Genomic DNA, 115,343 nt, shown 5'->3' with positions numbered 1-115,343 from the left:
GTATCGATGAGGTTCATCGCGCCCTTGATGATGCCGTTGGTTTCGAGGAATTCCTCCTCGCACTGGGCGATGATGTCGACAATGGCATTGCCGATGCAAAGCACGTCATAATCCGGCATCAATATCTCCGCCAAAAACCAGAGCCGGCTTCTCGCCACGCCGGGGCCGGCCTGTTTTTGGCGAGTGTGGAGGGGTCGCCATATGCCGACGCATCCAATACCCGTGCATCACGCAGCTGCCGGTCCTGCCTCTCGCAACAGCTCGTCAGCTCTATCCGTCTTTTCCCAGGTGAACTCCGGCTCTTCGCGGCCGAAGTGTCCGTATGTCGCGGTCTTGCGGTAAATCGGCCGTAAGAGATCAAGCGTCTTGATGATGCCTTTCGGCCGGAGATCGAAAAGCTCAAGGACGGCGCGCTCGATCCTTTTTTCATCAATCTTTGCGGTTCCGAATGTATTGACGAGGACTGAGACCGGCGCGGCCACACCGATCGCATAAGCAAGCTGAACCTCGCACACCTCCGCAAGTCCGCTGGCAACGACGTTTTTTGCGACGTACCGCGCCGCATAGGCGGCCGATCGATCGACCTTGGACGGGTCCTTGCCCGAAAAGGCGCCGCCGCCATGACGCCCCATGCCGCCGTAGGAATCGACGATGATCTTGCGGCCGGTAAGCCCGCAATCGCCGCGCGGCCCACCCACCACGAACCGGCCTGTTGGATTCACCAGGAATCTTATCCCCGTCGTATCCAGGTCCTGAGGCAAGACCGGCCTTATGATCTCCTCAATCACGGCTTCGCGCACCGTGGCTTGTGAGACCTCCTCGTCATGCTGCGTCGACAGGACTATGGTATCAAGCGCTACCGGGCGCAAACCCTCGTAGCGGACGGACACTTGAGATTTAACGTCCGGGCGAAGCCAGCCAAGGCGTCCGGTTTGGCGCACCTTTGCCTGTTTTTTTGTCAAATCGTGAGCGAGTTGGATTGGCAACGGCATCAATGTTTCGGTCTCGTTGCACGCGTACCCGAACATGAGGCCCTGATCCCCCGCTCCCTGCTCAAGATCCTGCCCTCGTCCCTCGTCGACCCCCTGGCTGATGTCAGGCGACTGCTCGGTCAAGGCCAAGATCACGGCGCAACGCCGGCCGTCAAAGCCGATCGCATCGTCGTCATATCCAATGTCCAAAATGACATCGCGGGCAACTTGGCTGTAGTCGATCTGCGCGTGGCTGGTGATCTCGCCAGCCAGAACGACCATCCCCGACTTCACCAACGCTTCACAAGCAACACGAGCCTTCGGATCCTTGCGAAGGATCGCATCAAGCACGCCATCTGAGATATTGTCGGCCATCTTGTCGGGATGTCCCGCACCGACGGATTCGGAAGAGAACACGAATTGTCTGGTCATAGAATGTCCTCGCTTCAAACGTTGGAATCGGATGTGACAGTTGATCCGGCCGCCTTACCTGTCGGAGATGCCAGGCATGTCGAACGCAGCACAGAAGTCGGCAACGTCTCTGCACACGCCGGCATGGACGTCCGAATCATCGGGCTGGCGGCAAACCAGGTCGATGAACGCTGCAATCTGCACCATCTCCGCCTCGCGCATCCCCACCGACGTCACTGCTGGCGTGCCTAACCGTATGCCGCTGGTGAGCGCGGGATGGCGCCGGTCGCCCGGCACCATGTTGAAATTCGTAATGATCCCTGCTTCCGACAAGCGCTCGGCATAGTCTTTCCCAGACAGCGGTCGGTCCCGAGGATCAAGGATCAGCATGTGATTGTCAGTGCCCCCCGTTACGAGTTCATAACCTCGCTCCAGAAGCGCCTGGGCCAGAGCCTTGGCGTTGTTGACGATCTGCTGACCGTACACACGGAAGGATGCATTCCCTGCTTCGTGCAGAGCGACAGCCAGCGCGGCAATCGTATTCATGTGCGGTCCGCCCTGGAGGAGAGGGAACACGGCACGGTCTATGCGTCTGGCCAGATTGTGTTTGCTCTTGGGATGATAGAGCGCCTGATAGCGGTCTTCATTCCTTGACAAGATGAAGCCACCACGAGGGCCGCGGATCGATTTGTGGGAGGTGCTGGTGACCACATCGCAATGGCCAACGGGATTCGGATGCACGCCTGCGACAACGAGCCCGCTGATGTGGGCGATGTCGGCCACCAGATAGGAGTTCACCTCCGAAGCGATTTCGGCCATTGCCTTATAGTCAAAAATGCGCGGATAAGCAGTTCCTCCGACCCAAATGAGCTTCGGTCGTTCGCGTTTGGCCGTCTCGCGCAAGCGGTCATGGTCAATCTGCTGAGTCTTTTCGTGTAGCTCGTACGGAACTCGCTCATAGTCCGTGCCGGAGAAGTTCACGCCCCAACCGTGCGTCAGATGCCCGCCGGCGGGGAGGTCCAAGCCCATCATCTTGTCTCCCGGACACAACAGCGCTCGACAGACAGCCTGATTGGCCGGCGAGCCGGAATAAGGCTGCACGTTGGCGTGTTCACAGCCGAATAGCGCCTTCAATCGCTCGATGGCGAGGTTCTCAAGCTCATCGACAATCTCGTTTCCGGCGTAGTAGCGCGCGCCGGGATATCCCTCAGCATACTTGTTGGTGAAAATAGACCCGGTCGCTTCCAGCACCGCGGAGGACACGAAGTTCTCGGAGGCGATAAGTTTGAGGGTCGTCCGCTCCTGGCGCTCCTGTCTTAAAAGCAGCTCGTGAACGCGGGAATCTGCGACAGCCAGATGAGGCCATTCGCAAGTATCAAGCTCCGCGATGGCCCCGCCAGTCGAATTGTTCATATCAGCTTCGCGCTCCATTGGGACTAAGTTTCGGGACAAGCAGGCGGCCACCTTTGACCGCGCCCTGTATCGCTTCCAGGCGCTGTAGGTCTTGTCTGTGATGGCCATCGCCGTGGGGCAGGAGATCAACCAACAATTGAACCAAGCCGCCGTCCGAGCATCCTGCTTCGAGGTGATACGAAGGCCAGGGGCGCTGTTCGTTGCCGAGAAGAAAGCCAGCTCTGGCGAGCTGGCGGACGTGTGCGATTACGTGCTCACGCGCCAGACTCAGAACTTCTGCTAGCTCGCAGACGGTTAGGTCCGCATGCGCACAAAGTCCCAGGATTCGAAGTCGATCAAGATGAGCCGCGGCCTTTAGGCGCTTGACCAGTGTCATCATTTGCCGGCACTCGTTGTATTGACTTCGTCCATTTGGCGTCCTCCCACTCTTTCAGAGGCAATCTTGCCGTCCGACGAGGTCGATACGCTCCACCGCATCGCGGATCGTTTCCGATACATCGCCTCGAACAAGGCAAATGCTCCTGCCGGCTCTGCTTTCGACGGGGCCACAGCGCCACGGTCTCGACCGGCAGCTCAAAGTACATATTCAGGGAGGTTTAGAGTGCTAAAAGTCCGCGATTTTCTTTGAAGGATCTGTTGCGAGCCGTGCGTACCGGCGTTGGACAGCCCGATCAGGAGGACGTCATCGAGGTTTTTGCGCGCGGCGGCAAGGAGGCTCCCTGCTGAGCCCGCTTGTGTTGTATCTCGCCAGCATGGGGACTACGTCAAGAGCCGATTCTGCCACCCCGCATTCATGGCATGTTGCTGCGTTCATTTCGAGAGCGGGGTCCGGTGATACAATCCCCTAATAACTGATGTAAAACTCCGAGGCTTCGTGTCTTAGCCTGAGCCCGCCCGGCCGTCATATTGGCCCACCATCAGCCGAAATCCGGGTCTGTTTGGGTCGAGGCGACACCATTTTGGCCCAAGGCGCGGGCTTCCCGGCGTGTCTATGCGACAGTACCGGCGGGGCCAAATACGTTTCGGCAGTCACACGCTCATCTTACTTTAGTCACTTGTTCATCCAAGCGTGAACTCTGTCGAGTGAACCGATATCGACCTCGAAGCCCCAGCCATCGCGGGACGATCCGGTTGGCCGCTTGAGGTGGACATGCTTGGGCAGGTCGGCACTGGCGAGCGCCTGACCGTCGCTGTCGTTGCTGATGTCGGCGGCCTGTCTCAGGCGTCCAGGCCGAGTGCCTGCAGGACGCGGGCATAAATGCCGCGCGATCGCGCAGCTGATGATCCATGCCTGTACTAAGGATACCGCGCACAATAACTGCTACGACGTTCGCGGCTTGATTGTGTAGTTCCATTCAGGATGGAACGTGTCGCCGGTTATGTCGAGGGCTGCCATCTCGGCGTCGCTGACCTTGATGCCCTTCGGGTAGGTGGGTGTGTCGAGTGCGCAGTCGACCTTGAGGCCGGATTTGGTCGTCGTCGCGCCGATCAGCTCGATCACCGCGAGACGATCCGTCAGCGGCCGACCGCGCCAGTTCTGGGTGATGTGGCAGAACAGGCGATGCTCTATCCTGTTCCACTTGGAGGTGCCCGGCGGATAGTGGACGTGGAGGGTGAGGCCGGTCTCGTCAGCGAGCCTCTGCAGTTCGATCTTCCACAACCGCACGCGTGCACCGTTCGAGCCGCCGCAGTCTGCGGTGATCGTCAGCTCGCTTGCTTTTGGATAGCGCTCGCGTCCCATGCGCTCGCGCCAGCAGCGGATTGCCTGCACCGCGAATGCGGCCGTGTCGCTGATGACGCCGACGCTGACGCTGACGAAGCCGGCGTTGGCCGTCACGTCGTAGACGCCATATGGCACGACCTTGCCATGCGCCTTGTCCTCGAAGTCGTGCACGTTCACACGGCGAGGATTGCCCTCGGGGCGATACTCGGAGCCAGCGTTCCTGAAGTTGCCGACCAACTCCTTTTGCTTGGTGTCAACGAAGATGACCGGCTGTCCCGCAGCCTGCGCGGCGATCACCTTGGCGTTGATGTGCTCGAACTGCGCGTTGCGGTCCGGATGCCGCGAGCCTTCGTCGGCCTTGCGATCGCTGGGAGACGGTCGGGTGCAAGCTCGATGAGCGCGGCCGTCGTCCAGATGTCCTCGCCGCGGTTGATCGTCGAGCGGGCCAGCCCGGTGATCCTGTAGACGACCGCTAGCCCACCCCAGCCGGCAGTACGCACCTCGGCCGCTGCGAACATGCGCTGAGCCGCTACCTCGGGGGCAGGTTCGCCGTGCCGGCGGCGGACGCAGGGCGGTGAGCGATTGCGCTGACGAAACCGAGCTTCACCAGCTCCTTGGCGACCGTGTCGGCGCTGATCGGATGGCCAGTCCAGCGCGGCGGCGAGTTTGTCCATGCTCTTCGACACCCACAGCAGCGGTCGCTCCGGATCGCCTAGCGTGACCGGCTCGACCAAGCGTTTCAGCTCGTCAACCAGCCCAGGGTCGCTCTCTAGCGTCCGAGTCGATCATCCGACCGACCTACGCCTGTTCGGCGCCTTCAGGAATCCCTTCGACCTGAGTCACACCGAAGGACAGCGCGATTCACTTAATGTCGGACCGTCCTAAGCGTCGGCCGCCGACAGTCTAGACGCAGCTCGCTGTGCTCGACGAGGCGTTGTCATCACCTCATAGAACCTGACCGCCTCACCAGCGATCAACTGGGGAGGGGAGGGCGCTTTTCAGAGCCCGGCCGCCTTGGTGAGATTGATACGCGGTCGCGGGGGCGCTGGTACTTGCGCGTCATCTCGGCGCTGGTATGGCCCAGTTGCTTTTGCACATTGCGCCCCATCGACTTCGGCCGAGGAGGCGAGCCCGGCGCATAAGGAGTGGCTAACGAAAAGTTTTGCGGGTTCGCCTTTGGCAAGATCGCCGCGCACGCCGGCGGCAAGCGCGGTCCGCTTGACGAAGCGGGCGACCTTCTGATCATTAAGCTGGTCGGCGCCGACCGCCTCGCACTGGCCGGTGACGCGCCGGCACGGGATTGGCGACTGCCGGTAGTCGGGTCGCCAGCGACGAACGCCCGGAGCCATGGCGGAGGGACTGGGCTCGGCCGCCGGTTCGCCCGGCATCCCGCCGATCTCCGAGACGACGGCGATGATGTTAGCGAGATCGTCGCGTCAAGCGCGGCGGTTTCGGCCGACGGCTGCGCGGCCAAATGTCATCCCGGTGCCCATGCTGTGGGGCGGTCGGGAAGCTTGCTCGGCGTGAATTTTGGGCTTCTGCTCGCCGGAATGGCCATTTCTCAATGCAGAAAACGGCCAACTTCTGATAGAGAACAATACGAGCTATAATGCAAGATTATCGTTCGTTGTGTCGCTCCGACAGGCTGTGCGTTTTGGCGCGAAAATCATAGCAAAAAGCGCACGGCCGCTTTACCCTCCAAAACCATGATTCGTCTCGATCCCGCGACCGCCAGCCCCGCCGCGCCGCCGGCCGTTCCGGCTTGGGCGATCACAAGCGCCGGCGCGCCGAGCGACGGCGACGCCGCCTTCCGGGCCGGCGCCGCTCTGGGTGCCCTCGACACGCTCGCTCGCGCGCAACCCAGCTGGGCCGGGGCCTGGCGGCAGCGGCTGGCGCTCAACTGCGCCGCCGCCAGCATGCGGCTCGCCGGCCGCTCAGAGGACGCGGCCGCGTTGCGCGACGCCTGGTACCTGCGCCAAGCCGGGTCCGACCCCGGTCCCGCCGGCGCGGTGCTTGGCGCCTGGCGGCAATTTTCCGTGCAGCCGCCCGTTGTCACCGCCGATCGTTTGGCCAAGATCGTCGAGCTGCTCGGGCTCAGTTGGGACGATGAGGCTCTCGCCGACCTGTGCGCGGCAATCGACGAAAAGGTCAGCGGCGGCCGACCGGCGCCATTCGTCGCCGCGGCGATCGCCGCTCACGTCGTCGCCATGCGCCCCGACTCCGAGCTTTTGGCCTGGTGGCTGACCGACCTGGTGCTGGCAAAAAGCCTGCGCTGGCCGCGGCCGCTGCCGCTGCTTATGGCTCAGGCCTTTGGACCGGCTTTTCGCGCCGGCGGCGGCAAGCGCATCCGACCCGGGGAAGACGGATTCGAACGGGCGGTCTGCGTTGCACTGGTTCAAGCGGCGGCGGAGTCCTGCCGGTTGGCCGCCGAGCTGTCGCGTCGCGCGGAGCGGCTCATCGCGGTGGCGCCAAAACTGCGCGCCAAAGGCGCCGGCGACGTGATTTTTTTGCTCCTGAATGAAGATGCTGTCTCCGGCTCGCTGACGACCAAAAACCTGTCGCGCGTTGCATCGCGGCGGCTGTTCGAACGGCTGCAGCAACTGGAGGCCGTGCGCGAGCTTTCCGGCCGCACCACCTTTCGGCTGTTTGGGTTGTAGCGATGAGCGAAGCGTCCGCCCGCCGCAAGCCAAACGGTCAGCCAGCTTTGCTGGATACCGAGCTGGAGCACCTGCCGCCAGAACTGCGCTGGCGCGAATGGATGGGCCGCGTCGAAGCGGTGATCTTTGCCGCAAATGAACCGGTGAAACGCAGTGTCCTCGCGCGGGTGGTGGGAAGGAATTGCAATATCGAACTGATCGTCGACGACATTCGCGCCGAACTCGCCGGCCGCCCCTATGAGCTGGTCGCGGTCGCCGGCGGCTGGCAGCACCGGACCAAGAAGGCCTTTGGAGACGTCATCCGCTCCGCCTTTGGCACGGCGGCGGGAGAGGGGGCAAAGGAGCTGACGCAATCGGAGGCGCTGGTCTTGATGTGCATTGCCTAATTCCAGCCGATCACGCGAGGCGAGCTGTCTTCCTTCTTCGGCAAGGAGGTGTCGCGCGATCTGATCGGCGTGCTGCGCGCGCAGGAGCTGATCGCGTCGGGTCCGCGCTCGCCGCGGCCGGGCGCAAAGCCTGAGATCGCGGTGGAATGTGCGAGCTGTGCGTGGGCCATAGCAAATCTTCGACCTCTCATTTGCACAGTATATGCACATCCCAACGCATAGCAAGTGAACAGTGGGCTGGCGCGTTCCAGCGACCCGTTTGTCCTTCCTCATCCTCGCAGCGGTTGCCGGCTGGCGGCAGCAATGCGCCTCATGCACGAACCCGCTTCGCGGGAGGGGGCGCCTCGTTCTGAGATGGTGCGACAGGCATTGGTCTTGAGCGGGTAGAGGCTGCGATCCGACCATGGAGTTCCTTCAACGAGAGGAACTTGCCATGGATACTCTGTCGACCGATGCACCGATCACGCCGCTTCGCCAGCGCATGCAGCAAGATATGCTCATGCGGGGTCTAGGACCCCATACCCAGCAGGACTACGTTCGTCACGTCCGGCGCTTCGCAGCCTTCCTCCGACGCTCTCCCGATACCTGCGACGCCCGAGGACATCCGTCGCTTCCAGTTGTATCAGCATGAGAACGGCGTCGGGCCTGCGACCATCAACGGCGCGGTCTCAGCGTTGCGGTTTCTGTTCCTGGTGACGCTGAAGCGGCGGGATCTGGCACGTGTGCTGGTGATCATGCGCTATCGACGCAAGCTGCCGGACGTGCTGAGCGTGGAGGAAGCGGCGCGGCTGCTCGAAGCAGCACCTGGTATCAAGTACAAGGCCGCGCTCGGTGTCGCCTATGGCGCGGGCCTGCGCGTATCGGAGGTCGCGCACCTCAAGGTCGATGATATCGACAGCACACGCATGCTCATCCGGGTCGAACAGGGCAAAGGACGCAAGGATCGCAACGCCATGCTCTCGCCGCAACTCTTGGAACTGCTGCGGCTGTGGTGGCGCGAAGCAGGCGTCGCGGGGTGATGCTTCCGCATGGCTGGCTGTTCCCGGGGCGCAGTTGCACCGATCCGATCTCGTCACGGCAACTGCACCGCGCGGTCCAGGAGGCTGCTGAAGTCGCAGGCATCCGCAAGCGCGTCAGCCCGCATACGCTGCGGCACAGCTTTGCCACCCATCTGCTCAAGCAGGATGTCGACATCCGCGTCATCCAAGTGCTGCTAGGCCACAGCAAGCTCGAAACGACAGCGCTCTACACCAAAGTCTCGACCCGGACGATCCACGCGGTCGCAGGGCCGCTCGACCGGCTGAGGGCTCTCATGGAAGGCAAGACGCCTCCCGGTTGAAGCGGTGCGCGCGGACCTGGAGGTCGCCGACATCTTCCGTGCTGCCGGTCCCGGATACCGGGTCGCCCATGCAGGACACCTGAGCCAGCAGCATCTCAAGGTGATGTCAGCGATCGAAAACTGCCGCACCGCAGCCCTTGGCGGTCACGTCGAGGCCTGCGAGGACTGCGGCCAGTGGCGCATCGCCTACAACAGCTGCCGCAACCGGCACTGTCCCAAGTGCCAGGGCGCGGCCGCACGTACATGGCTCGCCGAGCGGGAAGCCGACCTGCTGCCGGTCGGCTACTTCCATGTCGTGTTCACGCTGCCGGCCGAAGTCGCCGACATCGCCTTCCACATCAAGGCGATGACCTGCTGTTCCGCGCGGCGTCGGAGACGATGGTGACGATCGCGGCTGATCCCAAGCACCTCGGCGCGCGCATCGGCATCACCGCCGTGCTCCACACATGGGGCTCGGCAATGACGCACCATCCCCATGTCCACATGATCGTGCCGGGCGGTGGCATCGCGCTCGACGGGACCCGCTGGGTCTCCTCGCGCCCGGCCTTCCTCCTTCCGGTGCGCGTGCTCGGCAAGCTGTTCCGCCGCCTGTTCCTCGCCCGGCTGATCGCACTGCACGATGCCGGACGGCTCGCTTTCTTCGGATCGATGGCGCACCTCGCCGAGCGAGGGGCCTTCCTACGCCACCTGGCTCCCGTCAAGAAGAAGCGCTGGGTGGTCTACGCCAAGCCGCCCTTCGCTGGTCCCGAGGCGGTGCTCGCCTATCTGTCGCGCTATACCCACCGGGTCGCGATCTCGAACCGCCGCCTGATCGCCTTCGAAGAGGCTGGCGTCACCTTCCGCTACAAGGATTATCGCCGCGACGGCACCGACCGGCAGCAGGTCATGACGCTCACCACAGACGAGTTCATTCGCCGCTTCCTGCTCCATGTGCTCCCGCGCGGCTTCCATCGCATCCGCCACTATGGCTTGCTTGCAGGCGGCTCTCGCAAGGACTGCCTCGCGCTCGCCCGCCAACCGCTGGCGGTCGCGCCTGCCGTCACGAATGATCCTCCGGCAGAACCGGACGACTTCCGCCCGCCGTGCCCATGCTGCGGCGGGCGTATGATCGTCATCGAGGTGTTCGAACGGTGCAGCCAGCCGCGCGGACCGCCGGGCGCACGGACGACGAACCGGGAGACCGCCCCATGACCCGGCATGGCCCGTCTGGCCACACGACCGCGCTACGCCGGCGCAGGTCAACGGAAACGCATGTGCGCGTCGCTGCAGCGCCAGTCTCTCGGCACCCAAACCACACCGTCCTCATCGCGACAGGCTACCCGACCAAGCCGGAAGGCTACTTCCTCGACGCCCTGACAGCACCGCGCGCGGACGTTCGCGACAGGCGCTGGCACACCTCGAAACACAAATCCCCATAGCTCACCGCCTGCTGACCGCGGGTTCCTGCATGAGAGGCTTTCGTACGCCTGACGGCACCCGAAACCCTTCAGCATATCGGCCGTTCATCCACTTTAAAGGAAATCCTGAAAGCGGACGGACTGCTCAGCAGCCCGACGCCCGCATTGAGTGCAGACGAGTTGACATAGCCCAGCGAGTTCGTCCGAATGATAGTAAGTCCGCGACACCTGGCTCCAAGCCATAAATTCTTGCAACGTCTCGGCTTAGGTCTGAGCCAGTCTACATCAATCCAATGGACCTCGAATGAGTGCACGGCTATCGACGGCCATTCGGATAGGGGAAGCCGCAAAGGCGATTCTCCGAAAAACACAGAGCTTTCCAGGCCCAGAATTCAGAGAGCTTGCAGAGCCGAGCGAACGCGAACACGTCGGTGTTGAACCGATCCTTTTAGCGCTATCGATGGAGTTGGCGCTCAAAGCGTGGTTCGTTTTCGACCACGATGATCCAAAAGTTGTCAAATCGCACAACCTTGTGAAGCTGTTTGACAGCCTAAAGCCCGAAAGCCAAGAGAAACTCGACGCGGAATTCAAAAGGTCAGTGGTCCCGTACCATCCCAATTTCTACATCGACTACAGCATTCGTCACATTCTGTATCAGCACCAAAATGCCTTCACCGACTGGCGTTACCTTCACGAAGCAGAAAAATCGATGATGTTTGATCAGAGTGCTTTTGAGGCAACGCTCGAAATGGTGCGTGAGTTCGATAAGAGATATCGCGTTGAGCCGGTGGGACCGTTTTGAATGCCGTCCGGGGAGGGCCTCGGTGCGGCGCTCATTTTGAGTAGCGCCGGAATGAAAGTTTTCTTCGCCGAGAGCGAGGACTAGAGCCTGGGGGGGGTTGGCAGCGGCCGGGTGGCAATGCGCCTCCATGTCCGACATTCAGCCATGCTTCGCCTCCGCCCAATACCGGACGCTACTTCAAGACATGCCGAAGTCACCTAGCGGTCGAATGCAGCGGCAATACTGACAAGAATCGAACATCCTTACGCCCGCTTAATGAGGGTCTCCGTGCTAAGGACGAGTTGACGGGCATATATTGCCGATGCCTCAAGCATCGCCTTCCTGGTTACGCCAAAAAGGAAGTAGAGCAGGTGGAGGGCCGACAGACCGCCCAGCAAAACGAGCTTGCCGGTGCTTAGGGAGGCATATCCAGGCTGGTAGTAGACAATCGTCGCGGCCGCGCCCAGGGACAGGAAATTTAGAAGGATTCCAACCGGTTTTAGACCTAAGAGGTTGCGGTAGTAGCCGTAGCTGATCAGTTCATTGAAAAGTAGCTTGAATGTTTCACTATCACGGGTGTTTTCGCGCAACCACCCATAGGCTTGGCCGTAGAATTCCCACGCGGTTTCTGGATCCCTTTGCTCATCGTCGGCGGTAGGGGCCGGCAGCCCAAGCTGGCCGGCAAGGTATTCCCTATAACGTGTCCGCTGGCTCGCCGGGAATGCCGGATCTGCGTGCGTCAGTTCGGTATTCCGCGGCCGCCCGCCTGTGGCGGCGAAGATCTGACGTTCCTTGGCCGTTCCAAATCGGCGAGCAAGGTTTGCAGCCGCGAAGAACAGTACCATGACCGCCACGGTGGCAACCGCCTCCGGCAAACCCGGATCGACCCAGCTTGCGCAGAGCAGGCAGAGGATGATCGCCGGCGCGACCGTCAGAATGGCAGGGAAGAGCCGGGCTTTGAGGGAGTAGGTATCGAGGAAGTCCATGATTAGGCTCCAGTCGTGCCGGTGATGGCGAGGAGCCGCTTAGGTGTGCAGATCAGCAGCACGGCCGGCGGCGGTCGTTCGTCTGCGAGAGATTGCGCGGTTTTCCAGTCGAGGGCCGATGCGCCTTGGTCGGCGAGATGGCTGTGCCACGTTCCGACGTCGAAAAGGCTGCTGCCGCTGTCCCGGAATCGCTGGTCGACCATCTTCTTCAGGCCCTTGGTGCCGAGCATGAACAGGCTGGCACTGCGCGTGCTGTCCTCGGGCGCCGGGAGGATGTCGACGACTGTAATCGCGCGGAGACGCGAATTGCAGGTGCCGATCAGCAGGCCGCCGGTTTCGACGGCGGGGTACGCCGTGATCTCATCGCGGATCCGGCGGACGACATCATCGCCAATGTCGAGGGTCCAGTCGCCGCCCTCGACCTTCACGCGGTGGAAGGCGGGTACCTGCATCCGGCGCCAGATGGTCGTGAGTCCGGTGCGGTCCCTTACGCCGATCGCGACCTGTGCCTCCGCCGCCCGCACCAGACGTTACCATGCGGGTGAGTTCCTCGGTCGCCATGGCGGTCATGGCGGAAAGCCGCGCATCGGTCATAGGCATGGCCAGCGAACCGCACCCCTCACCGATCTGCACCTGCGTGAGCCCTATCGCCGGATCGAAGAGCAACTGCCGTTCCCTTGTGGAGACGGTGGCGTAGAGGCTCGCCTCGAGCTGCGACAGGGACGGCCTGCCGGCATCGCCCTCCGCGAACACGAAGGCGCCGTCGCCGCGGCCGAACAGGGTGACCTCGGCCACCCTAGCCTTAATCCTGCCGCCGGCGCATCCGGACAGGGTTTCGCGGACCAAGCGGGAGGCTGTTGTGTTGACAACCAACCCAGTCTGCTCGGGAACGACGCGCAACAGGTCGGTGGGCTTGGCCAGCGAGGCAATGACATTGCCGATGTGGGATGCCGGCCGCTCGCCTAGACTGCCGAGCTCGGCCGCAAGTTCCGGTGCCTTGAAGTACGGCAACGGATCGCGTGCGAGCGCATGGCGCGCCATGTTATGGGGTTTCAACATCGCATTGTCTGTCACGGCGAGGATGCGCGCGCCCGTTCGCGCCAGGTGCAACGCGACCTTGGACCCCACGCTACCGCAGCCGACAATGCTGGTGTCGGGGATCTCGGGAGCGCCGGTGAAGCGGCGAAACAAGGCAGCGGAGGGCATGTCGACCTGACGCGCCGGGAATACAGGATCGCCCTTGTTCAAGCCCGGGGCGGGTTAACCGCTTTTGGGCGATGGAACCTGAACCAGTAGGCCATGAACTCGATGTCGGAGGCCCGTCCCATCAGGTGGAACGGCCGGCGGACGCAAAGGATCACCGCGACCGGCAGTGGCGATGATGACCACATCTTCTCGAAGCGCCTTTCCAGATCCGCCAGCAACTGGCGGAACTGGTCTCCCATGCCGTAGGCGTCCGTCCGCGCTTCCAGCTGCCCGAGCGTGGTGACGTCGTCGGCGAGGATGTCCTGGCTGATGGATTTGTGGCTGGGCCAGAGCACGGCGGTGACGGTCTTTCCGGCCTTGTCCGGGGTTTCGAACTCGAACGGAAACTGCGTTTTGTCGCCAATCTTCGGAGCAAGCTCGGTTCCGACCCACACACCCAGTGAATCCTCGCAGTCGAGCTGGAAGAGCCGCCGTATGAAGTTCGAGCGAAGCCAGACGCTGCCGGCATCCTTGCCGATCCGCTTGGCGAGGAGATACTCGCGGTCAACCACGACTTCATGGAGCACGATGTCGCGGTTGACCGGTTCCCAGCCATGCTTGGCATTGGCAAGGCTGCCGATCGCGGCTCGCTTGAACCAGATGCACATCTGCTCGATGATCGCCATGATGCCCGCATCCACGAGGTCATGCTGGGCAAAGAATTCATCCGGACGTCGACCAGGCACGGCACAGGAAGGGACTTTCCATCGCCCGGGGCGAGGTGGGGCATGGCCGCCGGGAAGTCAGCCCGAAGCCGGAATAAAGGGCACCGGCGCGGGTAGCCGTCGCGCAGCACCACGTCGACGCGTTCAACAGCCATCACGCCCGTTTGGCTTTGCCCGTCCAATCTGGCCGCGTTGGGCAGTTCGATGGCGAGCTCGAGTGTCAGGACGGCCTGGTCATCGTCAACGCCGGCGAGACCGGTGCTGACGACGTAGGGATAGCCTGTTACGACACGCAGGAAGTGTTCTGCGTGTCGCTGCATGTCAGCCTTGGCCACGGGCGTGCTACCTGCGGCCCCGCGACCCATGGCCCCGGGCCACCGTGGGGATCGCGGAAATGCCGATCGTTGCTGCGACTTTCTTGGCGGCCACTCGGTGGCTGAAGGAAGGGCCGGCGTGGGTGATCGAGAACTCGACCGGGGCGGGAGTTCATTTCCCAGTATTCCTCGGTACAATGGAACCGGTCGGATGCCGTGATCGAGACGTATTCGCGCTTAGCACGCTCGTGCGGCGGATTCGGCTCTTCCTTCTTGATCGGGTTGCAGCTGGCGACGATGTGGGCACCCTTGCGGGTCTGCGACAGGGCATTGCGGGCATCCGCCGAGACCTTCACGTCCTCGCCCATTTCCGACCAGCGATCATGGCTCAGGGTCCGCCACGAACAGTGGTGCGGGGTTTCCATGACGTCGTAGCTGAACCAGTCAGGATTGGTGTCCTTGTGGCGTCGCCACAGGCGGTCCCAAATCTCGACGCTAGCATCGCCGCCGGTCAGGAAGCGGCAGGCGTCGTCGGTGCCGTCGGCCATGATCGAGAACCGCAGGATCACCGATGAGTTGTTCTTCGACAGTAGCTCGATCAGCGCTTCGGCGTCTTCCTGGTCCGTGTCGATGTAGATCGGGGCCAGCAACCGCGCCTCCAACTGGCCGTCCTCGTTGCGGTTGACGGCGGTGATCAACTCGTCCTGTAGGATGACGATCTCCATGACGTCGTCGGTCTTGCCGTCACGGTCCTTGCCGAGGATCAGGATCCGGTCGCCATAATCGGTGCCGTCAAGTCCCTTTTCGCGGAAAAGAGCGACGCGCCGCCGCGCTTCCTTCGCCCATGCCTTGGCGTCGTCGCCCAGCTTGTGCTGGGAGCTAGCACGGCGGAAAACGATGGGCGATGACCACATTTCCCGGATCAGGATTCGGTCGTCGTCCTCGTCTTGCGGGTACTCGTCCAGCGGCCCGAGATGGAAGTGGTTGCGCAGGCCACTGACATGGTCGACGTCTGGATGCGAGATGAGGAGTGCGTCGACATATGGGCGTCCGTCGTCATCGCGCGGTAGCCGGTCCTTCAGGTCTTGTGCAACATCGTGGACATCCTCGTCCTCACCATCCGCCGACGCGCGGATGTTGACGTCGATGAGGATGTTCTGGCCGTTGTCGAGGGCAACAAGTGCCATGTCGCCATTGCCCACGGGGTAAAACGTAAGATTTGCGGACATTTTAACGCGGTCCTGTGTTTGCGCGCCCGGTCGTCTTGGGAGAACTCGACCAGAGCGGGCTTATGGGGCCCAGGGGATTGGTCACTGGGGCCTTGTAGCACTCCGGACTAGCGGTGAGCTCCGAGCGACAGCGTCTGGGCAATGCCGCTGCTCGATTCAAAACGAATGCAGTCGGCGTAAAATGCCGCTGCCTTGTTTAGTGACATGACTCAAGTTTGTAGTAAATACTGGAGATAGTGTCCGTCCACTGAAAATATCGTGCATTCGTGTCAACAATTAAATGGTCTGCATTGCTGACATATTTTCACGAGATTAATCCATCGCATGGGACGTTCTTACAGTTGCACAAGGGCTGGCAGTCGGCGGCTAGGACTTTTCGAACCAACCCGACCGTCGGCCCTAAGTTAACCTAGTATTCGACGTGACAAGCACTATGCGGCCGCGAAGACCGCAGAGAAACGTCGACCGCACGATGGCGTGGCACACCGAAACCCGACAGTCCGCTTCCGGCCCCACTGCGGTCACTCGATACCCTGTCCCTCAGGAGCCGCTCATGGCGCGACCGCGACGTCCATCATGGTCAGCCGCAATGTCTGCTTCCGGGCGCCGCAAGGTTTGTCTCTATAGTCGACACGAGGCGCATTACCGCCGGGCAGCAGTAGGCCGAAGAACGAACCCGCTGCGTGGGATGGGCGCTCACGGTTGGCAGACCTGCCGGCGTCACGTGGATCTGATATCCAAGCTCTGGTTGACCGCCTCGGCAAGGACCATAGCTGCATGCGCTGAGATTTGATCAAGGTGCGGTTCTGCCAGCTTTGCCGCGAGGCGGGGCGCCCTGACCGGAACATCTCATTTACCAGCCACCCCAAGACCCGGGGGCGAAGGCGTGCACCATGATCGCGAGCGAAAGTCCGACCGTGACCGACATCGCCAGGGGCGGCCATCTCAACGCGACGCACTGCACAGTCGCCACCGATGATAGAATCCTGTTCCCCCCCGGCTCATTGCATGGAATCAGGATTCATTTTTGGAGTCTTCGCGGAGCGCCATTCTACGCAAACGCCATGGGCAACCGCGACCCGGACTTTTTCAACAGGCTTCCGTGTCGATGATGCCGCTCAAAAGTATGCTTGGTTTGATCACGTCATGCATTGACCCCTTTCGACGGCTTTGAGTTGTCAACAACGTGCGACACGAAGCGGCTGCTGTCTTTTCTGGATCATGTCTGCCGTTCGGTAAAACGAGGGGTGCGCCTGCTATTCTGAGGCGGGCGCGGCGCCTTGCTCTCCTGCACTGTCCTCCGTCGTTTCCGTTGCCGGCGGCGCGATAAGGTTTCGTCTGAGCACGTCACCGAGTTTGAACGCTTCGGCGTTCGCATCGAGCAACTCGCCTGCACGCGCCAACACGCGCGGGTCGAAACTCGCAAAGCCCAAAGGGACCGGCAAGCCCGATTGTTGGCCGATCGGCGCGTGGACCGTTGCAGCGACGAAGGCACCCGGCACGAGCAGCATTTCGAACCCGCCCGGAAATACACGGGCGTTCGACCCATACCCGCGCGTGAAGGCTTCCTTCACCCAGCGTTCGGCGCGCTGTGCGGTCAACGAAATCGACTCTACGTTCTGCCGCACGCCGAGATCCTCGTTCGTGCGATTGATCCGTTCGCGGAACTGTTCGACGATTTCGGCCATGATCGAGGTGCTTCCCCAAAGTGGGGCCTGGGGCACCACCCAATAGATCGCAACCGCGGCGTGGCGCGTTTTGCGCAGGCCGTAGCTTGCGACATCGAACAGCCTACGCGCATTTTCCTTGGTGAATAGGCTGCCGATGATCGGCACCGTCGGGCGGTCAACACGGACGTCGCCGTGGCTCGTGAAGGCGTGTCGATAGAAGCGCTGCACGCTTAACCCATCGCGGCGCGTCCATTCCTTAAGATAGTCTGGGGCAAGTTGGATCAGGAGTTGGTATGCCTCGCCATCGTCCTCCCGCCGCGCAACAGCCATGCGCTCGACCATCTCGGCGACCGCAAGCCCCACTGCCTCACGATCTGACAGCTCGTAGTCTGACTTCCATTCGGAAAGGTCGATGTCGGGTAAGGTTGGCTTGAGCCCCGATGACACCAACCGGACGCGCACGAGCGTCGAAAAGCGCTCCTCGGCCGCCACCCCGTCGATGGAATAGAGCGTGCGTCGAGGGGTCGAGATTGGATCGATCTTCAGCGCGAACTCGCGAAAGAACCGACGGAACGACGACGGCACCCTTTCCGTTGCCGAGCTGACTTGCTCAACGTCGGCCAGCGGCAGCTCGGGAAGGTTCCGCTCGAAGTAGCTCAGAAATTTCTTTTCGGCGGGCGCCAGCGAGATGAGGTCGAAGCCGACGCGTGCGATCTTGCGCTCGACCTCGTAGATCAGTGGTTCTTCGACACCAGGGCGGAAGAGCGAAAGCCCCGTCTGTGTCAGCGTAATGCGGCCCTCGCTCCGACGGATGTAGTCGGCGTCCTCGACCTCGTGGAAAACGTAGGCCATCTCGCGCCGGCTATATCCGAAGAAGGACTGGACCGCTTCCTCTGTACAGCTTCCCATCGCGCGAACGAAGCGAATTAGAAACTCGGCTGTCACGGAAACCTTGCCGACATCAGCGACCTTGTGCTCGACGACGAACCGACGGCAGGGCAGCGTTAGGTCGAGCGTCGCCAACTGGAGCGGGCCGTCCTCGGATTCTTCGACGAGCCCCTCGCGCACGGGCCCGAGCGTCAGCTTACTGCGGGGCTGGACGGTCATTGTGCCTTCTCCAAGGCGCCATCGTTGGGCGCGGCGTTGAGCCGATTCTCCAGTAAAGCCATTGCATCTACTTCCCTTGCGTGCCCGTATTCAACGTTACTGGCAAAGGCCCGCGCGATCCGGTCCATCGGCCCTGCCTCCTCCCATCGCTTCAAGCTACCCACGATAACAAGGCGGTCCATCGCGCGGCTGATCGCGACGTTGATGCGGTTGGGCCTTGCGAGGAATCCAGGCCGAATTGTCTTGGAGCCGCCCTGTGTGGGCCCGTCCCAATTGTTGCGAACAAGCGACACGATCACGATGGGGTTTTCCTTGCCCTGGTAGCTGTCGATAGTGTCCACCTTCAGCGCGGCTCGCAGCGAGGGATGGATCGGTGCCAAGGCGATTTTGCGCCTCACGAGGTCACGTTGGGCCGAATAGGCACAAATGATCCCGATGCCATGGGCATGCGTTGCTTGTTGGGCAAGCCAGTCGAGGAACAACTGGCATTCGCTCCATCGCTTGAGAAGGCTTACGATCACGTCTGCCTCAACCGTGTTGGTCAGGCTCTTGCGATGATTGGGATCGGCTTGCTTGGCGCGCTCGCCAAACGGCGCCGTGTCGAACCACGTGACAGGCGCGCTGAGGTCGGCAGGGAGCGCTTCTGCGTCGATGATCGGCGTCATGCGACCATGCTCAAGGCGCTTGCCATAGAATGACCGCGAGACAATCTCTCCGATCGGGGGGAACATGCGATATTGCCGTCGCAGCGTGTGACCCGCGGCAATCCCATAGGGTGTCTCGAAGACGCGCTCGAAGTCGCTCCTCGCTACCTCCGCCACGCCCACGCCGAGGCGCTCGGCGACTTCGTCGACCACTGACTCCGGATGCTGTGGCTCAAGCTGTTTATGGTCGCCGACGAGCACGATCCATGCGCCCGCCTGGATCGGCACCGCGAGCTCGCTGGCGGTGCAGCGCGCCGCTTCGTCGACGATCACGAGGTCAAAGGGTGTTGAGGTCAAGCCAAGCGCCGACCTGCCGAGCCCCACACAGGTCCCAGCGACGATCTGGCGCGTTCCGGCGAGGAAAGTTTCGAGGCTCCGTTGCTCGGTCGAGACCGTTCCCACGAAGTCGCGCGCCAGCGCTGCGACTGCCTGGAACCTAGCAACACGGTCAGCGCTCGGGCGCTCGTCCTGCGGCATGGCCTGGAGGCAGGCGCCGACAATCGTCGTGACAATCTTCTCGGCCGACAGCTCAGCGGGCAGAATGTCGTCTATGCCAAGCGGCAAGATCTGCTGGCTGATTGTCTCGCGAAGCGCCGTTATTCGTTGCGCCGAACTTTCCTCGTCCTGCAAGCTGGCCAGCCGGGCCGCGACGGGCCTTATCGCAAGCTCGACATGGGTCAGCGCGTCGGTCAGCGCCTCTGGAATGCCCAGTCCCTGGGCGGCGACGGCCAAGCGCTCGCGCATCTCGGCACGGAACCTATCCTTCTGGAGCTGCTCGACGCGCTCGACGTGGAATGGCAGCAGGCGGTCTGAGACAACACCCTCGTTGCCGACGCGAAGGATGCTCGGTATCTCACCCGCCCGAGCGAAGAGCTTAAGCACGGCCTCGGCGGCATTGTTGACCGCTTCATGCGCTTGGCTTGCGAGCAGGACATTGCGCGCCAGCCCCAAGGTGAGTGCGGCATGGACCAACGCCGCAATGAAGACGGTCTTGCCTGTTCCCGGCGGTCCCTGCACGAGGGCGAGCGGGCGTGTGGCGAGCACAGCTGACAAAGCCTCGGCCTGCTGGTCATTGAGCTCGTACTGCTCCTTCAACTTTTCGACCGGCTGGCGATCGGGCAACGACTGCGGTGTTGCCGCGGTGCGAGGATCGAGGATTCCGATCAGGTTGCGCGTACGCGAGGTGCGCCCGACGATCCGCCTGACCGCAGCCTGGCGACGGTCGAGGCTGGTCTCCTCCATGCGGCTCCGGAAGCGAAGCTCGTCGCCCTCCTCGACTAGCGGCGGTCCGTTTCGCTGCTCGGGCCGCATGCTTTCCAGATAGAGCGTGTCAGGCTTGGATCGCTGGAGGTCGAGTTGGCCGACGGGCCGCCAATTGCCTCGGCGGTCCTCGCGCTCGACCATGACACGGTCGCGCCGATTGTAGTCAAACGACCCGCTCAGCAGGTCAAACTGAACCTTATGCCGGTTGATGCTTATGTCGAAGACGCTGTCCTCGGCAACCTGCCCATAGGTGACCAACTCCCGCTCGGCATCGACGAGGATCTCCCACAGCATCGCCACGTCTACCTGACCGTTCGGCGGTGGCTCAGCAGCGATCGCCTCGATCAGGTCGTCCTCAGGCGACTCGCCTGAAATGATGTCGCGTTCTTCGGCGAGCTGCTCGCCCTCCGCGCTCACCTCGGACTCCGTCGCCCTGGGCTGCGTCGGAACCAGGGCTGCGGTGACATCCTCGCGTTCGAGCAACGGAGTGAGGTCTTCCAGATTGGTAACTGGACCGTCCTCGACGATGATGGCAGCTTCGAGTGACGCGAACTCGAACCTCTGGAAAAGCCTGATCCTTGACTGCTCGAGAGCGCGCCGGTTGAGCCGGTAGGGCTTTCCGTCAGCCCCGATGCTGACCTCAAGCTCCTCGCAGGCCCCGCGGATAATGAGCGTGCGTCCCCAGGGGGCGCGGCGCAGGAAATAATGGCCCTCATCCGGTAGCAATGGGCCTGCCCCTACGTGTGGGCTAGCGAGCCTGATCGTCGCCAAGTCCGCATCGTGTGGCTCGCCGGCTGCCAGCACATCGATCAAGGGAAGCAACGTCGCGTTCGCCGGGTCGTCGGTTCGCACCTTCGCGATTGCCTCGCGCAGGCGGCCGGATATTCTTGAATCGCTTCCGGCGAGGAGCTCCTCGCCGATGACTGTGACCGCGAAGCAATCGCGTTCGAAGCGACCGCCGCTCCCGGGGGCATAGCGCGCAGTTACAGTGTCGCCTTCGGTGGCCGTCGTAAAATCACTCAGGTCGACGATAACCGGGTCGCTCGGTGCTGCGGGATCGACGAGGATGTTAGCAGGTTTGAGGTCGCCATGCGCCAGGCGAAGAGTGTGCAACTCCTCGACCCGCCGGGCGAGAGCGTCGATCAATTGAAGCCGCGCTTCCTCGCCAAACTGCTCCGGGGGCTCCGCCATCAACAGTGCGAGGTCGGGGCGATCGATCCACTCCTGGATCATGACGATCGCATCGCCCAGCCACATCGCACCCAGAATTTTCGCGCATCCCTCGGGCTCGACCGCCGAGAGCTCGGCGAGCTGATCGAGGAAATCAAGGATGCGCGATCCTTCCTTCTTCTGGTCGCCCCACGAAGCGCGCTTCCAGACTTTTACCAGGACCTCGCGACCGTCCTTACAGGAGCGCCACAAGGCGCGCGTCTCGTCGTCGCGAAGGATCTCGGCGGGCGGATAGGCCTGGAAGAGCGCCATCTGACTCTTGATCGCGCCGCGATGCCGCTCAAGCCCTTCTATGACTTCCGCAGGCGTGGGCCGGATGGCGACTGCAGCGTTGAAGGCCGTCAGCGCGTCCCCCGCGTCCTTGAACCGGTGCATTGGGTCGGGCGCGAGCGCGGACGCCAGCCAGCCGTACAGTTCGACGTAGTCGGATGCCTTGTCAGACGCGCTGTCCCACTCGGGAATTCCGCTCGATGTTGCAGGACCCGTGCCCAGGAGGATGCGGTGAATGGCGGAAGCGGCGAGGAACACGTCGCGACGCTTAGGGGTTGTTTCGACTCCGAAGAGGTCCTCTGGCAGCTTGCCAGTTGATAGAAACTGGAAGCGCGACTCGCCGAGCGAGCGAACATCAGGGTAGCTTGCCGCCATCAGGTGCGAGAGCCGAACGGTCGACGGTCGCTGCACCCAGACGCTGTGCTGTCCCAGGTCGAGGTGTGCTGCCTCCGCGAGGTGAAGCGCGTCGAGGGATGAGAGCAATTGGCGAGCCAGTTCGATTCGATCGACCCGGCTAAGGTCAGCTAGCTCGGAGCTGCCAAAATCGGTCAGACGGTGAAGCCGGCGCCGGCGGTCATAGACCTCCCAGTATCGTACGCCGAAGGTCGGGTCGCGCGTCTTACCGCCGACAATCACGCTGTCGCACTGTTCGCTTCGGTCCTGCAGGTAGGCGATGACCTCCTGCTCGCGACCGGCGATCTCGCTACGTCCTTCTTCGGTCTGGAAGCGAGTTTCCGCCTTGGAGAAATCCCACAGCCGCAGGACTCCGAGGGTTGGCGACTGCCGTTCGTCGCTCGCCTCGAACTCCGCGAAGATTCCCTCGTGGTGCTCGAACACCGGTGCGGCGGACGTGGCATAGAAGCCACCATAGGTTCGCCGACCAGGTACGAAGACGCCCTTGCTCATATTGAAGAACTTCGAGAGCTGGTCCTTCCACTCCGCCGAGGTCAGGATGCCAGCGGGTGGCCCTTTGCCGAACACCTCGATCCGCTTGGGAACCGACTTGAGCGAAGAAGTGAACGCCGCGACGGGCATTACCGCCCGCCGCTCGGTCTCCGAAATGCCGCTGAGGTCTGTGGCCTTGGTCAGGACCACAAGGCCCTGTACCCTTGGGACGATCGGCTTTGCGCCCTTGGTGTGGCGCTTGAGGTGGGCCTCAAGCTGAATGAAGACGTGGCGCGCGTTGGCAGAAATCTTCGCGACCGGCGACGGGCCATGGTCCCGCCCGGCGTTGTACCAATGCCCCTCGCGGCTCTCGATCGGGCCGAACCAATCCTTGAGATCGACGACGAGTATGCGGTCGTCCGCCACGATGATGACGTCGATCTCGCGGCTTGAGCCGGGCGCGGTAGCAAGGTCGAGGTTGGTATAGGCGAACCAGTGCGAAGGCAATGAAGCCAGGGTCTCAATGCCCTTCACCTCGCGCACATGTAGGCCGTTCCCGCAGTTGATGATCTTCAAGCGAATCCCCCCCGAGCCGCTACCGCGGCCACTCCAGATGTTAGCTTTCGTTTTTGCGCTGGCAACTTCGTTTGAGCAGGATACGCGCCCTGGCGGAAGGGGCTAGATCATAGCGAACAATATTGTCCAGAAGATCGCCCGCCCCGAAGCGACTGGCGCGGGTCGACCGACTACAATCGCAGTCCTCGAACGAACAGCGGCTTCGGGGCGTTGCCGTGGGATTAGGTGGCGCGAGAAAATGATGATCGGAACGTCTGCATCCAGGCGAAGGCAAGTTTGCCTCTACGACCGAAATGCTGCGCAAAGCCGTTACATTTTGGTAAGCTCTGAGGTGACGCAACGCGCCAGCGCAACGCCCATGTAACATCTGGGTTGACAGCTACTATTTGTGACAGTGTAGCCTAGAGCACAATAGCGTTTTCGCTGCGGGCCAATCCGGAACGCGCCGTAACGCCAATCCCATCGCGTTGAAATGCTATCCGGATCGACAAGCAGCTCGCTTTCACCTCGTCGATTCTCGGTTTCTTTGCGCCGGTCGAGTGGAGCCTCATCTCCGTGCTCACCGTGCAAGACCTCCTGATCGGAGCATCTAGAGCACAGCTTCCGATGTCAGTCACGGCGTGGCTAGCGCTGCTTATTGCCCGTTTCATTGCGGATGCGCAGAGCGTCGAATGCGCTCGAGAGTGATGTCCATCGGGCTGTTTGCGCGAACCAAGCGTAGCCCGAACTGTCCTGAACTGGCGTGCTCAGAAGGGCAATGTGACGGTGTTCAGCCATTCTAGGACGGTATGGAGCACCTGACCAATCATCTCAGAGACGGACAGGCCGACTGTCGCGCTGTATTTAAAGGTGAGACTTCTCGCCTAATGATATCAAGCCCTTAGCCTTGTACTTAAATTGAGAATTTGCATTTAATTTGAGATTCGCGCTTGGCTCGCTGCAGTTAATGTGAGATTCTGATGGTCTAACGTTAGCTTGAATTGTTCGCAGGCAGCATGGGCGACGACAGCAATGATTACGGGGAGCGAGCGCGCTGGAACGAGGCGTGCCGGCGCGAAGAGGCAATCCGCAAGCTCGTGGAGCGCTATCCAAAAAGTCTGAGCGGTCAGGTTGTGGCGGATCTGGCGTGGGAATTGAATCTCAGCCGGGCCACTCTCTACAGGATGATCAAGCTGTTTCGCGCAGGCGGCACTGTAAGTTCGCTGATGGACCGAAAGCGCGGTCGGCGCCAGGGATATCGCGCCCTCGACAAAGATCGAGAAGCCCTCGTGCGTCGAACGATTGAAAGCTTCTATCTCAAGCCGACACGCCCGTCCTTCGCGCAGTTGGTTCGCCAGGTCCAAATCGACTGCGCAGCGGCCGGCCTTGCTCCACCAAACTGGCGCACCATCAAATCGCGGGTTGAAGAGATCGATCTACAGGTGAGGGGGCGTAAGCGCGGCGAGAGCGAGGTCGTCAAAGCTACAACGGCTACGCCAGGTGCCCTTTCGGCGTCGCGGCCGCTTGAACTCGTGCAAATCGATCATACCAAAGTTGACGTATTCGTTGTCGACGAAGACACGCGACTGCCGCTCGGACGGCCCTGGCTGACACTGGCGTTGGACATCTTTTCTCGGATGGTAACCGGCTTCTATCTGACCATGGAGGTGCCGTCGCGATTATCGACAAGCCTCTGCATACCGCACTCAGTATTCGACAAGACCCCATGGTTGCGGGAGAGGGGTATCCATGAAGCGTGGCCCGTGGCCGGATTGCCGGGAACCATACATGTCGACAATGGCGCGGATTTTCGAAGTCATGCGTTCGAACGTGCTTGCCGGGACAACGGCATAAGGATCGAGTGGCGTCCGCCGGGAACGCCCCATTTTGGCGGCCACATCGAACGGTTGATCGGCACGCAGATGGGCGCGGTTCATCTGCTGCCAGGATCGACCTCAAGCAACATCGAGGAACGGCGCGAGTATGACGCCAAACGCCATGCGACACTGATGCTTCGAGAGCTTGGGCGCTACATCACACTCGAGATCGTTGGGCAATACCATCATGCTATCCACGGCGCACTCCGTCGGCCACCAATTGCGGTATGGCGACAGCAGGAGAGTGAGTTGGTGTTGCGCCTGCCGAACGATCGTATGCAGTTCTGGATCTCCTTCCTGCCGGAGGCAGAGAGAACGTTGCGCCCGACCGGCATCCATCTTTTCAACATCCGCTACTGGTCGCCCGCTCTGGCCGCGGACATCGGACGAACCAAGGCCCGCCTGGTTGTGAAATACGACCCCCGCGATTTGTCGCGCGTCTTTGTCAGGCGTCCCTCAGGCAGCTTTGTTGAGGCTCGCTATGCCGATGTGACACTCGCGCCCATTACGCTGTGGGAGGCGCAGGCTGCCCGGCGCAAACTCAACGCTCAGGGCAAACGCGAAATTGACATGCACGTCCTCATTCGCACTGCGCTTTCGCAGCGCGAACTGATCGAGGAGGCGAAACACAAGACACAAGGCCGCCAGCGGCTAGCGAAAACGAATGTGGACGACGATGAAGTGGGCTCGCTTCGGGGCGTCGATTCAAGCAAACCTGTTCCCTCCGTCGAAGATCTGGATTGAGCCCCTTTGAGCACGGATAACGTCCATCTGACGCAGGCGGCCAAAGACCTCCTCGGCGAAGCCGATATTGTCCGAGTTCGCGCGATTCAGGCTCGCCGATGGATTTTTTATCCGCGCGCCAAGCAGGCACTCGATCGTCTCAACCTGCTGGTCGGCCATCCGCGCGGCACGCGCATGCCCTCAGTCGCCATCTACGGCGACAGTGGCATGGGCAAGACGATGATCATGGAAAAATTCTGCGACAATAACCCCTCCCGTTTTGATCCGACGACCGGTGTTCAGGCTATGCCGGTTCTGGCAATCGAGATGACGGGGAAGCCAGGTGAGCGTCGTTTATATGCCGAGATCCTGGCTGCACTTGGCGCGCCACAGGCACCCCGCGCGGACATCGTGCAGATGGAGCAAGCGGCGTTGCGGCTTCTGAAAACGGTCGGCGTCCAGGTTCTGGTGATCGATGAAGTACATAACATTCTCGCCGGCTCGTACCGCGAACAGCGGGTCGTGCTGAACACGCTGCGATTCCTCAGCAATCGGCTTCAGATCTCCCTCGTTTGCTTCGGCGTAATCGAAGCGCCCGAAACCATAAGTGGCGACGTACAGCTTGCCCGGCGGTTTGGCGAGATGACCTTGAATAGGTGGGCGGCCAACGAACAGTTCGAAGCGCTAGTCTCGTCCATTTTACTGAATGGTCGCCGAGGCGGCATAAACCGGTGCTGACGCCGAAATCTCAACGCCGAATACTGCAGATCAGCGGCGGCATCACTGCCAATATCTTTCACGCGATCACGAGGCTAGCAGCCGAGTCGATCGAGAATGGCTTAGAGCATATCACGGATGAAGCGGTGGAAAATTGGTGCCCGCCAGTTAGCGCCGAAACAGCCTACGCATGATCCGAGAGCTCAGCGGCACAAGGCCGCTTCCAGTCATTCTCGAGCCCGTCCCAGATGAGCTCCTGTCGTCGTGGATCACGCGCCATGCCGATTTCTATGGCGTCTCACCGCTCACGATGCTTCGCCATGCCATTCCGGAAGTAACATCTTTGCGGCAAACCGATGCAAACCTGGGGCCAACCGCCGCCGTTCACATTGCGAGGTTGTTTCGAGCCCAATCTTCGACAATCCTGGCAATGACCACGTCTGGTTTCCCGAAATCGGCAGCGCGGCTCATCGCGCCACGTGCCATTCAATGCTGCATGCCCTGCTCTGGGCAAAACAGATCGCGAGGAGCCGCAACTGCGGTACAGCGAAGCTGGATCGAGGGTTGGCGGATAACCTGTCCCGTTTGCAGACAACGGCAGCAAGAGACGAGGGAGGGTGCCTCTGCCCTCGTAAGCACGTCATCGCCGTTCGAGGATCTTTGGGTAGATGCTGTCCATGGGGAGCGGCTCATCGATCAGTCGCTGAGGGGAGCAGCAACTCTCGGTTGGGTGTCGCCAATCGATGTCGTCCGGTTACTGCTCGTCAGACGATGCCCGAAGCCCTTCCATCATCAGGCATCGATAGGCCAGTGCACCGTCCTTGGCGCCGTCGTTCCGGGTTTCGATGAGCTTGTAGCAGAACAGGGACACCCAAGACCTACGATTGCAAGACCAATCTTGCCTATCGGACTCCGCCTGGGCCTGCTCGCTGGTATCTCAATCGTCTATCAGGCAGGTCCGGCGTTAGTCTCCGAGCTCAAGCGCCAAACGCTGGGAGCCTACTATGCGCGGTTCGATGCAATCGGCGCCGGCATATCGGTTTCGAGAAACTCTCAGCCGCTGCAGGTGAATTGAGACTCAGGGGCATTGAATCTCATGATTAGGTGCAGCGGTTGAGCGAGGTGGGCGCAATCTCACGTTTAAGTGCAGTGCGACACCTTCCCGATGCTTGTGGCGAATGGCCTGCTGCCGGTTTTTCGGACACGAAGTTAAGCTAACATAGCTTGTTCCTCAAACTCCACGGGGCTCAGATAGCCCAGTGTCGAGTGCCGTCGCCGGGGGTTGTAGAAGCGCTCGATGTAATCGAACACATCTGCCCTGGCGTCACCCCTCGTCCTGTAGACCTTGCGGGCCGTGCGCTCGGTCTTGAGCGACGAGAAGAAGCTCTCCATTGCTGCATTGTCCCAGACATTGCCCGACCGACTCATCGAACATGTAATGCCGTGGTCGGTCATCAGGCGCTGGAACTGCTCGCTCGTGTATTGCGATCCCTGGTCGGAATGATGCAGCAGGCTGTCGGGCTTGCCTCGGCGCCAGATCGCCATGATGAGGGCGTCGGTGACGAGCTGGGCCGTCATCTCGGCCTTCATCGCCCAGCCGACGACCCGCCGGGAGAACAGGTCGATCACGGCGGCAACGTAAAGCCAACCTTCCGCGGTCCAGATGTAGGTGAAGTCGGCGATCCATTTCTGGTTCGGTGCCGAGGACTCGAAGGCGCGGTCGAGGATGTTGTCCGACACTGCCGCTCGCTCGCCGGTGTCCTTCGGCAGCCCACGACGCCGCGGCCGGGCACGCAGCCCGTTCTCCCGCATCAGCCGCTCGACACGATGCAGGCCGCAGGAAAGACCCTCGGCCAGCACGTCATGCCTACGCGACGAGAACCATAGGTGCGGTCGCTGCTCTTGAAGCTGCGGTCGATCCTGGACACGAGGATCTCGTCAAGCCGGGAGCGAGCGCTGGGGCTGCGGTTGAGCCAGGCATGGAAGCCTGAGCGGGACACATCCAGCGCACTGCACAGCCATGCCACCGGCCAGACGTTCCGGTGCCTCGCGATGAAAGCGAACCTCATGTCACTTCCCTCGCGAAGTAGGCTGCGGCCTTTTTTAGGATGTCGCGCTCCGCCTTCAGCTTCGCCACTTCCTTGCGCAGCCGGTCGATCTCCTGCTGCTCTGGCTTCATCTGCCCATGACCGGGAAATGCATGCTGCGGATCGGTCGACAGCTCGCGCACCCATTTGCGCAGCACATTCTCGTGGAGATCGAGGTCGCGGGCAGCCTGGGCCACCGCAACGCCCCGATCCTTGATCAATCTCACCGCCTCAAGCTTGAACTCGCGGCTAAACTTCCTTCTTTGCATTCCCACTCTCCAGTTCCGTCAAACACCTTATCTCGGTGTCCACGAAACCGGCAGCAGGCCAGAATCAACATCGACCACGTTCTCACATCTCGACAGGAGCAGCCGCCCTTATCCGGGCTCGGCAAAAAACCCCAATCACCCCATCTGGTTGTCTGCAAAGGTGAACATCGACAACCACACCGCGCGCCGGCTGTTCACGCTGATCTATGCCCTGCTTGTGCGCAATGCGGACCATCGGGTTCTGCTGAGCTGAAATAGCACGGCGCCTGAACTACTCGAACGAGGAGAACCTCCAGTGAATGCAGTAGCACAACGCGATGTACACCTCGGACAGGCGAGCTCCGCAGGCTTTTTGGATAGCGTTGACCAGAACTTCCGGCATGCGATGACCTTCCTTGACCTGCCGGAAGGACTGTCGGAGCGGATCATGCAGTGCAACTCGACCTACACGGTACGGTTCGGCGTCAGGTTGCGCGGCCGTATGTACAGCTTCATCGGCTGGCGATCGGTCCACAGCGAACACTGCGAGCCAGTGAAGGGCGGCATTCGCTATACGTCGAATGCCGATGCCGAAGAAGTCGAGGCGCTGGCAGCGCTGATGACGCTCAAATGCTCGCTGGTCGATGTTCCCTTCGGCGGCTCGAAGGGTGCATTGAGGATCGATCCGTGCGAGTGGGCGCCGCAGGAGCTCGAGCGCATCACCCGCCGCTTCACCCAGGAACTCAACAAACGCGGCCTGATCGGTCCTGGCGTCAACGTACCGGCGCCCGACATCGGCACGGGCGAGCGGGAAATGGCCTGGATGATGGACGAGTTCCGCCGCGCGAATCCAACCGATGTGATCAATGCACGCGCCTGCGTTACCGGCAAGCCGCTGTCGAAGGGCGGCATTGCCGGCCGGACCGAAGCAACCGGCAGGGGCGTTCAGTTCGCCATCCAGGGGTATCTCCGCGATCCGCGAACCGCCGGGTTGAATGGCAAGCGCGATCTGAAGGGCGCCGCCGTCATCGTCCAGGGGTTTGGCAATGTCGGTTACCATGCGGCGAAGTTCGTCGCACAAGAAGACGGCGCACGGGTGACCATCGTTGCTGAACGGGACGGCTATGTCGCCAATGCCGATGGTCTAGCGATCGAGGCACTGAAGCAGCATCAGATTAGAACGGGCAGCATCCTCGGCCTTGAAGGCGTCACGTCGTTTCCTGGTGATATGACGGGCATCGAGCAGCCGTGCGACGTTCTTATTCCAGCGGCGATGGAAAACCATCCATGCGGGGAATGCAGATAGCATCAAGGCGAACCTCGTCGTCGAAGCTGCCAACGGCCCGGTGACCTTCGAGGCAGATAAGGTTCTCCGCGCCCGTGGGGTCACCATCCTTTCCGATCTTTACGTCAATGCCAGCGGCGTGGTCGTCAGCTACTTCGAGTGGGTGAAGAACCTGACGCACATTCCCTTCGGCCTAATGGAACGGCGCCGGCGCGAGCGGCGAAACCAGACGATCGCCGCGGCCCTCGAACGCATGACCGGCAAGGAGTTCCCCGCCGACATCCCGAAGAGTTCCTCGAAGGCGGCGCTGAAATCGATCTGGTTCGTTCCGGACTGGAGGACGTCATTCGGAGCACCTGGGGCCGCATCGCCGACCTCATGGAACAGCAACCGGAACTCGGCAATTACCGAACCGCCGCCTATGTCGAGTCAATCCGACAGATCGCCGATGCCTATGAAGCAATCGGGATCTAGTATAACCGGGCCATCGCGATGTTTTTCGCCTCAGGGGACGTACGCCCCTTGGTCGGAGCGCGACCAATGTTGAAATACCTTTTCTGGTTTTGTTGCAACGGCTGACTGGAAGTGCAGAGGACGGCGTTATCAACTTAACTCGGGTTCAGGGATTTGCGGCATAGACCGATGTCATGAACCGCAACCGTCAGCTACAAGCGCCATCGTTTCCCGCCGCAGATCATCGCGCATGCAGTCTGGCTCTACTACAGGTTCCCCTTGAGCCTGGGTCTGGTCGAGAAAATGCTGCTGGAGCGCGGGATCGTGGTTCGTATGACGTGGTGCTGCTCGAGGAGTACGCATACCCGTGTTATGGCATTCCGTCCGAGGAAACCAAGGAGGCGAAGTCTTTTTTATTAGCATGTCGCACTCGGAAATTATCCCTACGCCGCCCCTGGCGATGGGCCCAACGCGTTCCGACGCTGGACCTCCTTGGCTATCTTTTTGCGTGTTCTATCGTCTCAGAGACTCAGACCGCGAGGCTCACGTCGTAATCGGTCAGGAAATCCTGAAGGGTCAGAATGCCCTCCACCCACCTAATGTTGTCGGTCGCGTTGAGCAAGGTGCGGGCGCGTTCGACGGACAGCAGTGGTGCCACTGCGGCATTACGGTCATCCAGCAACGCCGTGAACCGGGTGCGCAGCATTCTGTCATAGGTCGGATCCTGAATAGGCGGGTACACGCTCTTAACTCGCTGCACCACCGACTGCGGCAGCAGGTCGGCGGTGGCGGCCCGCAGCAGGCTCTTCTCGCGTCCATCGAAAGTCTTGTGGGCCCAGGGGGTGCCGAACACGTACTCAACGAGGTTGTGGTCGCAGTAAGGGACCCGTACCTCGAGACCCAAAGCCATGCTCAGCCGATCCTTGCGGTCGAGAAGAGTCGGCAGGTAACGCGTGAGAACGAGGTAGCAGATCTCACGCATGCGATGCTCGTGCGGATCCGCTGAGGCCGGCCCGCTCAGGGCGGGTACTTCTGCGAGTGCCCTGCGGTACTGCTCGTTGAGGTATCCGGGGAGGTCGAGCTCCTCAACGAGTCCGGGGGCCAGGGACTGCAGGGCGATATCCACGTGGCAGGACCACGGAAACGTGTCGGCTTGAATGTGCGCGGGATCGTGGAACCACGAGTAGCCACCGAAAAGCTCGTCGGCTGACTCCCCGGACAGGGCCACTGTCGAGTACTGCCGGATCGCCCGGAACAGCAGATAGAGCGAGCTATCTTCGTTGCCCCACGTGAACGGCAGGTCACGGGCGTGCAGGGTGCCGGCGCGCACGTTCGGATCCATGAGCTCATCCGCGGACAAGATGATGTCCATATGGTCCGTAGTAAGGAACTTCGCAACCTCCTGCACGTACGGCGCGTCGGGTGTACCGCACATCGGGCCGGGGGTGAAGTTTTCGGTGTAGCCGACGAAGTCAAGGGCGAACGATCGGATCCGTTCGTCGCTGGAGCGCGCGGCCAATGCGGTCAGGGCGGAGGAGTCAAGCCCGCCCGACAAGAGCATGCCTAGCGGAACGTCGGCAACGAGCTGCCGCTGGACCGTGTCCTCAAGCAACTCGCGCACGCGCCGAACTGTGGTAGCCACGTCGTCGGTGTGCCCGCTGTCGGTGAGCTGCCAATAGCTCATCTGCTGGATGCCGTCGCTGGTCACGCGGACGATGTGGCCGGGCCGTACTTCACGCATACCGCGGAACACGGTGTTATCCGGTTCGGCGACGAAAGATAGGGTGCGCCGAAGCCCGTCGGCGTCCACTACCCGTTCCGCGAGACCATTGGCGAGGATCGCCTTTGGCTCCGAGCCGAATAACACTCCGTGCTCGGTGGGGTAGTAGTAAAGCGGCTTGATGCCGAGCCGGTCGCGTATGAGAAGCAGTTCGCGCTTGGCGGTGTCCCAGAGTGCGTAGGCAAACATCCCGTTGAGTTCGCTCACCGCGCTGCGGGGGTCGCGGTGGCCCCACTCGCGGTGGGCGTGCAGCACCACCTCGGTGTCACTGCTCGTGTCGAACCGATGGCCCAGGGCGGCAAGCCGTTGACGCAGCTCGCGGTAGTTGTAAGTCTCGCCCGTGTAGACGAGCACCAAGGCGGGTTGGCCGTTCTCATCAAGCGTCATGGGCTGGCGACCGCCCTGGATGTCGATAATCGCGAGGCGGCGGTGTCCCAGTGCCGCAGGCCCGTCGATCCAAGTCCCCTCGTCGTCTGGACCACGAGAGGCCATGGTGGCCGTCATATCGGCAAGCTCCCTTCGCGCGTTGGGACTTCCTAGGTCACGATCGAAATCAATCCATCCACACATGCCGCACATATTTTGGCTCCTTGCCTTGGGTAACTGTCACGTAACTTCGGGCATCCGGGACCCCGCACCACGCGAACACGCGAACACGCGATCTTCTTTATGGCCGCCTCACCCGCAAGCGGCGCCAGGATCTGGAGGCCGGCGTTGCTGACCAGGATGTCGAGGCGCCCAAAAGTTTCGATCGCCTCAGGCTCAGCTTCCGCGAGGTAGTCGCGGACGACCTTCCCGAGCCCGAGCGTGCGATCTGCGACGATTTGTACGGCCGACACCACTTCCAGCACCGGCAGTTCGGCGGGGGGCAAGTATGCAACCAGAGGTGCAGGGCTGCCCGAGCCCAGATGAGCCGTCTGCATGTTGCCAGGCTTTGTCGAACGTCATCTTTGGATGGGGCCGGGAAACCCGGGCGGCGGCATATTTCGGGAGGTGATCATAAGACGATTTCTCCTCAGTCCATGACGTGGTTTGCGGATAAGCACGCATGTACAATGCCAAACGAGAAACAGTTTCGATGCAAGGGGATACATCTGGCTCAGCTACCTTGTGTATCCGACATTTGTCGGACATCGGACACCGCCGAACGTGAAACGCTTGCGGGGTGGGAGGATATCTCACGCGGAAGAGATTGCGCCTCGAAGGTCGCCGCCGCTCAGGCAAAGGTTCCGACCGGGCGCTATGGAGCTATGGCTGAAACTGGGTGATGACGGTTTGAGGAGAGCGGCGTATCGAGGCGGGTGATGAAGCCTGCCAGAAACCTCTCAGGGAGAGCGATACGCCATGAACGAGACTATCAACATTGTTCGCCTTCGTCAGCCCGACGAAATCGATGTCCCCTGACGGATGTGCTTCGCAGCGGCGCGCGCAAATTGCTTGCGCAGGCGATCGAGATTGAAGCCGAAGCGTTTCTTGCCGAGATGAAGGATCTGACGCTGCCGGACGGACGTGAGCGTCTGGTCCGGCATGGTCGCGGCCCGGAGCGGATGATCCAGACAGGGATCGGGCCGGTGCCCGTCAGCCGGGTGAAGGTCCGGGACCGCGGCGCGAACGGTGAAGCGGACCGGGTCCGGTTTTCCTCATCGATCCTGCCCAAATGGGCGCGGCGGACGCGAAGTCTGGACGCGCTGCTTCCCGTTCTTTACCTGCGCGGGGTTTCGACGGGCGACTTTCAGGACGCCCTGGCAGCCCTGCTCGGCAAGGAGGCGCCGAACCTCTCACCCTCGGTGATCACGCGGCTGACAGCACAGTGGACCACCGAATACGATCGTTGGCAAAAGCGGGATCTTTCGGCACGCCGCTATGTCTATGTGTGGGCGGACGGGGTCTATCTGCAGGCGCGGATGGAAGACCATGCCGAATGCATGCTGGTGCTGATCGGCGCCACGCCCGAGGGCTAGAAAGAGCTGCTCGGTTTCCAGACCGGCGTTCGCGAGAGCGCGCAGAGCTGGCGCGAGTTGCTGGTCGACGTGAAGCGGCGTGGCCTGCAAATCGCGCCCGATATTGCCGTCGGCGATGGCGCGCTCGGCTTCTGGAGGGCGCTCGACGAGGTCGTTTCCGGCACCAGGCACCAACGCTGCTGGGTGCACAAAACAGCCAACGTCCTGAATAAGGTGCCGCTCTCGGTGCAGGTCAACATGAAGACGGATTTGCGCGAGATTTACGGCGCGCCGACACGGTCAGCAGCCGAAATGGCGATCGATGTGTCCACCGAGAAATATGGCGTGAAGTACGACAAGGCGGTCGACTGCCTGACGAAGGATCGCGAGACGTTGCTGGCGTTCTACGACTTCCCCGCCGAACATTGGGATCATCTGCGAACGTCGAATCCGATCGAGAGCGTCTTTGCGACCGTTCGCCACCGAACGGTGCGCACGAAGGGCTCCCTGTCGTCGAAGACCGCCAGGCTGATGGTCTTCAAGCTGGTCATGGCCGCCGCCAAATCCTGGCGTCGATTGAAGGGACAAAATCAGTTGCCGAAACTGCTCGCAGGTGCCAGGTTCCTGGACGGAATCGAGGTCATCGAAACGAAGCCGCAGAGCGCCGCTTGATCGGCCTCGTCACCCAAATTCCAGCATAGCTCGGCGCTATGCTCCAAACGGTCACCTGTAGAAGCTCAATCAGCAGAGGAGCGCGGGCGAAATGCGCGCTGGCGTCAACAAGAGACAGCGCTGTAGGCTAATGTTTGCGAAAGAGCGAGAGCCCCACTATTTTTCAGTCGAAGAGCTGAGAGTCCTCTCTGATTGGGGTCGTTTAGGTCAAGCTACCCCTGCACTTTTTTCTGGGCCGTTCCCGCGGGTTACTCGCTTCTCTTCACGTCAGCGCTTGGCCGCCGCATGATGTTGGTTCTCTATTCGGCGTGGTCGGGGTCAAGGGCCTTCTGCTATCCGCACCGATGGTGATTGATGTCTTCGCAGTATCCCGCTCTTTCCGGGCTCGGCCTTGTGGCCCTCCCACTACGGGAGCAGAAAAATGGGGCGGAACAATCTAATCGGCGGCCTGATCGCAATATGCGACCGCAACAGACAACAACGCGAACTCACCTCATTCATTGTCCTGCGTAGGACATGTTTCCACCGGCGGCGGAATCTTGTTGTCTCCTTTGGTTCTCGCTATCCTGGTTGCTAGAGTATCCGTCTTGGTCAAGTTGTCTGGAGCCCCGAGTTCCACTGGACGCGGGAACCATTACGTCAGCCATCTGATCCAGAAGGCTGGGAAGGAGAGAGACAGAGAGTTCCGCTCGCTGGCGGAGGGACGTCCTTCGCAGGACAATGAATGAGGCGAGTTCGTTGTCGCGCTAGTGCCGGTCACACTCGACCAGGACGATGTGAAGATTTGCCACTGGGAGGGCGAAACGCCATCCCGGAGAGAAGCAAGGCCCCGCGGAAGAGCTCGATAGCGCCTTGACCTCAACACGCCGAATAGAGAAGCCAGACAGGCAGTGCGGCTGCGCGGTGGTCTGATGTCGAAGAGGCAATGGCGTAGGCCCATCGCGCAGCGCAGTCTGGATGAAGCGCTCGGCATTGCCAGTGGTCTTGGGCGTGTAGGGCCTTATCCTTACATGCTTGAGGCCGAGATCGCGGCAGGCCTTAACGAAGGAATCTGCCAGGTGGCGTAGCCCTTGACTTGGCGGTCGTGATTCTCGCTAGGACGCATGGCAGTCTCTAAGCGCGGGGACATTTCGTAGCCGCCGACAATCGCTACAATCGGTTCCTTGCCGGAGCTGCCTACGTCTTCGGCACGGCAACGGCGGCCGGAATAATCGACGCACCGGGATGGCCGAAGAGGATGTAGGAATCGAGGCTCAATATGCTGGCGCTAATGCGCGTTGGCATGAGCGGCATTGGCAGGGTGGAAGCGCAGCGACGTCCCGCACACGGTGCTGGCCCGCCGGCCCGCCGGAATAGCCCGGGACAGGGCGTATCTGCTTGGCCCCGCGCGAAGTGCTTCCCGCGATCATGCAGCAAATATGGTCAAGGACGAGAAGCTTTGCCTCGTCGCGGACGTGTGCCGGTTCGTCATGGACTGGCGACCGGGCTGGCAACGTCTTGTGTCAGAGACATGGTTTCAAACCGCAATAAATCAATGAAGTTGAATGTGCGGACCGCCTAGCCTGCTGACCAGCGGCCACTGCGCACCTCTTGTCGGCCAGCTGCGAGGCTTTCCTTCTGATCGACGAAGGCGCACGCCACCGGTGTCTCAGCTGGCCTCCTCCCCTGAAGATCACACCCTAGGACATTGGTCAATGGCCTCCGTCCAGCGCTCGCCGGCAACCAAAAGCTTGCAACAAACCTTCAAATAAGTTCACCGGATCTTTGCAACCGCAGATCACTGACAATGGTATGTTCACCGCGCAGTCTGAGGTTTGGCACGGAAAAAATCTGGAGCCTAGTAACGCTCAAACTCGCACAGCACACAACGGAGGTCAAAACCAATGGCAACAAGAGTGCTCAAGGACGGGCCTTTGAGTTGGCGGATGCAGCTTAAGTGGCGTAAGATTCGGTTGCTTAGGCCAACCCTTCCACCGCATCTCGCGAGCCACACTCGCCATGACCGAGACGTTGCTGCAGCTGTCTTTTGCAGCCCTCGGACGCCAGAAGATCACAGCTGCGTCTTACGGTGGCCGCATTGCCCGGGATGGCGGCGTCATGCTTCTGGCCGCAGCCGAGCGTCGCCTGCGGATGTGGTGCAAAGTTATTGGCAACAGGCGCATGGCATTGGGCTGAGTTGAGATGTTCAAAGGCCGTCATTTCGACCAATCTGCGCCTTTGCTTAGCATTCGCTGGTATCGGGACTGCGGAATGAGCCTGCGCGGTCTTCGAGAAATGATGGCTGAGCCTGGCATTAGTGTCGATCATTCAACGATCCATCGCTCGGTCGTTCATTTCGCGCCGCTGCTGATGGAACGCTTCAACCGGCGCAAGCGCGCGGTCACCGGCAAATGGCATGCGGACGAGACCTACATCAAGGTGCGCGGGCGATGGATGTACCTCTATCGCGCCATCGACAGCGTCGGCGACACCGTCGAGTTCTGGTTCAGTGAATACCGGGATTTGCCAGCCGCCAAGCGTTTCTTCACAAAAGCGTTGGCACGCCATGGCCGTCCCGATCGCATCGTCATCGACGGCAGTCAGACCAACCGGGAAGCCATCGTTTCCTGCGATGCCACAAGTCGATTGCAGGATTGCTCCCGGCGCCGGTCGAAGCCGATCCGCATCCGCCAAAGCCAGTACCCCAATAACCGCATCGAGCAGAATCGGCGCATCAAGCGCCGCGTGCGGCCGATGCTCGGTTTCAAATCGACGCACGCCGCCGCGGTACGCCTTCAATCCGAACCCGTCTCTCGCCGAGCAGTTCGAAAGCCTCGCTGCCGCATGAGGTTGCCACCACTCTGGCAAATTCTCCGACCAGACAAAGCTTTGCAACGGAACCGTCGTCGGTCGGCTGAAATTTCGCCCTCGCGCACCATCCCGTCCGGGCCGGCTCTTGCGGACCGCGGCTTGGCATTGAAGCCGTCCGGCTACTCACGGATGCTCGAAGCGGTGCCCACCCCTTGTACGATCGAAGTGACGCAGGCGCGCGCCCGGGAGCACGCTCTCTTTATCGCATCGAATAACCAAATACGCACGATCATAACTTTCCGCAAATGACCGGGAAAATGACATCGCTTAGAGTGGGGTATCCAAAGAAGAGGATGAAATGAAGATTAAACTCATGATCTGCCTTTGTGGACTCGCGACAGTCTCGCTAGCAGTGTCTGCGGCCGCGGTGATAGAGCAGTTTCCTCACTGCGGTTCGAAGCTATGTCGCTGACACAAGACGTTGCCAACACGGTGGCCAGCCTTACATGCGACGAACTGCCGGCACCAGTAATCGATAAGGCGAAGCTTCTTGTCCTCGACCATGTCGGCTGCATGATCGCGGGAAGCACTAGCCGCGGGGCGAAGCAAATGACGCCCTATCTCGCGCGTATCGATTCCGGTGGTCCCAGCACCGTTTTCGGCACGTCACTACGCTTCCATCCTGCTAATGCCGCTCATGCCAACGCCCATAGCGCCAGCATGCTTAGCCTGGATGATTCCTACGTCCTTTTCGGGCATCCCGGCGCCTCCATTATACCGGCTGCGCTCGCCGTTGCCGAAGAGGTAAACAGCTCCGGCAAGGCGTTGATCGCCGCGATTGTCGGTGGTTATGAAATGTCGCTGCGCCTTGGCGCGGCCATGCGGCCTACCGAAGACCGCAGCCGCCACGTAAACGGTCTTGCGAATTGGCAGATTTTTGGCGCCTGCACGGCAGCAAGCCTGTTGCACCGATTCAGCGCCACGCAAATCGCCGATGCTTACGGGTTGACGCCGATGCATGCTCCGCTTCCCTTTGGGCGCAAATTCTCTTCCCGGCCGATGAGCTTTTTGAAGAATAATTACGGATGGGCGAACAAGGGAGCCATCACTGCGGTGGACCTCGTATGCGAAGGTTTCCACGGGAACCGCACCATCTTCGACGGTGACGACAGCTTCTGGGCCATGGCCGGTTCCGACCGCTTTGAACCTGAGGACATGCTTGACCGATGGGGAGAACGCTACTTCACCCTTGAGACCGGCTTCAAACCTTATGGCGTCTGCCGCTGGATCCATACCGCGATCGACTGCCTGCGCGCGCTGCAGACAAGCCATCGTTTCGGCCATGCCGACATCAGGGGCATTCATGTCGAAACCGTGAGCAAGTTCGTTAACGACTTTGATGGCCCCTGGCCGCAATCCACCATCGAGGCGGCATTTCATATGCCCTATGCGCTCGCTCTCGAACTGCACGACAAGTCCTCCGCGACCGGCCTCCGCGAAGACGACCTGACAAACGAAGGTGTTAAACAAACCGCGGCACGGATCAGCCTTTCAACCCTCGCCGGTGCCGATGAGAAGTTTTATGCGAAAAGGCTCCTGCCGGCCCGCGTCAGTGTCACCCTCCAGAATGGCGAAATGTTTTCCGCCGAGGCCGAGGTTCCAACCGGTGCCCCCGGCGGACCCCCTTTTGGGCAGGCGGAAGTGGAAGCGAAATTCTTTACGCTGGCTAGCCCCATCATCGGCGATTCCAATGCCTCGCGTCTGAAAGCGGCCCTCTTCGAATTGGAGGGCCTCTCCGTCCGCGACGCACTGAAGGCTTGCGCCATGACGTGATCTCCACGCGGGGTGCACCGTCGCGAACCAAGCCGCACCCTCTTCTTCAGACCTACAAACCAATCAGAATGAGGTTGCAAAATGTCCACTCAGAGTATCGTTCGACCCAAACCCGTTCAGAAGGCATTCGACCGGTTCTATGCCGGCTCGCGCGGAGGTACCGTCACGTTCAACGTGTCGCATGGAAAGGGTATCTTCGTCTGGGATACCAACGGCAAGCGCTATCTCGATGGTTCATCCGGCGCGGTCTGTACCAATCTCGGCCATGGGAACAAGCGCGTCCGCGATGCGATGATCGACCAGGCAAATCGCATCAGCTATGCCCCGTTTAGTACCAGTGAATCAACCGATACCCTCTCTAAGATGATCGCGGACCTCGCGGGCCCTGGGTTCGATCAGACTTTTCTCGTTTCCGGTGGTTCGGAAGCAGTCGAATCCGCCATCAAGGTCGCGCGCCAATACGCCGTGGCCAGCGGGCAGCCGAAGCGCCGGAAAATCCTTGCGCGTATGCCAGGATATCACGGCGCGACGCTTGGCGCCGCTGCTGCTACCGGCGATCCGGACCGGGACGAGATGTTCGGCCCGATCATGCAGATAGTGCCCAAGGTGCCAGCGCCACTGAGCTATCGCCTCCCTGAAGGCTTTGATGTCAGTTCCTATGCCGACTACTGCGCGGACGCGCTTGAACAGCAGATCCTTGCGGAAGGCGAGGAGACGGTGCTCGCCTTCATCATGGAGCCGGTCGGCGGTGTCGCCACCGGCGCGTTGGTTGCGCCGGATAATTATTATTCCAAAGTCCGGAAGATTTGCAATCGTTATGGCGTTCTATTGATCTTCGACGAGGTGATGTGTGGCGCCGGCCGAACCGGAACCTTCCTCGCCGCTCATCATTGGCCAAACGCCCTGCCAGACCTCGTCGTCTGCGCCAAGGGTCTGAGCGCTGGCTACACGCCGCTTGGCGCCATGATCGCCCCCAACAGGATTGTCGATAAGGTCGCCGAGTCCGGCGGTTTCTTGCACGGCCACACCTATGCCGGAAATCCCCTATCCTCGGCAATTGGTGTCGCAGTTCTCAAGGATATGCTCGACCACGATCTGATGGGCAATGCGGAGCGGATGGGCGTTGTGCTGCGCCGAAAGCTCAACGCACTGAAGGATCGGAGCATCACCATTGGCGACGTGCGGGGAATGGGCCTCCTCAACGCGGTGGAGATCGTTGAGGACCAGGCAACCAAGGCAATTTTCCCCGCAGCCAAGCAGGCGTCCTATCGCGTTAGGGAGATCGCCCGCGAACTCGGGCTGCATCTCTACGCACGCCGCACCGCCAGCGGAAAGTTCGGGGAATGGTTCATGGCAGCTCCTCCGCTCATCATAACCGAGCCGGAAATCGACCTCTTCATGGAGCTTCTCACCGAGACGTTCCAGGTTTTTGAGAGCGAGAACCGATGAGGCAGGCGCCTGTCCGTCCTTACTCGACGCAATCCATGTTGGCCGGCGTGCAGGAGCCAATCTCTCTGCCACAGCCAGGCAGAGCCGGCATGATGCCGGCCAAGGGCATCATCGAACCAGCGACGGACGCGTCGAGCCAAAAGACGTGCAGGGGGACCGCGCACGTCAGCACGACGGCGCCACCCGAATGATCTGCCCCTAACAGGTATCCCGCCGCATGAAATGGGATGACTTCGCCAGAAGTTGAAACAATGCACTAGAAGGTTGAAAGAATGCACAGGAAGACCGTCGACACTCTCATCATCAACGGTGATGTTTTTACCGGTGACAGAAGTCAGCCTCACTATCGTCCGGGGGCCATAGCGATTACCGATGGCGTAGTGGTCGGGGTAGGTCACGAGCAAGAAATATTGTCGGCGTATGATGCAACGCGAAAGGTCGACGCTCAGGGTGCTTTGGTCCACCCGGGCTTAATCGAAACCCATATCCATTCGACGGGAATGGCTTACCACGGAGCGCCTTTCTCGCCGCTGTCGGGCACTGTCAGCAAGGTGAACTACTCGAGCATGAAGGCAGCGACTGACCCCGACATCACCGCCGCTTATACGGCCGCGGCAGCCTGCTCAATGCTACAACGCGGCTTCACCCTTTACTTCGAGTCAGGCACCGTCTTCGAAACCGATGTGTTTGCCGAAACGATGACCAGGTGCGGTGTGCGGGGAATGGTGACCGCACCATGGGCATGGGACGATATGTCCGACATGACCGATGGGTATGGGCTGAACGAGACGCTGATGCGGCGTGCGCCAGCGGACGCGAGGCGGGTTATCGACCAGTGCAAGCGCGAACTTGTGCGCAACAAGGAAGACAATGCGTTGGTACGCGGATATGTCGGTCTACAAGGAGGGTCGAGCAGCACGGACGAGCTCATCCGGGAAGCGGTAAGACTGGCCACCGAATCGAACGCGATCTTCTGGCAGCACGAGGCCTTCGAGCCCAACAGCGATGCGGAAGAGCGAAGGAAGTTTGGTGATGCCGGCGCGGTCCGTATGCACCGGCTCGGAGCCCTTGAGCCCAACACGACGCTCGCGCATATGAACCTGCTTGACGAACAGGACATTGAGCTCATCCTGGCGATGAAGCCGGGCCTTTCCTGGTGCCCCAACAATGCGATGGCCCATCGGATTACGCCACCGCATAAATGCTGGTTTCCGCATCTCTACCGAAAGGGGGCAAGTGTTTCGCTCGGTGTCGACACGACCATGATCCATCCGATCGGGATCGCCGGCCTCATGAGCCTCTATCTGTCCAGACTGGTTGGAGACAGTCTGAATGACTCCGATCCCTTTTACATGCAGACGATCGATGCTGCGAGAAACGTAGGCCTCGGTGACAAACTGGGCAGCCTGGCGTTGGGCAAGCGCGCCGATGTGGTCATCCGGGAAGCTCGCGATATAACCCACTATTCCTGGCGCGACGATATGGGCATCCTGTTGTCGCTGTCCTCGTCGATGATCCCGGTCGACACAGTTCTCATCGATGGCAAGGTCGTAATGGAAAAGGGCCGCCTCACGACAATGGATCAGGATGAAATCCTTGCCGAAGCCGTGCGCCAGCGCGATCTTTTGGCCGACAGAATCTCCACCTGAGTATGCGACGTGAGCAGCGCGGGTGAGCAGGTGTCCACCCGCCTTTCCCAGGACAACAAACATATTAGGGCCGACGACAAAGGAACGGATCTATCATCAACATCCGCACGACATCGACCCGGACAGGGTTGCCGAAGCGAACTCCATACGTTGTGTCAAAGTTCGCGGTCGAAGGGTTGACAAAGAATTTGGCTCGCGAACTTGGTCCGTTCAACATCCGCTGCAACACGATCTCGCCAGAGTCGATCGACAGCGCGGACGCATGCGCACGCAGAAGGGAGCCAGAGCCAGGGTATCACATACGAGGAGGCGCTGCAGCGGCGCCTCTCCTATATCTCTATGAGGACAAAGATCGATCCGACTGCAATCGGCGAGATGGCTTTCTTTCTGTCTTCGAGGGAAGCCAAACATGTCACCGGGCAATGCATAAGCGTCTGTGGCAACGTCGAGTGGGAAGACTAACAAGTGGGAAGACTAAAAATGAGCAATAAGACCATCGTAACATGTTCTGTGACCGGTGATGGCGCATACAACGAGAACATGAAGGCCGTGCCTATCACTCCCGAGCAGATCGCCGACGAGTGCATCTCAGCAGTTAATGCTGGCGCAGCGATTTGCCATATCCATGTCCGGGACCCGAAGACGGGCGCGAAGAGCATGTCACTTGAGGCCTATAGGGAGGTAGTGGAGCGTATAAGGGCGTCCGCGACCGATGTCGTGATCAACCTCACTACCGGCGTTGGCTCAGTATATATTCCAGACCAAGAAGAGCCACTTCGGCCGGCGGCCGGTTCTACCCTTTCGACGCCCGAAGTCCGGGCGCGTCAGGTCGTCGCCCTTCGGCCCGAGCTTTGCACTCTAAACGTTGGCACCATGAATTTCGGGACAGTCGCTGTACTCAATACGCCGGATCATACGGCGGCTATCGCGAGAGCGGCACAGCAGGTTGGCACCACTTGCGCGATCCTAGTCTACGATGTTGGCCACATCTTCGCCGCGCGGAAGATGCTTGATGAGGGGCTGATCAAGAAACCACCGTTTTTTCAAATCTGCTTAGGAGTTGCTGGATGTGCACCGGCGACTCCGGAAGTCTTGCTCGCTATGCGGGGACACTTGCCGCACGAAGCAAATTGGGGCGCATTCGGCAAGTCCGAGGCTGAATTTCCTATGGTTGCTCAGACCGTTTTGTTAGGGGGTCATGTTCAGGTCGGTCTCGCAGACAATCTCTACCTCTCTCATGGAAATTTGGCTCCCAACAACGCGGCTCTTGTAGAGCGAGCAGTGGCGATCGTGCGGATTCTTGGTGGCGAAACTGCCTCTCCTGCCGAGGCGCGCGAAATCCTTGGCCTTAAGAGCCAATCTACTTTCAAGGGATAAACGCCTGTAATTAAAATGTGACACCGGGGGCACATTCACCGATCTCGTGATCGAGTCAACCAGCGTTTGGCAGGCGTTCAAAGCACCGACTGTCGCCGCAGATCCCGTGAGAGGTGTGCTGAATGTAGTGGACAAAGACGGCAAAACTTCGCCATGCAAAGGGTCAGGCGATAACGCTGGGCAGTGACAAATCTGCACCTGTCAGGATGGCCGGGCGGGTGGAGACAGTAAGCCACCGCGCAGGGCCGTGGTCAGGAAGTTTTGACTTGGGGAGCTGCTGGCGTCCGGGCCCACGGCAGCAATTCCGGGAGCCGGCATGTCGGAGATTCTGGCGATGGCATCGGCCAGCCAGGCGTGGGGGTCGATGCCGTTGAGTTTAGCCGCGCCGATCAGGGAATACATGAAGGTTGGGCGGTGTCCGCCGCGTTCTGACCCCGCGAAGAGCCATGATTTTCTGTTATGCATACCTTTTCATAACCGCAATTATGCTCAGGCCCGGATTATGCGCAGTTTGTGTGCGCGACGTTCGGGATGCGAGCGGATGCCGGGCATCCCCCAGCAGGCCGGGCGACCGTAGGTTTACATAATCCTGATCTCCTCTGCGCGCCAACCGTAGAGGAGATCGTCATGAACTAAATCAAACTGCAGCCGGCGCCCCGTCAGTGGCTTGAGAACAGCCCGTTGGGGCCATTCTCGGAGCGCTATCTTGAGCACCTGGGCCGTGCCCGCTATGCGCCCAGCACCGCACGTGTTTATCGGTGCTGCATTGCCCATTTCGCCCACTGGATCTCGACCGAACGGCTCGCGTTAGAGTCCATAGGCGAAGCCGCGCGAGTTCGGTTTATCAGCGAGCATCTTCCCGTCTGTGACTGCCCTTATCCGGCCCGTCGCTTGCCGCACGAACTCAGGGCGGCCATCACGCATTTGCTTGCAGTGCTGCGTGCCGAAGGCGCCATTCCCGCAGCTACCGCACACACCACATGGCGGGGAATTGGCGGCATTCCGGGCCTACATGCGCGATGTCGGCGGGTTAGCCGTCAGCACACGAGCGAGGCGCGAGCGGATTCTTCGACGCTTTCTTGAGGAACAGTTTCCGGAAGGGGAGATCTCTATCGCCGGCCTTGAGCCGGCGCGTGTGAGACGCTTCATCCTCGGCGAACTGCAGGGCTGGACGACCGCCACCATTCGCATTGTTGGGGGTGCGATCAGCTGCTATCTCCGGTTTCGGCAGATGATGGGCGACGACGTTCAGCATCTACTCGGCGCAATCCCTCGCGTTGCATGCTGGCGGCTGAGCAGCTTGCCGGATGTGCTTTCCGACACGCAGATTGAGATTCTGCTCGCTTCATTCGACAAGGATTTCCCGTCGCGCCGGAGGGCCTACGCCATGGTCCGGTGCCTGACCGATCTTGGGCTCCGAACCAGTGAGGTTGTGCAACTGCAGCTCGGCGACATCGATTGGCGGCAGGGTACGATCCGCATTTCCCGGTCAAAGGGCCGGCGTTTCGACGTCCTTCCCTTGCCGCCCGAGACGGGTGACGCGATCGCTGCGTATCTGCGGCATGAACGTCCACCGAGCACGAACCGCGCAATATTCGTACGCCACGTCGCGCCCTATGACCTGCCGATCCAAAAAGACGTTGTAAGGCGCGCCGTTTTCGCCGCCTACAAACGTTGCGGCTGGTCCCAGACACGCGTTCATATCCTCCGGCACAGCGTCGCCAGCCGCATGCTGAACGCTGGTGTGCCCATGAAGCAGATCGCCGATATCCTGCGCCATCGGAGCATCGACACCTCCATGATCTACACGAAGGTCGACCTTCAGCGGCTCGCGGCGGTCGCTATGCCGTGGCCGGGGAGTGTGGCATGAGCGGGTCGCTGACCATGCAGGCGCGGATCGACGCCTATCTTGTGGAGCGACGTCTCCTTGGATTCTCGCTCGAGACCTCTGGCATAATGCTGCGGTCGTTCGCTCGCTTCGCCGATCCGTCCGGCCATCGCGGCCCGCTGACGACGACGCTCGTGGTCGCTTGGGTTCAGGGGGAGGCGCGGAACGCGACGCCAACCTCCTGGGTGCGCCGCCTCGAAGTGCTGCGGCCCTTTGCCGAGCATGAGAGACGTCTCTACCCACGGAACGAGCTTCCCGCAAGCAGCATATTCGGCAAAGCGCACCAGCGCCGGACGCCACATATCTACCCCGACCAGGAGATCGTCGCGCTGCTGCAGGCGGCGCGGCGGCTGCAGCCGCAACACTCCATTCGACCGGCAACATACGAGACCATGTTGGGGCTGATCGCAGCCACGGGATTGCGGATTTCCGAGGCACTCAAGCTCCGATGCGGCGACGTCGACATTGCCGGCCGATGTCTGACCGTGCGCATGACCAAGTTCACCAAGTCAAGGCACGTACCATTTGATGCCAGCGTCGCCGCTGCGCTCTCGCGCTATGTGGCAATCCGCGCCCGCTACGCTCCGGCCGAATCGGATGCATCTTTCTTCGTCGGCGCCTCAGGGCAAGTGCCGTCCAAGCGGCAGGTCCATTGGACATTCCAGCAGTTGCGTCGGGACGCAAATATTGTTGCTCGTGGGGCCTATGACGAGGTTCGCATTCACGATCTGCGCCATAACTCCGAGTGCCGGATTATTCCGAGTGACGACCGGGAGGCCAAAGATGCGGGCGATTTGTGGCTTTTGGGTCGGCATTATCAGAGGCTCTTCAGGAATGTGAGGAGATGGTCGTCGGGCTTGTAGCGGCCCAACCGGATGTCGGCCGTGTCGGTCCTTGCCAGAGCTTGCTCCTTGAGCTTCATGTCGGCCTGAAGATAGATGGCGGTGGTTTCGACCGACTCGTGGCCCAGCCACAGAGCGATGACCGAGCGGTCGACGCCGTGCTGGAGCAGGTCCATTGCCAGCGTATGCCGCCTATATCGATCAAGACATAGCCGGCACTATCTACCCCGCCCGACTATGTCGAGTAGGCAGGATGATGCCCCACGATTCCAAGGGTTTATAGGATAGCATGTAGAGATAGTTTGTAGCCCTTCCAGCAATCCAGCCTGGAGAGGGAGCAAACAATGAAGTATTTCATCAATGATGATTTTGCGTTGTCGCGGTCGCCAGGGGGCCCGGTGGCGAGTTATATCGTTCCGTTTGCCGAATGGCTCGGTGATCGAGGCTACGGTCTTGTTTCCATGAGGAACCAGGTGCTGCTGGCCGCAGGCTTCAGCAAGTGGCTCGGGCAAAAGGGGATTGAGCTAAGCGACATAAGTGGAGACCATCCTGGGCGTTATTTGCTGGATCGAGCGCAGCGGCCAAAGCTTGGAGATACCGCCGCTCTTCGACATCTACTGGCTTTTCTGCGAAGCCAGAACGCAATCGCCGAAGAGATTGAGGCCGACCACAACCCATCGCCGGTAGAACAACATGTGCAGGCATATGAGCGGTATTTGCATCACGCGCGGGCGCTGTCTCGTCAAACGATCATAAATTACCGGCCAGTTGTCCGGGATTTTCTCAACTTCCGCTTCAGTGATGGCGAGATCTCGCTCGCACAATTGCGTGCCGTCGACGTGACCGATTTCGTACGAAAGAGGGTTTCGCGCCTCAACATGCGACGCGCGAAGATCATGACCACCGCACTGCGGTCGTTTCTCTCCTATGTGCGTTATCGTGGGGACATCACGTCAGACCTGGCAGCAGCGGTTCCGATCGTGGCCAATTGGTCACTGTCGTCCATTCCTCGTGCGATTGGCCGCGATGAGGTCACCCATTTGCTCGCCAAGCATCGATCGGCAAACTCCTATCGGATGCCGCGATTATGCGATGATCCTCGCATTGGCGCGGTTGGGATTGCGGTCGAGCGAGGTGGTGACGCTCGAACTCGATGATATCGATTGGGTAGCCGGAGAGATCCATGTGGTTGGCAAGAACGGGCAGCGCAACGATCTTCCGTTGCCTGCGGATGAACAGCCTGTCGGAGTGTGCTCATTGGGCTTCTCCCGGCCACGGCAACGCCAATGTTCGCAACGCGTTAAGGTTGACCTTGGCGTAAATCGCCGTTGTCTGAACATGACGGTGGCCCAGAACTTCACCGATCTCACCGAGCGAGGCGCCGCCACGCAACATCTCTGAGGCAAGCCCATGTCGGAACTGGTGCGTTCCCTTTGTGGGAGGGTCGATCCCGGCCCTTTTGAGTGAGCGTCGGATGACGGAACCGAGTCCACACTGGCCGGTGAAACCCCGGATCGGGGCCTTGTCGCGCAAAAAGACGCGACGACTGGCATTGCGTGGACGCGACTTCTGCAAGTAGTCGGCAATCGCCTCGCCAACATGTTGCTGGCCGTGCAAACCGGCCTGCGTGCTGCCGAAATCGCTGCGAGGACATTGTCCTCGGCCCGGCCGCCTATGTGCAATGCCAGGGAAAGGGCCGAAAACCCCGCAACACCCCGCTTCGCAAGGATACGGTCACGGTGCTAAGGACTACATCGAGATGCGGCGAGGGCTGGGGTTCAAGCTGCGAGAGACCGAAAGGGGATTGATCGATTTCGTCACCTTTCTGGAGGCTAATGCCACGCCATATGTCACGACGGAACTGGCCCTTGCCTGGGCTCAGCGACCATCCCATGCGCAGCCTTCGCATTGGGCGACACGGCTGGGCTACGTCCGCGTATTTGCCCGTCATCGGGCTGCCGCTGATCCGCGGACCCAGGTTCCTCCAGATGGTTTGCTGCCCTTTCGCCCGAAGCGGGCACGGCCGTATCTCTACTCCAAGGAAGATATCCAGCGCCTCCTGTCCGCGGCGCTTGAGATGCCGTGCCGATATACCCGCTGTAAGCTCAGGCCATGGACATATTATTGCCTGTTCGGATTGCTGAGCGTTTCCGGCCTGCGCCTCGGCGAAGCCCGCAACCTCAAGCTCTCGGACATCGATTTCGATGCCGAGGTGCTGACGATCCGCGGCACGAAGTTCGGCAAATCCCGTCTTGTGCCGATGCACGCATCAACCAGCACAGTGCTCCAGGATTATCTCAAACGCCGCCGACAGCATTGTGCAGCCCAGGCGGCGTCTCCTTATTTGTTCACGTCCCAGTTGGGCAACCGCCTTGATGTGGGAGACATTCATCGAACATTCTAAGCTCTGTCTCGCCAGATCGGCCTGCGAGGCGCAACCGACAGCTACGGCCCGCGCCTGCATGACATGCGGCATGTGTTCGCGACGAACGCGCTGGTGCGTTGGTACGAAGCCGAGCAGGATCCCGAGCGGCGGCTGCCCATTTTGTCCACCTATCTCGGTCATGTCCACGTGGCCGACACCCAATGGTACCTCACCGGTTCGCCCGAGCTGATGAAAGAGGCAATGCGCCGCCTTGAGTGCCGCTGGGAGGATCGGACATGATCAAGCATGCCAGCCTGGCGCCGCTTTTGGAGCGCTTTTTCACCCAACGCCTGATGCAACAGCGGCAGGCAAGCCCTCATACGATCAGTTCCTATCGTGATACATTTCGGCAGTTGCTGAAGTTCGCGGAACGAACATTGCATAAGCCGCCGTCTCGCCTGAACTTCGCGGAAGTCGATGCGCCGTTGATCGTTGCCTTCCTTGATGACCTGGAGAACCATCAGGGTATCAGCGTCCGCAGCCGCAACTTGCGCCTCACGGCAATTCATTCTTTCTTTCGCTACGCGGCATTCGAGGCACCCGAGCATTCCGCCCAGATCCAGCGCGTGCTTGCGATTCCCAGCAAGCGCTTTACCCGAACGCTCGTCAATTTTCTTACCCGCCCAGAGGTCGATGCCTTGCTGACCGCACCGGATCGATCGACCTGGTCCGGGCGACGCGATCACGCGTTCCTGCTGGTCGCCGTGCAGACCGGATTGCGGCTATCGGAGATCACGGGTCTCAAACGCGGCGATCTGTTCTTCGGCACGGGCGCCCACCTGCGCGTCATTGGCAAAGGGCGCAAGGAACGCTGCACCCCGTTCGCCAAGTCTACGACCGCAGTCTTGAGAAGCTGGCTGAAAGAGCCTCAGCGCGGAGAAGAGAGTATCCTGTTTCCCAGCGCCAGAGGTGAGCGGCTGAGCGTTCATGGCGTTCAGTATATGCTGAACAAACACCGCCAGACCGCTTCTGCCATTTGCCCGTCGCTGAATCGAAAGCGCGTCACTGTTCATCGTTTGAGGCACACGATGGCCATGGACCTCCTGCAGGCGGGCGTCGATCGCGCCGTCATCGCTCTGTGGCTCGGCCATGAATCGGTCGAGACCACACAGATCTATCTCGAGGCGACGTTGGCGATGAAGGAGGCGGCGTTGGCAAAGACGTCCGAATATTCCGGCAAGTCATCCCGCTTCCGGCCCGGCGACAATCTACTGGAGTTCTTGAACAGCCTGTAGATCGCGCTGATGTCGGGTGGCCCGGGTGTTTCTGCGGGAAATTTCCTTATTCCTCAGAGATTTGCCATCACAGTCCAGAGCTACCCGACATAGTCGGGCGGGGTAGATAGTGCCTCAGGACATGCGGCGTTACGTGCTTGCTGGCCAGCGATGGGCAGTGGCGACGTGCGACGGCGAGGTGCTTGTTCAGCAGGTATTGAAGTGCGTCGTGACTCAGTGACGTGCCGCTTATCGTCGGGAAGGCAGGATCGGCGCTCCGCCCGCGTCGCTCGACAAGCCAGGCACGCAATACGACTTGGTGGCAGGTATGGGTGAAGTGATCGAGTTGGTCCTTCACCGCCGCGATCACCTTCGGGTGCCGATGGCCGGTATTGACGCGATGCCGGCCGCGAGTCGATATAGCGACGGCCCTCGACGAGTGATATCGCCGCGTACATCGAAATTGTCTTTAATCGCAATAGGAAGGCCCGCCAACAGAGAGGGCCGCGGCGATCCAGACGCTGCAAGTGTATCCTCCCGTCTTGCAGAAGCTTTGGCCTCATCCGGCCAAAGCCGTGTGAACGCTACACTGCCTCTTGCTCGAAGTTCCTGAGCTCTCGACAAAGCACGCTGTGTCAGGTCACTTGATGTGACCTGACCAGCAACGATAAGCTCAGAAAGCGCCTCGACTGTCTCGGTGGAACTGAAGCCTGGCGGCAAGCCGCCGTCATCTTTTACTTTGCTGGATGAGTGACCAACACCGTCTTGCCAATCGAGTGGTGTTCCTTGCCTTGGCTCCATCGTCGTTGCGGTCACTTCTTGCCGTCGCGAACGTTCATGGCCATCAGGCACAGGATTTCAAATCCTAGGTTCGCCGCATGCAGCGATGTAATGTTGCCGTGATCGAGATATGGAGCGACCTCACAAACGTCGGCTCCAATTAAATTTACTCCCTCGAAACCACGCAACATGACTAGAGCGTCCCGCATGGTGAAGCCACCCGGCTCCGGCACGCCCGTGCCAGGGCAATAAATCGAATCCAGTCCGTCAATGTCGAACGACAAGTACGTCGGCGCCTCGCCAACGACTCGACGAGCTTCAGCGATTACCTTGTCTCGCCCCATAGACTCGAAGTCCTCCATGGTGATCACCACCATACCTACGCTCCTCGACCATTCGCAGTCTGCGGGACCGCTCCGGAGCCCGATCTGGACGGTCCGCTTTGGGTCAAGGAGGCCTTCCTCTACAGCTCGACGGAACGGAGATGAATGCGTATACTTAAAGCCTCGAACCAGATCGACTGTATCGCTATGAGCGTCGAAATGGATCATTCCGACTGCTCTATCGTGCGCCAAGCCCCGCAGGACCGGAAGTGATATCGAGTGATCTCCGCCCAAAACCAGCGGCCGGACGGCTTTGTCTTTTATTGCTCGGAAAGCGGCCGCGATAGTGTTGTAACTTTCGTCAAACTGCGAAGGATGAACACCAACATCTCCAAGATCAGCGATCTTAGCTAGTTTGAAGGGGTTGACCCCGGTATAACCGTTGGACATTCGGACGATACGCGACGCTTCACGAATGCTTACGGGAGCAAATCGACTACCTGGCCGAAACGTCGTGCCTAGATCAAAGGGAACTCCGACGATACCGATATCAACTCCGCGAGCCTCCTCCATATCCACTACGCGCGAACGCATAAAACTTCCGATTCCTGCGAATTTGGGAACTTTGTTTGCATCAACGGGCGCGAAGTCGGGAATTTGGTTCGTCACGTTCAACTCCTGAGAATTACCTTGTTTGTAAATTGCCCACAACGGCACCACTGGACCACATGGGCTCATAGCCCGCTTTTGGGCAGCGGGTGCTCGACCAATAGTGTGGTTTTTGCAGCCGCTCGTTGCTCTGGCATCTGATGCCTTCGCTCTAATCCTTAATTCCTCCGCGGCATCTTCTGAAAGTTGCCCGTTCCCACTCAGTTGGACTAGGCAGTTCGCGCATGTACAACGTCGGGATCGTCAGCTGTGCATGCCGGAAAACCCAAACGTCGATTGTGCCCGTCTGCCTATTCGAGTGCATGCATCATATGTGCTCCATCACACGCACTTACCTGATGAGCACGACGGTCAAGACGCTTTGGCCGTCGCACCCTCCAGCTACTTTTGGGTGGCGCGGGTCGTCGTCGTTAGGAACCACTTCTACACTGCCGACGGCTCGCGATGTGTAAAGATATATGAAGCCACTTCAACGATCGGGAAACGGCTTGATACTCCTCGTTTCCCCTCTTGAATCTCCTTACATATTTATCTCGCCGGTCATTATTTCTCCGAAATTTCAAACCATCTCCAAGAGAGACGTGTAGCCTTCTCCGCACAACTGGATGACTGGAGAAAGCAATGGACTACGTCACGCGTCCATCGCGTGCGGGTTGTTTTCCGCCGCCGGGCCGGTGGCGAGCTTGCGCTCCCGTTCCTGTTCGATGGCGCGGATCTGCTGGCGCACCAGGCTGAGCCGCTCGAGGAAACGGTGGAGCTCGGCGCGGGTGTTATGCGGCAGCGCCGTCCCCTCAGCTGTACGGATGGCCTCGAGCCTGTCCGCAGCCTGGCGCAGGCTCAACCGCAAGTGGCGGATGCCGAAGCGGGCGAGGATCGCCTTGATGCGGTTGACGAGCCGCGTCTGCTCGCCGATCAGGCGCTCGCGCTCGCGGCTCGGTCGCCGCGAGTCCTCCTCTTCCATGGTCGGGATCGCCGCCATGGTGCAATGGCGCTTTTCGCCGCGCAGCCAGCCAAGAAAGGCACGCATCAATAGCTCAGTGTCGAGGCGATCGGTCTTGGCGCGGCGGTGCTCGCGCGACACTGCAACGCTGGCAGGGTGGATGGTGTAGGCCTCGATGGCTTGTCCCCGCAGCCAGCGCGCCAACCAGAAGCCGTCGCCAGCCGCCTCATAGGCGACGGCGATGCGCTTGATCGGGTGCCCGGCCTGGCCGGCTTCGTCGCGCCAGCGCTGCAGCAGTTTCAACAGAGCTGGCGCATCGGCATCGAGCTTCTTGAGCGGCTGGCGCTTGAAGCCCGGAACCAGCGCGGCGACCAGCCACTTCGCCTTGCTCATTTCGATGACGGCGACGATCGTGTTATCTTGTTCAAGAGCGGTAAGGGACCGGCTCGCGTCAAAAGATTGCGACATGGGGACGCTCCTTCTGCTGGATGATCTTGGAGCGCCGAAGGATGCCACACCCTCGCCGCTCGCCCCATATCATCTGAAACACGCAACCAAGGTCCCGATCGCCGACTGGGAGGTTTGCCTTCAGGCTGCCCATCCTGGTTATATCGGCTGGGAGGAGTTCATGAGAACCAGAGGCGACTGGCCAACAACATCAACCGCTACGAAGCCGGCCATTCGGGCGTGCCGCGCAAGGGAGAGCTGGCTCCGCAAAATCGGACAGTGGCATAAGTGGATTTTCTGCCTGAGATTGGCGAGGATTCTCGCCGGGAATCAGGAGTTGAGATGACGAAGAGAAGCCGCCGGACGCATTCACCGGCATTCAAGGCGAAGGTGGCATTGGCCGCGGTAAAGGGGGAGAAGACGCTTTCGGAGCTGGCGCAACAGTTCGACGTTTATCCGAACCAGATCACGACCTGGAAGAACCAATTGCTCGAAGGCGCCGCGGGCGTGTTCGGGCAGGACAAGGCGGGTTCGAGCGAGGCGCCGGTCGATTTGAAGGCGTTGCACGCCAAGATCGGTGAGCTGGCGCTGGAGAACGATTTTTTGTCCGGCCAGCCTTGACGGGCACACGCCCGACGAGGCTTACTTCGGCCCGCACGCGATGGCGACGGCCGCATGATCGTCGCCGCGCGATTTTGCTGCAGCTCTGGTCGGGCTTCGTCCTCCCGGCGCCGCAGCAAAATCACAAAGCCCTGCGTTCAACGTAACCCGGCAGGAAACCACTTAAATTCCGCAGGGCGCTGTCCAAATAAACGAAGCCAGCTCTGTGCATTGCCCGTCGACGCGCACGTCGAAAGCATCCTGCTGGAGGCCTTGAGGCCGGACAAGATCGCATCGCCATCGCCGCACTGGGCCAGATCGAAGACGAGACGCGTCAGCTTGAGCGGCAGTGGGCGCTGCGGCGCGAGCGGGCGCGCTATGAGGCGGAAAGAGCGTTGCGCCAATATGATGCGGTCGAGCCGGAGAACCGTTTGGTGGCGCGTTCACTGGAGCGCGTCTGGGAAGAGAAGCTTCGCGCCGCCGAGGCGATCGAACAGGATTATGAACGGTGGCGGCAGGACGAGCCGCTGGTTCTGAACGAGCCGGATCGCGAGGCGCTGCAAAGGCTGGGCGAAGATCTGCCCGGCATCTGGCACTCGCCTGCGACGATGGCGGCCGCGCGCAAGGGTATTCTGCGCCTCATCATTGACGAGGTCATCCTCGACCAGAAGCGCTTCCGGGGCCAGGTCTGGTTCAAGATCCTGTGGCAGACGGGAGCGACAAGCGAGCACTCTCTCCAAAGGCGGGTCCACACCTACGGCGACTACATCGATCTGGAGCGGCTGCGGCGCCGCGTGATCGAACTCAATGCCGCGGGCAAAATGGACAAGGAGATTGCTGCGACCTTGAACGCGGAAGGCTTGGTCGCAGCACGCGGTTGCCCATTCAAGGGTGAGAATGTCTGGCTTCTGCGGACACGCTGGGGCATCCCCACCGTCAAGATCAGCGGCACGAGCGCCAATCCCGATCGATGGCCGGACGGATCGTACTCTGTTCAAGGGGCGGCGGCTGCCTTGGGCGTCACACCACAAACCGTCTTCGACTATCTCGCACGCGGCTGGTTCGAGGGACACCAGCTAACGAAGGGGCAGCCTGGCAAATCGAACTTTCAGACGACCAGATCAACACGCTGCGGGCGCGGATCGCACGCAACAGACGATCAAGGAAGGAGGTATCATGACAACTTCGGTGATGCCAAGATGACAACCGCGCTTCTCGACCGACTGACCCATCATTGCCATATCCTAATTTAGAAACCGGAAAACGACAGCTTCCGATTCAAAACAGCTCCGCGCACGAGCCTAAAAAAGCGAAGGAGAAAGCCAGAACCTTGACCACAACACAGAACCGAAACATACATGACAGGCGGGTCAGTTCTCGGTGGAAATGCCGGGGCAGTTCTCGGTGGAACTCAACGGCCTGATCTCAAACATTCGTTCCTATTCAAGCTCTAGAATTTGCAGGATTTTCAGACGACCAGTGAGTATATAATCGACTATCGCGGCCTGGACGGCGGCAGTGTTTCTTGCCTTAAGTGCAGAGATTGCGGCATCGTGAAATCTCTCACCGTCGTTGTCTTCTCCCCAATATGCAAGAAGGCCCAGTGTGGGACCCATTGTCACCCAAAGATTGTCGATGATCGCCAGAAGTCTGGGCGCTTTCGACTGGGCATACAGTGCGAAGTGAAACTTGGCGTTTGCCGCAATCTTCGCCCTAGTGTCGTGAGACCTCCGATGCTTGCAATAGGCAAGATGATGCTGCTCCAACTCGCGAATGAAGGTCGCCGAGGCATTTTCCGCCGCAAGTTCCGCCGCCCATCCTTCAAGATTGACGCGGATCTTCGTGATTTCCTCCAAATCTGAGCGCCCTAGGCTTGGAGCGACAATGGTCTTTGGACCTGCCATCGACAGGCTTTCCTCGGACACTAGGCGCGTGACTGCCTCTCTGACCGGCGTAACGCTGACCCCCAGTTGAGAGGCTACAGCGCGGTGCGTGATCTTCTCACCGGGCCCATAAACGCCGGATCTGATGCTTTCACGCACTATGCGATATACCCTATCGGACAGGGTCGTCTGTGGATGTCCGCCCAGATCTATCATTGGTAAGCGCACCCCGGACGGCGCGAGTTTGCCGTCCTCAACGGGACAGGACTAAAAGGCAGAATTGTTCGCGCATTCACAGCAATGTCCTCGACTTGACCGGCTGATAGCCGCTTCGATATTGGCGTGCGAATCGTCAGCGGGTAGTCATCGGTCAGTTCGCCATATCGGTCCAGGAACATGTCAACGCGCCTGGTGATGAATATGATCATAAGCGCTGAAACTGCTTTCGAAAGATCGGCGGCGTCTTTACATCCTCAGGCCCTCGCGGCATCGTCGCTTGGAAATGTGTCGAGATGAGCGAGCCGAAACGACCTAATTGCAGGGGCACCCCTCGGCTGTTCGTCTGACGCAGCAAAGCAGACCGCAGTCGTTGGAGCGCGCATTCAACCAGTCGACGTTTTCCTGAACGAAGACCTTCTTCAGTGCAGCATGTCCCTCGATCATGGTCAGAACGTTGTTGCTAAAGGTGCCGCCGTGCGAGAGCATTCTCTCATGACCGGGTTCCAACCTGTCCATATGTCGCGCGTGCCCGCACAAAGCCCCGAAGTTGAGGCCGCCGCCGAAAAACTTGCCGAGCGTGGTCAGATCCGGATAGACACCGATTACCGATTGATAACCGCCCATGGCGAACCTTGCGGTTTGCACCTCGTCGAATATCAGCAATGCGCCGATCTCATCGCAGACCGAACGAAGTCGTCTCAGGAATGTTATCTCGGCCAGGAAGTCGCCAGCGCTGCCCATGATCGGCTCGACCAGAATGGCCGCGATGTCCTTGCCCTCGTTTCGGACCATCTGCTCGACGGTTTCGATGTGATTGTATCGCGCCAGGCGGACGTCCGCACGATCGACATTCATCTCACTCTTGGGCTCAAGCCAGTTTAAGACGTTACCGTGGCAGCCACCGAAAAGGCCCAGCAGCAATCGCCGTCCGGTTTCGGCCCTGGCAAGTTGGATGGCCGCCACATTTGCCTCCGTCCCCAACGTCAGGATGGACGGAAAGCGACTGCAGATCTCGCGGGCAAACGCCACCTCATGATCGTGCGTGCCCCCGTAGCTCATTCCGTTGTCCAGTGCGGATTTGAGCGATGACACGATCGCTTCGTTCGAATGACCAAACAAGGCGGCGGTTAGGCTACTTACGAAATCCGAATATTCTTGGCCGTCCACATCGATCACATTGCTGGATCGTGCGGAGCTGAAGAAAAGCGGGAACGGATCGAAATAAAGCGAACCTCGAGTGTTGCCGCCAGGCAAGACCTCCTTGGCGGCTTCAAATTTCTGACTGCTCGTCGGGTTCGAGCTTTCATAGACGCGCTGCTCCTGCGCAACGGCGTCGTCAATCGTAGACCGAGTTTCAGCGGACTGCTGCATCGCAAACGGTTCCCTCTCGCCCGAGTTTCCAAGCTGCATGAGAATGCTGACGGCCCTGTGCAGCACCAGCCAATCGCCTGCTTTGCGCACTCGGTCCAAGCAATTGCCCCGACGGCGGAGCGCCACTTCTGGCGAGCGCGGATCGGTGGCCGGCCCGGCCACCAAGACATCGAAGGCAGTCCAAGCAATGTCATAGATCGACCAATCCTGCCGGTATTCGCGGGTAAGACCTCGGTCTTTGCTTGTTAACACCGATCGCCTCAATCCTGTTTCCGCGAGATAATCTAAGTTAGGAGCAGATGAAATGCGATTGTATGGACAATAACATGCCATGTATGATTTACGAACCGAAGACGTAACTGGTGCTATCCAGTACTATTTTGGATCACCATTCAAAGGTGATTTTCGACTTAGTGCATCGCGCCGGATACCCTCCTTGCCATGCATCACGAGAGGGGTCTTCATTATATTTTCCACCCATCGCGCATTAGAGGTATAATATGGTTCTGCGACACTATACAGTCCATAGCGAGCTAAGTACATGAATATCGTTTAAGTTTTCTTTAAGTTATATTGCACCTGCGCTCCTCGTGACGAAGAGAGCGCCGATCCGGAGACCCTTGGCAGCACAGAGACATTGATTGCACTGGAGGAGTGCGATTGCCTGAAAGAAGCTCGAGGCCTACCGGCGAGTTAGCTGGCCTGGTGTCGCGAAAATGCCCTATACGGCTAAACGCTCCACTACTTGAGCCGCGACAATGGGCGCGTCACTCACATTGGTGTCCGGCCAGACCCGCGCGCATTTTTTGGGGAAAGCACCTGGCACGAAATACGAGAGGCCGGCGCTTGCAACATAGATAGTCGCCGCGACGCCCTCGAAATTGCGATTGAAGTGGAACTGCGACTTCAACACGATAAAGTTTTGCTCCCGGATATTGACGCCGTGGGATTCGAAATTGGCGCGATCAACGATGAACCCTGGCTTTGAAGTGGCAATCACAAGGAAACGGTTGTCAATCTCGATGAGGGCCGTCTTTCCCATGGCAGCGGATTCGTTCGCAAAATTGGGTCCAATGAGTTTGATATCCTTGCTGTTGAGCAGCTTGACCTCGCCTTCGACCTCGAAGGGCAGATATAGCGGGGTCATCTTGCCGCCGAGATGCATCTTGATTCTTGCGCCGACCCCGGCGGCATATGCCTGGACCACCGTTTCCGGATCATTGACCGTCATCGCGCCCTGGAGCTTCACGGGATGCTTCAGTGCGGCCTGCAGGATCAAGGTGCTGTCTCCCGGCGCGCCGGCCAGCGTCCGGTCACCAAGATCGGCAAGCGCCTTGGTGAGGCCACTCTTGTTTTCCACAGTCGCATCCAGCGCCTCTGCGATCGTTAAAGTTTCATCCTTGAAGCTCTCGCGCAGGTCCCAGAACTCCTGGGCGTAATCCTCCACGATCGCCTTGGCTTGCGCATATGGCCCGTTGCTCAGTATCACAGCGGCCTGACCCATATCCGTTAGATCAGCAAAGCGATAGGCGTTGTAGATGCTAAGGTCCACCACTGGCGCTTCCGACTTCTCGATCGCACGGGCACGTGCATGCATTTCCTTAAGTGGGCTGAGATGAGTTTCGAGCCTGCCTGGGGCAATCATTCGGGTTTTCGCGAAGGTATAGACCGGGCGCAGACGGCCTTCGACCACATCGAAGACCAATCTGACGACCTTCTTGCCATTATCGTAGTAATCGTCATGGGGATTGTTCTTGCAGGCGATGCAGATGTCCGCTGCCTTCAGCATCTGCGGCGTTATATTGGCATGAAGGTCGAGACCTACTCCGATGACTGCGTTTCCGCCCATGGCGCCGCGAATGTAGGAGAGGAAATCACCTTCCGCATCTTCGAGCTGAGTAGTAGACATCGACCCATGCAGGTCGAGGACAATCGCATCGGGCGCGAGCTTCTTGAGTTCCTCGCCCCAGAATCGGCGTTGCTCAAGATAGAAACAATGATCGATGGCGCCGCTCGGCGCGATCATCGAATCTGAAATGGGAAGGATTTCAATATCAGCGCGTTCAATCAAAGCGTCGACAATCCCTCCAAGCGTGGTGCCATTTCCCTTGGCCCCCTCGATGAGAGCTTGCCCGCGAACGACCGTGATATCTGCCGCCGCCGTGCCAGGCGCATATCCATGCGATTCATGAAACAGGCGTCCGACTGCTATGCGCTTCATAATGTAATATTTCCTCCTGAATGTCAGCATTTGATCGCCAGGGCGTCGGCTACTTTACTGGTCAGCGTGCAAGGACGTACTGCTACGTTTATGCTGCGGTTTCCACGTTGCGGATGGGTGGCGGTGGTGACTCGCAAGAGGCTGCGCTTGGGATTAGTGCTGGAGCTCTTAGCGTACCGCAGGTTGTTCCTATTCGCCAGGGGTTGGGAATGGTGTGATCGACCAATCGATTAAGTCGACAGCACGCTGTAGTATTGTCTCGGTCCGAGCATGGGTGGGTGAAGCGGCGATGACATGTCCGATGTAGTCTCGCATATCGCCGTTTATGAGGATCGACGTCTTGGGTTGAACATAAAATTTAACCTCGGCGACACCTGGTACAGCAGCCGCCTGACTGTAGCCACCGATCGATTCGAGGGTGCCATCGCGATCAGGAATTAGATACCGCACAGCCGCGGTGTGTGAATGCCTTCTGCGCAAATCCCATTCCTCGCCGATGACAAGCTTGATATGCTCGGTGATGAGGTCGACACCGCAAGCCAGTTGAAACCGTTGAGGAGTGGTTCCACCTGCAAGGCGCGGATTGACTTCAATCACCACTGGGCCGTGCTTCGTCCACCGGATTTCAATGCCCGTCGGTCCCCAGCCAAGGCCGAGAGCTCGCAAGCAACTCATCGAAACATCGGCAATACTCACATGCTGGTCATCCGTTAGAGGGGCCGGATTGGTGCACTCACGACAGACGAAATACGGTGGAGGGCCGAAATCAGCGGTGCCAATCCCCATAACTTCATTTCCCATTATCTCAACGGTATAAAAAGGGCCTTGTGCGAATTCTTCGACCAGGATCATCGGTAGCGACTGCCATATGTGCTTCCCGCCCAAGAGATAGGTCGTATGGTCGGCTAGCTCTTCGAGGTTGCCGCACAATCGGACGCCGCGGCTGCCGGTGCCTACGGCTGGCTTAACAATCACCGGCAGGCCAATTTCCGCTGCAGCGCCTTCTACATCACTCGCATCCGCTGCCAAGCGATAAGCAGGTATTGGAACGCCGGCTTCCGCGAGTAGCTGACGTTGCTTGAATTTGTCGCAGCATTGTTCGATGGATGTGGGGTTCGGTCCGGGCAGATGGAAATGGCGGCAGAGCTTGCCAACTGTCGCATAGAACGAGTCCCCGACGGACGTAATGCCAGCAATGTCAAAGGTTGCATTCAGACGGGAGCATTCGCGGATCAGCGCATCGAGGTCGGCTGTATCGACACGGATTGCCTCAATTCCTCCGGCCCCAATATAGTCGTACTGAGCTGGATCAGCCGACAGGATAATGGGATTAAGACCAAGTTGCAGAGCTGCTTGGACGTATAGCGGACCATTATATCTTGAACCTTCCAGCAGGATGAGCGCTCTTCTTGTCATCGGCCGTTGACCTCGACGTTGCGTGCTTTGCGGCGGTCCTTAGCGTGCAACGGCAGAAGCTATTTCAGTCGTGCCCGATCTCAGACCTTGTGGTGAACGTACCATTGTCAGCGATCCACAGTCGCAAAGATTCTGTAAACTTACTTGAAGGATCTGTTGCAACGGGATGGTTACCGGCCCTGGTCCGGCTTTTGCGATCCGCTGCTGGTGCCGTCGCTTATTCGTTTCGATTGAGATAATCTTTGAGCTTCGTTGCCAGGACGCGTACATGGGGCGGAGCGACCATCGTGTAATGGTCACCTGGCACCTCGAGAATTTCCAGGCTGCCTCGCGCGTATTGCTTCCACCCAAGATCGCCATCAGGTTCATTAGTGAATGTGCGCAGCCCCTTCCTGGCTGCAAAAAGAACGGACCTGCTGTCGTTGAGCCGAGGCGTATATTCGCGCAGCGCAATTTTATTTGCCTCGGCAACTGCCAGGATATTATTGAGCTGCGTTTCGCCCATTTCGGGTACGTTGCTTGCTTGCGTTCCGAAATCGAGCAAGGCCTTGACCTGACACTCATGTTTGATGGGTTTCAGCTTTCGCCAATGTTTTTTCAGCGCCGGAAAAAGGACACTCAATATGAGCGCTTGCTCGCTCAGCCACTCGGGAATGGGGCTGTTGCCGAGCAGGCGATTATACCGGCCGCTTGTGTGCTCTTCATCCTTGTGAAGCGCTTTGGCATCGAGCAACCCAACTATTGCTACCTCGCCACCAGCATCGCGCAACTGGCAGGCCATTTCCCAAGCAATGCTACCTCCCATGGACAAACCAACGAGCTGATAGGGGCCGCGCGGTTGTACGCTCTTGATGGCCTCAACGTATTCCCGCGCCATCTCGGGAATGCTCAGGTGAGGTCTTGCCTCACCATTCAGACCGCGCGCCTGCAGCCCGAAGAGCGGCTGCTCCGTGCCGAGTGCCTTAGCAAGAGGCGTATATAGGAGTACATGTCCCCCAAAAGGGTGGGGGCAAAACAGAGGCGTCCGTGAACCGCCGGTTTGTATCGGCACCAATGCGTTCGGACGCGCGCCTCCACGGGTCTTCGAGAGGGCTGTCGCGAGCCCTCTTGGGCTCTGGTGTTCCAGCAGCATCGAGACAGCCAATCTTTCTCCTGTGAGCTGCTCGATGCGATCGATGACGCTTAAGGCACTCAACGAATCGCCACCAAGATCAAAGAAGCTGTCGGTCAAGGCAACGTCATCCAAGCCCAAAATGTCGCGATAGACCGCCGCAATTTGGCGGTCCAAAGCTGGCTCACCAGATATCTGAGCCACAATCGGGCTGCGTGGTTCTTCGTTTCCAGTCGGGCGATCGATGACTCTGGCTGCAATGTTCGGCTGATTCAAATCGGCATTTTGTTCCTGCTCCTTGGTGGTGACGACCGGATCGAGCCAGTGACGCTTGCGATCAAAAGGATAAGGCGGCAGGGGGGTACGCTGCGGGGGGTGACGGTCGTGCAGGCCGGACCAATCTATGCGAACGCCGCAGCTCCAAAGCTTGCCCAATGTCTGTAACAGTCTCAGGCGATCGCCTTGCTCATGATCGCCCCCTGGCAACGCTGCAAAGGCGATGGGGCTGCTCAGGGTGACCTTTGATTTTGACCGCTTGGAATGTCCCGTCAGGGCTGCGCCAGGCCCCATCTCAATGAACAATTCGTGGCCAGATTGCACCAACCGATCGAAGGCTTGATGGAACTGCACCGTCTCGCGCAGATTTCGGACCCAGTAGCTGCCATCGAGCCGCACGTCCGGCTCAAGCCAGTTACCGAGCACCGTTGACATGAAAGGTATTTGCGGCGCGTGCAAATCGACTCGTCCTGCGTGAATCTTGAACTCTGCCAGGATTGGATCAAGTAGGGATGAATGCACGGCATGACTTGCACGTATTCGCTTACTCGCAATCGATCTCGCCTCCAATCGCGCATGAAACGCTGCGATCTCAGATGCGGCCCCCGAAACGACGCACTGACGAGGCCCGTTTATGGCCGCCAATGACAGGCGTTCATTCCAATAGGGCTGGAGCTCTTCCGGCGACAGGCTGACTGCAACAATGCCGCCGGCAGGCACACGCGACGTTAACTGTCCCCTTATGAGCGTCAGTCGAATAGCATCAGGTAACGAGATAATGCCGGCAAAATGAGCGGCTGCATATTCGCCGATGCTGTGGCCGATCACAGCTGCAGGGATAATGCCCCACGACATGAAGAGCTTCGTCATTGCATATTGCGTAGCAAAGATGACAGGCTGTATGACGGCTTCCAGCTGAGGCTCAAGCTCGCCATCAGATATGCGTTCGCAGTAGAGCAAGGGGCGGAAATCAACATGTGCGAGCTCGTTGAGCCATTTTGCGCATTCGTCGATGGCGTTGCGGAATACAGGCTCTTCTTGATAAAGCTCCCGACCCATTCCGATCTTCTGCCCGCCCTGGCCGGAGAACATGAACACCGTGTGGTGTTCACTGCTTGGCGCCTCTCCCGACGCGTCCGTATTCAGTGCCGCCTGATCGAGTTGGTCGGCTAGCTCCGCCGGATCGGATCCCACGAAACTTGTGCGATATCTGAGAGCGGCTCGACCCTTTTGCAGCGTATATGCGATATTTGCTGCGCTTTGCTGAATATCGCTTCGGCGCATAAAGCCGGCCAGTTGCCGGAGCATTTCGGTCATTGCCGACCTGCTCGCCGCCGATGCCGGAAAGACATGCGGCCCGCGACTGACGCGCTCCCCGGTTCGCGGCGGAGCCTCCTCAACAATCGCGTGCGCGTTCGTGCCGCCAATGCCAAATGCACTAACCCCGCCGCGTCTTGGCGCATCACCTTTGGGCCAAGCGGTGCGGGTCTTGTTTACGAACACCGGGCTGTCCTGAAAGTCGATATTTGGATTGGGCTTATCAAAATGCAAGCTAGCAGGAATGACGCCCTTGTTCAGCATCATTGCGAGCTTGATCAGCCCCGTTACGCCGGCCGCGGCGTCGAGATGGCCGACATTTGTCTTCACCGAACCTATTGCACAGAATTGCTTTTTTGCAGTCTGGGAACGGAAGGCCTTGGTAAGCCCGGAGATTTCGATGGGGTCGCCAAGATAGGTTCCGGTACCATGCGCCTCCACATAATCAATGGTGTCCGCAGAGACCTCAGCATCGGCGAGGGCAGCTTGGATCACCGCAGCCTGTCCGTCAGCACTGGGGGCAGTGAAGCCGACCTTGGCGGCACCATCATTGTTGATGGCGGTCCCCTTTATTACTGCCCAGATATGGTCGCCATCTCTACAGGCGTCGCTCAGCCGCTTGAGAACGACGGCCGCTGCTCCGCTGCCTCTCACCGTTCCTTGTGCTCTAGCATCGAACGCACGGCAGTGGCCGTCAGGGGACAAGATATGGCCCTTTTGATGGAGATAGCCCCTTCCATGCGGCAGGGAAATTGATGCGCCGCCTGCCAGCGCCATATCGCACTCATTGCTGCGCAGGCTTTGGCAAGCGAGGTGGACAGCAACCAGCGAAGTGGAACAGGCCGTCTGAACTGACACGCAGGGGCCGGTCAAGTTGAGCTTGTAACCAATGCGCGTCGCCGTGAAATCGTGGCCATTAAGAATGCGGATCTGCAACTTCTCTGAATCCAGCAGGTCGCGGCCTGCTTCACGTTCAGCGAGATAGTGGTTCGTCCCTACGCCAGCAAAAACACCGACTCTGGCCTCGGCTGTCTCGCGCGACCCGTATCCCGCATGGTCGAGCGCCTGACACGCGGTTTCCAGCAAGATGCGCTGTTGCGGGTCCATCCACGCTGCTTCCTTAGGCGAGATGCCGAAAAACGCTGCATCAAACAAATCAACTCCGCTGATAATGGCTTCGCGCCTCACATAATTAGGCTTGCCAAAGGTATTGGGATCAACGCCAGCTTCTCGCAATGTCTGTTCATCCAGATCTGCGATGGACTCTGTGCCATCGACCAGATTGTTCCAGAATTGATCGACGCTTTCCGCTCCCGGGAACCTGCCCGCCATGCCGATGATCGCGATAGCATTGCCGTTCTGTTCGAGCTTGCTTTCGCTTGCGGCGACGCCAATTGGTATCTTGTGGTACGTGAGGGGAGGGGCGTCTGAAATTGCGGCCAAGTGCCCTGCGAGCATTCTTATGGTGGGGTGCTCGAAAAGATCCAGAATCTTGCAATCAATGCCCAGACGATCTTCGATACGCGCCTGAACCTGGACGACAGCCAGTGAATGTCCGCCAACATCGAAGAAATTGTCTTCAACGCCGATGGAGTCTACCTTCAGAACGTCTTTCCAGATGTCAGCCACTTCTGTCTGTATCCCACCAGTCGGTAAAGTTGCGGCCTTCGATGTCGAGGCGTTTCTCCTCGCATCGGGAAGAGCGCGCCGATCCATCTTGCCGCTACGATTGGTCGGTAGCTGTGGAAGGAACACGAACTGTGAGGGGATCATGTAGCCTGGCAGCGCGGCGCGTAGGAAAGCCCGAAGTTCAACTATATCCTCCGAACTTTCCGGTCGCCTCACCACGTAGGCTGTCAGGCTCGCATTTTCATCGGGACCGTCTGTCAGCGTGACGCAGCACGCTTTGACGTTTTCGTGCTCCATCAGACACTGCTCGATTTCGGCAAGCTCGACCCGCATGCCGCGGATCTTGATCTGTCCGTCCTTTCGGCCCAGGAACTCAATCGTGCCATCTGACCGATACCGAGCCCGATCCCCAGTTTTGTATAGCCTGGATTGCGGATCATCATCGAACGGGTTTGGCCGGAAAACCTCGCGCGTGAGTTCATCGCGATTGATGTAGCCGCGGGCTATGCCGATGCCCCCGATGTAGAGCTCACCAATTGCGCCAACCGGTGCTGGATTACCATAGCGATCGAGGATGTAAGTCTTAGTATTGATGGCGGGGCGCCCAATAGGTGGCCTTTTTCCCTCGGCTTTCACCTCGGTCCGTATGCAATAGACGGTCGTTTCGGTAGGACCATAGGAATTGAAGATGCGGCGCTTATCACCCCATCGGTCAACGAGGCTCGACGGCAATGGCTCTCCACCTGACTTGATCACGGTGAGATCAGGAAGATCAGTCGACGGCAAGGAGTTCCACGCTGTCGGCGTAAGACCGGCCGCGGTAATTCGCTCACGGCGCATGAACTGGACAAGCTCTGCCCCAGGCAGCGACGCTGATGGGGGCGCAAGGCACAATCGACCGCCAGAGAATAAAGCCAGCATAAAATCGAAAAGCGATGCATCAAATCCGCAGGAAGCGAACTGCAATACCCGGCTGTCCGGCCCCAGCTGATAGGTGTTTTTTAGATCCTCCACCATGTTGCAGGCGCTGCGATGTTCAACCATCACGCCTTTCGGCTGACCCGTTGAACCGGACGTATAGATAACGTAAGCCAAATCTGAGGGGCCGGCGGGGCAGTGCGGAGGCGTGAGTTCGTGCAGGGCGATTTCGGTGCGGATTTTGTCGAGGAGAACCACCGCACATCCATTCGCGCCTTCAATGTTTCGCCCTGACAGGGCTTCCCCGAACGTATGTTCTCTGAGCTCCGATTTGCTGATGAGCGCAGTGGCACCAGCATCCCGCACCATGAAGCGTAGACGCTGGGGTGGCAGCCGCGGATCGAGAGGAAGATAGACGGCGCCCGCCTTCAAGACCGCTAGAAAGCCGACAATGAGATCGCACGAACGCTCAACGAGAACGCCGACCACGTCTCCAAGGCGCACACCTTTTGAAATCAAATGATGGGCAAGCCTGTTTGCCCTTTGCTCAAGTGCTGTATAGCTGAGCGCCTCCGATGGGCAGCTGACGGCAATATTGTCTGGGTAAGCGGCAGCCTGCGCTTCGATCAGGTTGTGCAGGCAAATGTCGGACGGAAAACGTGCAGATGTGTCATTAAAATCACGCAGAAGCTGGTGCTCCTCCTCTGGCGTCAGAAGACTATAATCGCCTATCCGTTGCGCCGGCGCATCTGCAATCGCCTCAAGCAACGAATGATAGTGCTTCGCCAGCCGCTCGATGGTGCTAGGATCCCACAAATCCGCATTGTATACGACGTGAAGGCGAACACTTTCTTTGCCGGCCAGGATTCGAAAATCAAGGTCGATCCAAATATCGGTCTCGCAAAGTCGGATTTGCGCAGGCAAGCCGGAGAGGTCGACGTCGCATGGCGTGAATCCAAGAGAACTCACCGCCTCCGGAATGAAGTTGAAAACTGCTTGCGCGAGCGGGTTGCGATGAGCTGCAGGAGGAAGCTTGAGCTTCTCCAGCAGCAGGGGAAGAGGAAAATGTTCGTGGCTGCGCGCGCAGCGCATGAGCTGACGCACCCGCTGCAAATGGTCGAGGAAAATGGGATTTCCGGAAAGATCCTGCCGCAGGGCCGCCAGGGTCACAAAGTAGCCGAAGGTTCCCGAAAAACTTCCTGCTGGACGTCCCAGGCGTGGCACGTAAAGGGTGATGTCGTCTTGGTCGCCATAACGATGCAGCAGCACGTAATAGGCAGCAAGCAGCACGGTGGCGAGCGTCACTTTTTCCTGGTGCGCCAGTCGCTCCAAGCGCGCGACCACAGACTTGTCGATATCCAGGGAGAAAACTGACCCTGTGTGCGTCGCAGGCGCGGTTCGTGGCTTGTCGGTCGGAAGGGCCAGGTCGGGCTCATGATCGACAAATTGGCTGCGCCAGTACGCCCACATACGCTCCCCGTCGTCGCCGGAAAGGAGTCGCTCCTGCCAGGCTACGAAGTCCTCGTACGGGGTCGTCGTGGTCAGACCCGGTATTTCCGTGTCGCCGCAAAACGCCTGGTAGAGCCTGCCGAACTCGTGCAGGAAGGTGCGAATGCTGTAGCCGTCTGAGATGATGTGATGAAAATTGAGGAGGAGAACCTCTTCTGTGGTACTGCGCAAGAACAGGTGTGCGCGAAACAGTGGCCCATGTTCCAGATCGAAAGACGAGCGAGCTTCCGCTGCGATGGAGTGATGGAAGTCCGCCTCTTCGAGACCTTGTAGCCGAACGACATGAAAACTCAGAAGGCCTGTCTCGTGAATGCGCTGATGGATCTGCTCGCCTTCCTGGTGAAAGGTCGTGCGCAGCATTTCATGCCGGTCGATCAATGATTGGAGCGCGCACCGCAAGGCATCAATGTTGAACGGTGCCTTTATGCGCAGTTCGACGGGCAGATTGTATTCGCTACCGATCGGTCGTTTTTGATGATGTATCCAAAGGCCCATCTGCCCATGCGACAGCGGACGCGTGACGTAGCCCATTGCTTTCTCCAGTCATCCAGTTGTGCGGAGAAGGCTACACGTCTCTCTTGGAGATGGTTTTAAAATTCGGAGAATTAATATGTCATTCGTATGACCTGTCGTCAGACAGAATACATATTCACTCAAAGAACGCGGATGACCGGCGAGATAAATTTGTAAGGAGATTCAAGAGGGGAAATGAGGAGTATCAAGCCGTTTCCCGATCGTTTGTCAATGCCGCTCGAATTTTCCCCAAAAGTGCCGAAGTAAAATCCCCCAGTTTCGCCGCTCAGGCTGTCGCGGAAGGGTGTCCATTTTTCGGCGGCCTGCCGCGCGGTCGTGACGGTGCGTTGAGCGTCGGCGGCGTGATGGAGGCTTTTGATCGCAGGTGTTCGGGCATGAGCTCGGCGTGTTGGCGGAGCCGATAGCTCGATCCTTCGATCTGGACGACGACGGCATGATGAAGCAGGCGATCGAGAAGTGCGGTTGCGACGACAGGATCGCCGAAGACCTCGCCCCATTCGGCGAAGCCGCGGTTTGAAGTGAGAATCATGGCGCCCTTCTCATAGCGGGCGTTGACGAGCTGGAAGAACAGATTGCCGCCACCGTGGATGACGGGCAGGTAGCCGATCTCGTCGACCACGAGCAGAGCAGGCCGGCAGAAGAAGCGGATGCGTTCCTGCAGGCGGCCTTCGCGTTCGGCCCTTGCCAGTGAGGCGATGAGTTCGGCGAGCGTGCAGAAATAGACGCTCTTTCCAGCCTTCACAGCCTCGACGGCAAGTGCGATGGCCAGATGGCTCTTGCCTGTGCCGGGTGAGCCGAGGAAGTGGACGACCTCGCAGCGGGCGACGAAGCCGAGTTGGGCGAGCGTGAAGGTTCGATCTCGGTCAAGCGAGGGCTGGAAAGAGAAGTCGAAGCCGGCGAGCGTCTTGATCGTGGCCAGACGCCCCATGCGCAGTGCCGTCTTGATCCGGCTGTTCTCGCGCAGGGTCAACTCTTCCGAAAGGAGGATGTCCATGGCTTCGAGGGCAGCGATCTCGCCTTGCTCGAGCCGGCGCACGATATGATCGAGCGCTTCGAGCGCTCGTGGCATCTTGAGGCCGACGAGGTCGTGGCGGATCCGGTCGATTGTGGATGGCGTGGTATCGAGCGCATTCGTCATGGACGCTGCTCCTTCGCCATCACCCGGGCGACGGCATCGTAGAAGGCCAACGGGCGCTGAGCGACCCTGTCGCCTGAGCCATGAAGGATGACCTCGTCGTTCCTCAGTCTTTGTCGGCGCTTGTGGACGTGGATGTTGCGATGCCCGGGCTCGACATGACGCTGATGCCGACCTTCTAGAATGGGATGAGTGGCAATCAGCGCTCCGTCTTCGAAGATGCGAACCTCTTCGGCCAGAGTGTGCACCTCGACGACACGGCGCCTGGTGGCGTCGGGCACGCTGTAGAAATTGCCGCCAACGCTAACCATGTCCTCCCGGCTGATGCGTCGCTCGAGCTTCAGGACCGATCGGAATGGAGCCAAAGGCAGCGGCCGCAGCGCTGTCCGCTCCTCGACGAAAGCTTCGTTGACGACACGCTTTGTGGTGGCGTGAACTCTCGGGTTTCCGACCGTGTCCAGCCAGTGACGCAACTGCGCATTCAAGTCTTCGAGGTTGCGAAAGGACCGGGCCAGGAAGAAGTCCTCGCGAATGTAGCGGAACGGTCGCTCGACCTTGCCTTTTGTTTTGGCGCGGTAAGGCCGGCAGGCCTTGGGATGGAAACCATAGTGGCGGGCAAGATCGACGAGGGCACGGTTGTAGACGATGCCGCCGGTATCGCCTTCGCCGATCACAGCCGTCTTCATACGATCGTAAAGCACTTCGCGAGGAGCGCCGCCCAGCGCCTCGAAAGCCCCAGCATGGCAGCGCAAGACAGTCGGCAGATCCTGGTGGACGACGAAGCGTGCCCAGATAAGGCGACTGAAGCCAAGCACCATGGAGAATAGCCAGACAATTCTCGGCGTGGTCGGCTCATCGGTAAAGACGACATTGAACTGGGCGAAGTCGACCTGCGCCTGCTCGCCGGGCGGGGTCTCGAAGCGAACCTCGTATCCACGCTCCGCCGCGGCAGGACGGACGTCGCGCAGGAAGTCAGTGACGGCCGTGTAGCCGCCGCCATAGCCGAGGTCCTTCAGTTCCCGGAAAAGCCGGCTGCCGGTGAGCCCGGGATATCGCGTGACGCGTTCGCGAAGATAGGCCGTGAAGGGATCGATCACCGCCTGACGCGGCTTGCGCGGTCCGTAGGCCGGAGCCTCGAGCCCGCGCTCAATGTATTTGCGCACCGTCTTGCGGTCGATCCCGCTCTCCCTGGCGATCGCCGACACCGACAGGGCCTGCCGATGCAAATCCAGTATCATCATCATCTCCCCGATCTTGATCACCGAAATCCCTCTCCCGACCATCAGGAGAAGCATCAACGATTACGCGCCGCCGGTCTCCCGGAGCGCGCTCCGGAAGACCGGCGGCAGCGCTATACTGGGGAAGATTCAAACGGCACTTCTGGGGAGTATTGAGCCGGCATCGACATCGTTGAAGTGGCTTCATATATCTTTACACATCGCGAGCCGTCGGCAGTGTAGAAGTGGTTCCTAACGACGACGACCCGCGCCACCTAAAAGTAGCTGGGGTGCGACGGCCAAAGCGTCTTGACCGTTGTGCTCATCAGGCAAGCGCGTGTGATGGAGCACGTGTGATGCATGCACTCGAATAGGCAGACGGGCACAATCGACGTTTGGGTTTTCCGGCATGCACAGCTGACGATCCCGACGTTGTACATGCACGAACTGCTTAGTCCAACTGAGTGGGAACGGGCAGAAAAAATTCGTCACATGGATTTGCGGCTTTCATATCTTCAGGCAAAGAGCGCTTTTCGATTTATCCTTGCTGGGCACTTGCATGTTCCACCGAGAGATCTCCAAATGACAGTTTCGCGCTTCGGCAAGCCCCAATTGCCGGCACACGGTATTGAAGTGAGCCAGTCTCACAGCCACGATTGGTCCGCCGTCGCCGTATCAGCCTCGGGCTTGGTCGGGATAGACATTGAGCGTTGGCGTCCCCTGGCAAATTGCCGCCAGCTGGCTTGCCGCATTATGACCGCCGAAGAGGCCAAGGGTTTTGAAGACACGCCGAGCGAGTTGACTGTGCGAAAGTTCCTGGAGCTCTGGACCAGAAAAGAGGCCGTACTGAAATGCGCGGGCCTTGGTCTCCGCCTAGACCCGCAGGGCCTTCATACGGGCTGGGATGAGCCGGCCGTGCAGTTTGGTGGTCTGCATTATTATCTGCATGCGCTCCCAATCCGCGGGCAGTTAATAGGGCATGTAGCATCGCATCATCCCAAAAAGATCATCATGCGCACTCTGCCATCGCAATTGGATGTCCAACTTGGACAGCCAGATACCACATATATTTACAGTTTCACCGCAAAATCTGAGATCAGGCACAGCCAAAAGCCGAAATCGGAAGCCGGCCTGGTAACCCCAGTATCCTCGGTCCGGTCCGAAAGGACAGCCTCCCGGAAGCTCACACCTAGCAACGCCTTTAACTACAGTCCCACCTGGAGCATCGACGGACTCATCAATGAGTACATGCAGCCCTGCGAGGCCGTCGTCAACGGCAAACTCGTCGAAGTGCCAGCACTGGAGGAGCGCGAAGAATTTTCGCTCGACGGCATTATCTATGAGTAAGCGCGACTTTCTACGTACCTTTTGCTGTTGAGTGCTCTGATGCATGAGAAGCTATGCGGGAAAGCGGCGGAGCATGCTGCGCGCGATCACGGCCACTATGAGCAATCAGTGACGCGAAACACCTTCGCAAGCAGTGAGCGCGATGTCGAGGTTTGTATCTAACCTCGGGTTGCTGAAAATGATCGAAATTTAACTTTGGGAGCATAGGATGGTCGGGAACACGTTGAACTGCAGTAGTGATCTGACTATTGAAAAACATATAAACTCAGAACTGCCTAAGGTTGTGGCTGTCGTCGGATGTGGGTTGATTGGAAGTAGTTGGGCTGCTCTATTCGCTGCTTACGGCTTAAAGGTGAGAGTTTGGGATGCGGATCCCTCAAACTACGAGAGTTCGTCACAACGAGTGAAGCAGGCGCTTGAGCAAATTTCACGGGGGCGCCATCGCTTCTCAATCGACGCAGCGTCCGAGCGCATATCTTATTTATCGACCTTGGAGGAAGCTCTCGCGGAGGTTGAATATGTACAGGAAGCAGTCTCAGACCGCATCGACGTAAAGCTGCAAATTTTTGAGCGTCTCGATAATCTTTGCGATTTGCATACGGTGCTGGCAAGCTCAACCTCTTCGGCGCCTGCCTCAGAGTTTGCGAGTAATCTTAAAGGTAGAGCTCGATGCTTGGTTGCACATCCAGCCAATCCCCCGCATTTGCTCCCAATCGTTGAGATTGTGCCTGCTACGTTCACGGCAGAAGGGACGATGATTCGTACGCAGCGGCTGATGCGCTCCCTGGAGCAGAACCCTGTCATTCTGAAGAAGGAGGTTGTCGGCTTCGTTATGAACCGCTTACAAACTGCGCTTGTGAACGAAGCAATTAGTTTGGTCGATCAGGACGTTATTGATCCAGACGGCCTTGATTTGATCGTTTCGCACTCCCTGGGAAGGCGTTGGGCCTTCATGGGCCCATTTGAGACTATGGATCTAAACGCCGCGGCTGGTTTTCTCGACTACGCTCTCAAGTACAGAGTAAACTACGAACGCCGTGGCGCATTGCTCAATGTGGATAAGAAGTGGTCTGATGACACACTGCGTAGGATTGAGGCTTCTCGACGCAAGATCGTGCCGACTAATGAGCTTGTCTCTCGTCAATTGTGGCGCGATGAGAATCTTGTGGCGCTTCTATCTTTAGAGCCCGCATCAGAGGACATCTCGCGGTGACCAGCTAGCCTGAATATCTCAGTGCGCCCCGACGGCGCGTATCACCAGTGGAGGGAGGTTCCACCCAGATAGTTGTCGATAGGTCTGGTAGCTGACGAGCGGTTCGGTCGGGTAACTGGCCGGGTCGAAGCCTCGTGACAAAGGCCGCCTTGGGCGGTTGAGCAATCCAGTGGGCCGTAACGCGAGTAAAGCCTGAGCAGGCCTCGAAAGTGATGATGCGGATGCCGACCCGCCTGAGATTCGGGGAAGGCAGCATGAGCGGGGAAGCAATCGACATGTGCACCCGTTCGATCCGCCGGGGTATTGGGCACGGCACGTTGGAAGGGTGATGCGGGTAACGGGGGAGACCCGCTTGGCATGAGGGTAGCGGCCTCAACGCAGCCAAGGGCGGCGGTGCCGGCGGGAGTCGGACAGGGTCATAATACCGCTGAAGCCGGGTAATGCCGGTGGAGGGAAGGGCCCTGACTTCTGGTGTGCTTTCGAAGTTGGTGAGGAGGGGGTGATTGGCGATGAGCCTGGAAACACCCGAAAAGATCAGGAACCTGCAGAGGAAGCTGTATCGTAAGGCGAAGGCGGAGCCCGCTTTCCGCTTCTACGTGCTCTACGACAAGATCTGCCGTGAGGACATGCTGCGCCATGCCTATGCGCTGCCCCGCGCCAATGCGGGTTCGCCGGGCGTGGACGGGGTGACCTTTGCGCGGATTGAGGCGGACGGTGTGGAGAAGTGGCTGGCGGGCCTGCGCGAGGAACTCGTCTCGAAGAGCTACCGGCCACAGCCTGTGCGACGGGTGATGATCCCGAAGCCGGGGGGCGGCGAGCGCCCGCTCGGTATCCCGACCATTCGGGACCGGGTGGCCCAGACCGCTGCCAAGCTGGTGCTGGAACCGATATTCGAGGCGGACTTCGAGGACAGTGCCTATGGCTATCGGCCCAGACGCAGTGGGACCGACGCAATCAAGGAAGTGCACCGGCTTATCTGCCGGGGCTACACGGACGTGGTAGACGCTGATTTGTCGAAATACTTCGACACGATCCCGCATTCGGACCTCCTCAAATCGGTGGCCCGACGCATTGTCGACCGGCACGTGCTGCAGCTGATCAAGCTGTGGCTGAAGGCGCCGATCGAAGAGCGGGACGGCGACGGGAAACGGCGCATGAGCGGTGGCAAGAGCAGCACGCGCGGCACGCCTCAGGGTGGGGTCGCAAGCCCGCTGCTCTCGGTCATCTACATGAACCGGTTCCTGAAACATTGGCGACTCACCGGACGCGGCGAGGCGTTGCGTGCGCATGTCATCTCCTATGCCGATGACTTCGTCATCCTCAGCCGCGGGCACGCGGACGAGGCGCTGGCGTGGACACGCTCGGTGATGACGAAACTTGGGCTGACGCTCAACGAGGCGAAGACCTCGCTGAAGGATGCCCGCACGGAGCACTTCGACTTCCTCGGTTACGCGTTTGGTCCTCACCGCTACCGGAAAGACGGCCACTGGTACTTGGGTGCGAGCCCGTCCAAGAAGAGCGTGCAACGGATCAAGACTAAGATCGGCGATCTCCTGGTGAGAGGCAACAAAGAACCGTGGTCCGAGGTGCGCGGCCGGCTAAACAGACTTCTGCGCGGCTGGTCCGGTTACTTCGGCTACGGAACACGTTTGCCGGCCTATCGGGCGGTCGACAATCACGTCTACGACCGGGTACGCACATTCCTGTGCAAACGGCACAAGGTGCACGGACGCGGCACGCAGCGGTTCTCCGACGAACAGGTCTTCGGGGACCTCGGCGTGCTGCGTCTTCGACGCGTGCACATTGGACCGCCGCCGCCGTGGGCCTCGCGATGAAGCCAGTCGGAAAGCCGGATGCGAGAAATCCGCATGTCCGGTTTGATGAGCGGGGAAGGGAAACGGAGCGACGCCAACATGGGCTGAGCCACCGCGCCCTTCCTCGACTCTACAAATAAGGGGTGCATCGGCTCTGCGAATCTGTAAAACTGCTTTTGCAACAAACGCTTAACGGAACAGCATGTAACCGGGGCAAAACCGGCGGCGTTTGTTGGGGTTCAGCGACCGGCGAGGAGAACGGGAAGCGGCAGGATCTTGCTGCCAGGGATGCCGAGGCGGTCGCCGAGATAATCCCAGAAGCTGACACCGAGCTTGTTGCAGGTCTTCATCATGCTGAGCATGGTGTCGCGGGCGGCACGGCCCTGGTCGCTGTGGGTTCCGCCGCTGATCTTGCGCCGGGTCACCACGCTGCGGATATCGTTCTCTGAGCCGTTGGTGTGGAGCGGAATGTCCGGGCGTTGGAGGATCTTCAGGAAGCTTTGGCGGTCGGTCCGGATGCGCGCGAGTAGACGGTCGAGGGTCACGAACCTGGTCTTCATGCCGACGATCCGGTCGAACCGCCGGGCCAGTTCCCTGGCTCTTCGGGGCGTGGGGCTCAGACACCATGGCCTGCTGCCGGTTTTTCGGACACGAAGTTAAGCTAACATAGCTTGTTCCTCAAACTCCACGGGGCTCAGATAGCCCAGTGTCGAGTGCCGTCGCCGGGGGTTGTAGAAGCGCTCGATGTAATCGAACACATCTGCCCTGGCGTCACCCCTCGTCCTGTAGACCTTGCGGGCCGTGCGCTCGGTCTTGAGCGACGAGAAGAAGCTCTCCATTGCTGCATTGTCCCAGACATTGCCCGACCGACTCATCGAACATGTAATGCCGTGGTCGGTCATCAGGCGCTGGAACTGCTCGCTCGTGTATTGCGATCCCTGGTCGGAATGATGCAGCAGGCTGTCGGGCTTGCCTCGGCGCCAGATCGCCATGATGAGGGCGTCGGTGACGAGCTGGGCCGTCATCTCGGCCTTCATCGCCCAGCCGACGACCCGCCGGGAGAACAGGTCGATCACGGCGGCAACGTAAAGCCAACCTTCCGCGGTCCAGATGTAGGTGAAGTCGGCGATCCATTTCTGGTTCGGTGCCGAGGACTCGAAGGCGCGGTCGAGGATGTTGTCCGACACTGCCGCTCGCTCGCCGGTGTCCTTCGGCAGCCCACGACGCCGCGGCCGGGCACGCAGCCCGTTCTCCCGCATCAGCCGCTCGACACGATGCAGGCCGCAGGAAAGACCCTCGGCCAGCACGTCATGCCTACGCGACGAGAACCATAGGTGCGGTCGCTGCTCTTGAAGCTGCGGTCGATCCTGGACACGAGGATCTCGTCAAGCCGGGAGCGAGCGCTGGGGCTGCGGTTGAGCCAGGCATGGAAGCCTGAGCGGGACACATCCAGCGCACTGCACAGCCATGCCACCGGCCAGACGTTCCGGTGCCTCGCGATGAAAGCGAACCTCATGTCACTTCCCTCGCGAAGTAGGCTGCGGCCTTTTTTAGGATGTCGCGCTCCGCCTTCAGCTTCGCCACTTCCTTGCGCAGCCGGTCGATCTCCTGCTGCTCTGGCTTCATCTGCCCATGACCGGGAAATGCATGCTGCGGATCGGTCGACAGCTCGCGCACCCATTTGCGCAGCACATTCTCGTGGAGATCGAGGTCGCGGGCAGCCTGGGCCACCGCAACGCCCCGATCCTTGATCAATCTCACCGCCTCAAGCTTGAACTCGCGGCTAAACTTCCTTCTTTGCATTCCCACTCTCCAGTTCCGTCAAACACCTTATCTCGGTGTCCACGAAACCGGCAGCAGGCCATCTCATGCGTCTGCAACAGATAGGCCCGGACGATGAAGGCCCTGGAGTAGCTTAGCTTGTATGTGCCACCTGCAGCTTGGTGCGTTCGTTGCCGATGATTGCCCAATCCTCGGACCAGTCGAACTGAAATGCTTCACCCGGATTGAACGAAAGCGGCACGAATGTCCCGCGCCCTGTCGTCTGTAATTCCCTTTGCAAATCCGCCTTCCACTCCCGAGCGAAAGCCGCCATACGACCGTAAGATCCCTCATAGCCAAGGCCCAGCAGATCGGCATGCAACTGCTTCACCGTGCGTTTCTGTTTGCGCTTCTTTTTGGCTTCCGTCCTCAGCCATGCCGACAAACGGTCGGCAAAAGGGTCAACCTTGCTCGGTCGTTCCGGAACCTTGAACTTCGGCTCCACCCCGCCCACCCGCAGGTATTTGCGCACCGTATTCCGCGACAGGCCGGTCCTGCGGCTGATCTCGCGGATCGATAGATGCTCTCGAAAATACCAGCGTCGGATCACGCTCAGTAATGCCATGTCGATCACTCCGTAGCCCCCGCTGGAAAAAGCGCCCCTTGGGGTGGACACTGATCAGGCTGCGTTTTGACCGGCCTGCCGGATATGCTGATCCTCAAATTGCTGCGGGCTGAGATATCCCAGCGCCGAGTGGAGCCTTCGCTTATTGTAGACTTCCTCGATGAAGCGAGGAAGCTGCCCGGTGACGTCCTCGAGGGTTTCGAACGCCATTGGATAGACCGCCTCGACCTTGAGCGTTTTCATAAAGCTCTCAGCCTTGGCGTTGGATAAAGCCGTCAACTGCAGCCCGTATGGGGACGACCGGCCTCACGGTCCGCATTACTCACCCATTCCACCCGCTTAAAGGCCAGACCTTCGACATGATCAGCCGTAGCCCGCATTGGGGCGACGACCGGGTGATCTACCGGGCGGCGGACGGGACCTTGCCCACGATTGCCGCCGCAATGACGGACATGGAGCAGCCTGACGCATTCCGGCGCGTCGCGGCCGGGCGCGCGGCGTTCCGGACGGTCTGCTCACGCTGCTGGATCGGGTCTCAGCGCCGGTGGAGGCGGAGGATGCGTAAGGTTAAATACGCCTCTGGTGTAAGGCAAATTACGCCGCAACGCCTGCTCGGATACCGCAGCTATGCCCAGCATTGCAGGATTTGTCTCGGGCATCGTGAAGTGACCTTGTTTGACGTCTCATCATGTAAGGCGTATTTATATTTACGAATCAATTTGGATGATGGTCATGGCGAAGCCAAAGCCAAGACGACGCGACCCAAAGGCCGAGGCCTTGGCCCGCGACGGCGCACTCAACCCCCACCCCGAGGCCGTGCGCGACACGCTGTTTGCCGGCAATCCCTTCTTCGATGCCAGGGACCTTGTGCAGGTCCGCTACGAGATGGTGCGCCGCCATCAGGCCGATCGCGTGCCGATCAGCGACGTCGCCAGCGCCTTCGGGGTCTCGCGGCCGACCTTCTACAAAGCTCAGAGCGCCTTGGCCGACCAGGGCCTCGCCGGGCTGGTGCCCCAGCAACGGGGTCCAAAGGGCGGACACAAGATCTCTGCCGAGGTCCTCGCTTACCTCGACCAAATCAGGACGACGCGGCCCGACCTCACCGTGCCGCAATTTGTAGACGCTATCGCCACACGCTTTGGCGTCAGGGTGCACCGGCGAAGTCTGGAGCGGGCCATGGCGCCCAAAAAAAAACGACTCGATCTGCCTTAACCGTCCGCGCGACCAGCCTCGTCGGCACATACGAACAACTGCGCGCCGCGGTGCTCAGCGCCCGGCTGATCACCGGATCAGGACTCGTAACCCTGCACCGTCAAGGCATGGTCGCCTGGATCAAGGCCGCAACGACAACACCCAACTTTACGCCGCCTTGCCCGGTACATCGCCCCCCGTCGGCAGGCGCGATCGCCACCAGCGAGCTCACCCTCATCCTTGCCAGCCTTGTTGTCACGCTAACCGCGGATAAAGCACATGCCTGACCTCGAAGTCACCGACGATCACCTCCGGCGCGACGCCTACCTCTACATCCGTCAGTCTACGCTGCGACAGGTCGCCGAGAACGGCGAGAGCACGCAGCGACAGTATGGGCTGCGTGATCGCGCCATTGCCGCCGGTTGGCCGGCCGAACGCGTCCACGTGATCGACTGCGACCTGGGCAAATCGGGATCCAGCGCCGTTGCCCGCGACGGCTTCCAGGAACTGGTCAGCGAAGTAGCCCTCGCCAAGGCCGGCGTCGTCATGGGGCTGGAGGTCTCGCGCCTGGCCCGCAACTCCGCCGACTGGCACCGGCTGCTTGAGCTGTGCGCCCTGACCAGCACCCTCATCCTCGATGAGGATGGCGTCTACGACCCGGCCAGCTTCAACGACAGACTTCTTTTGGGTTTGAAAGGAACGATGTCGGAAGCGGAGTTGCACTTCCTCAAGGCGCGCATGCGCGGCGGCCAACTCAACAAGGCAAGCCGCGGCGATCTGAAGATAGGGCCGCCCGTGGGCTTGGTCTACTTGCCCGATGGCACCCTCGCCCTCGACCCGGACGCCGAGGTGCAGGCCGCGCTCCGCATGGTGTTCACGACCTTCGAGCGCCTGGGCAGCGCAACCAGAACCGTCAAGTTCTTCCTCGACGAAGGCATCCTGTTCCCGCGACGACTGCGCAAGGGACCGCACAAAGGCGAACTCATGTGGGCGCCGCCACGGCACGCCCGCAGCCTCCAGGTCCTGCATAATCCGAGATATGCCGGCGCCTTCGTCTACGGTCGAACACGTGGACGGCCCCGGCCGGGCGGCGGCGTCTCGCAGATCAAGGTTGGTATGGCTGACTGGCGGTTCGTCATGCCCGACCTGCATCCGGGCTATATCGACTGGGAGCGCTTCAAGGCCAACCAGGAGCGTCTCGCCACCAATGCACAAGCCTATGGAATGCAGCGCCGCGCCGGGCCGGTCCGCGAAGGATCCGCCTTGCTCCAGGGCAGAGTTCTCTGCGGCCTTTGCGGCGGGCGCATGGGCGTCCATTACAGCCAGGAGCACGGTCAGCCTGTCCCGACCTATATCTGCCAGGAGACCGCCACCCGCCGTGGCGGCAAGGTCTGCCAGTCCGTTCCCGGCAAAGTCGTCGACCCGGCGGTGGGTGCATTGCTTGTCGAGCTGATGACGCCGATGACCCTTGAGGTCACCCTGGCGGTGCAGCGCGAGCTTGAGGCACGCGCCGCCGAGATGGACACGTTGCGCCGACAACACATCGAGCGGACGCGTCATGACGCCGAGCTCGCCCGGCGCCGCTACATGAAGGTCGATCCCGACAATCGCCTCGTTGCCGACACTCTCGAGGCCGAGTGGAACGAGAAGCTGCGGCTTCACACCGACGTCGTCGATGACTATGAACGCCGCGCGCCTGAGGAAGCCGCTGCCCTCGATGCCGAGACGCAGCAACGCGTCCGCGATCTTGCCGAGCAGTTCCCGCGGATCTGGAGCGATGCCCGCATCGACGTCCGCGAGCGCAAGCGCATCCTGCGGCTGCTGGTCGCCGACGTCACCCTGGTCAAGGCCGAGATGATTACCGCAAACGTGCGACTATCCGGCGGGGCGACCCGCACCTTGACGCTGGAGCGGCCTTTGCCGATCGCCCAGATCCGCAAGTTCAAGCCTGAGCTCGTCGCCGAGGTCGACCGCTTGCTCGACCGTCATTGCGATCGCGAGATCGCCGATATCTTCAATGAACGTGGCCTGCGAACCTAGGAAGGCAAGCCGTTCAATCTCAAGAAGATCGCCTTCATCCGGGCAGCCTACAACCTGCCCAGCCGTCGCCAGCGCCTGCGGGATTGTGGTCTGCTCACCACCCAGGAAGTGGCCGAACACTTCGCCATCGCCGAGACCACGGTGCATCAATGGGGGCGCCAGGGGCTCATCACCAAAGTCTGCAGCGACAATCTCAACCGTGGTCTGTGGGACATTCCTCACGACCTCGAGATCATCAAAGGCCGCCCGGGCCGAAACGCCGTTCCCGCCCGCCGTGCCTCAATTACCGTGCCATCAACCGAACAGGACTCATTATGAAACATTCGCCTTGTCGTAGGGATTGCCCTTTCGCCCCATTGATCCGATTAGATCAGTAGCGGCCAGGACCTGTCGACAAGCCTCCGCTACGTATTGCGACCCTCGATCGGAATGGTGGATGGAGCCTGGCGGCGGCTGTCTGCGAGCGATCGCCGCATTGAGAGCCGCCACCGTGAGGCGGGCATCGATGGATCGACCGATGGCGTATCCCACGACGAGGCGCGACCAAGCGTCGAGAATGATGGCGACATAAATGAAGCGCGACGGTAGCGCCACATAGGTGATGTCGCCGACCCACAGTTGGTTTGGCCGGTCGGCACGAAGTCTCGGGCCAGATTCGGATAGATCCCGCCAGCCGTGACCACTGTCCGTCGTTGCGATGAAGCGTCGCCGTATCTTCGGCTGCAGGTCATGATCGCGCATCAGGCGCCGGATCTTCTTGTGATTGACGACAAGGCCCTGCTGCCGCATCGCGGCGCCGACACGACGGTAGCCATAGCTTTCGAAGTCGTTGCAAACTTCGAACATGGCTTCGACAATCGCAGTGTCGTCAACGGGGTGCTCGGGCTGGTCATAATAGGTTGAACGCGCCATCTCCATCAGATCGCATCCTTGCGCGACGGCGATGCCACAGGGCCGGTGATAGCGGACGTAGTCGCGCTTCTCTGCAGCGGTGCGCTTTTCAGAGCCCCCTTTATAAACTCCAATTCCAGAGCCTGCTTACCGACGAGCCGTTCGAGCGCGGCGATGCGGGCCTGATATTCCTGGATCAGGTCGGCTGCCTGCGCGTCATCGTCGAACGCGCCTTCCTCGAATTTTCTGACCCAGCCCGGATCAGCTGACGCTGGATGTCGTGGCGCTTGGCAAGCCCGTGCAACGTTTCGCCGCCAAGATATTCCTGAGCGACCTGACGTATTAAATTCGATGCTGTGAGTTCGGTATCTTGGCATGGCTTTCTATCCGAAAACCCGGCCGCCTAGGTCAATCCTGAAAGCTCAATCTGTCCACCCCAAGGGGCGCACTCCAGTTGCCGGGTCAGTTCTCAGTGGCAATCAACAGACGGCATCAAAATCTCCATGTTGCGCGTGGTCCATTGATGCCAAAGTTGCTGACCCAGGGGCTATTCTTCAGTGCCGAAAAACCGGCCGGTTTTGATTGGAACCGTTGCCGGCTTCAAATCGGAATGCCGGCCGGCTTCATGTTGGAATCCGCAAGTGTGGTCTAATCTAATGTCGCTATGCCCCTCGCCAGCATAACGCGTAGCAGATTCTCATAACTCAACAGCGGTGGCGCTGTTCCGGAATTCGGTCTTACTGTCTGGCGTCAGCAACACAGGGCTAATTTTATGCCAACCCCGCCATTCGGCACTCGTAAGATCGTAATCACCTGCGCGGTCACCGGCGGATCAAAATACAACCTTGATCACCCGAGTTTTCCTATTACCCGGAAGGAAATGTCAGACTCAGCTGTTGAAACCGCACGCGCTGGCGCAGTGATAGTCCATGTTCATGTGCGAAATCCCTCGACCGCCGCCTCTTACGATGTTGATCTGTTCAAGGAAGTTTCTGATAGGATTCACCAGTCGTCAGACGATGTCACTTCAAACCTCACCTACGGCGGAAGGTTTGACAAAGAACCTGGCTCGCGGACTTGGTCCGTTCAACATCCGCTGCAACACGATCTCGCCAGGGTCGATCGACAACGAGCGCGGGCGACTGCGCACGCAAAAGCGAGCCCAGAGCCAGGGTATCACACACGAGGAGGCGTTGCAGCGGCGCCTCTCCTTTATCTCTATGGGGACAAAGATAGATCCGACCGAAATCGGCGCGATGGCTTTCTTTCTGTCCTCGAGGGAAGCCAAACACATCACAGGGCAATGCATAAGCACGTCTGTGGCGACGTCGAGTGGGAAGACTAAAATGAGCAACAAGACCATCGTAACATGTGCTGTGACGGGTGCTGGCGCATACAACGAAAAAATGAAGGCCGTGCCTATCACTCCCGAGCAGATCGCCGACGAGTGCATCTCAGCAGTGAACGCGGGCGCAGCGATTTGCCATATCCATGTCCGAGACCCTAAGACGGGTGCGCCGAGCATGTCACTTGAGGCCTACAGGGAGGTAGTGGAGCGTATAAGGGCGTCCGCGACCGATGTCGTGATCAACCTCACCACCGGCGCTGGCGCACGATATATTCCAGACCAAGAAGAGCCACTTCGGCCGGCGGCCGGTTCTACCCTTTCAACGCCCGAAGTCCGGGCGCGTCAGGTCGTCGCCCTTCAGCCCGAGATTTGCAGTCTGGACATTGGCACCATGAATTTCGGGACGCACGCCGTTCTCAATACGCCCGACCATACGGCGGCTATCGCGAGAGCGGCACAGCAGGCTGGCACCACTTGCGAGATCGAAGTGTTCGACGTTGGCCACATCTACGCCGCGCGCAAAATGCTCTATGAGGGGACGATTAAGAAGCCGCCCTTTTTTCAGATCTGCTTAGGAATTGATGGAGGTGCACCGGCGACTCCGGAAGTCTTGCTCGCTATGCGGGGGCACTTGCCGCACGAAGCAAATTGGGGCGCATTCGGCATTTCCAGGGCCGAATTTCCCATGGTTGCTCAGACCGTTTTGTTAGGGGGTCATGTTCGGGTTGGTCTTGAAGACAATCTCTACCTCTCTCAGGGAAATTTGGCTCCCAACAATGCGGCTCTTGTAGAGCGAGCGGTGACGATCGTGAGGATTCTTGGTGGAGAAACGGCGTCTCCTGCCGAGGCGCGCGAAATCCTTGGTCTTAAGAGCCAATCGAATTTCAAGAGAGAACCGCATGTTAGCCCGTGACACCGGGGGAACATTCACCGACCTCGTGCTCGCATCAGATGGCGTTTGGCCCCCTGCACAACACGTCCGCAGCAAGGCCAGACATCTAAATGAAATCTCTCCAGTCGGGCAGATAACGGTTAAAACCCAACAATCTAACTTTTCACGAACTGCCGCAGGTGGCGGATACGGAGACCCGCTTGAGCGAGACTGCGATCAGGTAGCTCGGGACCTCTCTAGCGGACTACTTACATTAAAGCGTGCCGAAGCAATATACGGCGTTGTCGAGCGGGACAGCGTCTTGGACACACTCGCAACGGCGAGGCAACGCGCCGCGGTGGGCTCTCACGAAGACGCTCACAGGGACGAATCCACACCCGTGGGCATGACCGGTCCGATGGAGCCTGCCGATGGCACTTTATGAATTGGATGGAATTGCACCATCGTTAGAAGATGACGTCTGGGTTGCACCAACAGCACAGGTTATCGGAAGGGTTAAGCTGGCGCGTCAGTCTAGCGTCTGGTTCGGAACAGTGATCCGCGGCGATAGTGATTCCCTTTCCATTGGATCTCGAACAAATATCCAGGACAACGCGGTGCTCCACGTCGATCATGGCGCGCCGCTAGTTCTGGGAGAAGGGGTTACTGTCGGCCATGCAGCAATGCTCCACGGCTGTACCATCGGCAATAACTCGCTGGTTGGGATGATGGCGACCGTTCTAAGTCACTCAAAGATCGGCAGCAACTGCATTATCGGTGCGGGGGCATTGATCACCGAACGCCAATCGTTTCCCGATAACTCGCTAATAATTGGCGTCCCAGCTAAAGTCGTCAGGGTCCTATCGGATGAGTCTGTAGCGGCTATCCGCCGCGCATCCGACCATTACGTTGCCAATGCAGCGCGTTTTCACAGCGGATTAAAGCTTATACAAGCGTGAAGGTGCCGGACTTGTCATTTGACCACGGCAATGAGCGTCGAGATTCTTCGAATTGCGCGAGGCGGCTCCAATGCAATAGCGTCGCACCTCCCGTTTGCCTTACGGGCCTTGCCCATGACCCGCTTGACTTCAAATCAGCATCGAGCGTTTCAGGACCGTCGGATTATGGCGGACTGACTTGGATGGCTCGGCGCAGCCGCTGGTCTTGTCGACAAGAAAGCGGCTCATCCGAATGATACGCGCAATCATAGCCTCCAATATGAGTAATGACTGACGCGAAACACCTTCGCAAGCAGTGAGCGCGATGTCGAGGTTTGTATCTAACCTCGGGTTGCTGAAAATGATCGAAATTTAACTTTGGGAGCATAGGATGGTCGGGAACACGTTGAACTGCAGTAGTGATCTGACTATTGAAAAACATATAAACTCAGAACTGCCTAAGGTTGTGGCTGTCGTCGGATGTGGGTTGATTGGAAGTAGTTGGGCTGCTCTATTCGCTGCTTACGGCTTAAAGGTGAGAGTTTGGGATGCGGATCCCTCAAACTACGAGAGTTCGTCACAACGAGTGAAGCAGGCGCTTGAGCAAATTTCACGGGGGCGCCATCGCTTCTCAATCGACGCAGCGTCCGAGCGCATATCTTATTTATCGACCTTGGAGGAAGCTCTCGCGGAGGTTGAATATGTACAGGAAGCAGTCTCAGACCGCATCGACGTAAAGCTGCAAATTTTTGAGCGTCTCGATAATCTTTGCGATTTGCATACGGTGCTGGCAAGCTCAACCTCTTCGGCGCCTGCCTCAGAGTTTGCGAGTAATCTTAAAGGTAGAGCTCGATGCTTGGTTGCACATCCAGCCAATCCCCCGCATTTGCTCCCAATCGTTGAGATTGTGCCTGCTACGTTCACGGCAGAAGGGACGATGATTCGTACGCAGCGGCTGATGCGCTCCCTGGAGCAGAACCCTGTCATTCTGAAGAAGGAGGTTGTCGGCTTCGTTATGAACCGCTTACAAACTGCGCTTGTGAACGAAGCAATTAGTTTGGTCGATCAGGACGTTATTGATCCAGACGGCCTTGATTTGATCGTTTCGCACTCCCTGGGAAGGCGTTGGGCCTTCATGGGCCCATTTGAGACTATGGATCTAAACGCCGCGGCTGGTTTTCTCGACTACGCTCTCAAGTACAGAGTAAACTACGAACGCCGTGGCGCATTGCTCAATGTGGATAAGAAGTGGTCTGATGACACACTGCGTAGGATTGAGGCTTCTCGACGCAAGATCGTGCCGACTAATGAGCTTGTCTCTCGTCAATTGTGGCGCGATGAGAATCTTGTGGCGCTTCTATCTTTAGAGCCCGCATCAGAGGACATCTCGCGGTGACTGGCTTAGCAAGCTAGACGGAATGACAATCATGGCCGGCGGCTTCGGTCTATGCGGCATTCCGGAGACGCTGATCGAGGCTTGACCTCAAGAGCGGGACGTGGCTGAGGCGAAAGAGCCCGGTGCAAGTGTGTCAGCGATTGCGCATGTAACGGCATACATCCGTCACAGAGGGAAACATGTATCGCTACGACGAATTTGATCATGCCTTTGTCGTCGAACGCGTCGCACAGTTCCGCGATCAGGTCGCGCGGCGTCTTTCAGGCGAGCTTTCCGAAGATGCGTTCAAGCCGCTGCGCCTGACGAACGGCGTCTATCTGCAGCTGCACGCCTATATGCTGCGCATTGCCATTCCGTACGGCACGCTGAACTCGAGACAGATGCACATGCTGGCGCATGTGGCGCGCACCTATGACCGCGGCTACGGCCACTTCACCACGCGTCAGAACCTGCAGTTCAACTGGTCGAAGCTTTCGGATATGCCGGATGTGTTGGCCGAGCTTGCCTCCGTCGAGATGCATGCCATCCAGACCTCGGGCAATTGCATTCGCAACGTCACTGCCGACCATTTCGCTGGAGCCGCGGCCGACGAAGTTGCCGATCCGCGCCCCTATGCGGAGATCCTACGCCAGTGGTCGTCGGTGCATCCGGAGTTCTCGTTCCTGCCGCGTAAGTTCAAGATCGCCGTGACCGGCGCCGAGCGCGACCGCGCGGCTATCCAGGTGCATGACATCGGGCTGCATCTGAAGAAGAACAAAAAGGGCGAAATCGGCTTTGCCGTCTATATCGGCGGCGGGCAGGGCCGCACGCCGATGATCGCAAAGCTGATCCGCGACTTCCTGCCGGAAGAGGATCTGCTTTCCTACACCACCGCGATCATGCGCGTGTACAACCTCCACGGCCGGCGCGACAACAAGTACAAGGCACGCATCAAGATCCTGGTGCACGAGACGGGTGCCGAGGAACTGGCCCGCCAGGTCGAAGCCGAGTTCGAAAAGGTCAAGGACACCGAGCTGCTGAAGCTGCCGGACGCCGACGTGCAGGCGATTACCGCCTATTTCGCGCCGCCGTCGCTGCCGGAGCGCCCCGAAGGTTGGGAGAACCTAGCACGCTGGAAGAAAGCTGATCCCGCCTTTGCCCGTTGGGTGCAGCAGAACGTGCAGCCGCGCAGGCACCCGGACTATGGCATGGTGACGATCTCGCTCAAGCCGATCGGCGGCATCCCGGGCGACGCGACCGACGCACAGATGGAGGCCGTCGCCGACATAGCGGAAGAATACTCCTTCGACGAAATCCGCGTCAGCCATGAGCAGAACCTGATCCTGCCCTATGTGGCACTGGCCAATCTCGAAGCGGTCTATCGCGGCCTTGTCGCGGCAAATCTCGAAACCGCCAATGCAGGCCTGATCACCGATATCATCGCGTGTCCGGGCCTGGACTACTGCGCGATTGCAAACGCGCGTTCAATCCCGGTGGCCCAGGAGATTTCCAGGCGCTTCGGCTCAGCTGAGCGGCAGGCGGAGATCGGCGAACTGAAGATCAAGATTTCGGGCTGCATCAATGCCTGCGGCCATCACCATATCGGCCATATCGGCCTCCTCGGAGTCGAGAAGAAGGGCGCTGAGCTCTATCAGGTCACTCTCGGCGGGTCCGGCGACGAGGACACCTCGATCGGCGAGATCATCGGGCGCGGCTTCGAGCCGGACCAGGTGACGGACGCGATCGAGACGATAGTCAACTCCTATCTGGGCCTGCGGCTGGAGCCTTCGGAAACCTTCCTCGCGGCCTATCGCCGTGTGGACCGCAGCCGTTCAAGGATGCGCTCTACGGCGCAGCCCCGACCGCCGAAGCAAGATAAGTGGTCTTCCCCCTGAAAAGTGGTCCTCCCTAAGTTAGGCTATGTTCGAGGGCCACAGAGAAGCGTCTCCGTACGCTGGCGGCCGCCTACTAATGGGTATTTAGGGTCAATAGTGTCCGCTTAAACTTAGTGGACGCTTAAGCATGAAATACCTGGCCATTGAGACGCCATCGACGGCAGAAGTTGATAAGACCGCAGCTCCGCCGCTGGCGGCGAGCGGGAACCGCAAGCGGGGTCGCCGCAGGTGGACGATCGAGCAGAAGCTGGCGATTGTGCGTGAGGTGCAGGCGACCTGTGATCCGGTGGCGATTGTGGCGCGGCGTCACGACATGAATGCGAACCACTTGTTCGCCCTAATGAGGCGAGCGCGTGAAGGGAGATTGATTGACCGATCCAACCGGCTGCCGATCGCGACTGCGCCGAACGCCTTCATCGACCTGGGCGTGATCAGTCCCGGTAGGCAGGATGGAGAGCCGGAAGCCCGCGCAGCTGTGCGACCACGCTGTGAAGTCCGGGCCGCCGCTGGCCAGCCGATGCCTGCTGGTGGCCGGATGGAGATTGTCGGGGCCAATGGCCGGCGCGTGATCGTTGACCGGACTGTCGACGTAGGCGTTCTGATGCGGATCGTGCAGGGGCTGGAAAAGCTGTGATGGTTCCCATGGAAGGCGTGCGCGTGTGGCTGGCGACGGGCTATACAGACATGCGGTGCGGGTTCCCATCGCTTGCGCTGCGGGTGCAGGAAGTGCTCAAAATGAACCCACTTGAAGGCAATCGCCGTCTTCAGACGTGACCTCGCCGCTGAAGACAAAGCTCTCGCCACGCGGCGACGCTATCAGCGTCGCGTATACGCCAGAGCCGCTGCGCAGTTGAAAGAGATCGCCGATTTCCCGGTCGACCTGTCGGTCGTGGGGGTTCGGCAGCGGAACGGCCTCCTGGCCGGGATGCGTGTGAAACCAGATCGGGACTGCACCGTCTTTTTCGGCAGCGCCGAGCGCGCCGACATAGCCTTCGGAGCGGATCAGCATGTGGCGCGAACTCTGCTCGCAATAGGCCGCCTGCGGCACCCAGTGCAACGATCGCCCAAGAAGACGAACCTCGGTGCCAGTGTCGATACGCCGCGCAAGAAGGACCGCTGCGCATTCAAGCGGATTGCGCGAGGCTGTCGCGATCTCGTCGGCGAGCGAGCCCGGGAGGACCAAGGTGGTGATCATGCGGCGCGCGCCCTCCCGGCAACGTCAAGTTCCTTCCTGACGAGCGTCGGGTAGCTTTCGAGCGAGTCGATGCCGGACCGCCACTGTCCAGCCTGAAAGTGGCGCGACCAACGCTGCCATGTACGGCCGAGATAGGCCTCCTAGGACTGGGTCGCCTCTATCACCTCCCCATCCGTACGGCGCACCGCGGGCTCAAACCACCACATGTCTGGTGCAACATCCGGGTACCCGGGCGACAGCCGCAGCAGGAGATCAGCTGAGACGGCCGTGAATCCGGACGGCAGCGGAAAGGACGGGATAATGATAGTGATCATGCCGCCATCGAGCGAAACGCTATGGCCCGGTGCCCGCGCCTGCAGATAGTCATGGTCGATCGCTGGCAGCATCGTCGCCTTCCCTCACCCACGGCCAGGATTGATCTGCGCCGGCGCCGTGAAAAAGCGTAGACCATTGCGCATCTCGACCTTCGCGTCAGCCTCGATCTTTACGTCGGATCCGCCCGGCACGACCTCGAAGAGATCGCGATCCGGCCCAATGTCGGGCTCCGTCAACTGCCGCAACTTCGCTCCCGTCAGAACCGCCTCGGAGACCTTGTAGTTCATGCGATCTATCTTGATCTCGAACATTTTGGGACGGTCGGGACGCCCGTGTTCGTCATTCTGTATTTCGCTCATCGTCACCTCCATGAATTGATACCGTGATGCCATGATACCATGATGTTGACAACAGGCTTGTTTTGGTGCAAAACAGCGCCATGAAACAAGCTAAAGCGATGACTGTTCGCCTATCCGAAGAGCAGGCTCAGGCCCTGGAGATGGTCGCCAGCGTTGAAAATCGGCCCGTGTCCGATATTATTCGGGCAGCGATCACCACCCATATCGAGACCCGCAGGCGTGATCCAAGCTTCCAAGCCGGGCTCAAGGGCCGCATCTCACAGGCTCGTAAACTGCTCGACCGCTAGTCGGTCAGCGCCATCTTCGAACGCAGAGGAAGCATGAAGAAATCCACCAAGGGTCTGACGCCTAGCGAGCCAAGCCATATCCTCGGACAGCGCACATTCGCGGCGATCACAGCCGTCGAAGGCATCAACTTGAGCGCCGCCAGCCGTAAGCGTCTCGCGGATTTAAAGAAGCGCAAGCTTTCGCCTGACGATCAGCGGGCCGAGATCATCCGCGCTTATCTGGACGCCAAGTCACGCGGGTGATGTCGGTCGGTTACGACGCCTTCGACGATCCCTACGCCTATAAAGGTACCACGACCCTAAAGAACAAGCTTGGCTTGCGCGATCCCGCATTGCTCGAGGCCTTTGAGCTTGAAATGACAACGCTGCGCGCTGGCGAGCCGCTACCGCGCGGTCGTTATGACCCGAGCCACTATCGCCGCGTCCATTACCACCTGTTCCAGGATGTCTACAGCTGGGCTGGCAAGTACCGCACGGTGCGAACTGCGAAGGCTGGCAATCCGTTCTGCTTTCCGGAGTATATCGACGGCGAGATGAAGCGGCTTTTCAATGCGCTACCGTCGCTGATCGGAGCGGAGACCGCAGAGGCTTTCGTAGCTCAGGCTGCCCATTTCCTAGGCGAACTGAATGCGATCCATCCCTTTCGGGAAGGCAATGGCCGTTCGCAACTGTCATTCATGGCGATGCTCGGCGAGCGCGCGGGACATCCCATGGATTTCGGTCGCGTCAGAAGAGAAACATTTTTGCCGGCAATGGTTGCGAGCTACGCGGGTGATCTCACCAGCTTGGTCCTGGAGCTACGTCGTCTGCTCCTTTGAGATCCTGGGTGGGCGCCGTTCGGGTCCTTTTTCAAGACGGGCGTCTCGCGCGTGCGACTAAAGCCGGGCTGAGGCACGTGCTCCAGGCATCTTGACGGCATCGAGGCGGCGCCGCAGCCAGCACGCGACAGCCGCCTGTGTCCTCGGGACCAAAGCAGCCACTCAAAGCGGAGGGGCTCGACTCTGCCTGCGCATTTCGCTGATTGTGAGCAGCCATTTCACGCGATGGTGAGCGCTCATTTCATTTGATCGTGAGCAGGTATTTCACGCGATCATGAGCGGCCGCTTCGCCCGACCTGTTCATTGATTCAGGTGTTTGCGGCTGCGTCAAGAGCATGGGCGCGAGCGTTGTGTTTTCGCATGCTTTCTCCGGTGAGTTGAAGGCGGTGAGCGTTGTGAACGAGGCGATCCAGAATCGCATCACCGAGGGTGGGATCGCCGATGACGTCGTGCCAGTGTTGCACGGGGATTTGGCTGGTTACGATGGTCGAAGCGCGGCCATGGCGATCATCGAGGATTTCCAGGAGGTCGCGGCGCTCGGCAGCGTTGAGAACGGACAGGCCCCAGTCGTCGAGGATGAGGAGTTGAACGCGCCCGAGCGTCTTGAGCAGGCGGCCATAGCGCGTCTGGGCCGCGCCGCGAGAATTGCGGTGCCGTAGTGGCTCGCCATCTCGGCGTAGGTGCGTATTCCGACGAAGCCGGCCATCGATTCCGATTTGAAGCCGGCCAGTCATTCCGATTTCATTCCGGCCGGTGTTCCGATTTGAAGCCGGCCATTTTTCGGACTGATCCTGGGTCTGGTTGATGTTTGGATTGGGTTTCGTTTCCGGTCAAGCTTGCGCTGTTTCAGAGGCTTTTGGCGAGCGCTGTTTTCGCATGCTTTCTCCGGTGAGATCGATGCGATAGGCGTTGTGAACGAGGCGGTCCAGGATGGCATCGGCCAGAGTTGGGTTTGCAATGATCTCGTACCAGCGATCCAGGGGCAGCTGACTGGTGACGATTGTCGATCGGCGTTCGTAGCGGTCTTCAATGATCTCAAGCACATCACGCCGCTGGTCATCATTGAGTTTTTCCGGCCCCCAGTCATCGAGAATGAGAAGGTCGGTTTTGGCGAGTTGTTTGAGGATCCGGCCATAACGTCCGTCGCCTCTCGCGAGGGCAAGTGCTGCAAACAGCCGAGGAACGCGGTGATAGGCGACGGAGAAATCCTCTCGGCAAGCTTTGTGGCCAAGCGCACAGGCCAGCCAGCTCTTGCCGACGCCCGCCGGCCCGGTGATGAGAAGACTGTGATGCTTGCGAATCCAGTCGCAGCCGGCGAGCGCCATGAACAGATTGCGGTCAAGACCGCGTGCGGCACGAAAGTCGGCATTCTCGATCTGTGCGTCATGGCGAAGCTTTGCAGCCCTGGCGCGGGCTTCGAAACGCTTCTGGCGGCGCATGGTCGCCTCGCGCTCGAGCAGCATAGCAAGCCATTCGCCGTGCTCGAGGCCGCGCGCTTCGGACTGTGCGTCGAGTTCTAGGAAAGCGGTTGCCATGCCGTAAAGGCCGAGTTCCCGCAGCATGTCGATGGTGGGATTGATCAGCATAGGTGTATCTCCTCAATGAAAGTAATCAGGGCCACGCAGATTGGCGTGATCGACGATGGCGGTTGGTTCGGTGGACTGCCTTGCGGCCTTGTGATTGGCGATGAGCGAGGCGATGCTCTTGCAGTTCAGCCCACCGATCTCGACAGCGCGGGCTGACACGGCTTCGGCGCGATCGCGTGTGACATCGCGAAACAGGCGCAGAACACCCAGGCATGTTCGAAAGCCTTGTTCAGGATGTGGGCGGCTGGCGAGGATTGCGACAACCAAGCCTTCCGTCTCGGGCCCGACGGATGCGGCCCAGCGACGGAACCGATCCGGCGTCCACTCGGCATATCGCCGGTGGGAGCTGGGCATATGATCCGGATCCGTCCCATGACGAGGGCCGCCATAACGGCGCTGATGGACGGCAATGCGCTTGCCGCGGTGAAAGATCTCGATGGTGCGTGCCGTTGCTCTCAGATCGACTTGCTGGCGAATGAGGTTGTGCGGTACGGAATAAAAGAAGGTCTTGAACTCGACATGGTAGTCCGTCGAGACGCGGGCCAAACGCCACTCGGCGAATTCGTAGTCTTCGCTCGGAAGGCTTGCGAGCGCAGCACGCTCGACGCTCTCAAACAGTTGCCGGCGACTGACGCCCAGCCGACGCATGACATGATCATTGATGCGATCGAGTGCCTGGCGAATGGCGGCTTTGGCCTCGGCCAGCGAGAAGAAGGTCTGGTTGCGCAGACGCCCCAGAATGCAGGATTGGGCAAAACGCACTCCATTTTCCACTTTCGATTTATCCCGAGGCTTTCTTGGCCGTGCCGGAAGAACGCCGACGCCATAGTGGGATGCCATCATGCCGTAGCTGCGGTTGATCTCGGGATCGTAGAAGCTGGCGCGGCTGACGCCCGACTTCAGATTGTCGGGGACGACCAGGCGGGGAACGCCATCAAAGAAACGAAACATCCTGACGTGTGAACCAATCCAATCAGGCAGTGTCTGGGTCCAGGTTGCTTCGGCATAGGTGAAGCTGGACGCTCCCAAGACCGCCACAAAAATCTCCGCCTCACGGATCTCGCCGGTGTCTCGATCAGCGATCGGGATCTTCTTGCCGGAATAGTCGACGAAGACCTTGTCGCCGGCGGCGTGTTCCTGGCGCATCGTCGGCGAAAGCCGCTGTTCGAAGCTGCGAAAGAGCTCGCAGAACCGGCTATAGCCATATCCGTCGGGATGACTTCCTCGATACTCCTCCCACAAGATGAGGAGCGTGACGCCCGGCTTCTTGAGCTCGACGGCAAGATCGGCCCAGTTCGGCTCTGGGCGCCGCCGCGTGCCCTGTTTGACGCCATTGCGAGCGAAGAGTTTGTTCTCAAGCGCGTCATCGGTCAGCTCGCCTGGCAGGGGCCAGCTCAACCCGATTGCCGCTGCGCGCTGCAGATTATCCTGCACCGTACTGCGTGCTATTCCCAGCACGACCGCAATCTCGCGGGAGCTGGTCCCGCTTCCGGCAAGTCGAAGCATTTGTCTCAACTGTCTCATGGTCAGCCTTCTCTTTGCCGGCATCAAAATGTCCTCGTTCATCGCGAGGTAATTGATGCCAAAGTTGCTGACCCAGGAGGTAATCTTCAGTGCCGAAAACCGGCCGGTCTTTGGTTGGAATGGTGGCCGGCTTCATACCGGAATGGTGGCCGGTGTTTGATCGGAATGGCGGCCGGCTTCACGTCGGAATCCGCAGCGTAGGTCCGGTTGAGACCGGGATCATAGCGATCGGGGTTGGTGACGGCGGCCTTGAGATTGTCGCAGTTTTGTTCCCAGCCCGGTTATGTGGCCTACCGTCGGTAAGGTACTGACGTTAGACATTCCTGTGGGCTAAAGACGGCACATCTCTTTGCGGCAGCAACAGAAGCGCATCCTCCGGTTCCCTACTTTGGAATGGAGGTTGCCATGTTGGAACGCTTTTTCGTCAAGCCGCAGACTGTCGATGGGATAATGGGTTGCTGGCTCGGGTCGCAGATTAACCAATATGTCGCGGCGCTTTGTGAGCGGGGTTACGCGGTTCGCAGCATCTACCGACGGGTTCCGATCCTGACGAAGTTTGCAGCATTCACCGCGGCCCGCAATGTTGATCAGATCGAACAAGCCGAGGCGCTCATCGAGCCATTCATCGAGGATTGGCTGTTCACTCATCGCGCCGATCGATCCGCTGATGCGTGTCGACGCGATCGCAACTTCGTCGGGGGCATTGTGCGGCATTTCTTCAGCCAGGTCGTCTCGAACTCGGATAACACCAGCCGTAGAACAGCTTGGCCGATCCCTTTCGCTACCCAGGTGCCGGGATTCTTTGATTACCTTCACGAAGAGCGGGGCCTGCGCCCGACCTCCATCCATCACTACCGGCACTATCTGCGCGGGTTCGAGCGATATCTCAGGGATGTTGGATGCGAGGTGACCACGCTTTCGTTGCCTGTGGTGACGGGGTTCGTCACGACGCAGGCTCAGCACTTCGGGCCCAGATCAATGATCGGTCTTGCAAGCACATTGCGGGTATTTCTCCGATATGTGCATCGAGAAGGTCTTCTCCAACGCGACATCAGCAAGCTGGTCGAGGTGCCCCAGCATTACAGGTTGGCCGACATTCCCCGATCGATCGGTTGGGATTCCGTCCAGAAGATGCTCGACCAGGTCGATCGCCGCACCGTCGTTGGCCGACGGGATTACGCCATGCTGTTGCTGATGATCACATATGGCCTGCGCGCCCGCGAGGTCGCGATTTTGACGCTCGACGACCTCGATTGGAAGCGTGACCGCCTGCATGTGCGCGAGCGCAAGGCCGAGCATAGCACGACGTATCCGCTTGCGCCCGTCGTCGGCGAGGCGATCGTGGATTATCTCAAGAACGGGCGACCCGAGGTGGCAAGCCGGCTGCTTTTCTGGCGACACCTGGCACCACGGTCGCCGCTGACGCAGTCGGCAGTGTCGGCCACGGCCACCAGATATCTGCATAGAGCAGGCATTCCCGTATCCCGCCCTGGTTCCATACGCTCCGACATGCGTGCGTTCAGCGGCTAGTGGATAGTGGCTTTCCGCTCAAGACCATCGGCGATTATGTCGGACATCGCGCAGCTTCGTCGACGATGATCTACGCCAAGGTCCAGGTGGACGGCTTGCGTGAAGTCGCTCTTGGCGACGGGGAGGATCTACAATGAGCCCCCGTCTTCCCGAGCCTTCAAGTCCGATCGCGCCGCATATCATGGCCTTCGTCTGTCACAAGCGCGCCCTCAACCGGCGCTACGACGTCGAGAATAAGGCATTGCGTATGTTCGACGGCTATCTGAACGCGCAGGGCATCAAGACCCTCGCGGAGATCACCCCGGCGCTCGTCGATGCCTTTTTCCTCAGTCGTCCGCGTCTGCGGCCACGAAGGTTCAACCAACTGGTAGGAATCGTCGGCCGGCTGTTCGAGTGGATGGTCGAACACGACGTTATCAATCACTCCCCCGTCACGATGAAGCCGCGCCGCCGAGGTAATCCAAGACCGCCCTGCATCCTGGATCTGCGGACTGCCCAACGACTCGTCGATCGCGCCGCCGAACTCGCGGATCGGAACAACGCTCCGCTTCGCGGTCCCGCCTATGCCACCATCTTCAGCCTGCTGTTCGGGCTTGGTCTGCGCGTCGGCGAGGTTGCGCGCCTGCGCTGGCGGGATGTCGATCGCAATCGTGACGTCCTCACCATCCGCGAGACGAAGTTTTCCAAGTCGAGGCTCATTCCCATGGGACCGCAACTGGCACAGCGACTCTATGCGTTCATGGCGTTGCGATCGCAGCACCTGGTTTCGGTTGCGGCCGACACACCGCTGTTTTCTTTCATGAAAGGTCGGCCTGTGAACCCGGGCACGATCAGCATCATTTTCCGCTCGCTGGCCGATCAGCTGGACATCGCGATCCCGCCAGGAGGAACGCCGGCTCACGTGCATGATCTACGGCATAACTCCGAGTGCCGGATTATTCCGAGTGACGCCATCGCTGCGGCGTAATTTTCTAATGATTGGAAGTGATTGGATCAGCGTCAGCCGTTGATTGCTCGGCATTATTTGGCTGCTCTTCCTGAGCGTGGACTTTCCCACGCTACAGGGAGACAGACGAATGCTTGATCTGAATGAGGCGCTACACAAAGATCGCTGGATAGGCCGATTGGAGAGCCACCAGGATGGCTTCGAGGCTCTGCTTGATGGCCAGGGATACGCCAAAGCGACTGTTCGGGAGAAGATGAAGCTCCTGGCCGGTTTCAGCGCTTGGCTGGCGAGGCAGGATGTTCCACTGGACCTGCTCGGGGAAGAGCACGCCGATCGATTTCTGACGGAACTTGGTCTGCGCCCGAGGCGTGGCGATGCTTGGACCATTCGGCAGTTGCTACGATATCTGCGCGACACGGGCGGCGTGCCGGTGCCGCTGCCAGAGGTCGATACGAGCGCCAAGGGTAAGCTGATCGACGCATTTGGGGAATTCCTGCGCACCGAGCGTGGTCTCTCGGCATCGACATTGACGAACTATCTGCCGATTGTTCGTGGGTTCCTGGACGAACAGTTTGGGGGCAACGATCCGGATTTTGACCGACTGCGAGTGGGCGACGTTCATCGGTTCATCGTGCGGCGAGCCCAGGCCGGTTCGCCCGGCCGCGCTAAGTTGGCGGTCACGGCGCTGCGTTCGTTTCTGCGCTTCCTCCAGCAACGCGGGTTGCTTGCCGCCGATCTCGCTGTCGCGGTGCCTGGGATCGCCAGCTGGCGCTTGGCACACCTGCCGAAGGCGCTGCCTGCCGAACAGGTCGAACGGCTCCTTGCGTCTTGCGACAGGAGAACACCGGCCGGCCGCAGGGACTACGCGGTTCTGATGCTGCTCGCGCGCCTCGGCTTACGGGGTGGCGAAGTCTCAGCCCTGACCCTGGACGATCTCGACTGGGATTGCGGTGAGATCGTCGTGCATGGCAAGGGTCAACGGCTGGCGCGGCTGCCACTGCCGGCGGATGTCGGTGCCGCCTTGGTCGACTATCTGCGGCAGGATCGGCCTGTTTGCTCAACACGCCGCGTCTTCATTCGCATAAAGGCGCCCAGACGGAGTTTTGTCAGCCCGTCGACTATTTGCTGCATCGTCCATCGTGCGCTCAAGCGCGCCGGTCTGACGCCGGCGTTCAAGGGTGCGCACCTGTTGCGTCACTCACTCGCCACCGATCTGCTGCGCCGCGGCGCCTCGCTCGTTGAAATCGGTCAACTTCTCCGCCACAGCCAGCCGAACACGACGCAGATCTATGCCAAAGTCGACATCGCGGCGTTGCGTCCCATTGCGCTACCCTGGCCAGGAGTCGCATCATGAGCGCTTTGCAAGCAGCGCTCGAAGCGTATCTGGCCGCGCGCCGCGCCCTCGGCCATAAGCTGCTTCTTTCCGGACGGTTGCTGCAGCGCCTCGTTGTCTTTGCCGAATCTTCCGGCGCCACCTTCATCACCACCGAGATTGCCCTGGCCTGGGCCATGCAGCCGGCAGAGGCACAGCCCGCCCAGTGGGCCAACCGGTTGGCGATGGTTCGCCGGTTCGCGCGCTATTGCAGCGCCATTGACCCGGGGACCGTCGTGCCGCCGCCGGACCTTCTTCCTCACCGGTATCGTCGGCCATCGTCCCCCTATATTTATCGCGACGAAGAGATCATCCGACTGATCGACGCGGCAAAACGCTTGCCGTCGACAGTCGGCCTTCGCCCCCAGACGTATGCCACGCTCTTCGGCTTGTACGCTGCGACCGGTATGCGCTGTAACGAACCGTTGCGTCTCGATCGCGACGACACCGATCTCGTTGATGGCGTCCTGACGGTTCGCGACACGAAGTTCGGCAAGTCGCGCTATGTGCCGCTTCACCCCTCGACGCAACAGGCGCTCAAAATCTATGCGGCCAGCCGAGACCGGTCATGCCGAATCCGCTGAGCGCCAGCTTCTTCCTTTCCGAACGCGGGACGCGTTTAACCGAATGGGCCGTGCGGTGGACGTTCGTCAAGCTGTCGCGCGAGGTCGGCCTCCGCGGCGCCAATGACTCCCGCGGGCCACGCCTGCACGACCTTCGCCACCGACTGGCCGTGACAACATTGCTGCGCTGGTATCGCAACGCTGGCAATGAAGTGGGTGACGTTGATCGGCCGACAACCAAGTTGGTCCATCCGCCTGACCGACGTGCGCTGCTTCGCTCAACACCTCGCTCATTTCGACCCCATGACGGAAGTGCCACCTCAAGACGCTGTGCCGCCGACGCGGCGGGCAAAGCCCTACATCTATACCGATGCTGAGATCACGGCGCTTCTGGCGGCGGCACTGTCGCTGCGGCCGGCCAACGCCCTCCGTCGCTGGACATATCATTGCCTGTTCGGATTGATAGCGGTCGCCGGGCTACGCCATTCGGAAGCGCTCGACCTGCGCCGAGACGACGTCGATCTCGACCAAGGTATCCTCACCATTCGGGAGACGAAGTTCGGCAAGTCGCGGCTGGTCCCGCTCCATGCCACGACGGTCGCCGTGCTGTCGGACTACGCCGCGCGACGCGACGCGCATCTCGTCGCGCCTCGTAGCCCCTATTTCTTTGTCGCCGAGCAGGGCGGCAGATTGCTGCACCAATACGTGCACCGGGTGTTCTGGCAGCTGTCGCGACAGATCGGTCTGCGGCAGCGGGCGCAGCGCAATGGTCCGCGGATTCACGATCTTCGTCACCGTTTCGCCGTCCAGGCCCTGATCAACTGGTATCGTGCGGGCGAAGATGTCGAGCGGGAACTGCCGGTCCTCTCGACCTTTCTTGGCCACGCCAATGTTCGCGACACCTACTGGTATCTATCCGCCGCGCCGGAGCTAATGACCCATGCCGCGCGACTGCTGGATGAGCGGTGGGAGGTTCGCTCATGAGTGCCTCGAACAATCTGGCCGTGCTGATCGAGCGATGGTTCACCGATCGGCTCATGCGACATCGAGGCGTAAGCTCCAACACCATCGCCTCCTATCGCGACACCTTCCGGCTCCTGTTTGCATTCGCGCAGACACGCCTTGGCAGGTCTCCGTCGCAGTTGACACTTCGGGATTTGGACGCGCCTTTCATCGGCGCATTCCTGGAGGACCTCGAGACACTGCGATCCGCCTCGGTGAGGACCCGGAACCTCCGCCTCACGGCCATTCGGTCTTTCTTTAGATATGCGTCGTTCGAGGAGCCGGCCCATAGCGCCCAGATTCAGCGCGTGCTCGCGATCCCGAGCAAGCGATGCGACAAGCGACAGCTTCAGTTTCTCACCAGGCCCGAGATTGAAGCGATCCTGGCCTGTCCGGATCGCAGCACATGGCTGGGACGGCGCGATCACACTCTGCTGTTGCTGGCCGCGCAAACGGGGTTGCGGGTCTCGGAGATCATCGATCTCGACCGGGACTCGGTGATGCTGGGGCATGGTGCCCACGTGCGATGCGTTGGCAAGGGCCGCAAGGAGCGAAGTACGCCGCTCACCAAGGTTGCACAGCAAGCCCTTCGGGGCTGGCTCAACGAGCCCAGGAAGCGGGGCGCAACGGCTCTCTTTCCGAACACGCACGGCGGCAAGCTGAGCGCCGACGGCGTGCAGCCGCTGCTGAACAAATATGTCGCCAAGGCTCGCGAACACTGCGTCCCGCTCCGCTCGAAGCGGGTGTCGCCCCATGTTTTGAGGCACTATCTACCCCGCCCGACTATGTCGAGTAGGCAGGATGATGCCCCACGATTCCAAGGGTTTATAGGATAGCATGTAGAGATAGTTTGTAGCCCTTCCAGCAATCCAGCCTGGAGAGGGAGCAAACAATGAAGTATTTCATCAATGATGATTTTGCGTTGTCGCGGTCGCCAGGGGGCCCGGTGGCGAGTTATATCGTTCCGTTTGCCGAATGGCTCGGTGATCGAGGCTACGGTCTTGTTTCCATGAGGAACCAGGTGCTGCTGGCCGCAGGCTTCAGCAAGTGGCTCGGGCAAAAGGGGATTGAGCTAAGCGACATAAGTGGAGACCATCCTGGGCGTTATTTGCTGGATCGAGCGCAGCGGCCAAAGCTTGGAGATACCGCCGCTCTTCGACATCTACTGGCTTTTCTGCGAAGCCAGAACGCAATCGCCGAAGAGATTGAGGCCGACCACAACCCATCGCCGGTAGAACAACATGTGCAGGCATATGAGCGGTATTTGCATCACGCGCGGGCGCTGTCTCGTCAAACGATCATAAATTACCGGCCAGTTGTCCGGGATTTTCTCAACTTCCGCTTCAGTGATGGCGAGATCTCGCTCGCACAATTGCGTGCCGTCGACGTGACCGATTTCGTACGAAAGAGGGTTTCGCGCCTCAACATGCGACGCGCGAAGATCATGACCACCGCACTGCGGTCGTTTCTCTCCTATGTGCGTTATCGTGGGGACATCACGTCAGACCTGGCAGCAGCGGTTCCGATCGTGGCCAATTGGTCACTGTCGTCCATTCCTCGTGCGATTGGCCGCGATGAGGTCACCCATTTGCTCGCCAGCATCGATCGGCAAACTCCTATCGGATGCCGCGATTATGCGATGATCCTCGCATTGGCGCGGTTGGGATTGCGGTCGAGCGAGGTGGTGACGCTCGAACTCGATGATATCGATTGGGTAGCCGGAGAGATCCATGTGGTTGGCAAGAACGGGCAGCGCAACGATCTTCCGTTGCCTGCGGATGTTGGCGAGGCGATTGCCGACTACTTGCAGAAGTCGCGTCCACGCAATGCCAGTCGTCGCGTCTTTTTGCGCGACAAGGCCCCGATCCGGGGTTTCACCGGCCAGTGTGGACTCGGTTCCGTCATCCGACGCTCACTCAAAAGGGCCGGGATCGACCCTCCCACAAAGGGAACGCACCAGTTCCGACATGGGCTTGCCTCAGAGATGTTGCGTGGCGGCGCCTCGCTCGGTGAGATCGGTGAAGTTCTGGGCCACCGTCATGTTCAGACAACGGCGATTTACGCCAAGGTCAACCTTAACGCGTTGCGAACATTGGCGTTGCCGTGGCCGGGAGAAGCCCAATGAGCACACTCCGACAGGCTGTTCAGGACTACATCGAGATGCGGCGAGGGCTGGGGTTCAAGCTGCGAGAGACCGAAAGGGGATTGATCGATTTCGTCACCTTTCTGGAGGCTAATGCCACGCCATATGTCACGACGGAACTGGCCCTTGCCTGGGCTCAGCGACCATCCCATGCGCAGCCTTCGCATTGGGCGACACGGCTGGGCTACGTCCGCGTATTTGCCCGTCATCGGGCTGCCGCTGATCCGCGGACCCAGGTTCCTCCAGATGGTTTGCTGCCCTTTCGCCCGAAGCGGGCACGGCCGTATCTCTACTCCAAGGAAGATATCCAGCGCCTCCTGTCCGCGGCGCTTGAGATGCCGTGCCGATATACCCGCTGTAAGCTCAGGCCATGGACATATTATTGCCTGTTCGGATTGCTGAGCGTTTCCGGCCTGCGCCTCGGCGAAGCCCGCAACCTCAAGCTCTCGGACATCGATTTCGATGCCGAGGTGCTGACGATCCGCGGCACGAAGTTCGGCAAATCCCGTCTTGTGCCGATGCACGCATCAACCAGCACAGTGCTCCAGGATTATCTCAAACGCCGCCGACAGCATTGTGCAGCCCAGGCGGCGTCTCCTTATTTGTTCACGTCCCAGTTGGGCAACCGCCTTGATGTGGGAGACATTCATCGAACATTCTAAGCTCTGTCTCGCCAGATCGGCCTGCGAGGCGCAACCGACAGCTACGGCCCGCGCCTGCATGACATGCGGCATGTGTTCGCGACGAACACGCTGGTGCGTTGGTACGAAGCCGAGCAGGATCCCGAGCGGCGGCTGCCCATTTTGTCCACCTATCTCGGTCATGTCCACGTGGCCGACACCCAATGGTACCTCACCGGTTCGCCCGAGCTGATGAAAGAGGCAATGCGCCGCCTTGAGTGCCGCTGGGAGGATCGGACATGATCAAGCATGCCAGCCTGGCGCCGCTTTTGGAGCGCTTTTTCACCCAACGCCTGATGCAACAGCGGCAGGCAAGCCCTCATACGATCAGTTCCTATCGTGATACATTTCGGCAGTTGCTGAAGTTCGCGGAACGAACATTGCATAAGCCGCCGTCTCGCCTGAACTTCGCGGAAGTCGATGCGCCGTTGATCGTTGCCTTCCTTGATGACCTGGAGAACCATCAGGGTATCAGCGTCCGCAGCCGCAACTTGCGCCTCACGGCAATTCATTCTTTCTTTCGCTACGCGGCATTCGAGGCACCCGAGCATTCCGCCCAGATCCAGCGCGTGCTTGCGATTCCCAGCAAGCGCTTTACCCGAACGCTCGTCAATTTTCTTACCCGCCCAGAGGTCGATGCCTTGCTGACCGCACCGGATCGATCGACCTGGTCCGGGCGACGCGATCACGCGTTCCTGCTGGTCGCCGTGCAGACCGGATTGCGGCTATCGGAGATCACGGGTCTCAAACGCGGCGATCTGTTCTTCGGCACGGGCGCCCACCTGCGCGTCATTGGCAAAGGGCGCAAGGAACGCTGCACCCCGTTCGCCAAGTCTACGACCGCAGTCTTGAGAAGCTGGCTGAAAGAGCCTCAGCGCGGAGAAGAGAGTATCCTGTTTCCCAGCGCCAGAGGTGAGCGGCTGAGCGTTCATGGCGTTCAGTATATGCTGAACAAACACCGCCAGACCGCTTCTGCCATTTGCCCGTCGCTGAATCGAAAGCGCGTCACTGTTCATCGTTTGAGGCACACGATGGCCATGGACCTCCTGCAGGCGGGCGTCGATCGCGCCGTCATCGCTCTGTGGCTCGGCCATGAATCGGTCGAGACCACACAGATCTATCTCGAGGCGACGTTGGCGATGAAGGAGGCGGCGTTGGCAAAGACGTCCGAATATTCCGGCAAGTCATCCCGCTTCCGGCCCGGCGACAATCTACTGGAGTTCTTGAACAGCCTGTAGATCGCGCTGATGTCGGGTGGCCCGGGTGTTTCTGCGGGAAATTTCCTTATTCCTCAGAGATTTGCCATCACAGTCAGAGCTACCCGACATAGTCGGGCGGGGTAGATAGTGCCTCCTATATCGATCAAGACATAGCCGGCACAGCGCTGCGATGGAGCTGCTGCAGGCGGGCGTCGATTGTTCGGTCATCGCCCTATGGCTGGGCCATGAGGCGATGGAAACGACGCTGACCTATCTTCACGCACATCTTGAGCTGAAGGAATCCGCACTTGCCAAGCTGAAGCCATACGAACGCGCAAAGGCCGAACGATTTCGACCAAACGACCGGCTTCTTGAGTTCCTGAACGCCCTTTGAGCATGAGAACTATGCCGAGTGTCAACGACCGGTTCTTGGTCGAAATGGCGGGCAATGCGCTTCATACCGCCATGATCGGAAGAGGCGCTCGGCATAGTTCGGCGGTCGGCATAAACCTGCTTATGCCGCGCGCGGCATAAGCAGGTTTCAATCAGCGAGGCGATGACTGCCCAGTGTTCGGCGCCGCCGTCAGAGCCTGCGAAGAGCGCGTTCTTCCTATTATGAAAAGGTATGCATAATAGGAATTATGCTCAGGCCCGGATTATGCGCAGTTGGCCGAGGCGGATGTGGGCAAGTCGCCGTTTCCACCTCGGTGACCTTGACATAATCAGAGGGCTTCGAGGAAGCGCATCAAATTGTCGGGCGGTCGGTAGCGTCGAAGCCTGGCCTCTTGGGGCTGCAACTTCCCGAGCGCCAGCTCTTTCATGGATAGATCGGCCTCCACATACATGTGCGTGGTCGCGGTGTCTTCATGCCCCAACCAAAGCGCGATGACGGTGATGTCGACACCGGACTGCAGCAGATGCATTGCTGTCGTGTGCCGGCTATGTCTTGATCGATATAGGCGGCATACGCTGGCAATGGACCTGCTCCAGCACGGCGTCGACCGCTCGGTCATCGCTCTGTGGCTGGGCCACGAGTCGGTCGAAACCACCGCCATCTATCTTCAGGCCGACATGAAGCTCAAGGAGCAAGCTCTGGCAAGGACCGACACGGCCGACATCCGGTTGGGCCGCTACAAGCCCGACGACCATCTCCTCACATTCCTGAAGAGCCTCTGATAATGCCGACCCAAAAGCCACAAATCGCCCGCATTCTTTGGCCTCCCGGTCGTCACTCGGAATAATCCGGCACTCGGAGTTATGTCGAATATCATGGACGCGCGGCAAGCGACCTTCGCTGTCCCGCACGTCGGCAGTGACGAACAGGCGATTGATGGCCTGTCCCAATCCGGCCCCGGTGTAGCCGTGTCGACCGGCTCGTCCACAACACAATAGTTTGCCGAGGATGGATCGGCATTGAATGGGGGCGCCAGACGGAAGTGTAGGTAGGTGCGCAGTGCGCCTGCCGCGTCCGGAGACAGCGGCACGGGCCGGGACTTGTGGAACTTCGATTGACGAATGCGGAGCAATCCGGATTGCGGCTCGACGTCGTCGAGCGTCAGACGGGCCAGCTCTCCACGCCGCAGACCGGCGGTGTATAGGATGATGGTGGCCAGCCGCATGACGGCCGGCAACAGCGGCGAGTTCGTCGTAGGCGCCAGGCTGTCGGCTGCTGCAAGCATCCGCGACACCTGAACTGGCTCGAGAATGACCGGCCGCCGATGCGGCAACTGGCGCGCGAAGTGGAGCGAGTCCGGTACGAAGCAGCCTGGTTCCGCCCGTCTTCGGAAGAGACAGAGTTTGCGGACAACAAACTGTCGGCCACGCCGGGTCGTCGGCGACAAATGGCGAAGGGAAGCACACCAGCGATCAAAGCCCTTTTGGTCGAGATCGCCGGCCTCGCTCGACACGATGAATCGCCGCAGATGCCCAAGGATCCATCCTTCGTTGTCGTAAGCCCGACCCAGCGCACGTTGATGCGCCAGCCATGCGTCGATCCAGCGATCCAGTGGGGTCAGATGGAGGGTCTCAAGCATGATCGCCTCCCTCGACAACCATGATACCCGGGACAGGCAAGGCGACCTTCCGCAACATGTCGACGTCGGCCCGCAAGTAGACACAGGTCGCTTCGAGGCTGCGATGCCCAAGCAAATCGCCGATCGCCTTGACATCGACACCGCGCCGAAGCAGCCTCATGGCGAAGGCGTGACGCAGCGAATACGAAGACACGCCACCGAGCGATAATCCACTCTTCTGCGCTCGATAGCTGAAGACCGTGATGACGCCGTAATGCTTGAGCGGCTTGATCGGGCTGCGGATTCGCAGGAATAACTGCGGCAAAACACTGTCCGGTCTGCCGACCTGGAGATACCGATGCAGGAGCCGTAGCGTTCGTCCGGCCAACGGCAGGACAAGGGCCGATCGGGTCTTCCGTTGCTCGACCCGCAAGGTTCTCGCTTTCCAGTCGATCGAGTCCAAGCGAAGGGTGGCAACCTCCGACGGTCGGAGATCGTAGTACGCCATGAGATGCAAAATGGCGTAGTCGCGCCAATCCCGGGGAGCTCGCCGCCGGATCGACGCTAGCAGGCGGCGTACCATTGTCCAATCGTAGCCCGCGGCGGCAACTCCCCTCGATACACGCGCGGCATGTCGATGACATGCAAACCGCCAGCCGCCTCGCCGTGATCCCCGCAATATCGCAGGAACGCTCGTAGATGCGCGATCACATGTTGGAGCGATTGACGACTGTTCTCCTTGCTCTTGAGCTGGACGAAGGCCTCGACGTCGGCTGCCGTTACGGCGGACAGGCAGTGGTCGGCTGGAACACCTCGTAACAGGAAATCTGTGACCGTCTGTCCGTGATGATAGAGCGATTGCTCCGAGAGCCCCCGAACCTCAGCGATATATCGATGATAGCGGCGACAGAGCTGGCTCGCCGGGTCCGACTGTTCGATTGGAATCAGGCGGCCGGTGGCAGCCAGGAACCGGGTGAAGATCCGTCCCGTGCACTCGCACAGGTACTTCGTCTGCGCGGAAACTGCCGACACGACGAATGCCTGTCGCACATCGGCTTCGTGAAACACGGCCCCGGGCTGGAGGCGATCAGAACGACCCAACGCCTCCCGAACCCGATAAAGATGAAGGCGAAGCGGATGCCGCAGATGGCCTTGTTCCGTCAACCAACCGGCGAATGCCGCCAACTCGCCGCAGAACTGGGACTTCTCGTATCGTTTATGGTGCCTTGGAAATAGATCACGCAGCATAGTGTCCTCCTTGTTGTGGATGGAGAACACGATACGGGTGGTTCACTTATGTTGAGTCGCTCGCGCCACGCGCCGCGCAAAAGTGGCTTCCAGTGAGGGCGACTCCACATCTCTGCGTACTGCACATGAGTCGAGTAATGTTGAGCTCAACATTACTCGACGAGCTTGGCTACCTGCCGTTCAGCGCATCAGGTGGAGCATTGCTCTTCCATCTGCTGAGCAAGCTCTACGAGCGCACCAGCGTCATCATCACAACAAACCTCAGCTTCAGCGAGTGGGCGAGTGTCTTCGGCGAACCGAACTTGTCATGAGACCTTCCTCCTTGAGCGCCTGATGCGTGCGAGCCTTGCTCGTGGCGTATTGATTTGGTCATCCGAGAGTTCGATTTGCCACGGCTGCCCCTTCGTAAGCTGGCGCCCGTCGAGCAAGCCGCATGCGAGATAGTCGAACACAGTTTGTGGTGTGACCCCCAGGGCGGCCGCTGTCCCTTGAACCTAGTAGGTTACATCTCGCAACTGTTCCCGTTTGACAACGAGCCGAAATCGACTATTTTGTTATAACATCTTGCACGCGGGTGGAGTGGGAGCATATGAATAGCCTTGAGCAAATCGCATGGGCGAAGGAATTCCGAGAAGTCCGGACCCCGCCGGAAATGGCCGGCTTCGGACGTCGCTGGATCCCGCCTTCCAAGTACGCCTCTGGCTACGAAGACTGTTTTCAGATAGAGTTCAGCCTTTTGCTCACCACCAAGCACTTCAGCATGCGAGAAGAGTGCCTCGAAAATCATCGAGGCACCGACCGCTTCGTATTCCTCTATCACTTAGACGGACGCCGCACCGTCTCCCCGTCCAACGGCGAGGCACTTGAGCTACAAAAGCCCACGTTCGTCGCCTACTTCCATCCCAAGGGGGTCGACGCGATAAGTCAATGGTCCGCAAGCCAGTCCGAGACGGCGCTGGCTCTCGGCTTCGACCCTGAGGATCCGCCAAGCGTCGTGGCTGAGTTTTCTGAACAGCTAACGGTCCTGCAGGAGCTATTGCATCATCCCGGCGGCCGATTTACCTGGATCGAGCTGCCGCTATGTTCGGAAATGGAGAAGATCGCAAGATCGGTCATATTTCGCAGCATCGGTCAGCGTTTTGTACACCATTATGTCTCTGCAAAGGCCAAGGAGTTACTTTGCATTACTTTAGATAGCCTAATTTCACTCGGCTCTGTAAAGTCCGACCACGTCCTAAGCATGGGTGAAAAGTTGGAGCATATTAAAAACGTTCTGGATGGCGATTTGCAGAACAAACTGTCGATCAGTAAGCTCGCGGAAGAATTCAATATCCCAAGCCGTCGCTTCAACAAGGCATTCGCGGAGCGGTACGGAATAAACGCCCACGATTACCGGACCATGGTACGCCTCTCAAGGGCCGTCGATCTGCTCGTTAAAACTGACATGCCGCTGAAGATGATTTCCTATGAGGTCGGATACGACTATGCATCCAACTTTTGTCTGGCGTTCAAGAAGCACTATGGGTACACGCCAAAGGAAATTAGAAGTGGCGGTCTATTGCAGCATGCTGCCGAGTGACGATCGTCGAATTGGGCCGTCATAATCGCTATATTGCTACAGGTTCGTTTGGTAGCTGGGCCATCATTTGAACAGCCAGTCACTACTATTCTTAAAGATGGTGCGCGCTTACCGGGGCGGCCAAGTTGAAGCGGCTATCAGGCGGTCAGGGCTAGAACATTGAACGATTTGAGCGACCACCCGGGAACAACGACCCTATCCGACAGAGTGTACGGCATAGTGCGTGAAAATCTGAGAAGTGGTGTGTATAAGCCCGGCGAGAAGATCACGCATCGCGCCATAGCCTCTCAACTGGGGGTCAGTGTTACGCCTGTCCGAGAGGGGATCACGCGTCTTGTGTCCGAGGAAAGCCTGTCAATGGAAGGTCCGAAGACCATTAAAGCTCCAAGCCTGGAGCGGTCAGATTTAGAGGAGATCACGAACATCCGCGTCAACCTTGAAGGATGGGCAGCCCACCTTGCGGCGGAAAATGCCTCGACGTCGTTTATCCGCGAGTTGGAGCAACATCATCTTGTCTATTGTGCGCATCGCAGGGCCCGCGACTCCAAGGCGAAGATGGTGGCAAACGCCAAGTTCCACTTTGCACTTTATGCTCAGTCGAAGACGCCCCGGCTTCTGGCGATTATCGATAACCTTTGGGTGACAATCGGTCCGACACTGGGCCTGCTTGCAAATCGAGGATACGAAGACAACGACGGCGAAAGATTTCACGAGGCCGCAATCGCTGCGCTGAAGGCAAGAAATGCCGCCGCCGTCCAGGCCGCGATAGTCAATGATATACTCACCGCTCGTTTGAAGATCCTGCAAATCTTAAAGCCCGAATAATTGGCCGTACGATCTATTCCTCCGCTGTTTGAAAGGATCGCAACCAATCACCGTCCGCGCGAGCGTGCGAGGATGCCTGCTTCGTAAGGCTAATGACAGAGCTTTTAGCTCAGGTCATGGCCTTCAGGGTACAGAGGGTTCTTGTTTCGAGACAGCGGTCATCCGGCAGGAGAAGATCAGCCTGCGCTTTCCAGTCGGTGCGTGCTAAGGAAAATCATGTGTCTAGGCAGCCGATGGGCACTGCGTCGGGCTGGCCTTCATATCGGAAGGTTTGGACCGTTGGAAAGCATGTCTACCTGGCCTGCTGCCGGTTTTTCGGACACGAAGTTAAGCTAACATAGCTTGTTCCTCAAACTCCACGGGGCTCAGATAGCCCAGTGTCGAGTGCCGTCGCCGGGGGTTGTAGAAGCGCTCGATGTAATCGAACACATCTGCCCTGGCGTCACCCCTCGTCCTGTAGACCTTGCGGGCCGTGCGCTCGGTCTTGAGCGACGAGAAGAAGCTCTCCATTGCTGCATTGTCCCAGACATTGCCCGACCGACTCATCGAACATGTAATGCCGTGGTCGGTCATCAGGCGCTGGAACTGCTCGCTCGTGTATTGCGATCCCTGGTCGGAATGATGCAGCAGGCTGTCGGGCTTGCCTCGGCGCCAGATCGCCATGATGAGGGCGTCGGTGACGAGCTGGGCCGTCATCTCGGCCTTCATCGCCCAGCCGACGACCCGCCGGGAGAACAGGTCGATCACGGCGGCAACGTAAAGCCAACCTTCCGCGGTCCAGATGTAGGTGAAGTCGGCGATCCATTTCTGGTTCGGTGCCGAGGACTCGAAGGCGCGGTCGAGGATGTTGTCCGACACTGCCGCTCGCTCGCCGGTGTCCTTCGGCAGCCCACGACGCCGCGGCCGGGCACGCAGCCCGTTCTCCCGCATCAGCCGCTCGACACGATGCAGGCCGCAGGAAAGACCCTCGGCCAGCACGTCATGCCTACGCGACGAGAACCATAGGTGCGGTCGCTGCTCTTGAAGCTGCGGTCGATCCTGGACACGAGGATCTCGTCAAGCCGGGAGCGAGCGCTGGGGCTGCGGTTGAGCCAGGCATGGAAGCCTGAGCGGGACACATCCAGCGCACTGCACAGCCATGCCACCGGCCAGACGTTCCGGTGCCTCGCGATGAAAGCGAACCTCATGTCACTTCCCTCGCGAAGTAGGCTGCGGCCTTTTTTAGGATGTCGCGCTCCGCCTTCAGCTTCGCCACTTCCTTGCGCAGCCGGTCGATCTCCTGCTGCTCTGGCTTCATCTGCCCATGACCGGGAAATGCATGCTGCGGATCGGTCGACAGCTCGCGCACCCATTTGCGCAGCACATTCTCGTGGAGATCGAGGTCGCGGGCAGCCTGGGCCACCGCAACGCCCCGATCCTTGATCAATCTCACCGCCTCAAGCTTGAACTCGCGGCTAAACTTCCTTCTTTGCATTCCCACTCTCCAGTTCCGTCAAGCACCTTATCTCGGTGTCCACGAAACCGGCAGCAGGCCAACCAGCGCGATGGGCGGCCACGTCAGTATCACCGGTACTTACTTAGTGGAAGCGAACTCCATACGTTGTGTCAAAGTTCGCGGTCGAAGGGTTGACAAAGAATTTGGCTCGCGAACTTGGTCCGTTAACATCCGCTGCAACACGATCTCGCCAGAGTCGATCGACAGCGCGGACGCATGCGCACGCAGAAGGGAGCCAGAGCCAGGGTATCACATACGAGGAGGCGCTGCAGCGGCGCCTCTCCTATATCTCTATGAGGACAAAGATCGATCCGACTGCAATCGGCGAGATGGCTTTCTTTCTGTCTTCGAGGGAAGCCAAACATGTCACCGGGCAATGCATAAGCGTCTGTGGCAACGTCGAGTGGGAAGACTAACAAGTGGGAAGACTAAAAATGAGCAATAAGACCATCGTAACATGTTCTGTGACCGGTGATGGCGCATACAACGAGAACATGAAGGCCGTGCCTATCACTCCCGAGCAGATCGCCGACGAGTGCATCTCAGCAGTTAATGCTGGCGCAGCGATTTGCCATATCCATGTCCGGGACCCGAAGACGGGCGCGAAGAGCATGTCACTTGAGGCCTATAGGGAGGTAGTGGAGCGTATAAGGGCGTCCGCGACCGATGTCGTGATCAACCTCACTACCGGCGTTGGCTCAGTATATATTCCAGACCAAGAAGAGCCACTTCGGCCGGCGGCCGGTTCTACCCTTTCGACGCCCGAAGTCCGGGCGCGTCAGGTCGTCGCCCTTCGGCCCGAGCTTTGCACTCTAAACGTTGGCACCATGAATTTCGGGACAGTCGCTGTACTCAATACGCCGGATCATACGGCGGCTATCGCGAGAGCGGCACAGCAGGTTGGCACCACTTGCGCGATCCTAGTCTACGATGTTGGCCACATCTTCGCCGCGCGGAAGATGCTTGATGAGGGGCTGATCAAGAAACCACCGTTTTTTCAAATCTGCTTAGGAGTTGCTGGATGTGCACCGGCGACTCCGGAAGTCTTGCTCGCTATGCGGGGACACTTGCCGCACGAAGCAAATTGGGGCGCATTCGGCAAGTCCGAGGCTGAATTTCCTATGGTTGCTCAGACCGTTTTGTTAGGGGGTCATGTTCAGGTCGGTCTCGCAGACAATCTCTACCTCTCTCATGGAAATTTGGCTCCCAACAACGCGGCTCTTGTAGAGCGAGCAGTGGCGATCGTGCGGATTCTTGGTGGCGAAACTGCCTCTCCTGCCGAGGCGCGCGAAATCCTTGGCCTTAAGAGCCAATCTACTTTGATTTGATTGGTCGATCTTCAAAGCTTTAGTTCATCAGGCTGTTGAAATAGGCGAAGCCTGAGCGCTTTTGTCGTGATTCATTGGCTCTATCGAAATTGGAGCTGATGGATCCGCGGCGTTGAAGTGAGGACGGGTGAACTCTACAGCTCTGTTGATCTGGAGAATCGTGTTCGTCGTGATCATCGTACGCCTCCGGCGACGGCCGCCTTGCGCGAGCATAGAACCGTAGCGAGGCTGCGCTCTTAAGGTTGCCCTTACGAGCGTAGTTAGCAGCACAGCATGAGCCATGTGACGTTATTGACCGGGCCTGAGCGTCGTGGTCGTTGGAGTGAAGAGGATCAGTGCCGGATACTGGCCGCGGCATTCGCGCCCGGGTCCACGGTGGCAGCGGTAGCGCGTCAGTACGATGTCGCGACCAGCCTGATCTATAAGTGGCGGCGCACGATGAGAACCCGCGAGACGGGCTTTGCCGAAGTTGTCGTGGTTCCCGATAGCCTTTCGCCGCTTCGGTGCCGGCGGCGCCACCAGCGATGATCGAGCTGGAGATCACCGGCTAGAGCACGTCCTGTGATCGATGAATCGATTGTGATGTGACGGCGGCCTTGGCAGATGATTCAACATCCACTTTGGTGAGGTGGATGATGGGAAGATCACTGAGCGAGGATCTCCGGCTGCGGGTCCTGAAGGCGTCTGACGCGGGCATGTCGGCCCGGCAGGCTGCGGCGCGGTTTGGGGTCGGGATATCGAGTGCGATCCGCTGGATCGCGCGGGCGAAGATCGGCGAACTGGCGCCGCGGCCGCAAGGCCGCCGCCGCGCGTCCAGCCTCGATGCGCATGAAGCCTTCATCGTCGGGCTGATCGATGAGCGCAAGGACATCACGTTGAACGAGATGGTAGAGCGGCTGGAAGGCGAGCGGTCGGTGCGGATCAGCCGCAGCGCCTTGAGCGCATGGCTTCGCGGCCACGGGTGGACGTTCAAAAAAAGTCCGCACACGCACTGGAGCAGGACCGCCCCGACATCCTGAAGCGCCGCCGCGCCTGGTTCGACGGCCAACTCGATCTCGATCCGGCGAAGCTCGTCTTCATTGACGAGACCGGGCTGTCGACCAAGATGGCCCGTCTGCGGGGACGTGCGCCATGCGGTGAGCGCTGCCGGGCCGGCGTGCCGCACGGCCATTGGAAGACGACCACCTTCACCGGCGCGCTGAGGTTGACGGGTATGACCGCACCATTCGTCTACGACGGTGCCATGAACGGCAGTGTGTTCCTTGCCTATGTCGATCAGGTCCTGGTCCCGACCCTGGCGCCGGGCGACGTCGTCGTGATGGACAACCTGCCGGCGCACAAGGCGGCAGGCGTGCGAGAGGCAATCGAACAGGTCGGCGCCAAGCTATTGTTCCTGCCGCCATACTCGCCCGACTTCAATCCGATCGAAAACGCCTTCTCAAAACTCAAGGCTCTCATGCGCGCCAAAGCCGAGAGAACCATCAACGCCCTGTGGGACGCCGTCGGTTCGATCCTCGACCAGTTCACACCAGCCGAATGCGCAAACTACTTCAAGGCCGCAGGATATGACCCAGATTAAACAGGATGTGCTCTAGGTGCGGCTGCGGATTCCGCTGACCACGCCGCCGACACTGGCGGCGGCGATTACCCGAGGATCGTCAGCAAGATCGGCAAGGCTCCCCCGCAGTACCCGGACATCGATGACGAGTGACGACGCACCGTGCCGCATCGAGGGGGTGGGTAATTACCGCTCAAAGCCCTGTGGGCACACGCCAATGGATGCTCACTCGGGAAATTCAGGAGCCTGCGGCGCGACAATGAAGCTGCGAGCGTTGCGTCAATCAAGATGAGAATGCTGGCGTGTTGGAACGCAGGGAGGGCGTAGCCCGACTGGAGTTTCAACACGCCAGCGCCGCCGCCTTTTCGAGGGCGTTTGTCTGGTGATTGCGGTTGACCGGGTATGCCGGTGGTTTTTCCGATTTGGAGGAATCACTTTGTGCCCGGCCGCCAGGTAACCGATCACCAGATGAGGCTCTACATGAAGTTCCGTCAGACCAATTCGACAACCGTCGCGGCGGCAAAGGCGTCGATCAGCACAGCCACGGCCTATCGCATCGAGAAGGATTCGAGGCTGCCCTCGCAGAAGAAGGCGCCGCGGGAACGACGCCGGGCCGATCCGCTTGCCGATATTTTTCAGACCGAGGTCGTGCCGATGCTGCAAGCGGCGCCCGGCATTCGCGCGATAGCTATCTTCGAGGAGATGCTGCGCCGCCACCCCGATCTCGGCAACGGCGTTCGCCGCACCTTGGAGCGGCGCGTCCGCTCCTGGCGCGCCGTCCACGGCGCGGAGCAGGAGGTCATCTTCCGACAGGTGCATGAGCCCGGCCGCCTCGGCCTGTCGGATTTCACCGACATGGGCAAAGCGGCATCACGATCGCCGGCCAGCCGCTCGACCACCGGCTCTATCATTTCCGGCTCGCCTATTCCGGCTTCGAGCACGCTCATGTCGTGCTCGGTGGCGAGAGCTTCGTCGCCCTGGCGGAAGGCCTGCAGAACGCGTTGTGGTCGCTCGGCGGGGCTCCCCGCGAGCATCGCAGCGACAGCCTCTCGGCGGCATTCCGCAACCTGGACAAGGACGCCCGCGAGGACCTGACGCGCCGCTATGACGAACTGTGCGGCCACTACGGCATGACCCCTTCCCGCAACAATCGCGACATCGCGCATGAGAACGGCTCCGTCGAAGGCCCGCACGGCCATCTCAAGCGGGCGATCGACGACGCGACTCTGATGCGAGGATCGAGCGATTTCGGCGATCTGGCCTGCTACCGCAGCTTCGTCGACGAGATCGTCAGCCGTGTGAACGCCCGCAATTCCAAGCGCATCGACATCGAGCGCGCCGACCTCCAGGAACTGCCCGTCCGGCGCACATCCGACTACGAGCAGGTCACCGTGCGCGTCACCTCATCGGGCGGCTTCACGCTGCGCAAGGTGTTCTACACCGTGCCCTCGCGCCTGATCGGCCACCGGCTCAGGGTGCGCCTTTTTGACGATCGGCTGGACATC

82 protein-coding genes and 39 pseudogenes (2 of these 121 running past the window's edge) are annotated in these 115,343 nt (G+C 59.7%); 70 read left to right on the top strand and 51 right to left on the bottom strand.

All coding sequences use genetic code 11. The annotated features are described in order from the left end of the window. From AC0NIH_RS31375 to AC0NIH_RS31365, 3 genes and pseudogenes are all read right to left on the bottom strand, one after another. Positions 1-119 (bottom strand): annotated as a pseudogene (locus AC0NIH_RS31375) (adenosine kinase); it reaches 873 nt to the left of the window's first position. Between the two features lie 108 nt (positions 120-227). Next, complete coding sequence (metK, locus tag AC0NIH_RS31370; RefSeq protein ID WP_473469308.1) at positions 228-1,403, bottom strand: methionine adenosyltransferase; 1,176 nt, start codon at positions 1,401-1,403, stop codon at positions 228-230. 54 nt (positions 1,404-1,457) lie between these two features. After that, the gene (locus AC0NIH_RS31365; protein ID WP_473469310.1) at positions 1,458-2,795 is read right to left on the bottom strand and encodes a serine hydroxymethyltransferase; all 1,338 of its coding nucleotides are present in this window, start codon (positions 2,793-2,795) and stop codon (positions 1,458-1,460) included. Positions 2,796-2,895: 100 nt separating this feature from the next. On the opposite strand from AC0NIH_RS31365, the gene AC0NIH_RS31360 reads away from it, so the two are divergent. Continuing rightward, positions 2,896-3,078 (top strand): hypothetical protein, encoded by a 183-nt coding sequence (locus AC0NIH_RS31360; protein WP_473469313.1) that lies wholly within the window; start codon positions 2,896-2,898, stop codon positions 3,076-3,078. A gap of 828 nt (positions 3,079-3,906) precedes the next feature. On the opposite strand, the pseudogene AC0NIH_RS31355 reads toward AC0NIH_RS31360, so the two are convergent. The 4 pseudogenes from AC0NIH_RS31355 to AC0NIH_RS31340 all read right to left on the bottom strand — a co-directional run. After that, positions 3,907-4,064: pseudogene (locus tag AC0NIH_RS31355) on the bottom strand (XRE family transcriptional regulator); the annotation flags it as partial. Between the two features lie 52 nt (positions 4,065-4,116). Continuing rightward, positions 4,117-4,887 (bottom strand): annotated as a pseudogene (locus AC0NIH_RS31350) (ISAzo13 family transposase); the annotation flags it as partial. Positions 4,888-5,110: 223 nt separating this feature from the next. Continuing rightward, positions 5,111-5,288, bottom strand: a pseudogene (locus AC0NIH_RS31345) (ISAzo13-like element transposase-related protein); the annotation flags it as partial. A gap of 228 nt (positions 5,289-5,516) precedes the next feature. Continuing rightward, a pseudogene (locus tag AC0NIH_RS31340) lies at positions 5,517-5,810 on the bottom strand (tyrosine-type recombinase/integrase); the annotation flags it as partial. Positions 5,811-6,224: 414 nt separating this feature from the next. Here AC0NIH_RS31340 and AC0NIH_RS31335 point away from each other — a divergent pair. The 5 genes and pseudogenes from AC0NIH_RS31335 to AC0NIH_RS31315 all read left to right on the top strand — a co-directional run bounded on the left by AC0NIH_RS31335 (position 6,225) and on the right by AC0NIH_RS31315 (position 11,099). Next, positions 6,225-7,175 (top strand): DUF1403 family protein, encoded by a 951-nt coding sequence (locus AC0NIH_RS31335; RefSeq protein ID WP_473469316.1) that lies wholly within the window; start codon positions 6,225-6,227, stop codon positions 7,173-7,175. 2 nt (positions 7,176-7,177) lie between these two features. Continuing rightward, positions 7,178-7,687: pseudogene (gene scpB, locus AC0NIH_RS31330) on the top strand (SMC-Scp complex subunit ScpB); the annotation flags it as partial. Between the two features lie 307 nt (positions 7,688-7,994). Continuing rightward, positions 7,995-8,900: pseudogene (locus AC0NIH_RS31325) on the top strand (tyrosine-type recombinase/integrase). Between the two features lie 4 nt (positions 8,901-8,904). Next, positions 8,905-10,091, top strand: a pseudogene (locus AC0NIH_RS31320) (IS91 family transposase). A 510-nt stretch (positions 10,092-10,601) separates the two neighbouring features. After that, positions 10,602-11,099 (top strand): hypothetical protein, encoded by a 498-nt coding sequence (locus tag AC0NIH_RS31315; protein ID WP_473469319.1) that lies wholly within the window; start codon positions 10,602-10,604, stop codon positions 11,097-11,099. 242 nt (positions 11,100-11,341) lie between these two features. Here the strand turns inward: AC0NIH_RS31315 and AC0NIH_RS31310 are convergent, their stop codons facing one another. The 8 genes and pseudogenes from AC0NIH_RS31310 to AC0NIH_RS31275 all read right to left on the bottom strand — a co-directional run bounded on the left by AC0NIH_RS31310 (position 11,342) and on the right by AC0NIH_RS31275 (position 23,222). Then, positions 11,342-12,064: a hypothetical protein gene (locus tag AC0NIH_RS31310; RefSeq protein ID WP_473469322.1), complete on the bottom strand. Its 723-nt coding sequence runs from the start codon at positions 12,062-12,064 to the stop codon at positions 11,342-11,344. Positions 12,065-12,066: 2 nt separating this feature from the next. Further along, a complete protein-coding gene (locus tag AC0NIH_RS31305; RefSeq protein ID WP_473469324.1) occupies positions 12,067-12,492 on the bottom strand; it encodes a hypothetical protein in 426 nt (141 codons plus the stop codon). Further along, the gene (locus AC0NIH_RS31300) at positions 12,449-13,312 is read right to left on the bottom strand and encodes a ThiF family adenylyltransferase (protein ID WP_473469326.1); all 864 of its coding nucleotides are present in this window, start codon (positions 13,310-13,312) and stop codon (positions 12,449-12,451) included. The genes AC0NIH_RS31305 and AC0NIH_RS31300 overlap by 44 nt, the downstream gene beginning before the upstream one ends. Continuing rightward, positions 13,309-13,935, bottom strand: coding sequence for a hypothetical protein (locus AC0NIH_RS31295; protein WP_473469342.1), 627 nt, complete (start codon positions 13,933-13,935; stop codon positions 13,309-13,311). Before AC0NIH_RS31295 ends, AC0NIH_RS31300 begins: the two co-directional genes overlap by 4 nt. Positions 13,936-14,027: 92 nt before the next feature. Beyond that, positions 14,028-14,294, bottom strand: a pseudogene (locus AC0NIH_RS31290) (hypothetical protein); the annotation flags it as partial. Then, complete coding sequence (locus tag AC0NIH_RS31285; RefSeq protein WP_474025118.1) at positions 14,258-15,517, bottom strand: ComEC/Rec2 family competence protein; 1,260 nt, start codon at positions 15,515-15,517, stop codon at positions 14,258-14,260. The pseudogene AC0NIH_RS31290 and the gene AC0NIH_RS31285, both read right to left, overlap by 37 nt. A gap of 1,256 nt (positions 15,518-16,773) precedes the next feature. After that, entirely contained in the window at positions 16,774-18,294 is a 1,521-nt protein-coding gene (locus AC0NIH_RS31280) for a hypothetical protein (protein WP_473469331.1), read from the bottom strand. After that, complete coding sequence (locus tag AC0NIH_RS31275) at positions 18,291-23,222, bottom strand: AAA domain-containing protein (protein WP_473469333.1); 4,932 nt, start codon at positions 23,220-23,222, stop codon at positions 18,291-18,293. The genes AC0NIH_RS31280 and AC0NIH_RS31275 overlap by 4 nt, the downstream gene beginning before the upstream one ends. Positions 23,223-24,217: 995 nt before the next feature. On the opposite strand from AC0NIH_RS31275, the gene AC0NIH_RS31270 reads away from it, so the two are divergent. The 3 genes from AC0NIH_RS31270 (at position 24,218) to AC0NIH_RS31260 (ending at position 27,593) form a co-directional block, all read left to right on the top strand. Then, a complete protein-coding gene (locus tag AC0NIH_RS31270) occupies positions 24,218-25,822 on the top strand; it encodes a transposase (RefSeq protein WP_473469336.1) in 1,605 nt (534 codons plus the stop codon). Positions 25,823-25,828: 6 nt separating this feature from the next. Further along, complete coding sequence (locus tag AC0NIH_RS31265) at positions 25,829-26,539, top strand: TniB family NTP-binding protein (RefSeq protein WP_473469338.1); 711 nt, start codon at positions 25,829-25,831, stop codon at positions 26,537-26,539. A 169-nt stretch (positions 26,540-26,708) separates the two neighbouring features. After that, entirely contained in the window at positions 26,709-27,593 is an 885-nt protein-coding gene (locus tag AC0NIH_RS31260; RefSeq protein WP_473469340.1) for a TniQ family protein, read from the top strand. Between the two features lie 134 nt (positions 27,594-27,727). On the opposite strand, the pseudogene AC0NIH_RS31255 reads toward AC0NIH_RS31260, so the two are convergent. Further along, positions 27,728-28,874: pseudogene (locus AC0NIH_RS31255) on the bottom strand (IS3 family transposase). A gap of 385 nt (positions 28,875-29,259) precedes the next feature. Here AC0NIH_RS31255 and AC0NIH_RS31250 point away from each other — a divergent pair. Both AC0NIH_RS31250 and AC0NIH_RS31245 read left to right on the top strand, forming a co-directional pair. Beyond that, positions 29,260-30,612, top strand: a pseudogene (locus AC0NIH_RS31250) (Glu/Leu/Phe/Val family dehydrogenase). Positions 30,613-30,831: 219 nt separating this feature from the next. Next, a pseudogene (locus tag AC0NIH_RS31245) lies at positions 30,832-30,921 on the top strand (IS6 family transposase); the annotation flags it as partial. A 199-nt stretch (positions 30,922-31,120) separates the two neighbouring features. Here AC0NIH_RS31245 and asnB read toward each other — a convergent pair. Then, positions 31,121-32,941, bottom strand: coding sequence for an asparagine synthase (glutamine-hydrolyzing) (asnB, locus tag AC0NIH_RS31240; protein ID WP_474025279.1), 1,821 nt, complete (start codon positions 32,939-32,941; stop codon positions 31,121-31,123). 194 nt (positions 32,942-33,135) lie between these two features. Further along, a pseudogene (locus AC0NIH_RS31235) lies at positions 33,136-33,269 on the bottom strand (acetoacetate decarboxylase); the annotation flags it as partial. A 446-nt stretch (positions 33,270-33,715) separates the two neighbouring features. Between AC0NIH_RS31235 and AC0NIH_RS31230 the strand changes: the two are divergent. Then, positions 33,716-34,983 (top strand): annotated as a pseudogene (locus AC0NIH_RS31230) (IS256 family transposase). An 876-nt stretch (positions 34,984-35,859) separates the two neighbouring features. Here AC0NIH_RS31230 and AC0NIH_RS31225 read toward each other — a convergent pair. Next, positions 35,860-36,029: pseudogene (locus AC0NIH_RS31225) on the bottom strand (integrase core domain-containing protein); the annotation flags it as partial. Between the two features lie 952 nt (positions 36,030-36,981). Between AC0NIH_RS31225 and AC0NIH_RS31220 the strand changes: the two are divergent. The 8 genes and pseudogenes from AC0NIH_RS31220 to AC0NIH_RS31185 all read left to right on the top strand — a co-directional run bounded on the left by AC0NIH_RS31220 (position 36,982) and on the right by AC0NIH_RS31185 (position 44,268). Further along, positions 36,982-37,158 carry a hypothetical protein gene (locus tag AC0NIH_RS31220; RefSeq protein ID WP_473469595.1) on the top strand — a complete coding sequence of 59 codons (177 nt, stop codon included), beginning with the start codon at positions 36,982-36,984 and terminating at the stop codon, positions 37,156-37,158. A 6-nt stretch (positions 37,159-37,164) separates the two neighbouring features. After that, positions 37,165-37,810 (top strand): annotated as a pseudogene (locus tag AC0NIH_RS31215) (IS6 family transposase). Between the two features lie 425 nt (positions 37,811-38,235). Continuing rightward, complete coding sequence (locus AC0NIH_RS31210) at positions 38,236-39,606, top strand: MmgE/PrpD family protein (protein WP_473469589.1); 1,371 nt, start codon at positions 38,236-38,238, stop codon at positions 39,604-39,606. Positions 39,607-39,687: 81 nt separating this feature from the next. Next, complete coding sequence (locus tag AC0NIH_RS31205; protein ID WP_473469591.1) at positions 39,688-41,055, top strand: aminotransferase family protein; 1,368 nt, start codon at positions 39,688-39,690, stop codon at positions 41,053-41,055. A 272-nt stretch (positions 41,056-41,327) separates the two neighbouring features. Next, positions 41,328-42,704, top strand: a complete 1,377-nt coding sequence (locus AC0NIH_RS31200) for an amidohydrolase family protein (RefSeq protein ID WP_473469593.1) — start codon at positions 41,328-41,330, stop codon at positions 42,702-42,704. Positions 42,705-42,832: 128 nt separating this feature from the next. Next, positions 42,833-43,195, top strand: a complete 363-nt coding sequence (locus AC0NIH_RS31195; protein ID WP_474025117.1) for an SDR family oxidoreductase — start codon at positions 42,833-42,835, stop codon at positions 43,193-43,195. After that, complete coding sequence (locus AC0NIH_RS31190) at positions 43,185-44,081, top strand: beta-keto acid cleavage family enzyme (protein WP_474025116.1); 897 nt, start codon at positions 43,185-43,187, stop codon at positions 44,079-44,081. The genes AC0NIH_RS31195 and AC0NIH_RS31190 overlap by 11 nt, the downstream gene beginning before the upstream one ends. Before the next feature lie 46 nt (positions 44,082-44,127). Then, positions 44,128-44,268: a hypothetical protein gene (locus AC0NIH_RS31185; protein ID WP_474025115.1), complete on the top strand. Its 141-nt coding sequence runs from the start codon at positions 44,128-44,130 to the stop codon at positions 44,266-44,268. 64 nt (positions 44,269-44,332) lie between these two features. On the opposite strand, the pseudogene AC0NIH_RS31180 reads toward AC0NIH_RS31185, so the two are convergent. After that, positions 44,333-44,537: pseudogene (locus tag AC0NIH_RS31180) on the bottom strand (transposase domain-containing protein); the annotation flags it as partial. A 556-nt stretch (positions 44,538-45,093) separates the two neighbouring features. Between AC0NIH_RS31180 and AC0NIH_RS31175 the strand changes: the two are divergent. Together AC0NIH_RS31175 and AC0NIH_RS31170 are read left to right on the top strand one after the other, a co-directional pair. Next, positions 45,094-45,951 (top strand): site-specific integrase, encoded by an 858-nt coding sequence (locus AC0NIH_RS31175; protein WP_473469813.1) that lies wholly within the window; start codon positions 45,094-45,096, stop codon positions 45,949-45,951. Then, entirely contained in the window at positions 45,948-46,832 is an 885-nt protein-coding gene (locus AC0NIH_RS31170) for a tyrosine-type recombinase/integrase (protein WP_473469815.1), read from the top strand. The genes AC0NIH_RS31175 and AC0NIH_RS31170 overlap by 4 nt, the downstream gene beginning before the upstream one ends. Here AC0NIH_RS31170 and AC0NIH_RS31165 read toward each other — a convergent pair. After that, on the bottom strand, positions 46,787-46,987 hold the full coding sequence (locus tag AC0NIH_RS31165; protein WP_474025104.1) for a hypothetical protein: 201 nt from the start codon (positions 46,985-46,987) through the stop codon (positions 46,787-46,789). The genes AC0NIH_RS31170 and AC0NIH_RS31165 overlap by 46 nt on opposite strands. 168 nt (positions 46,988-47,155) lie before the next feature. Between AC0NIH_RS31165 and AC0NIH_RS31160 the strand changes: the two genes are divergently transcribed. Further along, positions 47,156-47,968: a site-specific integrase gene (locus tag AC0NIH_RS31160; protein ID WP_473469882.1), complete on the top strand. Its 813-nt coding sequence runs from the start codon at positions 47,156-47,158 to the stop codon at positions 47,966-47,968. Then, positions 47,904-48,212 (top strand): hypothetical protein, encoded by a 309-nt coding sequence (locus tag AC0NIH_RS31155; protein WP_474025114.1) that lies wholly within the window; start codon positions 47,904-47,906, stop codon positions 48,210-48,212. The genes AC0NIH_RS31160 and AC0NIH_RS31155 overlap by 65 nt, the downstream gene beginning before the upstream one ends. Here AC0NIH_RS31155 and AC0NIH_RS31150 read toward each other — a convergent pair. After that, positions 48,177-48,386, bottom strand: a pseudogene (locus tag AC0NIH_RS31150) (site-specific integrase); the annotation flags it as partial. The gene AC0NIH_RS31155 and the pseudogene AC0NIH_RS31150 overlap by 36 nt on opposite strands. Before the next feature lie 229 nt (positions 48,387-48,615). Between AC0NIH_RS31150 and AC0NIH_RS31145 the strand changes: the two are divergent. The 3 genes from AC0NIH_RS31145 (at position 48,616) to AC0NIH_RS31135 (ending at position 50,471) form a co-directional block, all read left to right on the top strand. Next, the gene (locus tag AC0NIH_RS31145; RefSeq protein WP_474025113.1) at positions 48,616-49,215 is read left to right on the top strand and encodes a tyrosine-type recombinase/integrase; all 600 of its coding nucleotides are present in this window, start codon (positions 48,616-48,618) and stop codon (positions 49,213-49,215) included. 63 nt (positions 49,216-49,278) lie between these two features. Then, complete coding sequence (locus AC0NIH_RS31140) at positions 49,279-49,476, top strand: hypothetical protein (RefSeq protein ID WP_474025112.1); 198 nt, start codon at positions 49,279-49,281, stop codon at positions 49,474-49,476. After that, complete coding sequence (locus AC0NIH_RS31135) at positions 49,473-50,471, top strand: site-specific integrase (protein WP_473469849.1); 999 nt, start codon at positions 49,473-49,475, stop codon at positions 50,469-50,471. The genes AC0NIH_RS31140 and AC0NIH_RS31135 overlap by 4 nt, the downstream gene beginning before the upstream one ends. Positions 50,472-50,760: 289 nt before the next feature. On the opposite strand, the pseudogene AC0NIH_RS31130 reads toward AC0NIH_RS31135, so the two are convergent. The 4 genes and pseudogenes from AC0NIH_RS31130 to AC0NIH_RS31115 form a co-directional block, all read right to left on the bottom strand. Beyond that, positions 50,761-50,884: pseudogene (locus AC0NIH_RS31130) on the bottom strand (aminotransferase class III-fold pyridoxal phosphate-dependent enzyme); the annotation flags it as partial. 64 nt (positions 50,885-50,948) lie between these two features. Continuing rightward, positions 50,949-51,251 (bottom strand): annotated as a pseudogene (locus tag AC0NIH_RS31125) (hypothetical protein); the annotation flags it as partial. 11 nt (positions 51,252-51,262) lie between these two features. After that, positions 51,263-52,222: an agmatinase gene (gene speB, locus AC0NIH_RS31120; RefSeq protein WP_474025102.1), complete on the bottom strand. Its 960-nt coding sequence runs from the start codon at positions 52,220-52,222 to the stop codon at positions 51,263-51,265. Between the two features lie 631 nt (positions 52,223-52,853). Further along, positions 52,854-53,630 carry an IS110 family transposase gene (locus tag AC0NIH_RS31115; RefSeq protein WP_473469509.1) on the bottom strand — a complete coding sequence of 259 codons (777 nt, stop codon included), beginning with the start codon at positions 53,628-53,630 and terminating at the stop codon, positions 52,854-52,856. A 321-nt stretch (positions 53,631-53,951) separates the two neighbouring features. Between AC0NIH_RS31115 and AC0NIH_RS31110 the strand changes: the two are divergent. Both AC0NIH_RS31110 and AC0NIH_RS31105 read left to right on the top strand, forming a co-directional pair. Continuing rightward, positions 53,952-54,212: pseudogene (locus AC0NIH_RS31110) on the top strand (transposase); the annotation flags it as partial. 1,181 nt (positions 54,213-55,393) lie between these two features. Beyond that, positions 55,394-55,632 (top strand): annotated as a pseudogene (locus AC0NIH_RS31105) (ATP-binding protein); the annotation flags it as partial. A 16-nt stretch (positions 55,633-55,648) separates the two neighbouring features. Here the strand turns inward: AC0NIH_RS31105 and AC0NIH_RS31100 are convergent. From AC0NIH_RS31100 to istA (AC0NIH_RS31065), 8 genes and pseudogenes are all read right to left on the bottom strand, one after another. Next, positions 55,649-56,113 (bottom strand): GntR family transcriptional regulator, encoded by a 465-nt coding sequence (locus AC0NIH_RS31100; RefSeq protein ID WP_473469511.1) that lies wholly within the window; start codon positions 56,111-56,113, stop codon positions 55,649-55,651. Between the two features lie 63 nt (positions 56,114-56,176). Further along, positions 56,177-56,308, bottom strand: a pseudogene (locus AC0NIH_RS31095) (hypothetical protein); the annotation flags it as partial. Between the two features lie 315 nt (positions 56,309-56,623). Next, positions 56,624-57,946 (bottom strand): aminotransferase class III-fold pyridoxal phosphate-dependent enzyme, encoded by a 1,323-nt coding sequence (locus tag AC0NIH_RS31090; RefSeq protein ID WP_473469508.1) that lies wholly within the window; start codon positions 57,944-57,946, stop codon positions 56,624-56,626. Between the two features lie 457 nt (positions 57,947-58,403). Beyond that, entirely contained in the window at positions 58,404-59,903 is a 1,500-nt protein-coding gene (locus AC0NIH_RS31085) for a M81 family metallopeptidase (RefSeq protein ID WP_473469506.1), read from the bottom strand. Between the two features lie 189 nt (positions 59,904-60,092). Next, a complete protein-coding gene (locus tag AC0NIH_RS31080) occupies positions 60,093-61,319 on the bottom strand; it encodes an ATP-grasp domain-containing protein (protein WP_473469504.1) in 1,227 nt (408 codons plus the stop codon). A 217-nt stretch (positions 61,320-61,536) separates the two neighbouring features. Further along, positions 61,537-68,610 (bottom strand): hybrid non-ribosomal peptide synthetase/type I polyketide synthase, encoded by a 7,074-nt coding sequence (locus tag AC0NIH_RS31075; protein WP_473469502.1) that lies wholly within the window; start codon positions 68,608-68,610, stop codon positions 61,537-61,539. Positions 68,611-68,878: 268 nt separating this feature from the next. Next, a complete protein-coding gene (gene istB / locus AC0NIH_RS31070; protein WP_473469501.1) occupies positions 68,879-69,751 on the bottom strand; it encodes an IS21-like element helper ATPase IstB in 873 nt (290 codons plus the stop codon). Beyond that, positions 69,748-71,010 (bottom strand): IS21 family transposase, encoded by a 1,263-nt coding sequence (istA, locus tag AC0NIH_RS31065; RefSeq protein WP_473469499.1) that lies wholly within the window; start codon positions 71,008-71,010, stop codon positions 69,748-69,750. The genes istB (AC0NIH_RS31070) and istA (AC0NIH_RS31065) overlap by 4 nt, the downstream gene beginning before the upstream one ends. A 315-nt stretch (positions 71,011-71,325) precedes the next feature. Here istA (AC0NIH_RS31065) and AC0NIH_RS31060 point away from each other — a divergent pair. From AC0NIH_RS31060 to ltrA, 4 genes and pseudogenes are all read left to right on the top strand, one after another. Next, positions 71,326-71,799, top strand: a pseudogene (locus AC0NIH_RS31060) (4'-phosphopantetheinyl transferase family protein); the annotation flags it as partial. A gap of 354 nt (positions 71,800-72,153) precedes the next feature. Further along, a pseudogene (locus AC0NIH_RS31055) lies at positions 72,154-72,309 on the top strand (saccharopine dehydrogenase family protein); the annotation flags it as partial. 211 nt (positions 72,310-72,520) lie between these two features. Continuing rightward, positions 72,521-73,525, top strand: a complete 1,005-nt coding sequence (locus AC0NIH_RS31050; RefSeq protein ID WP_473469876.1) for a 3-hydroxyacyl-CoA dehydrogenase — start codon at positions 72,521-72,523, stop codon at positions 73,523-73,525. Between the two features lie 509 nt (positions 73,526-74,034). Then, a complete protein-coding gene (gene ltrA, locus AC0NIH_RS31045; protein ID WP_473469823.1) occupies positions 74,035-75,360 on the top strand; it encodes a group II intron reverse transcriptase/maturase in 1,326 nt (441 codons plus the stop codon). 218 nt (positions 75,361-75,578) lie between these two features. Here the strand turns inward: ltrA and AC0NIH_RS31040 are convergent, their stop codons facing one another. The 4 genes and pseudogenes from AC0NIH_RS31040 to AC0NIH_RS31025 form a co-directional block, all read right to left on the bottom strand. Continuing rightward, the gene (locus tag AC0NIH_RS31040; RefSeq protein WP_473469821.1) at positions 75,579-75,899 is read right to left on the bottom strand and encodes an IS66 family transposase; all 321 of its coding nucleotides are present in this window, start codon (positions 75,897-75,899) and stop codon (positions 75,579-75,581) included. Positions 75,900-75,995: 96 nt separating this feature from the next. Continuing rightward, positions 75,996-77,142 (bottom strand): annotated as a pseudogene (locus AC0NIH_RS31035) (IS3 family transposase). Positions 77,143-77,201: 59 nt separating this feature from the next. After that, a pseudogene (locus tag AC0NIH_RS31030) lies at positions 77,202-77,725 on the bottom strand (IS21 family transposase); the annotation flags it as partial. A 54-nt stretch (positions 77,726-77,779) separates the two neighbouring features. Then, positions 77,780-77,989: pseudogene (locus AC0NIH_RS31025) on the bottom strand (integrase core domain-containing protein); the annotation flags it as partial. A gap of 26 nt (positions 77,990-78,015) precedes the next feature. Between AC0NIH_RS31025 and AC0NIH_RS31020 the strand changes: the two are divergent. The 4 genes and pseudogenes from AC0NIH_RS31020 to AC0NIH_RS31005 form a co-directional block, all read left to right on the top strand. Continuing rightward, positions 78,016-78,174 (top strand): annotated as a pseudogene (locus AC0NIH_RS31020) (DUF5372 family protein); the annotation flags it as partial. 283 nt (positions 78,175-78,457) lie between these two features. After that, positions 78,458-78,937, top strand: coding sequence for a helix-turn-helix domain-containing protein (locus AC0NIH_RS31015; protein WP_473469684.1), 480 nt, complete (start codon positions 78,458-78,460; stop codon positions 78,935-78,937). Positions 78,938-79,195: 258 nt separating this feature from the next. Further along, complete coding sequence (locus AC0NIH_RS31010) at positions 79,196-80,956, top strand: recombinase family protein (protein ID WP_473469682.1); 1,761 nt, start codon at positions 79,196-79,198, stop codon at positions 80,954-80,956. Positions 80,957-81,064: 108 nt separating this feature from the next. Beyond that, on the top strand, positions 81,065-81,274 hold the full coding sequence (locus tag AC0NIH_RS31005) for a hypothetical protein (protein ID WP_473469680.1): 210 nt from the start codon (positions 81,065-81,067) through the stop codon (positions 81,272-81,274). Here the strand turns inward: AC0NIH_RS31005 and AC0NIH_RS31000 are convergent. Together AC0NIH_RS31000 and AC0NIH_RS30995 are read right to left on the bottom strand one after the other, a co-directional pair. Beyond that, the gene (locus tag AC0NIH_RS31000) at positions 81,269-81,874 is read right to left on the bottom strand and encodes an IS3 family transposase (RefSeq protein WP_473469679.1); all 606 of its coding nucleotides are present in this window, start codon (positions 81,872-81,874) and stop codon (positions 81,269-81,271) included. The genes AC0NIH_RS31005 and AC0NIH_RS31000 overlap by 6 nt on opposite strands. Further along, positions 81,874-82,224: a transposase gene (locus tag AC0NIH_RS30995; protein ID WP_473469677.1), complete on the bottom strand. Its 351-nt coding sequence runs from the start codon at positions 82,222-82,224 to the stop codon at positions 81,874-81,876. Before AC0NIH_RS30995 ends, AC0NIH_RS31000 begins: the two co-directional genes overlap by 1 nt. 395 nt (positions 82,225-82,619) lie before the next feature. Between AC0NIH_RS30995 and AC0NIH_RS30990 the strand changes: the two are divergent. The 9 genes and pseudogenes from AC0NIH_RS30990 to tnpB all read left to right on the top strand — a co-directional run. Next, a pseudogene (locus AC0NIH_RS30990) lies at positions 82,620-82,910 on the top strand (3-keto-5-aminohexanoate cleavage protein); the annotation flags it as partial. Then, a pseudogene (locus AC0NIH_RS30985) lies at positions 82,816-83,097 on the top strand (SDR family oxidoreductase); the annotation flags it as partial. The pseudogenes AC0NIH_RS30990 and AC0NIH_RS30985, both read left to right, overlap by 95 nt. A 96-nt stretch (positions 83,098-83,193) precedes the next feature. After that, positions 83,194-84,108: a beta-keto acid cleavage family enzyme gene (locus AC0NIH_RS30980; protein ID WP_473469686.1), complete on the top strand. Its 915-nt coding sequence runs from the start codon at positions 83,194-83,196 to the stop codon at positions 84,106-84,108. Between the two features lie 389 nt (positions 84,109-84,497). Further along, positions 84,498-85,025, top strand: coding sequence for a gamma carbonic anhydrase family protein (locus tag AC0NIH_RS30975; protein ID WP_473469675.1), 528 nt, complete (start codon positions 84,498-84,500; stop codon positions 85,023-85,025). A 370-nt stretch (positions 85,026-85,395) separates the two neighbouring features. Next, positions 85,396-86,400, top strand: a complete 1,005-nt coding sequence (locus AC0NIH_RS30970; protein WP_473469876.1) for a 3-hydroxyacyl-CoA dehydrogenase — start codon at positions 85,396-85,398, stop codon at positions 86,398-86,400. Positions 86,401-86,422: 22 nt separating this feature from the next. Next, positions 86,423-86,482 (top strand): annotated as a pseudogene (locus AC0NIH_RS30965) (CoA-transferase); the annotation flags it as partial. Between the two features lie 97 nt (positions 86,483-86,579). Further along, positions 86,580-88,258, top strand: a pseudogene (locus tag AC0NIH_RS30960) (nitrite/sulfite reductase). A gap of 143 nt (positions 88,259-88,401) precedes the next feature. After that, positions 88,402-88,908: a transposase gene (locus AC0NIH_RS30955; protein ID WP_474025110.1), complete on the top strand. Its 507-nt coding sequence runs from the start codon at positions 88,402-88,404 to the stop codon at positions 88,906-88,908. Further along, a complete protein-coding gene (gene tnpB / locus AC0NIH_RS30950; RefSeq protein ID WP_474025109.1) occupies positions 88,908-89,048 on the top strand; it encodes an IS66 family insertion sequence element accessory protein TnpB in 141 nt (46 codons plus the stop codon). Before AC0NIH_RS30955 ends, tnpB begins: the two co-directional genes overlap by 1 nt. Here tnpB and AC0NIH_RS30945 read toward each other — a convergent pair. The 3 genes and pseudogenes from AC0NIH_RS30945 to AC0NIH_RS30935 all read right to left on the bottom strand — a co-directional run bounded on the left by AC0NIH_RS30945 (position 89,005) and on the right by AC0NIH_RS30935 (position 90,143). Beyond that, the gene (locus AC0NIH_RS30945; protein WP_473469803.1) at positions 89,005-89,469 is read right to left on the bottom strand and encodes a Mov34/MPN/PAD-1 family protein; all 465 of its coding nucleotides are present in this window, start codon (positions 89,467-89,469) and stop codon (positions 89,005-89,007) included. The genes tnpB and AC0NIH_RS30945 overlap by 44 nt on opposite strands. Continuing rightward, positions 89,466-89,855, bottom strand: a pseudogene (locus AC0NIH_RS30940) (E2/UBC family protein). Before AC0NIH_RS30940 ends, AC0NIH_RS30945 begins: the two are co-directional and overlap by 4 nt. Positions 89,856-89,867: 12 nt before the next feature. Then, positions 89,868-90,143: a multiubiquitin domain-containing protein gene (locus tag AC0NIH_RS30935; RefSeq protein WP_473469804.1), complete on the bottom strand. Its 276-nt coding sequence runs from the start codon at positions 90,141-90,143 to the stop codon at positions 89,868-89,870. An 80-nt stretch (positions 90,144-90,223) separates the two neighbouring features. Here AC0NIH_RS30935 and AC0NIH_RS30930 point away from each other — a divergent pair, with 80 nt between their 5' ends. The 3 genes from AC0NIH_RS30930 to AC0NIH_RS30920 are packed head-to-tail and all read left to right on the top strand — an operon-like array spanning position 90,224 to position 91,248. Then, positions 90,224-90,430, top strand: a complete 207-nt coding sequence (locus AC0NIH_RS30930) for a DUF6290 family protein (RefSeq protein WP_473469806.1) — start codon at positions 90,224-90,226, stop codon at positions 90,428-90,430. Between the two features lie 33 nt (positions 90,431-90,463). Further along, on the top strand, positions 90,464-90,673 hold the full coding sequence (locus AC0NIH_RS30925) for a hypothetical protein (RefSeq protein WP_473469808.1): 210 nt from the start codon (positions 90,464-90,466) through the stop codon (positions 90,671-90,673). Beyond that, on the top strand, positions 90,673-91,248 hold the full coding sequence (locus AC0NIH_RS30920; RefSeq protein ID WP_473469809.1) for a Fic/DOC family protein: 576 nt from the start codon (positions 90,673-90,675) through the stop codon (positions 91,246-91,248). The genes AC0NIH_RS30925 and AC0NIH_RS30920 overlap by 1 nt, the downstream gene beginning before the upstream one ends. A 308-nt stretch (positions 91,249-91,556) precedes the next feature. Here the strand turns inward: AC0NIH_RS30920 and AC0NIH_RS30915 are convergent. The 3 genes and pseudogenes from AC0NIH_RS30915 to istA (AC0NIH_RS30905) all read right to left on the bottom strand — a co-directional run. Continuing rightward, positions 91,557-91,835: pseudogene (locus tag AC0NIH_RS30915) on the bottom strand (ATP-binding protein); the annotation flags it as partial. A gap of 243 nt (positions 91,836-92,078) precedes the next feature. Next, entirely contained in the window at positions 92,079-92,834 is a 756-nt protein-coding gene (gene istB, locus AC0NIH_RS30910) for an IS21-like element helper ATPase IstB (RefSeq protein WP_473469817.1), read from the bottom strand. 12 nt (positions 92,835-92,846) lie between these two features. Beyond that, the gene (gene istA, locus AC0NIH_RS30905) at positions 92,847-94,358 is read right to left on the bottom strand and encodes an IS21 family transposase (RefSeq protein WP_473469819.1); all 1,512 of its coding nucleotides are present in this window, start codon (positions 94,356-94,358) and stop codon (positions 92,847-92,849) included. 405 nt (positions 94,359-94,763) lie between these two features. Between istA (AC0NIH_RS30905) and AC0NIH_RS30900 the strand changes: the two genes are divergently transcribed. The 12 genes and pseudogenes from AC0NIH_RS30900 to AC0NIH_RS30845 all read left to right on the top strand — a co-directional run. After that, positions 94,764-95,888, top strand: a complete 1,125-nt coding sequence (locus AC0NIH_RS30900) for a tyrosine-type recombinase/integrase (protein WP_473469745.1) — start codon at positions 94,764-94,766, stop codon at positions 95,886-95,888. Then, the gene (locus tag AC0NIH_RS30895; RefSeq protein ID WP_473469747.1) at positions 95,888-96,025 is read left to right on the top strand and encodes a hypothetical protein; all 138 of its coding nucleotides are present in this window, start codon (positions 95,888-95,890) and stop codon (positions 96,023-96,025) included. Before AC0NIH_RS30900 ends, AC0NIH_RS30895 begins: the two co-directional genes overlap by 1 nt. Continuing rightward, positions 96,022-96,855, top strand: coding sequence for a tyrosine-type recombinase/integrase (locus AC0NIH_RS30890; protein WP_473469748.1), 834 nt, complete (start codon positions 96,022-96,024; stop codon positions 96,853-96,855). Before AC0NIH_RS30895 ends, AC0NIH_RS30890 begins: the two co-directional genes overlap by 4 nt. 109 nt (positions 96,856-96,964) lie before the next feature. Further along, the gene (locus AC0NIH_RS30885) at positions 96,965-98,188 is read left to right on the top strand and encodes a tyrosine-type recombinase/integrase (RefSeq protein ID WP_447254918.1); all 1,224 of its coding nucleotides are present in this window, start codon (positions 96,965-96,967) and stop codon (positions 98,186-98,188) included. Further along, complete coding sequence (locus tag AC0NIH_RS30880; protein ID WP_473469750.1) at positions 98,185-98,790, top strand: tyrosine-type recombinase/integrase; 606 nt, start codon at positions 98,185-98,187, stop codon at positions 98,788-98,790. Before AC0NIH_RS30885 ends, AC0NIH_RS30880 begins: the two co-directional genes overlap by 4 nt. A gap of 186 nt (positions 98,791-98,976) precedes the next feature. Further along, the gene (locus AC0NIH_RS30875) at positions 98,977-99,753 is read left to right on the top strand and encodes a tyrosine-type recombinase/integrase (protein WP_473469752.1); all 777 of its coding nucleotides are present in this window, start codon (positions 98,977-98,979) and stop codon (positions 99,751-99,753) included. After that, a complete protein-coding gene (locus AC0NIH_RS30870) occupies positions 99,750-100,607 on the top strand; it encodes a tyrosine-type recombinase/integrase (protein ID WP_473469754.1) in 858 nt (285 codons plus the stop codon). The genes AC0NIH_RS30875 and AC0NIH_RS30870 overlap by 4 nt, the downstream gene beginning before the upstream one ends. Before the next feature lie 56 nt (positions 100,608-100,663). Continuing rightward, entirely contained in the window at positions 100,664-101,896 is a 1,233-nt protein-coding gene (locus AC0NIH_RS30865; RefSeq protein WP_474025107.1) for a site-specific integrase, read from the top strand. Beyond that, positions 101,893-102,576: a tyrosine-type recombinase/integrase gene (locus AC0NIH_RS30860; protein ID WP_474025106.1), complete on the top strand. Its 684-nt coding sequence runs from the start codon at positions 101,893-101,895 to the stop codon at positions 102,574-102,576. The genes AC0NIH_RS30865 and AC0NIH_RS30860 overlap by 4 nt, the downstream gene beginning before the upstream one ends. Before the next feature lie 63 nt (positions 102,577-102,639). Beyond that, positions 102,640-102,837, top strand: coding sequence for a hypothetical protein (locus tag AC0NIH_RS30855; RefSeq protein WP_473469847.1), 198 nt, complete (start codon positions 102,640-102,642; stop codon positions 102,835-102,837). Next, positions 102,834-103,832: a site-specific integrase gene (locus tag AC0NIH_RS30850; RefSeq protein ID WP_473469849.1), complete on the top strand. Its 999-nt coding sequence runs from the start codon at positions 102,834-102,836 to the stop codon at positions 103,830-103,832. Before AC0NIH_RS30855 ends, AC0NIH_RS30850 begins: the two co-directional genes overlap by 4 nt. A gap of 130 nt (positions 103,833-103,962) precedes the next feature. Next, positions 103,963-104,187: pseudogene (locus tag AC0NIH_RS30845) on the top strand (tyrosine-type recombinase/integrase); the annotation flags it as partial. A gap of 328 nt (positions 104,188-104,515) precedes the next feature. On the opposite strand, the gene AC0NIH_RS30840 reads toward AC0NIH_RS30845, so the two are convergent. Beyond that, positions 104,516-104,716, bottom strand: a complete 201-nt coding sequence (locus tag AC0NIH_RS30840) for a hypothetical protein (RefSeq protein WP_474025105.1) — start codon at positions 104,714-104,716, stop codon at positions 104,516-104,518. Between the two features lie 52 nt (positions 104,717-104,768). On the opposite strand from AC0NIH_RS30840, the gene AC0NIH_RS30835 reads away from it, so the two are divergent. After that, a complete protein-coding gene (locus AC0NIH_RS30835) occupies positions 104,769-104,969 on the top strand; it encodes a hypothetical protein (protein ID WP_474025104.1) in 201 nt (66 codons plus the stop codon). Here AC0NIH_RS30835 and AC0NIH_RS30830 read toward each other — a convergent pair. From AC0NIH_RS30830 to AC0NIH_RS30820, 3 genes are read right to left on the bottom strand one after another with little or no spacing between them, the layout of a single operon-like run. Further along, entirely contained in the window at positions 104,924-105,826 is a 903-nt protein-coding gene (locus tag AC0NIH_RS30830) for a tyrosine-type recombinase/integrase (protein ID WP_473469788.1), read from the bottom strand. The two genes, AC0NIH_RS30835 and AC0NIH_RS30830, sit on opposite strands and share 46 nt — an antisense overlap. After that, positions 105,819-106,388 (bottom strand): tyrosine-type recombinase/integrase, encoded by a 570-nt coding sequence (locus AC0NIH_RS30825; protein ID WP_473469789.1) that lies wholly within the window; start codon positions 106,386-106,388, stop codon positions 105,819-105,821. The genes AC0NIH_RS30830 and AC0NIH_RS30825 overlap by 8 nt, the downstream gene beginning before the upstream one ends. Beyond that, the gene (locus AC0NIH_RS30820; RefSeq protein ID WP_473469791.1) at positions 106,370-107,053 is read right to left on the bottom strand and encodes a site-specific integrase; all 684 of its coding nucleotides are present in this window, start codon (positions 107,051-107,053) and stop codon (positions 106,370-106,372) included. The genes AC0NIH_RS30825 and AC0NIH_RS30820 overlap by 19 nt, the downstream gene beginning before the upstream one ends. A gap of 152 nt (positions 107,054-107,205) precedes the next feature. Here AC0NIH_RS30820 and AC0NIH_RS30815 point away from each other — a divergent pair. The 3 genes and pseudogenes from AC0NIH_RS30815 to AC0NIH_RS30805 form a co-directional block, all read left to right on the top strand. Then, positions 107,206-107,361 (top strand): annotated as a pseudogene (locus AC0NIH_RS30815) (ATP-binding protein); the annotation flags it as partial. A gap of 281 nt (positions 107,362-107,642) precedes the next feature. Beyond that, entirely contained in the window at positions 107,643-108,632 is a 990-nt protein-coding gene (locus tag AC0NIH_RS30810) for a helix-turn-helix domain-containing protein (RefSeq protein WP_473469792.1), read from the top strand. A 159-nt stretch (positions 108,633-108,791) separates the two neighbouring features. Next, positions 108,792-109,457 (top strand): GntR family transcriptional regulator, encoded by a 666-nt coding sequence (locus tag AC0NIH_RS30805; RefSeq protein WP_473469794.1) that lies wholly within the window; start codon positions 108,792-108,794, stop codon positions 109,455-109,457. A gap of 327 nt (positions 109,458-109,784) precedes the next feature. Here AC0NIH_RS30805 and AC0NIH_RS30800 read toward each other — a convergent pair. Next, positions 109,785-110,931 (bottom strand): annotated as a pseudogene (locus AC0NIH_RS30800) (IS3 family transposase). Between the two features lie 128 nt (positions 110,932-111,059). On the opposite strand from AC0NIH_RS30800, the gene AC0NIH_RS30795 reads away from it, so the two are divergent. The 5 genes and pseudogenes from AC0NIH_RS30795 to istA (AC0NIH_RS30775) form a co-directional block, all read left to right on the top strand. Next, positions 111,060-111,368, top strand: a complete 309-nt coding sequence (locus AC0NIH_RS30795) for an SDR family oxidoreductase (RefSeq protein ID WP_473562769.1) — start codon at positions 111,060-111,062, stop codon at positions 111,366-111,368. Between the two features lie 18 nt (positions 111,369-111,386). Further along, on the top strand, positions 111,387-112,280 hold the full coding sequence (locus AC0NIH_RS30790; protein ID WP_474025103.1) for a beta-keto acid cleavage family enzyme: 894 nt from the start codon (positions 111,387-111,389) through the stop codon (positions 112,278-112,280). A 273-nt stretch (positions 112,281-112,553) separates the two neighbouring features. Then, positions 112,554-112,808, top strand: a complete 255-nt coding sequence (locus tag AC0NIH_RS30785; protein WP_473469900.1) for a transposase — start codon at positions 112,554-112,556, stop codon at positions 112,806-112,808. A 107-nt stretch (positions 112,809-112,915) separates the two neighbouring features. Then, positions 112,916-113,859 (top strand): IS630 family transposase gene (locus AC0NIH_RS30780; RefSeq protein WP_474025262.1). Its coding sequence is split into 2 segments (ribosomal slippage): positions 112,916-113,252 and positions 113,252-113,859, totalling 945 coding nucleotides; the frame shifts between segments, so codons are not numbered across the junction. A gap of 417 nt (positions 113,860-114,276) precedes the next feature. Further along, positions 114,277-115,343: pseudogene (gene istA, locus AC0NIH_RS30775) on the top strand (IS21 family transposase); it runs 447 nt beyond the window's last position.

This window comes from Mesorhizobium sp. WSM1386 (assembly GCF_055901595.1).
The sequence above is the reverse complement of the archived record's forward strand: the minus strand, read 5'-3'. Positions and strand labels throughout refer to the sequence as shown.

Coding starts and splice junctions, on each gene's coding strand:
- metK (WP_473469308.1), bottom strand. CDS start 1,403: ATGACCAGACAATTCGTGTTCTCTTCCGAATCCGTCGGTGCGGGACAT.
- AC0NIH_RS31365 (WP_473469310.1), bottom strand. CDS start 2,795: ATGAACAATTCGACTGGCGGGGCCATCGCGGAGCTTGATACTTGCGAA.
- AC0NIH_RS31360 (WP_473469313.1), top strand. CDS start 2,896: ATGGCCATCGCCGTGGGGCAGGAGATCAACCAACAATTGAACCAAGCC.
- AC0NIH_RS31335 (WP_473469316.1), top strand. CDS start 6,225: ATGATTCGTCTCGATCCCGCGACCGCCAGCCCCGCCGCGCCGCCGGCC.
- AC0NIH_RS31315 (WP_473469319.1), top strand. CDS start 10,602: ATGAGTGCACGGCTATCGACGGCCATTCGGATAGGGGAAGCCGCAAAG.
- AC0NIH_RS31310 (WP_473469322.1), bottom strand. CDS start 12,064: ATGGACTTCCTCGATACCTACTCCCTCAAAGCCCGGCTCTTCCCTGCC.
- AC0NIH_RS31295 (WP_473469342.1), bottom strand. CDS start 13,935: ATGGCGATCATCGAGCAGATGTGCATCTGGTTCAAGCGAGCCGCGATC.
- AC0NIH_RS31285 (WP_474025118.1), bottom strand. CDS start 15,517: ATGTCCGCAAATCTTACGTTTTACCCCGTGGGCAATGGCGACATGGCA.
- AC0NIH_RS31280 (WP_473469331.1), bottom strand. CDS start 18,294: ATGACCGTCCAGCCCCGCAGTAAGCTGACGCTCGGGCCCGTGCGCGAG.
- AC0NIH_RS31270 (WP_473469336.1), top strand. CDS start 24,218: ATGGGCGACGACAGCAATGATTACGGGGAGCGAGCGCGCTGGAACGAG.
- AC0NIH_RS31260 (WP_473469340.1), top strand. CDS start 26,709: ATGATCCGAGAGCTCAGCGGCACAAGGCCGCTTCCAGTCATTCTCGAG.
- asnB (WP_474025279.1), bottom strand. CDS start 32,941: ATGTGTGGATGGATTGATTTCGATCGTGACCTAGGAAGTCCCAACGCG.
- AC0NIH_RS31220 (WP_473469595.1), top strand. CDS start 36,982: ATGACCGAGACGTTGCTGCAGCTGTCTTTTGCAGCCCTCGGACGCCAG.
- AC0NIH_RS31210 (WP_473469589.1), top strand. CDS start 38,236: ATGTCGCTGACACAAGACGTTGCCAACACGGTGGCCAGCCTTACATGC.
- AC0NIH_RS31205 (WP_473469591.1), top strand. CDS start 39,688: ATGTCCACTCAGAGTATCGTTCGACCCAAACCCGTTCAGAAGGCATTC.
- AC0NIH_RS31200 (WP_473469593.1), top strand. CDS start 41,328: ATGCACAGGAAGACCGTCGACACTCTCATCATCAACGGTGATGTTTTT.
- AC0NIH_RS31190 (WP_474025116.1), top strand. CDS start 43,185: ATGAGCAATAAGACCATCGTAACATGTTCTGTGACCGGTGATGGCGCA.
- AC0NIH_RS31175 (WP_473469813.1), top strand. CDS start 45,094: ATGCGCGATGTCGGCGGGTTAGCCGTCAGCACACGAGCGAGGCGCGAG.
- AC0NIH_RS31170 (WP_473469815.1), top strand. CDS start 45,948: ATGAGCGGGTCGCTGACCATGCAGGCGCGGATCGACGCCTATCTTGTG.
- AC0NIH_RS31165 (WP_474025104.1), bottom strand. CDS start 46,987: ATGGACCTGCTCCAGCACGGCGTCGACCGCTCGGTCATCGCTCTGTGG.
- AC0NIH_RS31160 (WP_473469882.1), top strand. CDS start 47,156: ATGAAGTATTTCATCAATGATGATTTTGCGTTGTCGCGGTCGCCAGGG.
- AC0NIH_RS31155 (WP_474025114.1), top strand. CDS start 47,904: ATGATCCTCGCATTGGCGCGGTTGGGATTGCGGTCGAGCGAGGTGGTG.
- AC0NIH_RS31140 (WP_474025112.1), top strand. CDS start 49,279: ATGCGGCATGTGTTCGCGACGAACGCGCTGGTGCGTTGGTACGAAGCC.
- AC0NIH_RS31135 (WP_473469849.1), top strand. CDS start 49,473: ATGATCAAGCATGCCAGCCTGGCGCCGCTTTTGGAGCGCTTTTTCACC.
- AC0NIH_RS31115 (WP_473469509.1), bottom strand. CDS start 53,630: ATGTCGCAATCTTTTGACGCGAGCCGGTCCCTTACCGCTCTTGAACAA.
- AC0NIH_RS31100 (WP_473469511.1), bottom strand. CDS start 56,113: ATGGCAGGTCCAAAGACCATTGTCGCTCCAAGCCTAGGGCGCTCAGAT.
- AC0NIH_RS31085 (WP_473469506.1), bottom strand. CDS start 59,903: ATGAAGCGCATAGCAGTCGGACGCCTGTTTCATGAATCGCATGGATAT.
- AC0NIH_RS31080 (WP_473469504.1), bottom strand. CDS start 61,319: ATGACAAGAAGAGCGCTCATCCTGCTGGAAGGTTCAAGATATAATGGT.
- AC0NIH_RS31075 (WP_473469502.1), bottom strand. CDS start 68,610: ATGGGCTACGTCACGCGTCCGCTGTCGCATGGGCAGATGGGCCTTTGG.
- istB (WP_473469501.1), bottom strand. CDS start 69,751: ATGACGAATGCGCTCGATACCACGCCATCCACAATCGACCGGATCCGC.
- AC0NIH_RS31050 (WP_473469876.1), top strand. CDS start 72,521: ATGGTCGGGAACACGTTGAACTGCAGTAGTGATCTGACTATTGAAAAA.
- ltrA (WP_473469823.1), top strand. CDS start 74,035: ATGAGCCTGGAAACACCCGAAAAGATCAGGAACCTGCAGAGGAAGCTG.
- AC0NIH_RS31040 (WP_473469821.1), bottom strand. CDS start 75,899: ATGAAGACCAGGTTCGTGACCCTCGACCGTCTACTCGCGCGCATCCGG.
- AC0NIH_RS31015 (WP_473469684.1), top strand. CDS start 78,458: ATGGCGAAGCCAAAGCCAAGACGACGCGACCCAAAGGCCGAGGCCTTG.
- AC0NIH_RS31010 (WP_473469682.1), top strand. CDS start 79,196: ATGCCTGACCTCGAAGTCACCGACGATCACCTCCGGCGCGACGCCTAC.
- AC0NIH_RS31000 (WP_473469679.1), bottom strand. CDS start 81,874: ATGGAGATGGCGCGTTCAACCTATTATGACCAGCCCGAGCACCCCGTT.
- AC0NIH_RS30995 (WP_473469677.1), bottom strand. CDS start 82,224: ATGCCAAGATACCGAACTCACAGCATCGAATTTAATACGTCAGGTCGC.
- AC0NIH_RS30980 (WP_473469686.1), top strand. CDS start 83,194: ATGAGCAACAAGACCATCGTAACATGTGCTGTGACGGGTGCTGGCGCA.
- AC0NIH_RS30975 (WP_473469675.1), top strand. CDS start 84,498: ATGGCACTTTATGAATTGGATGGAATTGCACCATCGTTAGAAGATGAC.
- AC0NIH_RS30970 (WP_473469876.1), top strand. CDS start 85,396: ATGGTCGGGAACACGTTGAACTGCAGTAGTGATCTGACTATTGAAAAA.
- AC0NIH_RS30955 (WP_474025110.1), top strand. CDS start 88,402: ATGAAATACCTGGCCATTGAGACGCCATCGACGGCAGAAGTTGATAAG.
- tnpB (WP_474025109.1), top strand. CDS start 88,908: ATGGTTCCCATGGAAGGCGTGCGCGTGTGGCTGGCGACGGGCTATACA.
- AC0NIH_RS30945 (WP_473469803.1), bottom strand. CDS start 89,469: ATGATCACCACCTTGGTCCTCCCGGGCTCGCTCGCCGACGAGATCGCG.
- AC0NIH_RS30935 (WP_473469804.1), bottom strand. CDS start 90,143: ATGAGCGAAATACAGAATGACGAACACGGGCGTCCCGACCGTCCCAAA.
- AC0NIH_RS30930 (WP_473469806.1), top strand. CDS start 90,224: ATGAAACAAGCTAAAGCGATGACTGTTCGCCTATCCGAAGAGCAGGCT.
- AC0NIH_RS30925 (WP_473469808.1), top strand. CDS start 90,464: ATGAAGAAATCCACCAAGGGTCTGACGCCTAGCGAGCCAAGCCATATC.
- AC0NIH_RS30920 (WP_473469809.1), top strand. CDS start 90,673: ATGTCGGTCGGTTACGACGCCTTCGACGATCCCTACGCCTATAAAGGT.
- istB (WP_473469817.1), bottom strand. CDS start 92,834: ATGCTGATCAATCCCACCATCGACATGCTGCGGGAACTCGGCCTTTAC.
- istA (WP_473469819.1), bottom strand. CDS start 94,358: ATGAGACAGTTGAGACAAATGCTTCGACTTGCCGGAAGCGGGACCAGC.
- AC0NIH_RS30900 (WP_473469745.1), top strand. CDS start 94,764: ATGTTGGAACGCTTTTTCGTCAAGCCGCAGACTGTCGATGGGATAATG.
- AC0NIH_RS30890 (WP_473469748.1), top strand. CDS start 96,022: ATGAGCCCCCGTCTTCCCGAGCCTTCAAGTCCGATCGCGCCGCATATC.
- AC0NIH_RS30885 (WP_447254918.1), top strand. CDS start 96,965: ATGCTTGATCTGAATGAGGCGCTACACAAAGATCGCTGGATAGGCCGA.
- AC0NIH_RS30880 (WP_473469750.1), top strand. CDS start 98,185: ATGAGCGCTTTGCAAGCAGCGCTCGAAGCGTATCTGGCCGCGCGCCGC.
- AC0NIH_RS30875 (WP_473469752.1), top strand. CDS start 98,977: ATGAAGTGGGTGACGTTGATCGGCCGACAACCAAGTTGGTCCATCCGC.
- AC0NIH_RS30870 (WP_473469754.1), top strand. CDS start 99,750: ATGAGTGCCTCGAACAATCTGGCCGTGCTGATCGAGCGATGGTTCACC.
- AC0NIH_RS30865 (WP_474025107.1), top strand. CDS start 100,664: ATGAAGTATTTCATCAATGATGATTTTGCGTTGTCGCGGTCGCCAGGG.
- AC0NIH_RS30860 (WP_474025106.1), top strand. CDS start 101,893: ATGAGCACACTCCGACAGGCTGTTCAGGACTACATCGAGATGCGGCGA.
- AC0NIH_RS30855 (WP_473469847.1), top strand. CDS start 102,640: ATGCGGCATGTGTTCGCGACGAACACGCTGGTGCGTTGGTACGAAGCC.
- AC0NIH_RS30850 (WP_473469849.1), top strand. CDS start 102,834: ATGATCAAGCATGCCAGCCTGGCGCCGCTTTTGGAGCGCTTTTTCACC.
- AC0NIH_RS30840 (WP_474025105.1), bottom strand. CDS start 104,716: ATGCATCTGCTGCAGTCCGGTGTCGACATCACCGTCATCGCGCTTTGG.
- AC0NIH_RS30835 (WP_474025104.1), top strand. CDS start 104,769: ATGGACCTGCTCCAGCACGGCGTCGACCGCTCGGTCATCGCTCTGTGG.
- AC0NIH_RS30830 (WP_473469788.1), bottom strand. CDS start 105,826: ATGCTTGAGACCCTCCATCTGACCCCACTGGATCGCTGGATCGACGCA.
- AC0NIH_RS30825 (WP_473469789.1), bottom strand. CDS start 106,388: ATGGTACGCCGCCTGCTAGCGTCGATCCGGCGGCGAGCTCCCCGGGAT.
- AC0NIH_RS30820 (WP_473469791.1), bottom strand. CDS start 107,053: ATGCTGCGTGATCTATTTCCAAGGCACCATAAACGATACGAGAAGTCC.
- AC0NIH_RS30810 (WP_473469792.1), top strand. CDS start 107,643: ATGAATAGCCTTGAGCAAATCGCATGGGCGAAGGAATTCCGAGAAGTC.
- AC0NIH_RS30790 (WP_474025103.1), top strand. CDS start 111,387: ATGAGCAATAAGACCATCGTAACATGTTCTGTGACCGGTGATGGCGCA.
- AC0NIH_RS30785 (WP_473469900.1), top strand. CDS start 112,554: ATGAGCCATGTGACGTTATTGACCGGGCCTGAGCGTCGTGGTCGTTGG.